At 47.2% G+C, this 115,343-nt stretch carries 116 protein-coding genes, 3 pseudogenes and 1 other annotated feature (1 of these 120 running past the window's edge); of the genes and pseudogenes, 24 read left to right on the top strand and 95 right to left on the bottom strand.

All coding sequences use genetic code 11. From position 1 onward, the window contains the following. From murA to QQK89_RS24465, 3 genes are all read right to left on the bottom strand, one after another. Positions 1 to 500 carry the 5' portion of a UDP-N-acetylglucosamine 1-carboxyvinyltransferase gene (gene murA, locus QQK89_RS24475; RefSeq protein WP_284241330.1) on the bottom strand. The gene continues 790 nt to the left of window position 1, outside the view, so 500 of the gene's 1,290 nt are visible here — the first part of the coding sequence; the start codon lies at positions 498 to 500; its stop codon lies off the left edge, out of view. Between the two features lie 22 nt (positions 501 to 522). Next, positions 523 to 1,221 carry an FHA domain-containing protein gene (locus QQK89_RS24470; RefSeq protein WP_284241329.1) on the bottom strand — a complete coding sequence of 233 codons (699 nt, stop codon included), beginning with the start codon at positions 1,219 to 1,221 and terminating at the stop codon, positions 523 to 525. Positions 1,222 to 1,309: 88 nt separating this feature from the next. After that, positions 1,310 to 2,194 carry a LysR family transcriptional regulator gene (locus tag QQK89_RS24465; protein ID WP_284241328.1) on the bottom strand — a complete coding sequence of 295 codons (885 nt, stop codon included), beginning with the start codon at positions 2,192 to 2,194 and terminating at the stop codon, positions 1,310 to 1,312. A 117-nt stretch (positions 2,195 to 2,311) separates the two neighbouring features. Between QQK89_RS24465 and QQK89_RS24460 the strand changes: the two genes are divergently transcribed. Then, entirely contained in the window at positions 2,312 to 3,676 is a 1,365-nt protein-coding gene (locus tag QQK89_RS24460) for an MFS transporter (protein WP_284241327.1), read from the top strand. Positions 3,677 to 3,738: 62 nt separating this feature from the next. Here the strand turns inward: QQK89_RS24460 and QQK89_RS24455 are convergent, their stop codons facing one another. Continuing rightward, positions 3,739 to 4,458: an RNA polymerase sigma factor gene (locus QQK89_RS24455; RefSeq protein ID WP_284241326.1), complete on the bottom strand. Its 720-nt coding sequence runs from the start codon at positions 4,456 to 4,458 to the stop codon at positions 3,739 to 3,741. A 167-nt stretch (positions 4,459 to 4,625) separates the two neighbouring features. Here QQK89_RS24455 and clpP point away from each other — a divergent pair, with 167 nt between their 5' ends. Next, positions 4,626 to 5,210 (top strand): ATP-dependent Clp endopeptidase proteolytic subunit ClpP, encoded by a 585-nt coding sequence (clpP, locus tag QQK89_RS24450; protein WP_284241325.1) that lies wholly within the window; start codon positions 4,626 to 4,628, stop codon positions 5,208 to 5,210. Between the two features lie 65 nt (positions 5,211 to 5,275). Here the strand turns inward: clpP and QQK89_RS24445 are convergent, their stop codons facing one another. The 5 genes from QQK89_RS24445 to QQK89_RS24425 all read right to left on the bottom strand — a co-directional run bounded on the left by QQK89_RS24445 (position 5,276) and on the right by QQK89_RS24425 (position 9,628). Continuing rightward, positions 5,276 to 6,085 carry an HAD family hydrolase gene (locus QQK89_RS24445; RefSeq protein ID WP_284241324.1) on the bottom strand — a complete coding sequence of 270 codons (810 nt, stop codon included), beginning with the start codon at positions 6,083 to 6,085 and terminating at the stop codon, positions 5,276 to 5,278. Continuing rightward, positions 6,078 to 6,854 (bottom strand): DeoR/GlpR family DNA-binding transcription regulator, encoded by a 777-nt coding sequence (locus QQK89_RS24440; protein WP_284241323.1) that lies wholly within the window; start codon positions 6,852 to 6,854, stop codon positions 6,078 to 6,080. The genes QQK89_RS24445 and QQK89_RS24440 overlap by 8 nt, the downstream gene beginning before the upstream one ends. Before the next feature lie 174 nt (positions 6,855 to 7,028). Continuing rightward, positions 7,029 to 7,928, bottom strand: coding sequence for an SDR family oxidoreductase (locus tag QQK89_RS24435; RefSeq protein WP_284241322.1), 900 nt, complete (start codon positions 7,926 to 7,928; stop codon positions 7,029 to 7,031). 137 nt (positions 7,929 to 8,065) lie between these two features. Continuing rightward, positions 8,066 to 9,046 (bottom strand): aldo/keto reductase, encoded by a 981-nt coding sequence (locus QQK89_RS24430; protein ID WP_284241321.1) that lies wholly within the window; start codon positions 9,044 to 9,046, stop codon positions 8,066 to 8,068. 99 nt (positions 9,047 to 9,145) lie between these two features. Next, positions 9,146 to 9,628: a tetratricopeptide repeat protein gene (locus QQK89_RS24425; protein ID WP_284241320.1), complete on the bottom strand. Its 483-nt coding sequence runs from the start codon at positions 9,626 to 9,628 to the stop codon at positions 9,146 to 9,148. A 103-nt stretch (positions 9,629 to 9,731) separates the two neighbouring features. Here QQK89_RS24425 and spoVB point away from each other — a divergent pair, with 103 nt between their 5' ends. Next, positions 9,732 to 11,282 (top strand): stage V sporulation protein B, encoded by a 1,551-nt coding sequence (gene spoVB / locus QQK89_RS24420; protein ID WP_284241318.1) that lies wholly within the window; start codon positions 9,732 to 9,734, stop codon positions 11,280 to 11,282. A gap of 85 nt (positions 11,283 to 11,367) precedes the next feature. On the opposite strand, the gene QQK89_RS24415 is transcribed toward spoVB, so the two are convergent. From QQK89_RS24415 to QQK89_RS24375, 9 genes are all read right to left on the bottom strand, one after another. Continuing rightward, positions 11,368 to 12,345, bottom strand: coding sequence for an aromatic ring-hydroxylating oxygenase subunit alpha (locus tag QQK89_RS24415; RefSeq protein WP_284241317.1), 978 nt, complete (start codon positions 12,343 to 12,345; stop codon positions 11,368 to 11,370). 27 nt (positions 12,346 to 12,372) lie between these two features. Further along, a complete protein-coding gene (locus QQK89_RS24410; RefSeq protein WP_284241316.1) occupies positions 12,373 to 13,479 on the bottom strand; it encodes a BMP family ABC transporter substrate-binding protein in 1,107 nt (368 codons plus the stop codon). 233 nt (positions 13,480 to 13,712) lie between these two features. Continuing rightward, positions 13,713 to 14,174 (bottom strand): RidA family protein, encoded by a 462-nt coding sequence (locus QQK89_RS24405; protein ID WP_284241315.1) that lies wholly within the window; start codon positions 14,172 to 14,174, stop codon positions 13,713 to 13,715. Between the two features lie 25 nt (positions 14,175 to 14,199). Next, the gene (locus QQK89_RS24400; protein WP_284241314.1) at positions 14,200 to 14,670 is read right to left on the bottom strand and encodes a DinB family protein; all 471 of its coding nucleotides are present in this window, start codon (positions 14,668 to 14,670) and stop codon (positions 14,200 to 14,202) included. Positions 14,671 to 14,865: 195 nt separating this feature from the next. Beyond that, positions 14,866 to 15,906 (bottom strand): phosphodiester glycosidase family protein, encoded by a 1,041-nt coding sequence (locus QQK89_RS24395; protein WP_284241313.1) that lies wholly within the window; start codon positions 15,904 to 15,906, stop codon positions 14,866 to 14,868. A gap of 232 nt (positions 15,907 to 16,138) precedes the next feature. Continuing rightward, on the bottom strand, positions 16,139 to 17,929 hold the full coding sequence (locus QQK89_RS24390) for an SgrR family transcriptional regulator (RefSeq protein ID WP_284241312.1): 1,791 nt from the start codon (positions 17,927 to 17,929) through the stop codon (positions 16,139 to 16,141). Between the two features lie 34 nt (positions 17,930 to 17,963). Then, on the bottom strand, positions 17,964 to 18,194 hold the full coding sequence (locus QQK89_RS24385) for a hypothetical protein (RefSeq protein ID WP_284241311.1): 231 nt from the start codon (positions 18,192 to 18,194) through the stop codon (positions 17,964 to 17,966). 12 nt (positions 18,195 to 18,206) lie between these two features. Then, positions 18,207 to 18,908, bottom strand: a complete 702-nt coding sequence (locus QQK89_RS24380; protein ID WP_284241310.1) for a hypothetical protein — start codon at positions 18,906 to 18,908, stop codon at positions 18,207 to 18,209. A 32-nt stretch (positions 18,909 to 18,940) separates the two neighbouring features. Next, entirely contained in the window at positions 18,941 to 19,816 is an 876-nt protein-coding gene (locus QQK89_RS24375) for a helix-turn-helix transcriptional regulator (RefSeq protein ID WP_284241309.1), read from the bottom strand. Positions 19,817 to 19,976: 160 nt separating this feature from the next. On the opposite strand from QQK89_RS24375, the gene QQK89_RS24370 reads away from it, so the two are divergent. From QQK89_RS24370 to QQK89_RS24360, 3 genes and pseudogenes are all read left to right on the top strand, one after another. Beyond that, positions 19,977 to 21,686 carry a glycoside hydrolase family 2 protein gene (locus QQK89_RS24370; protein ID WP_284241308.1) on the top strand — a complete coding sequence of 570 codons (1,710 nt, stop codon included), beginning with the start codon at positions 19,977 to 19,979 and terminating at the stop codon, positions 21,684 to 21,686. Between the two features lie 77 nt (positions 21,687 to 21,763). Then, a pseudogene (locus QQK89_RS24365) lies at positions 21,764 to 22,216 on the top strand (NucA/NucB deoxyribonuclease domain-containing protein); the annotation flags it as partial. Next, the gene (locus QQK89_RS24360; RefSeq protein ID WP_284241565.1) at positions 22,211 to 22,450 is read left to right on the top strand and encodes an excalibur calcium-binding domain-containing protein; all 240 of its coding nucleotides are present in this window, start codon (positions 22,211 to 22,213) and stop codon (positions 22,448 to 22,450) included. The pseudogene QQK89_RS24365 and the gene QQK89_RS24360, both read left to right, overlap by 6 nt. A gap of 71 nt (positions 22,451 to 22,521) precedes the next feature. Here QQK89_RS24360 and QQK89_RS24355 read toward each other — a convergent pair whose 3' ends face one another. Further along, the gene (locus tag QQK89_RS24355) at positions 22,522 to 22,998 is read right to left on the bottom strand and encodes a GNAT family N-acetyltransferase (RefSeq protein ID WP_284241307.1); all 477 of its coding nucleotides are present in this window, start codon (positions 22,996 to 22,998) and stop codon (positions 22,522 to 22,524) included. Continuing rightward, on the bottom strand, positions 22,995 to 23,777 hold the full coding sequence (locus tag QQK89_RS24350) for a nucleotidyltransferase domain-containing protein (RefSeq protein ID WP_284241306.1): 783 nt from the start codon (positions 23,775 to 23,777) through the stop codon (positions 22,995 to 22,997). The genes QQK89_RS24355 and QQK89_RS24350 overlap by 4 nt, the downstream gene beginning before the upstream one ends. Before the next feature lie 242 nt (positions 23,778 to 24,019). Here QQK89_RS24350 and QQK89_RS24345 point away from each other — a divergent pair, with 242 nt between their 5' ends. Further along, positions 24,020 to 24,424: a VOC family protein gene (locus QQK89_RS24345; protein WP_284241305.1), complete on the top strand. Its 405-nt coding sequence runs from the start codon at positions 24,020 to 24,022 to the stop codon at positions 24,422 to 24,424. Positions 24,425 to 24,541: 117 nt separating this feature from the next. On the opposite strand, the pseudogene QQK89_RS24340 reads toward QQK89_RS24345, so the two are convergent. After that, positions 24,542 to 25,021: pseudogene (locus QQK89_RS24340) on the bottom strand (phosphotransferase-like protein); the annotation flags it as partial. Positions 25,022 to 25,053: 32 nt separating this feature from the next. After that, positions 25,054 to 25,590, bottom strand: coding sequence for an AAA family ATPase (locus tag QQK89_RS24335; protein WP_284241304.1), 537 nt, complete (start codon positions 25,588 to 25,590; stop codon positions 25,054 to 25,056). A gap of 142 nt (positions 25,591 to 25,732) precedes the next feature. On the opposite strand from QQK89_RS24335, the gene QQK89_RS24330 reads away from it, so the two are divergent. Both QQK89_RS24330 and QQK89_RS24325 read left to right on the top strand, forming a co-directional pair. Next, a complete protein-coding gene (locus QQK89_RS24330) occupies positions 25,733 to 26,206 on the top strand; it encodes a DUF2975 domain-containing protein (protein ID WP_284241303.1) in 474 nt (157 codons plus the stop codon). After that, positions 26,203 to 26,406 (top strand): helix-turn-helix domain-containing protein, encoded by a 204-nt coding sequence (locus QQK89_RS24325; protein ID WP_284241302.1) that lies wholly within the window; start codon positions 26,203 to 26,205, stop codon positions 26,404 to 26,406. Before QQK89_RS24330 ends, QQK89_RS24325 begins: the two co-directional genes overlap by 4 nt. A 63-nt stretch (positions 26,407 to 26,469) precedes the next feature. Here QQK89_RS24325 and QQK89_RS24320 read toward each other — a convergent pair whose 3' ends face one another. From QQK89_RS24320 to QQK89_RS24310, 3 genes are all read right to left on the bottom strand, one after another. Further along, the gene (locus tag QQK89_RS24320; RefSeq protein ID WP_284241301.1) at positions 26,470 to 28,299 is read right to left on the bottom strand and encodes an ABC transporter ATP-binding protein; all 1,830 of its coding nucleotides are present in this window, start codon (positions 28,297 to 28,299) and stop codon (positions 26,470 to 26,472) included. After that, the gene (locus tag QQK89_RS24315) at positions 28,274 to 30,121 is read right to left on the bottom strand and encodes an ABC transporter ATP-binding protein (RefSeq protein ID WP_284241299.1); all 1,848 of its coding nucleotides are present in this window, start codon (positions 30,119 to 30,121) and stop codon (positions 28,274 to 28,276) included. The genes QQK89_RS24320 and QQK89_RS24315 overlap by 26 nt, the downstream gene beginning before the upstream one ends. Positions 30,122 to 30,385: 264 nt before the next feature. Next, on the bottom strand, positions 30,386 to 30,826 hold the full coding sequence (locus tag QQK89_RS24310) for a cell wall hydrolase (RefSeq protein ID WP_284241298.1): 441 nt from the start codon (positions 30,824 to 30,826) through the stop codon (positions 30,386 to 30,388). 206 nt (positions 30,827 to 31,032) lie between these two features. Between QQK89_RS24310 and QQK89_RS24305 the strand changes: the two genes are divergently transcribed. Next, positions 31,033 to 32,277, top strand: a complete 1,245-nt coding sequence (locus QQK89_RS24305) for a mechanosensitive ion channel family protein (protein WP_284241297.1) — start codon at positions 31,033 to 31,035, stop codon at positions 32,275 to 32,277. A gap of 51 nt (positions 32,278 to 32,328) precedes the next feature. Here QQK89_RS24305 and QQK89_RS24300 read toward each other — a convergent pair whose 3' ends face one another. Next, positions 32,329 to 33,804, bottom strand: a complete 1,476-nt coding sequence (locus QQK89_RS24300; RefSeq protein ID WP_284241296.1) for a sulfatase family protein — start codon at positions 33,802 to 33,804, stop codon at positions 32,329 to 32,331. 205 nt (positions 33,805 to 34,009) lie between these two features. Here QQK89_RS24300 and QQK89_RS24295 point away from each other — a divergent pair, with 205 nt between their 5' ends. After that, positions 34,010 to 34,786: a helix-turn-helix domain-containing protein gene (locus tag QQK89_RS24295; protein WP_284241295.1), complete on the top strand. Its 777-nt coding sequence runs from the start codon at positions 34,010 to 34,012 to the stop codon at positions 34,784 to 34,786. On the opposite strand, the gene map is transcribed toward QQK89_RS24295, so the two are convergent. The 5 genes from map to QQK89_RS24270 form a co-directional block, all read right to left on the bottom strand. Further along, a complete protein-coding gene (gene map / locus QQK89_RS24290) occupies positions 34,767 to 35,513 on the bottom strand; it encodes a type I methionyl aminopeptidase (protein WP_284241294.1) in 747 nt (248 codons plus the stop codon). The two genes, QQK89_RS24295 and map, sit on opposite strands and share 20 nt — an antisense overlap. Positions 35,514 to 35,559: 46 nt before the next feature. Further along, positions 35,560 to 36,015 (bottom strand): 8-oxo-dGTP diphosphatase, encoded by a 456-nt coding sequence (locus QQK89_RS24285; protein WP_284241293.1) that lies wholly within the window; start codon positions 36,013 to 36,015, stop codon positions 35,560 to 35,562. 200 nt (positions 36,016 to 36,215) lie between these two features. Beyond that, complete coding sequence (locus QQK89_RS24280; protein ID WP_284241292.1) at positions 36,216 to 36,521, bottom strand: zinc ribbon domain-containing protein; 306 nt, start codon at positions 36,519 to 36,521, stop codon at positions 36,216 to 36,218. A 100-nt stretch (positions 36,522 to 36,621) separates the two neighbouring features. Beyond that, a complete protein-coding gene (locus tag QQK89_RS24275) occupies positions 36,622 to 37,056 on the bottom strand; it encodes a hypothetical protein (RefSeq protein WP_284241291.1) in 435 nt (144 codons plus the stop codon). A 40-nt stretch (positions 37,057 to 37,096) separates the two neighbouring features. After that, on the bottom strand, positions 37,097 to 37,795 hold the full coding sequence (locus tag QQK89_RS24270; protein ID WP_284241290.1) for a CTP synthase C-terminal region-related (seleno)protein: 699 nt from the start codon (positions 37,793 to 37,795) through the stop codon (positions 37,097 to 37,099). 205 nt (positions 37,796 to 38,000) lie between these two features. Between QQK89_RS24270 and QQK89_RS24265 the strand changes: the two genes are divergently transcribed. After that, a complete protein-coding gene (locus QQK89_RS24265) occupies positions 38,001 to 38,438 on the top strand; it encodes a hypothetical protein (RefSeq protein WP_284241289.1) in 438 nt (145 codons plus the stop codon). Positions 38,439 to 38,781: 343 nt separating this feature from the next. On the opposite strand, the gene QQK89_RS24260 is transcribed toward QQK89_RS24265, so the two are convergent. The 8 genes from QQK89_RS24260 to QQK89_RS24225 all read right to left on the bottom strand — a co-directional run bounded on the left by QQK89_RS24260 (position 38,782) and on the right by QQK89_RS24225 (position 44,937). Next, entirely contained in the window at positions 38,782 to 39,981 is a 1,200-nt protein-coding gene (locus QQK89_RS24260; RefSeq protein ID WP_284241288.1) for a hypothetical protein, read from the bottom strand. A gap of 10 nt (positions 39,982 to 39,991) precedes the next feature. After that, positions 39,992 to 40,288, bottom strand: a complete 297-nt coding sequence (locus QQK89_RS24255) for a hypothetical protein (RefSeq protein ID WP_284241287.1) — start codon at positions 40,286 to 40,288, stop codon at positions 39,992 to 39,994. A gap of 265 nt (positions 40,289 to 40,553) precedes the next feature. Further along, entirely contained in the window at positions 40,554 to 42,719 is a 2,166-nt protein-coding gene (locus QQK89_RS24250) for a penicillin-binding protein (RefSeq protein ID WP_284241286.1), read from the bottom strand. A gap of 217 nt (positions 42,720 to 42,936) precedes the next feature. After that, complete coding sequence (locus tag QQK89_RS24245; RefSeq protein WP_284241285.1) at positions 42,937 to 43,431, bottom strand: AAA family ATPase; 495 nt, start codon at positions 43,429 to 43,431, stop codon at positions 42,937 to 42,939. A 26-nt stretch (positions 43,432 to 43,457) separates the two neighbouring features. Further along, positions 43,458 to 43,757 carry a hypothetical protein gene (locus QQK89_RS24240; RefSeq protein WP_284241284.1) on the bottom strand — a complete coding sequence of 100 codons (300 nt, stop codon included), beginning with the start codon at positions 43,755 to 43,757 and terminating at the stop codon, positions 43,458 to 43,460. A 14-nt stretch (positions 43,758 to 43,771) separates the two neighbouring features. Continuing rightward, positions 43,772 to 44,227, bottom strand: a complete 456-nt coding sequence (locus QQK89_RS24235; RefSeq protein WP_284241283.1) for a ribosomal-processing cysteine protease Prp — start codon at positions 44,225 to 44,227, stop codon at positions 43,772 to 43,774. After that, complete coding sequence (locus QQK89_RS24230) at positions 44,190 to 44,738, bottom strand: DNA topology modulation protein FlaR (RefSeq protein WP_284241282.1); 549 nt, start codon at positions 44,736 to 44,738, stop codon at positions 44,190 to 44,192. Before QQK89_RS24230 ends, QQK89_RS24235 begins: the two co-directional genes overlap by 38 nt. Positions 44,739 to 44,751: 13 nt before the next feature. Further along, positions 44,752 to 44,937 carry a hypothetical protein gene (locus QQK89_RS24225; RefSeq protein WP_284241281.1) on the bottom strand — a complete coding sequence of 62 codons (186 nt, stop codon included), beginning with the start codon at positions 44,935 to 44,937 and terminating at the stop codon, positions 44,752 to 44,754. A gap of 133 nt (positions 44,938 to 45,070) precedes the next feature. On the opposite strand from QQK89_RS24225, the gene QQK89_RS24220 reads away from it, so the two are divergent. After that, positions 45,071 to 45,928: an RCC1 domain-containing protein gene (locus QQK89_RS24220; RefSeq protein ID WP_284241280.1), complete on the top strand. Its 858-nt coding sequence runs from the start codon at positions 45,071 to 45,073 to the stop codon at positions 45,926 to 45,928. A 131-nt stretch (positions 45,929 to 46,059) separates the two neighbouring features. Here QQK89_RS24220 and QQK89_RS24215 read toward each other — a convergent pair whose 3' ends face one another. From QQK89_RS24215 to QQK89_RS24195, 5 genes are all read right to left on the bottom strand, one after another. Next, positions 46,060 to 47,037 carry a copper amine oxidase N-terminal domain-containing protein gene (locus tag QQK89_RS24215; protein WP_284241279.1) on the bottom strand — a complete coding sequence of 326 codons (978 nt, stop codon included), beginning with the start codon at positions 47,035 to 47,037 and terminating at the stop codon, positions 46,060 to 46,062. Between the two features lie 139 nt (positions 47,038 to 47,176). Then, positions 47,177 to 48,325: a galactonate dehydratase gene (gene dgoD, locus QQK89_RS24210; protein ID WP_284241564.1), complete on the bottom strand. Its 1,149-nt coding sequence runs from the start codon at positions 48,323 to 48,325 to the stop codon at positions 47,177 to 47,179. A 129-nt stretch (positions 48,326 to 48,454) separates the two neighbouring features. Next, a complete protein-coding gene (locus QQK89_RS24205; protein WP_284241278.1) occupies positions 48,455 to 49,867 on the bottom strand; it encodes a YfcC family protein in 1,413 nt (470 codons plus the stop codon). A 4-nt stretch (positions 49,868 to 49,871) separates the two neighbouring features. Further along, on the bottom strand, positions 49,872 to 51,071 hold the full coding sequence (locus QQK89_RS24200; RefSeq protein ID WP_284241277.1) for a M20 family metallopeptidase: 1,200 nt from the start codon (positions 51,069 to 51,071) through the stop codon (positions 49,872 to 49,874). Between the two features lie 209 nt (positions 51,072 to 51,280). After that, entirely contained in the window at positions 51,281 to 52,165 is an 885-nt protein-coding gene (locus tag QQK89_RS24195) for a LysR family transcriptional regulator (RefSeq protein ID WP_284241276.1), read from the bottom strand. Positions 52,166 to 52,881: 716 nt separating this feature from the next. Between QQK89_RS24195 and QQK89_RS24190 the strand changes: the two genes are divergently transcribed. Continuing rightward, a complete protein-coding gene (locus tag QQK89_RS24190) occupies positions 52,882 to 54,309 on the top strand; it encodes a catalase (protein WP_434481756.1) in 1,428 nt (475 codons plus the stop codon). A 195-nt stretch (positions 54,310 to 54,504) separates the two neighbouring features. Here QQK89_RS24190 and QQK89_RS29680 read toward each other — a convergent pair whose 3' ends face one another. From QQK89_RS29680 to QQK89_RS24155, 8 genes are all read right to left on the bottom strand, one after another. Then, positions 54,505 to 54,660 carry a VOC family protein gene (locus QQK89_RS29680; RefSeq protein ID WP_349816744.1) on the bottom strand — a complete coding sequence of 52 codons (156 nt, stop codon included), beginning with the start codon at positions 54,658 to 54,660 and terminating at the stop codon, positions 54,505 to 54,507. Positions 54,661 to 54,735: 75 nt separating this feature from the next. Next, entirely contained in the window at positions 54,736 to 55,284 is a 549-nt protein-coding gene (locus tag QQK89_RS24185; protein ID WP_284241275.1) for a GNAT family N-acetyltransferase, read from the bottom strand. A 46-nt stretch (positions 55,285 to 55,330) separates the two neighbouring features. Continuing rightward, positions 55,331 to 56,320, bottom strand: coding sequence for a phosphotransferase enzyme family protein (locus QQK89_RS24180; RefSeq protein ID WP_284241274.1), 990 nt, complete (start codon positions 56,318 to 56,320; stop codon positions 55,331 to 55,333). A 31-nt stretch (positions 56,321 to 56,351) separates the two neighbouring features. After that, the gene (locus tag QQK89_RS24175) at positions 56,352 to 56,894 is read right to left on the bottom strand and encodes a DUF402 domain-containing protein (RefSeq protein WP_284241273.1); all 543 of its coding nucleotides are present in this window, start codon (positions 56,892 to 56,894) and stop codon (positions 56,352 to 56,354) included. A 140-nt stretch (positions 56,895 to 57,034) separates the two neighbouring features. Then, positions 57,035 to 58,003 (bottom strand): phosphotransferase enzyme family protein, encoded by a 969-nt coding sequence (locus tag QQK89_RS24170; protein WP_284241272.1) that lies wholly within the window; start codon positions 58,001 to 58,003, stop codon positions 57,035 to 57,037. 74 nt (positions 58,004 to 58,077) lie between these two features. After that, on the bottom strand, positions 58,078 to 58,677 hold the full coding sequence (locus QQK89_RS24165) for a hypothetical protein (protein WP_284241271.1): 600 nt from the start codon (positions 58,675 to 58,677) through the stop codon (positions 58,078 to 58,080). A 9-nt stretch (positions 58,678 to 58,686) separates the two neighbouring features. Beyond that, entirely contained in the window at positions 58,687 to 59,322 is a 636-nt protein-coding gene (locus QQK89_RS24160) for a hypothetical protein (RefSeq protein WP_284241270.1), read from the bottom strand. A 174-nt stretch (positions 59,323 to 59,496) separates the two neighbouring features. Then, positions 59,497 to 62,187, bottom strand: coding sequence for an alpha-L-rhamnosidase (locus QQK89_RS24155; RefSeq protein ID WP_284241269.1), 2,691 nt, complete (start codon positions 62,185 to 62,187; stop codon positions 59,497 to 59,499). 177 nt (positions 62,188 to 62,364) lie between these two features. Here QQK89_RS24155 and QQK89_RS24150 point away from each other — a divergent pair, with 177 nt between their 5' ends. Beyond that, positions 62,365 to 63,228 carry an AraC family transcriptional regulator gene (locus QQK89_RS24150; protein ID WP_284241268.1) on the top strand — a complete coding sequence of 288 codons (864 nt, stop codon included), beginning with the start codon at positions 62,365 to 62,367 and terminating at the stop codon, positions 63,226 to 63,228. Between the two features lie 186 nt (positions 63,229 to 63,414). Further along, positions 63,415 to 63,615, top strand: coding sequence for a hypothetical protein (locus QQK89_RS24145; RefSeq protein ID WP_284241267.1), 201 nt, complete (start codon positions 63,415 to 63,417; stop codon positions 63,613 to 63,615). Positions 63,616 to 63,683: 68 nt separating this feature from the next. Here the strand turns inward: QQK89_RS24145 and QQK89_RS24140 are convergent, their stop codons facing one another. Then, positions 63,684 to 64,364 carry a serine/threonine protein kinase gene (locus tag QQK89_RS24140; protein WP_284241266.1) on the bottom strand — a complete coding sequence of 227 codons (681 nt, stop codon included), beginning with the start codon at positions 64,362 to 64,364 and terminating at the stop codon, positions 63,684 to 63,686. A 154-nt stretch (positions 64,365 to 64,518) separates the two neighbouring features. After that, positions 64,519 to 67,323 (bottom strand): sugar-binding domain-containing protein, encoded by a 2,805-nt coding sequence (locus tag QQK89_RS24135; protein ID WP_284241265.1) that lies wholly within the window; start codon positions 67,321 to 67,323, stop codon positions 64,519 to 64,521. Between the two features lie 209 nt (positions 67,324 to 67,532). Here QQK89_RS24135 and QQK89_RS24130 point away from each other — a divergent pair, with 209 nt between their 5' ends. Continuing rightward, positions 67,533 to 67,778, top strand: coding sequence for a hypothetical protein (locus tag QQK89_RS24130; RefSeq protein ID WP_284241264.1), 246 nt, complete (start codon positions 67,533 to 67,535; stop codon positions 67,776 to 67,778). Between the two features lie 51 nt (positions 67,779 to 67,829). On the opposite strand, the gene QQK89_RS24125 is transcribed toward QQK89_RS24130, so the two are convergent. Beyond that, positions 67,830 to 68,801: a glycoside hydrolase family 43 protein gene (locus QQK89_RS24125; protein ID WP_284241263.1), complete on the bottom strand. Its 972-nt coding sequence runs from the start codon at positions 68,799 to 68,801 to the stop codon at positions 67,830 to 67,832. Between the two features lie 24 nt (positions 68,802 to 68,825). After that, positions 68,826 to 69,722: a helix-turn-helix transcriptional regulator gene (locus QQK89_RS24120; protein ID WP_284241262.1), complete on the bottom strand. Its 897-nt coding sequence runs from the start codon at positions 69,720 to 69,722 to the stop codon at positions 68,826 to 68,828. A 129-nt stretch (positions 69,723 to 69,851) separates the two neighbouring features. On the opposite strand from QQK89_RS24120, the gene QQK89_RS24115 reads away from it, so the two are divergent. Then, positions 69,852 to 70,631 carry a phytanoyl-CoA dioxygenase family protein gene (locus QQK89_RS24115; RefSeq protein ID WP_284241261.1) on the top strand — a complete coding sequence of 260 codons (780 nt, stop codon included), beginning with the start codon at positions 69,852 to 69,854 and terminating at the stop codon, positions 70,629 to 70,631. A gap of 34 nt (positions 70,632 to 70,665) precedes the next feature. Here QQK89_RS24115 and QQK89_RS24110 read toward each other — a convergent pair whose 3' ends face one another. The 16 genes from QQK89_RS24110 to QQK89_RS24035 form a co-directional block, all read right to left on the bottom strand. Then, positions 70,666 to 71,796: an NAD(P)/FAD-dependent oxidoreductase gene (locus QQK89_RS24110; protein ID WP_284241260.1), complete on the bottom strand. Its 1,131-nt coding sequence runs from the start codon at positions 71,794 to 71,796 to the stop codon at positions 70,666 to 70,668. A gap of 92 nt (positions 71,797 to 71,888) precedes the next feature. After that, the gene (locus QQK89_RS24105) at positions 71,889 to 72,518 is read right to left on the bottom strand and encodes a class I SAM-dependent methyltransferase (protein ID WP_284241259.1); all 630 of its coding nucleotides are present in this window, start codon (positions 72,516 to 72,518) and stop codon (positions 71,889 to 71,891) included. A 14-nt stretch (positions 72,519 to 72,532) separates the two neighbouring features. Beyond that, positions 72,533 to 73,567, bottom strand: a complete 1,035-nt coding sequence (locus QQK89_RS24100) for a potassium channel protein (protein ID WP_284241258.1) — start codon at positions 73,565 to 73,567, stop codon at positions 72,533 to 72,535. Positions 73,568 to 73,637: 70 nt separating this feature from the next. Further along, entirely contained in the window at positions 73,638 to 74,549 is a 912-nt protein-coding gene (locus QQK89_RS24095) for an NAD(P)/FAD-dependent oxidoreductase (protein ID WP_284241257.1), read from the bottom strand. A gap of 102 nt (positions 74,550 to 74,651) precedes the next feature. After that, the gene (locus tag QQK89_RS24090; protein ID WP_284241255.1) at positions 74,652 to 75,038 is read right to left on the bottom strand and encodes an Rrf2 family transcriptional regulator; all 387 of its coding nucleotides are present in this window, start codon (positions 75,036 to 75,038) and stop codon (positions 74,652 to 74,654) included. Between the two features lie 67 nt (positions 75,039 to 75,105). Further along, positions 75,106 to 76,323, bottom strand: a complete 1,218-nt coding sequence (locus QQK89_RS24085; RefSeq protein ID WP_284241253.1) for a Ger(x)C family spore germination protein — start codon at positions 76,321 to 76,323, stop codon at positions 75,106 to 75,108. 2 nt (positions 76,324 to 76,325) lie between these two features. Then, on the bottom strand, positions 76,326 to 77,681 hold the full coding sequence (locus tag QQK89_RS24080; protein ID WP_284241251.1) for a spore germination protein: 1,356 nt from the start codon (positions 77,679 to 77,681) through the stop codon (positions 76,326 to 76,328). Next, on the bottom strand, positions 77,662 to 78,786 hold the full coding sequence (locus tag QQK89_RS24075) for a GerAB/ArcD/ProY family transporter (protein ID WP_284241250.1): 1,125 nt from the start codon (positions 78,784 to 78,786) through the stop codon (positions 77,662 to 77,664). The genes QQK89_RS24080 and QQK89_RS24075 overlap by 20 nt, the downstream gene beginning before the upstream one ends. 16 nt (positions 78,787 to 78,802) lie before the next feature. Continuing rightward, a complete protein-coding gene (locus tag QQK89_RS24070) occupies positions 78,803 to 79,000 on the bottom strand; it encodes a hypothetical protein (protein WP_284241249.1) in 198 nt (65 codons plus the stop codon). Between the two features lie 112 nt (positions 79,001 to 79,112). After that, a complete protein-coding gene (locus QQK89_RS24065; protein WP_284241248.1) occupies positions 79,113 to 79,718 on the bottom strand; it encodes a pentapeptide repeat-containing protein in 606 nt (201 codons plus the stop codon). Then, positions 79,718 to 80,305, bottom strand: a complete 588-nt coding sequence (locus QQK89_RS24060) for a TetR/AcrR family transcriptional regulator (protein WP_284241247.1) — start codon at positions 80,303 to 80,305, stop codon at positions 79,718 to 79,720. The genes QQK89_RS24065 and QQK89_RS24060 overlap by 1 nt, the downstream gene beginning before the upstream one ends. 123 nt (positions 80,306 to 80,428) lie before the next feature. Beyond that, the gene (locus tag QQK89_RS24055; RefSeq protein ID WP_284241246.1) at positions 80,429 to 81,190 is read right to left on the bottom strand and encodes an SDR family oxidoreductase; all 762 of its coding nucleotides are present in this window, start codon (positions 81,188 to 81,190) and stop codon (positions 80,429 to 80,431) included. Positions 81,191 to 81,377: 187 nt separating this feature from the next. Continuing rightward, a complete protein-coding gene (locus QQK89_RS24050) occupies positions 81,378 to 82,340 on the bottom strand; it encodes an acetylxylan esterase (protein ID WP_284241245.1) in 963 nt (320 codons plus the stop codon). A gap of 63 nt (positions 82,341 to 82,403) precedes the next feature. Further along, entirely contained in the window at positions 82,404 to 82,934 is a 531-nt protein-coding gene (locus QQK89_RS24045) for a cysteine hydrolase family protein (RefSeq protein WP_284241244.1), read from the bottom strand. Between the two features lie 71 nt (positions 82,935 to 83,005). Continuing rightward, complete coding sequence (locus tag QQK89_RS24040) at positions 83,006 to 83,767, bottom strand: sulfite exporter TauE/SafE family protein (protein ID WP_434481768.1); 762 nt, start codon at positions 83,765 to 83,767, stop codon at positions 83,006 to 83,008. 6 nt (positions 83,768 to 83,773) lie between these two features. After that, positions 83,774 to 85,237, bottom strand: coding sequence for a carboxylesterase/lipase family protein (locus QQK89_RS24035; RefSeq protein ID WP_284241242.1), 1,464 nt, complete (start codon positions 85,235 to 85,237; stop codon positions 83,774 to 83,776). 133 nt (positions 85,238 to 85,370) lie between these two features. Here QQK89_RS24035 and QQK89_RS24030 point away from each other — a divergent pair, with 133 nt between their 5' ends. Beyond that, entirely contained in the window at positions 85,371 to 86,261 is an 891-nt protein-coding gene (locus QQK89_RS24030) for a LysR family transcriptional regulator (protein ID WP_284241241.1), read from the top strand. On the opposite strand, the gene helD is transcribed toward QQK89_RS24030, so the two are convergent. The 20 genes from helD to QQK89_RS23930 form a co-directional block, all read right to left on the bottom strand. Beyond that, positions 86,246 to 88,684 (bottom strand): RNA polymerase recycling motor HelD, encoded by a 2,439-nt coding sequence (gene helD, locus QQK89_RS24025; protein ID WP_284241239.1) that lies wholly within the window; start codon positions 88,682 to 88,684, stop codon positions 86,246 to 86,248. The genes QQK89_RS24030 and helD overlap by 16 nt on opposite strands. Positions 88,685 to 88,937: 253 nt before the next feature. After that, positions 88,938 to 90,404, bottom strand: a complete 1,467-nt coding sequence (locus tag QQK89_RS24020; RefSeq protein ID WP_284241238.1) for an Lsa family ABC-F type ribosomal protection protein — start codon at positions 90,402 to 90,404, stop codon at positions 88,938 to 88,940. Between the two features lie 293 nt (positions 90,405 to 90,697). Next, positions 90,698 to 91,300 carry a dienelactone hydrolase family protein gene (locus QQK89_RS24015; RefSeq protein ID WP_284241237.1) on the bottom strand — a complete coding sequence of 201 codons (603 nt, stop codon included), beginning with the start codon at positions 91,298 to 91,300 and terminating at the stop codon, positions 90,698 to 90,700. After that, positions 91,290 to 93,377, bottom strand: coding sequence for a transglycosylase domain-containing protein (locus QQK89_RS24010; RefSeq protein ID WP_284241236.1), 2,088 nt, complete (start codon positions 93,375 to 93,377; stop codon positions 91,290 to 91,292). Before QQK89_RS24010 ends, QQK89_RS24015 begins: the two co-directional genes overlap by 11 nt. 90 nt (positions 93,378 to 93,467) lie before the next feature. Beyond that, positions 93,468 to 93,794 (bottom strand): AzlD domain-containing protein, encoded by a 327-nt coding sequence (locus QQK89_RS24005; protein ID WP_284241232.1) that lies wholly within the window; start codon positions 93,792 to 93,794, stop codon positions 93,468 to 93,470. Then, complete coding sequence (locus tag QQK89_RS24000; RefSeq protein ID WP_284241231.1) at positions 93,785 to 94,510, bottom strand: AzlC family ABC transporter permease; 726 nt, start codon at positions 94,508 to 94,510, stop codon at positions 93,785 to 93,787. Before QQK89_RS24000 ends, QQK89_RS24005 begins: the two co-directional genes overlap by 10 nt. 60 nt (positions 94,511 to 94,570) lie before the next feature. After that, complete coding sequence (locus tag QQK89_RS23995; RefSeq protein WP_284241230.1) at positions 94,571 to 95,041, bottom strand: DMT family transporter; 471 nt, start codon at positions 95,039 to 95,041, stop codon at positions 94,571 to 94,573. Continuing rightward, entirely contained in the window at positions 95,038 to 95,742 is a 705-nt protein-coding gene (locus QQK89_RS23990; RefSeq protein WP_284241229.1) for a Crp/Fnr family transcriptional regulator, read from the bottom strand. Before QQK89_RS23990 ends, QQK89_RS23995 begins: the two co-directional genes overlap by 4 nt. A 35-nt stretch (positions 95,743 to 95,777) precedes the next feature. Further along, on the bottom strand, positions 95,778 to 96,203 hold the full coding sequence (locus tag QQK89_RS23985) for a DMT family transporter (protein WP_284241228.1): 426 nt from the start codon (positions 96,201 to 96,203) through the stop codon (positions 95,778 to 95,780). A 110-nt stretch (positions 96,204 to 96,313) separates the two neighbouring features. Next, positions 96,314 to 96,583, bottom strand: a complete 270-nt coding sequence (locus QQK89_RS23980) for a hypothetical protein (RefSeq protein ID WP_284241227.1) — start codon at positions 96,581 to 96,583, stop codon at positions 96,314 to 96,316. Between the two features lie 94 nt (positions 96,584 to 96,677). Then, positions 96,678 to 97,406, bottom strand: a complete 729-nt coding sequence (locus tag QQK89_RS23975; RefSeq protein WP_284241226.1) for a class I SAM-dependent methyltransferase — start codon at positions 97,404 to 97,406, stop codon at positions 96,678 to 96,680. An 89-nt stretch (positions 97,407 to 97,495) separates the two neighbouring features. Continuing rightward, complete coding sequence (locus QQK89_RS23970; RefSeq protein WP_284241225.1) at positions 97,496 to 97,924, bottom strand: cupredoxin domain-containing protein; 429 nt, start codon at positions 97,922 to 97,924, stop codon at positions 97,496 to 97,498. Between the two features lie 21 nt (positions 97,925 to 97,945). Further along, complete coding sequence (gene tatA, locus QQK89_RS23965; protein WP_284241224.1) at positions 97,946 to 98,146, bottom strand: twin-arginine translocase TatA/TatE family subunit; 201 nt, start codon at positions 98,144 to 98,146, stop codon at positions 97,946 to 97,948. A 19-nt stretch (positions 98,147 to 98,165) separates the two neighbouring features. After that, positions 98,166 to 98,912 (bottom strand): twin-arginine translocase subunit TatC, encoded by a 747-nt coding sequence (tatC, locus tag QQK89_RS23960; protein ID WP_284241223.1) that lies wholly within the window; start codon positions 98,910 to 98,912, stop codon positions 98,166 to 98,168. Beyond that, the gene (locus tag QQK89_RS23955) at positions 98,909 to 100,630 is read right to left on the bottom strand and encodes a GMC family oxidoreductase (RefSeq protein WP_284241222.1); all 1,722 of its coding nucleotides are present in this window, start codon (positions 100,628 to 100,630) and stop codon (positions 98,909 to 98,911) included. The genes tatC and QQK89_RS23955 overlap by 4 nt, the downstream gene beginning before the upstream one ends. A 17-nt stretch (positions 100,631 to 100,647) precedes the next feature. Beyond that, a complete protein-coding gene (locus tag QQK89_RS23950; RefSeq protein WP_284241221.1) occupies positions 100,648 to 101,421 on the bottom strand; it encodes a gluconate 2-dehydrogenase subunit 3 family protein in 774 nt (257 codons plus the stop codon). 196 nt (positions 101,422 to 101,617) lie between these two features. Then, the gene (locus QQK89_RS23945) at positions 101,618 to 102,568 is read right to left on the bottom strand and encodes a D-2-hydroxyacid dehydrogenase family protein (RefSeq protein ID WP_284241220.1); all 951 of its coding nucleotides are present in this window, start codon (positions 102,566 to 102,568) and stop codon (positions 101,618 to 101,620) included. A gap of 85 nt (positions 102,569 to 102,653) precedes the next feature. Then, a complete protein-coding gene (gene asd, locus QQK89_RS23940; RefSeq protein WP_284241219.1) occupies positions 102,654 to 103,739 on the bottom strand; it encodes an aspartate-semialdehyde dehydrogenase in 1,086 nt (361 codons plus the stop codon). A gap of 112 nt (positions 103,740 to 103,851) precedes the next feature. Further along, positions 103,852 to 104,114: a binding site (T-box leader), on the bottom strand. Between the two features lie 57 nt (positions 104,115 to 104,171). Then, a complete protein-coding gene (locus QQK89_RS23935) occupies positions 104,172 to 105,377 on the bottom strand; it encodes a multidrug efflux MFS transporter (RefSeq protein ID WP_284241218.1) in 1,206 nt (401 codons plus the stop codon). A 47-nt stretch (positions 105,378 to 105,424) separates the two neighbouring features. After that, positions 105,425 to 105,991, bottom strand: a complete 567-nt coding sequence (locus QQK89_RS23930) for a cysteine hydrolase family protein (RefSeq protein WP_284241217.1) — start codon at positions 105,989 to 105,991, stop codon at positions 105,425 to 105,427. Positions 105,992 to 106,123: 132 nt separating this feature from the next. On the opposite strand from QQK89_RS23930, the gene QQK89_RS23925 reads away from it, so the two are divergent. Then, complete coding sequence (locus QQK89_RS23925) at positions 106,124 to 106,738, top strand: TetR/AcrR family transcriptional regulator (protein WP_284241216.1); 615 nt, start codon at positions 106,124 to 106,126, stop codon at positions 106,736 to 106,738. A 62-nt stretch (positions 106,739 to 106,800) separates the two neighbouring features. On the opposite strand, the gene QQK89_RS23920 is transcribed toward QQK89_RS23925, so the two are convergent. Beyond that, the gene (locus tag QQK89_RS23920) at positions 106,801 to 108,333 is read right to left on the bottom strand and encodes an FAD-dependent oxidoreductase (RefSeq protein ID WP_284241215.1); all 1,533 of its coding nucleotides are present in this window, start codon (positions 108,331 to 108,333) and stop codon (positions 106,801 to 106,803) included. 60 nt (positions 108,334 to 108,393) lie between these two features. Continuing rightward, positions 108,394 to 109,608 (bottom strand): MFS transporter, encoded by a 1,215-nt coding sequence (locus tag QQK89_RS23915; RefSeq protein ID WP_284241562.1) that lies wholly within the window; start codon positions 109,606 to 109,608, stop codon positions 108,394 to 108,396. 229 nt (positions 109,609 to 109,837) lie between these two features. On the opposite strand from QQK89_RS23915, the gene QQK89_RS23910 reads away from it, so the two are divergent. Together QQK89_RS23910 and sigJ are read left to right on the top strand one after the other, a co-directional pair. Beyond that, positions 109,838 to 110,287 (top strand): carboxymuconolactone decarboxylase family protein, encoded by a 450-nt coding sequence (locus tag QQK89_RS23910; RefSeq protein ID WP_284241214.1) that lies wholly within the window; start codon positions 109,838 to 109,840, stop codon positions 110,285 to 110,287. A 103-nt stretch (positions 110,288 to 110,390) separates the two neighbouring features. Beyond that, the gene (gene sigJ, locus QQK89_RS23905) at positions 110,391 to 111,290 is read left to right on the top strand and encodes an RNA polymerase sigma factor SigJ (protein WP_284241213.1); all 900 of its coding nucleotides are present in this window, start codon (positions 110,391 to 110,393) and stop codon (positions 111,288 to 111,290) included. Positions 111,291 to 111,388: 98 nt separating this feature from the next. Here the strand turns inward: sigJ and QQK89_RS23900 are convergent. Further along, a pseudogene (locus QQK89_RS23900) lies at positions 111,389 to 112,938 on the bottom strand (IS1182 family transposase). 374 nt (positions 112,939 to 113,312) lie between these two features. Between QQK89_RS23900 and QQK89_RS23895 the strand changes: the two are divergent. Beyond that, complete coding sequence (locus QQK89_RS23895) at positions 113,313 to 114,050, top strand: FadR/GntR family transcriptional regulator (protein ID WP_284241212.1); 738 nt, start codon at positions 113,313 to 113,315, stop codon at positions 114,048 to 114,050. Then, entirely contained in the window at positions 114,013 to 115,230 is a 1,218-nt protein-coding gene (locus QQK89_RS23890; RefSeq protein ID WP_284241211.1) for a CynX/NimT family MFS transporter, read from the top strand. The genes QQK89_RS23895 and QQK89_RS23890 overlap by 38 nt, the downstream gene beginning before the upstream one ends. The last annotated feature ends 113 nt before the right edge of the window (positions 115,231 to 115,343 follow it).

The following is a 115,343-nucleotide window of genomic DNA, read 5'->3' as shown; positions in this document are numbered from 1 at the left end:
ATGGTAGCGCCGGAAGTGATCGTATCGAAGTAAATATCCGCTCCCTTAAGCTCCGTCCCCTCTACTACAAAGTAATCTTGGAAGATCTGAACCTTCGCGCCAAGTGCTTGGAACACTTTAATATGCTGGTCAATGGGTCTCGATACGAAATCGTCTCCGCCGGGAAATCCTATCGTTACTCTGCCGAATTTGGCCAAGAGCGCACCGGCAAAATAATACGAAGCCCGATAACTTGACGATTTGCCCGGATCGATGGCTGCACTGTGAATCCAGCGCGGATCAAGCACGACTTGTCCGCCCTCTTGCTTCAGCTGCATTCCGATATCCTGACTGATCCCTTCAATTAGCCTGATATCGTCAATTTGAGGAATCCCCTCAAGCGTGACGATATCATCTGCAAGACATGCGGCAGCAAGCAACGCTAGCGTACTGTTCTTAGCTCCGGGAATATGTACTTTGCCGTGAAGTGGTCCTGAGTAATCCGCTTGTATATATTTCATGAAGGTTATTCTCCTACTTTCGTCAGGAAGATACGATCTCCGATTCGAGTACGTAGCCGCTTCCGCGCACCGCGCTAATCAGGAAGGTGTCTTTGCCGTATTTTTTGCGCACCCGGTAGATCAAAGCGTTAAGTTCATCTAGCGTGACATCCGGAATGCCTTCCTCCCCAGCTAATCGTTCAGGCCATACCGTTGATTTGATATCTTCAAGCGGTACAAGCCGGTTCGCATTCTCGTGAAGGAGCCGGATCAGTAAATACTCTTTCTCCGACATCGCAATTCGCTGCCCCTCCACTACGCATTCCCGCTTCTCCCAATAAATCGTCAGCGGCATTCCCGGAATCTCCATTTGTCTCGTGACGCTAAGAGGCTCGAGCTCCAGCGTTTGGTCTGCGAACATATAGGAGAAATGAAGAACGCTCATGCCATTGGCTAATTTGATAATGTCGAAATTATGGAGCGGATATGGCCTATGCGGCTTCACTCTTTCGCCGTTCAGTTCCGTCCCGTGCCGGCTTCCTTTATCGTATAGCACTGCTTTATCATTTTCTTTGCGAATGACGATATGCTGCCTCGAAATAAACGGATTGGTAAAGGCGATATCCGGAGTCAACTGATTGGATAACCTTCCGATATAGGTGTCATCCTCATTCAAATTCACGATCGTTCCCGCCCTATAAGGCTCCCCGCGAATAATGTACAGACATGCAAAGTTGTCCACTTAAGTTCCTCCGTCTTCGTTAGTGACTCCATTAAATATGTTAACTCAAACCTCCCTCGATTAAAACCGTTCGACACTGACGGCCCGCTTATTTTTTAGTAACGTCACCGTTATAATATTCGATGACAACCTCGCGGAATTGTTCGGCTGCCCGCGATATATACCGGCTCTTCTGCCAGGTTAAGGCTACTTCCCGGACCAATTGGTGCTCTTCGATTTCAATATAGTGAACGGGTTCGCGCGAATCGCGCGCCGTGCTTGGGATAAAAGCAATGCCGATCTCCGCTTCAACAAGAGAACTCAACCTCGCGGGTTCATCGCCTTCATAGACGTAGCGAGGACTGAAGCCAACGGATTGGCAGATGCGGTCAACCTGGTCGCGAGTTCCGAACCCCTTCTTTACTCCAACAAACCATTCCTCCTTCAATTCAATGAGGCGGATGCTGGTTCGGGAAGCCAAGTGATGCGACTTGGGCACGGCTATGAGGATGGATTCCAAGCATACAACCTGGCATTCCAAATCTTCACCGTAAATAGGTGGCGAAGATAAACAGAAATCAACCTCCCCGCGGTGAAGCAACGTAACAACCTCGTCTGTGGATAACATTTGCACATGGAATTGAATGTCTGGCCTTTTTTTTCGAAAGTTGCGAAGGATAGGGGGCAAGGTACTTGCTGTTGTGACCGCCAATTCCAGAATGGTAGGCTCCGAGCTGGTTAAATCCTTGATCTCCTGCTTACCTTGCTCCAATTCGAATAGGGCCCTCTCCGCGCGGCGCAGGAAACGAACTCCGAATTCGTTCAGCCGCATTTTCCTCCCGGTTCGGTCAAACAACGGAGCGCCCAAATCCTCTTCCAAACGTTGAATGGTCTTGCTTAAGGAAGACTGGGTCACATGCAGAGTACGCGCGGCATCCGTCACATGCTCCATCCGGGCTACCGTAATAAAATATTGCAATTGAAGCAGCTCCACGGCTGTTCATCCTCCAATCATTCCTTCGGATCTATGGAATCATAACATGAAATGCGTTAGAGTAAATGATTCATATGGATTAAGATAACATTAAAACATGTTGGAGGGAACTTTACAATGAATGCCCGCAGTTGGTGGTTAATGATGTCCGTTGGACTCGGGATTATGTTAAACCCGTTAAATTCCTCGATGGTTTCGGTTGCCATACCAAGATTACAAGAAGATTTCAGATTGAACTATACGGTTGTATCTTGGATTATCTTCTCCTTCTATATCGCAAGCGCCATTGCGCAACCTGTTCTTGGCAGAGCCAGCGATCTGTTCGGAAGGAGGAAAATTTTCCTCGCCGGGCTGCTCGTTTCCTTCTTGGCTTCCCTATTCGCTCCGTTATCCCCGAGCTTTGGATGGCTGGTCGTATTCCGAGTCGTGCAATCGATCGGAACAAGCATGATCGTAGCGGTAGGCATGGCTATCGTACGCATTCATATGACGGAGAAGCAGGCGACCGCTTTATCCATTTTGTCGATCTTCCTCTCAGGCGCTGCAGCGATTGGTCCCTTTGTAGGCGGGCTCCTCATTCATTGGTGGGATTGGCATGCGATTTTCCTCGTCAACATCCCCTTTGTGATTGCTAGCTCCATCTTGGCGTGGAAGGTTATCCCGAAGGATGAAGCGTCCAGTACGCAAGGTTTGGTCAAAAATATCGACATCCCCGGCATCTTGTTGTTTGCCATGGGACTAGTGGGCCTCTTGTATGGGTTGCTATCGATTAATTCGTCGCATGGCCATTTAGGAATGGATGCCATGATCGGATTAGCCGGACTATTGATGCTGATCTTGTTCGTCAGACATGAATTAAGAACAACGACGCCTTTTATTCCGCTTCGGGTCTTTGCACAATATCCCGCTCTCACTTGGGTCAATATTCAATTCATTGTCGTTAATTTGTTGTTCTATTCCCTCTTTTTTGGCATTCCGTCGTACCTGCAGCTCGTGCGGCAGATTAGCGACTATCATACGGGAATATTGATGCTTAGCCTTGGACTGTGTTCGGTTGCCGTCTCGCCGATTGCCGGGCGCTGGATTGAACGGTCAGGACCTCGTCCGGCGCTCATAACCGCTGCCTGTCTAATGGCTATAGGTTCCATATGGCTCGTAACGTTGAACGAGTCGTCCCCTGTCGTTAGCGTCTGTCTCGCCTTAGCGGCATTTGGGATCAGCAACGGATTAAATAGTGTGGGCATGCAGGCGGCTTTGTTCCAAAGCTCGCCTAAAGAAATGGCCGGGGTTGCAGCTGGCCTGTTCAATACGTCGCGTTACATGGGAACTATACTGTCCTCGCTATTAATCGGCATCATCATGGGAAATGCCTTCAGCTTTGAAGGTTTCCGGATACTTGGCGTGATGCTTACGATCATAGCGATAGGTTTGGTGCTCATGAATTGGCGGTTCAAAGAGTCTACTCAGCGGCAAGTGAATTGATTCCAAATTAAAAAAGCTGTTCCCTATAAGCAAATGCTTGGGGGAACAGCTTTTTGTTTGTTCTATGCGGCAAGTGCCATTGGCAATGCCGGGTTTCTTCGATGACTGGATACGCCGGAGGATTGTTGTCTTCTGCTCTGCAGCACCGCGATCGCCGAAGCAGGTTCAAGCTCTCCTTGTTGCACAAGCGTCAACATCGCATCAACGTCGCCGCCTTCATAAGCAATGGCTAGTGCCCGCAGCACATGACGCAAACCTTCATCATCCGGATAAGGGAGAGTTCCCTGGTGAATAGCGTGCCGCACGGAAGGCAATGCCGCTCGGGCACGATGCAAGGCAGCTTTGGCAGCGCCTATCGAAATCCCTAAGCGCAATGCCGTTTCCTGCGCGGAATAGCCAAATACGTCCCGCAGCAGAAACACCGCTTGTTGCAACGGCGACAGATACTCCATGATCGCCTGCATGGCCATTTCCGATCCGAGCTTGCTCTCATCCGGTAATTCATGCTTCTTGGCAGAGCTCCGTACGGATTCCATAATGCGCACTTGCGTCGATTGCCGTCTTACCCGGTCGATCCAAGTATTGCGTGCGATTCGAAGCATGTAAGCATCGGGATTCGCATGATTCGGCAGCGACAGGGATTCAATGGCTTTAAGCCAAGTCTCTTGTGCGAGATCCTCGGCTTCCGCCCTAGTTTTCGTCAAACCTATACAGTAGCGGCTCAAAACGCCTTGCAGCCGTTCCCATTCTTTATTATCCTTGTTCATCGTTGGATCAGCCATTTCGGACACCTCCGTTACTTGCTATTATACGCATCCTTAATTCAGTAAACGAGCGAAGCCATAAAAAAGATACGCAATGCGGAATTATTTTTTGCGGCGTATCTTTCCGCCTTCCCTATTCGTTGCTTGACATGTAAGACATCAAACGAAGGAAAGAGGGATTGGAAATGAGCAACTTTATTCCTTATGTAGTTGAACAATCAAACCGCGGAGAACGTTCCTATGATATTTATTCCAGGCTATTGAAGGACCGGATTATTTTCCTCGGTTCAGCGATCGACGACCAAGTCGCAAACAGCATCGTTGCGCAGTTGCTGTTCCTTGCCGCGGAAGATCCCGACAAAGAGATCAGCCTCTATATTAATTCGCCTGGCGGGTCTACTACGGCAGGGTTTGCCATCTATGATACGATGCAGTACATCAAGCCCGAAGTCCATACGATTTGCGTCGGTATGGCCGCATCGTTCGCGGCGATTCTACTGCTCTCCGGAGCAAAAGGAAAAAGATTCGCGCTGCCAAGCAGCGAGGTTATGATCCATCAGCCGCATGGCGGCGCCCAAGGGCAAGCAAGCGATATCGCGATCAGCGCCAAACGCATTCTAGACACAAGAGCCCGGTTGAATCAGTTAGCAGCCGACCGTACAGGACAGCCGCTCGAGAAAATCGAAAAGGATATGGACCGCGATTATTTCCTGTCCGCGCAGGAAGCGCTCGAGTACGGCATTATCGACCAGGTCGTGCATTCGGTTTAACCAATGCTAAAAGGCAGCCTTCATGCATCATGCATGAAGGCTGCCTTACACTTTACACTTAAGAGCTAAGACACCAATGAAGCGGTGTTATAAGCCATGATATGGTCAATAGCTTCCGCGACGGAGTTTACGACCGTGTTCGCACGGTTGCGGATTTCCTCCGGGCTTTGTGCCATTGCATAGCTATGCGGCGTCAAGGCGAACATGGACAGATCGTTGAAAGAATCGCCGATACATGCGATTTCTTCCGGTTTAATTCCTAGTTCCTTGATCAAAAGCGAAATTCCTGTGCCCTTGGAGACATTACGCGGCATGACATCGAGACAATCTTTATCGCTGATGAACGTTTCGATCCGATCCCCGAACGTACGGTTCAGTTGCTCTTCCAATTGGTTCAACCTCTCCAGTTCACCGAAATAAACCATCTTGGAGCAACGAAGCTCATCGCTTGCCAACGCTTGTTCCAAGTCATCATGAACAGAACTTGATGTCATCACTCTAGCTTCGTATGGCATAATAGCTTCGCTGCGTACACGCGCGAAATAATCATCGTTGGTACAATGTATGAAATTGATAAAGGCATCCCTAGGCACCGCCTGAAGCAGCTGTGCCGACAGTTCCGGCGTAAATTCCTTAGCTCCAAGCAATCGTGCGTTATTCAGGCGAACGGTTGCCCCGTTTTGGCCAACAGCATGAAATGGCTGCGCGAAAGGTTCCATGACCATCTGAATTTCGGAATTCATTCGGCCGGATGCGATGCAAATGGTAAAGCCGCTCTCGTACGCCTTCCGTACGGCTTGCCGGTCGCGTTCAATTATTTGTCTGTTATGATCCAATAAAGTGCCGTCCAAGTCGCTAACAATCAACTTAATCATTAAGATCCTCCTCCGATACAACTAGTAGTTCCACATGATGCTCAGCAAGCTTCTCCATAAAAGCCGGATCTGGCTGCTGGTCGGTAATGAGCAGATCTATGGCATCCAAGCCGGCGATTTGGTAGAACAGCTGGTCGCCGAATTTCGTATGGTCCGCCAATAAAATAACTTGATTCGCCCTCTTGATCATTTCCCGTTTCACAACGCCGTCTTCCACGTCCGGATAGGACAATCCGGTTTCCGTAATCCCGCATGCGCCAAGAAATAACTTATCCACTTGGTAATTAGCCAGGCTGTCTATCGTTGCCTGACCGAATAGAAAACGGTGCTGCGCATTTAATTCGCCGCCAAGCAGGTAGGTGCGAATCGACGTTTTACGGGAAAGCACGTCGGCAATATCGATGGAGTTCGTCACCGCGACAACTTGCTCCGCCGTAACATGTTCCGCCGCGAACTGAACGGTCGTTGAAGCATCCATCATAATAAAATCGCCGTTCTTAACGAGGGATGCAGCTAGTCGTCCGATATCCCGCTTCACGTCCGAGTCTTTGACAAGCCGATCCTTATATTCAAATATCTCTTTGGATTTCTTAGGAAGGACCGCTCCCCCGTGCGTTCTGAGAATAAGGCCAAGTTCCTCCATTCGAAGCAAATCCCGACGGGCTGTATCCCGCGATACATCGAATTTCTGGCATATATCTTTGATATCAATTCGTTTATGTTCGTGTAAATGCTCCATGATGGAGCTGATGCGTTCCTCTTGAAACATAGGCTGGCTTCCTCCTTCACTTAAGGCAACTCGCAACATGATATAAGTCATTGTATGCCTTTATCGTCATTTATGCAACATTGTTAGTTGATAAATATGCTTAATTACTTAAATCTACGCAAAAGAAAAGACGACAGCCGATAAGTCGGCCATCGTCTTCTTAGAAAACCTGCCTTACGTAACAACCGAACCGCCGTTTACGAAATACACTTGCCCAGATATGTAGGAAGAATCGTCGGACGCAAGCAGAACGTATACGGGCGCCAGCTCAAATGGCTGTCCCGGGCGGCCTAACGGAACATCATGGCCAAAAGTGTTGACCTCTTCCGCCGTAAAGGCTGACGGAATTAACGGCGTCCAGGTAGGTCCCGGCGCAACGGCATTTACTCGAATCCCCTTCTTCGCTAACTGTAAAGATAAGGAGCGCGTAAACGAAACAATTGCGCCTTTAGTCGCCGTATAGTCAATCATATTGGCCATGCCTGAGAATGCCGTATCCGAAGTCGTATTAATAATCGTGCTCCCAGCGCATAGATGGGGCAAAGCGGCTTTGGTCATATCAAAAAAGGAAATAATATTCGTATGGAACGTGTTCAACAGTTGTTCTCTCGAAATATCAAGTATGCTTTCCTTATGAAACTGAACGCCGTGATTGTTCACCAGTATGTTTAGTTTGCCGAATGTCTGGATTGTAGTTTCAACGACGATCTTGCAGTTGTCCTCTACTCTTAAGTCAATCGGGATCATCACGCATTGTCTTCCAAGCTTGGTTATCATCTGTTTGGTTTCTTCCGCATCGCGGTGTTCGTCAAGGTAAGGAATAACCAGATCCGCGCCTTCCTTGGCAAAAGCAATAGCGACGGCACGGCCGATTCCGCTGTCTCCGCCGCTAATAATCGCAACCTTATCTTTTAGCTTGCCGCTTCCCCTATACGAAGGATTATCCGATAACGGACGGGGATGCATCGGATATTCCAAACCCGGTTGACGGTCTTGATGTTGCGGCGGGAATATTAACGGGACGTTGGTACACTGCTGCTTCCAGCCGATATAGGGATAATACAGATAGGCCATGACGCATCACCTCTTGTTTTTGGTTCCTAACTGAATTTTATTACTTTAACGACCAATAGATACCAAGCCCCGTTAAGCATTAAACGAGAAAAAGCTGGCTCCAACGATCATCTGATCATCGGAACCAGCTTTATTGGTTACAAGGCACCAACCACGCGATGAGGAACGTACAGCTCCTCCAAGTAGTTGATCTCTTCCGGCGTCAAAGTCAGCTCAATCGATCCAATGGTCTCTTCCAGTTGAGCCATGCTTGTAACTCCGATAATTGGCGAGGATACCGCTTCCTTCTGCAAGAGCCATGCAAGCGCGACTTGAACGCGGGGAACGCCGCGCCGCTCAGCTACAGCCGCAACCCGTTCGGCAATGAGACGGTCCTGCTCGGCTGACGCATCGTATTTCATTTTCTGCGCTTCATCGGTTTGTGAACGGTGAGTGACGGTATTCCAATCGCGGACCAAACGTCCCGATGCAAGAGGGCTGTACGGAATGGCGCCAATCTTCTCTGCTCGGAGCAGCGGCATCATCTCGCGTTCTTCTTCTCTGTACATAAGATTCAGATGGTTTTGCATCGCTACGAATCGTGTCCAGCCATTTTGCTCCGCGACATGAAGCGCCTTCTGGAATTGCCATGCGTACATGGCGGAAGCCCCTATGTATCTCGCTTTGCCGGCTTTCACGACATCATGCAAGGCCTCCATCGTTTCTTCAATCGGAGTGTTGTAATCCCAGCGGTGAATCTGGTACAGATCGACGTAATCGGTTCCTAATCTCGTTAGCGTATTATCAATTTCTTTCATGATGGCTTTCCGGGACAAGCCTGCGCCGTTTGGCCCCGGTTGCATCCGGAAGAACACTTTACTTGCAATAACGACTTCATCGCGATTGGCATAATCCTTTAACGCGCGGCCAACGATTTCCTCGCTTGCCCCGGTTGAATAAATATTCGCGGTATCGAAGAAATTAATGCCAAGATCAAGAGCTTTCTTAATAATCGGACGGCTGTTCTCTTCATCAAGAATCCATGGATGATTCCAGCGCCCAACTTCACCAAAGCTCATGCAGCCCAAACATAGACGAGAAACATCAAGACCGGTATTTCCTAACTTTACATATTCCACAGCTATCCCCTGCTTTCTTGTTTAGTCGCCGTTATTATCGCATCTGGAGTTAACTCCAAGTCAAGTCAAGTTGCAGTAAATTTAAAAATAGCCAATCCGTTAATTCCATGTTTGATCTAATTTATCCGAATAGAACAATAGTGCTTTACGATAATCCCTTATGCCTTTGTCTTCACTTGTCTCTGCCAATTGCTTCAGCAATATTTCCATGGCGGAGCTATGTTCTTGCAAATTATAAAGGACCATGGCATAAAAAACTTGGAATTCCCTTGCTTCCGGATATTCCTTCATCGCCTTTTCGAAGCATGCTTTTGCCTCGTCATATCTGCCCAAAGTACGGTAGGTGCTACCGAGGCCAAGATAAGCGCCTTGCCGCTCTTCGCCGCTTATTCCAAGCTCCAGCGATTGCCGATAATAAGGCACGGCGGCCCCCTCCAAGCCCATTGAATCATGCACCCAGGCGCAGTGATACCACACCTGAGGATTTGAAGGATATTGTTCTACTAATGCGAGCAGCATCGATTTGGATTCTTCCAATAAACCGGACTCTCTTAATTTGATCGCTATATCCAACTCATTCATTATTCCTACTCCTCTCAAAACCTTTTCCTCCGTGCAGCTTGTTCGCATGCTTTTCCAATCGGTGAATACACTTAAGTATTCAAGCGATTTACGGGAGGAAAGTATGGCAAATCCTAAATCATCGTTCGTCAAAGGTACGTTAGTATTGTCTGGCGCCGCATTCATCAACCGGATCCTCGGTTTTATCAGCGGAATGTACATCGCCCGCGCGCTTGGTGCAGAAGGCATTGGCCTTCTCATGATGGCTCATCCGCTCGTTCCTCTCGTCATAACGATTACCGAACTTGGACTTCCCATAGCGATTTCCAAATTGGTCGCGGAAGCCAACGAGCAAGGCGACCGTGCAAAAATCAGGCGAATCCTTCATGTTTCGTTAGCCATCACATCCATTCTAAGTATTTCGCTTACAACGTTCTCGCTGCTTGGTTCGGAATGGATCGCCTCCATTCTGCTAAGCGATCAGCGGGCGTATTACGCCATGCTTGCGATTACGCCAATTGCGCCAATTGTAGCCATTTCTGCGGTGCTGAAAGGGTACTTCCGCGGAATGCAGCAGATGAAGGCAATCGCAGCTTCCGATGTACTGGAGCATACGGTGCAAATTGCATGCGTATTGGCGCTTGTTCATCTGCTTCTTCCTTACGGGGTCGCTTATGCAGCAGCAGGTGCAATGGCCGCATCCGTTATCAGTGAGTTGATCAGTCTCCTCTTTCTCTCAGTTAGTTACAAGCTTTATGGTGAACGGAAAGCCGTAGGCGAAACGTGGAAAACCCATCTTAAGCATGGGAGAAGCACGCTGACCGAGCTGCTGAACTTAGGATTGCCGACGGCAGGTCAAGGCGTCATTCATTCCGTATACAGCGCTTTTCAGCCGCTTCTGATTACGACAAGTCTGGCGATGGCCGGGATTGGCACGGCAATGGCGACCAAACAGTTTGGCTTGCTTGCCGGCTATGCGTTCCCGCTGCTCTTCATGCCAAGCTTTATTACGAATTCTCTGTCAACCGCTCTTGTTCCTGCCATCAGCGAAGCAGCCGTCAGCAAGAATACGCTCCTTATTCATGAACGGATGAATCAGGCGATGATCGTGGGGCTCTTGATCGGCGCACCGGCAACCGTTATTTTGTTTCAATGGGCTACGCCATTAACTTCCGTTATTTATGGCGCTCCAGACGCCGGGGTGTTGCTCCAGGTATTGGCACCGATGTTTTTCTTCCATTACTTTGATGCTCCGCTTCATGCCATCCTCCTTGGTCTTGGACGAACCAATGCCGCGCTCTGGAACTTTGTTATTGCAACGTCCTTCAAAGCGGTGTCCATCTATGTGTTTGGCAGTCAATTCGGCATTATGGGCGTAGCATTCGGGATCGGGATCGGAATGGTGCTGCAAATGATGCTGAACTTCTTCTCGATCTCCAGCTCCATCGGCTTTTATTGGCGGGTTGAGCCTTACATCAAGGTTGGATTATGCATGGTGCTTATGGCTCTGTTTGGCCGCTGGTCCATGGCGTTCCTCGAATATGAAGGCTGGACAACGGGATGGTCGACAGTTGTTTCGATTGTGCTCTCTACGCTCTTTTATTTCATCACCCTCATGATGACCAACACCATTAATTGGAAAAGGTTCTGGCGTACGATGCCGCTTCTTCGATGAAATGCGATTCACTCATTACATAATAATAGTTATGTAAACTATTCTGAAATGGAAAAAGCCTACAGCTCAGCTGCAGGCTTTTTTATTAGTCCGTGCCAATCGTTACGCCAAGTTCCCTCAGTCGGCGCCGATAAGCAATGGCTACCCGGTCGCACTTGAGGTGCAGTTCCGCTTGCAGATCAAGCGGCAGCAGCTCCGGCTTCTGTTCTTCGACGATTCGTTTGTCCTGTTCCAATAACGTATTCTGGAAGTCGATGAACACCTGGTCCGGCACTTCGGGCGAATAGTTGCGAAGCTGCAGCATAAACGCCGTACAAGTCGTCTCCGTCTCCGGAAGTACGATCAGGAAGAGATGGAATTCTTCTTCCGATCCTTCGCTGCGTTTGACCAGCTTGACGCAACACGGGGTATAAATCTCATAGATATAACGGTTATTGACGCCAACGCCTCGTCCGTCGGGATCCGGCTGGAAGACGACAATCTCGTCGGTGATCAACGCTCCGTCCACCTGATGCACGTTATAATCTTTAATTTCCGCAAATTCACTGTCGCCCAGCAGACCTTCATGGACAAACATTAAATGCGATACATCCAGGAAGTTCTCAATGACGCGAGGTGCAGAAGCTTGCACCGGATATGGGCCCATCCAGATCGGAAGCAAGGCCTCTTCTACCTTCCCCGCAAGCGGCGGAAGTTCCTCTCTTGGCTCTCCAAGGCATACCCAGACAAATCCATGTTGTTCCGTGCAAGGGTACGTGTGCGTCTTGGCTTTCAAAGGAATTGCTTGCGTAGGAGGGAGAGACGGAATTCGAACGCATCGCCCGTCTCCGTCGTAACACCATCCATGATAAGCACAGACAATCTGATCATTCTCCACCCGGCCAAGCGACAGAGGAACACCGCGGTGAATACAGAGGTCCTTCATTGCCTTAACCCCTTGTTTGGTTCGGAAAATGACGACCTTCTCGCCCAAAACAATTACCTGCTTAGGAGTGTCGCTGACATCGGCGGCAATTGCCACCGGATGCCATTCATGCTCGAGTACGGGATCTTTTCTAATCATGTCAGCCACTTCCCTTTCCATCCCCCGTTATTGCGGGATTGTTCCTTCAATTCCTTTGATAAACCAGTTCATATTCAAAATTTCGTCGACGGTCATCTCTTTGCCTTGAGGTACCTTCTCTGCTCCTGACTGATCGGCAATCGGGCCGTTAAAGACATCAAACGTTCCATCCAGAATTTCTTTTTTCTTTGCTTCCACCAAATCTTTCACTTCCTGCGGAACATTTTTGCCAAACGGCGCAATATCCGTGATTCCGTCTTTCATCGAGCCAAAATAACTTTCCGTCTTCCAAGTGCCGTCCATAATGGCTTTTACTGTCTGTACGTAATAAGGTCCCCAGTTCCATTTCGGATTGGATATGTAGTAATCCGGCGCGTATTTGCTCATATCCGAGTCGTTGCCAATTCCCCATACTCCGCGTTCCGCCGCCGCTTGAATGCTCGCCGGCGAATCCTGATAAGCTGCCAGCACGTCTACCCCTTTATCCAATAGACTTGTCGCTGCCTGGCGTTCCGCCGTTGGATCAAACCAAGTATTGCTCCACACCACGTCGACCTTTGCATCCGGATTGACGCTTTGTACGCCAAGCGTAAATGCGTTAATCGTATAGATCACTTCGGGAATCGGGTAAGCCCCGACATAACCGAGATGATTGTTTTTAGTCATTTTGCCTGCAGCCATTCCTACAAGATACGCGCTTTGATATTCCTTGCCCAGGTAGGTGCCGAGATTGTCCAACGTCTTATAGCCGCTCGCGTGAAGGAACTTTACGTCCGGATGCTTCTGGGCAACGGCGTACATCGCGTCCATATAACCAAAGCTTGTGCCGAAAATAATGTCGTTTTTCTCAGCCAGCTCTTCGAATACGCGCTCCGCATCCGCGCCTTCCGGAACGTTCTCTACGGTAGTAGCCTTAATGCCCAGTTCCTCTTCCATCATCTTGCGCCCTTGATCATGCTCATACGTCCAGCCGCCGTCACCGGGTACGCCGAGATAGACGAATGCCACTCGCGGTTTGTCCTTGTCTCCTCCCGTGTTAGCGCCCGTTTCCGTTTGATTCGAACTTGTTTCCTTTGAGCATGCAGCAGTGAAGACAAGTAAAGCTGCAGCGACTACCATCATCAGCTTCTTCATAGCAGACCCTCCCCCAATTATGCCGATCAAATGTAACCTATCATTCAAAAGCTTAGAGGTAATATAGGTCATTGTCATTTCCACGTCAATAATACTTACATTAAATATAGATATAGTGATAAAATAATTTCATTTCCTTGTGCATGATGCACATCCTGCGATTAATTGCGTCAATTTATCTGTCACCAAAATAAAAAAAGCCGGTGGATGAATTCCACCGGCCTCAAACTGTATTAGTTGTCTTCCACCTCGAAGATGGAATCGATAATGATCGGGAGATTATCCCTTACAGAAGCCGCTCCCAACACGGAACGGGCATGTACGCCTTTTTCTCCGAATACGTCCATCATAAGATCCGAACAGCCGTTTAACACCTTGTGATGCTCCTCGTAGCTGGGATCCGCGTTAACGAAACCTTGTATCTTAACGACACGCTTCACCTTATCCAGCGAACCTAATGCCGATTGCAGCACTGCCAGTACCTCTATACCGGCAAGACGCGCGAAGTGATACCCCTCTTCGGTGGAATAATCTTTGCCTAATTTGCCTTTCGGGCCACCTGAAGGGCCTTTTCCGGATACAAATAACAAACCGTTTACTTGAACGCAATTCGCATATCTAGCGGCTGGTTCGCTTGCGGTTGGCAATACAATTCCCAATGTTTCTAGCCTGCTGCTAGCAGAATGAAATGTCATAGCAGGATTCCCCTCTTCCATAGGCTTATCTCTTCTCAACCAGTTCCGGAGAGATCTGTTGCAAATGATGCTCCAAATGTACCATATAATCCATGATCAGCCATTCTAACGTGTGCAACTCTCCACTTGGCAGCTTTACTTGACGGGACAAACTCCTATCGTCAGGGATTGCGGCAATTACTCTTGCCATTGCGCGGTTCAAGCTTTCCCATAGCGTGATCACATCGTCAACATGAGCATTCCCATAACTTTGCGCTTCCACCCACTGATTCTGATTATATGGCGCTATGAGATAAACTTCATTACTCGCTTGCGCTTCAATCATTCTTCTCACATTGTTTATGGCAGAATCGCATAGATGACCAAGGATTTGTACTTTGGACCATTTCCCAACGGCAAGAGGCGTATGCAACTTTTCCTCCGGCCATGCTCTTAAGGCGGTTGGTACCGCAGCAATGTACTTTTCAAGACGGGCCGTCATCAGATTTACCAACATTTTCACACTCCTGTTCTGTGTCTGTCAATCCTTATTTCCTTCATTATAACAACGAACGTTCTGTTGCATTATAGGGAGAATTCGATGGCTGACTTCAATTACTCTGATAATAAAAATACTCTGATAATAAAAAAACCTCCTGCTGCATGGATTCCATATCCATACGTCAGGAGGTCGTCTACCCTTACTATTGCATTATTGCGCAAGTCCTTCGAAAGAGCTTACTTGCTCGCCGTCCACATCAACATGCATGACGTCTCCGGCTTCGGGGATCAAAGCCCATACATTCGGTAAATAACGAGGAATATTATTGCGGGAAGAAGGAATCGTAATATTATCGCCGTTGAAATACATCGAAGAGGACGAACCGCCGTCCATGCACATAGCATTAATGGCGCCGCGGTCATATAACAAATCCTGTACCTCTTTGATGCTGGCGCCTACAGAACGAGCTTGACGACCGTCAATCACGACCAGCATAATGCTGCCGTCCGCTTTTTGGCCAATCGCCGTACGCGGCCCCCAGCCCCAGCCTCCATCGCCTTGTACCATCTTCTGGCCATTCACGATGAGCTGAGGTTTGAATCCTGCTGCGTATTGTACCCCGAGATTGATTAATTCATTCGCGCTGTACTTGCCGGTGATCATTACGCCGTCTTTTGTAATGCCCGCTACAAATTGCTTTGTGTTTTTGTTTTGGCTTTTAATGACGCCATTCTCAATCACAACGCCCGTTGACGCTCCACCGTTGCCATGTCCGTTCAAATCGACGAATCCGCTCGCGTTAACCGCGGCAAGAGCTTTCGCCCGTTTGGCAATAACGAAGATTTGTTCGCCATGATCCGCAAGCTGCGAGCTGACCAGCTTCACCCGTTTCGGGTTCGAGATCGTAATGATTTTACCTTTGTAATAATGTGTCGGATTCGTATAGCCCTCGATCGACTCCACGCTAACGTATAGATCTTTATCCGACTTTACGTTGACCAGATCGTCCAAATCATCCTTGCCTGTCGCGCTATTCACATAATTTGGATCGTTAATATTTTTCAACATGGCGTCCAATTCGCTCTGCGGAATAAATGTATATTTTGCCCATTGCCGATGTTGAGAGGACAGGATGCTCTCTGCTGCCATCGCCCGAAGCTGATATCCTGAATCAGTAAAAAACATAAAAATACCGGAAATAACGGCCCATACGATAATAAAAATGCTTGTAATCTTAAGAAACTTCTTCACTTGTTCCATCCTTTCTCCACGGTTTTCACCTATCAGATGATAGCCCATTATAAATCTATCAACCACGCAATTGCTAGAAGCAAATATTTTCAATCTTGCGGCCGACATCTAATAGACGTAACAAAGCGATAAAAAAGTGCAGTTTTTCGCAAATTTTTTGATAATAAATTTTTTCCAGTCCAAAAGTAGGGGGAAACAAACAAAAAACGGCCCCTCATATGGGACCGTCCTCCTAATATTGCTCCTGTAATGCCGATATTCCATGCTGTTCCAGCCAAACATCCTTATAATCGACCCATCCCAGCATATTCAAGCTTACCCCGCGCACGGATGGATGCCAATACATGCTGATCCGCCTGTGATGCAGGAATATAATTAGCGATTCATCCCTTAAATACTCTTCGATATCCTTCAGGATCCGACGGCGTTCTGCCGTTGTCTCGGCAGCAAGAGCTTCATCAATCCGGCCGCCAATCCAGCTTTGGCGCGCAGCGTCGAAATAAGTTTGCATGATACAGTCGCGGTGCTCATAAGCCTCTATCTCGCATACTTCATCTTCTGGGAATACAAGACCTGATATTTTGATGTCCGCATGCTCTATATCTTCGTGCGTTTCGGATTGTATGCCCCATTCCGCCAACCGCTCCATAATCCATGTTGCGTCTTCGCGATATTTGGGAATATACGAAATCTTTAGCATCTCGCCCGCATAGCCGGATTCTCTCAATAATTCATTAATTTGCCCAGGCTGAACTGGCTCTACTGACTGCTTCATGCTTGACTCCGGCCGGAAACCAAACGCCGGTATCGCCCGTTCTCCGCCAAGCTCCTTAATCATCTCTTCCGGTTGAATGATCTTTCGAACGGCTTGCCGGAAAGCAACGGACTGCTGAGGGCCTTCAGCCGCCACATTCCAGTTCATCAGGACGCAGCCATGGCACAACTTCTCGATCTCCTGCCACTCATTCGTTGTCATGTTCGGTTCCAATTTCATCGTATCCAGACTATGATGAACTTTAGCGAGCTGGTCCAAGTCTTTGCTGCAATCCTCCGGCATGATGACAACCTCTACTTCGTCCAAATAAGGCCTACCTTGAAAATACGCGTCATTCGCTTCCAGCCGGATTCGTCCATTTGACCAACTGGCAAGCTGGAACGGTCCGGTTCCGATCGGCTTTCTCCAGAATTCCTCTTCCGCAGCTCCGGCAAATTCGTAAGGAATGATGCTGGCCGCCGCAGAGCACATGTATCGGTCAAAAATCCGGTTAGGCCGCTTTAACGAGATTCGCAGCACCCTTAGACTTAGGTTTTCGATCCGAACAACTTCGCGCAGCAGCCAGCTGTTGGCTTTCTCCTTCCAAAGACGCTCCAGCGTAAACTGAACATCCCGTGACGTCAGTTCGGCACCATTATGAAAGCGAACGCCTTTGCGCAAATAAAAGGTCCATTCCTTGTAGTCAGAACTAGGCGTCCAGCTATGCGCAAGCATAGGAGCGATTTGTCCGGTTGGTTCATCGTATCTTACTAACCGGTCGCTGATTTGACGAATAAGATGCGAGTCGAAGGCATACAACAGATCGGCTGGATCGAGAGTGAGCGGAGCTTTTAACACGGGAAAAACGAGCGTATCCCGGCATTCTTCCCCGTAAACCCCTTCTCCCTTCTTATAACCAAATTGCTGATTCAGCCACTCCAGGAACGACTCCCTCGCCGTCGTGCCGCTCCCATATTGCGCAATGCTGTCAAATGCCCGTTTGTAATCGCCTTGCTCCGCCACGCTAATGGCGTAATCAATGAGATAAGATTCTTTCTCTTTATGAAAAACAATCTTCGAGCGATGGCCTCTGCCAAGGCCGGGCAGCCACTCGATCAGCCGCTCGTTTTGCAGCTTTTTCAATATTAGCTTAGCATTGCGAGGCGTGCAGTATAATAGTTCGGACAATTCCTCAAGCGTCGCTTCAACGGGAACCGTCTCGCCGCCATACCGCTCATACAGCGTCAAATACCTCTCATCCCATAACATGGTTGAAGACCTCCTTGTCAGCATGTACGGAACGTTATTTATGAACCAGCCAAGAGACTAGAAACAACAATGCTCCCGCAATTAGAACCGTATAGAAGAAGTACGCAAACCAGCGTAATACGCGTGGCATACTATTCAAATCTGCCGACTTGTTCGGAACGCCCATTATTTTCTGGTAATGGTCCGTCGCCTCGTTAAAAGATGCAACAGTAGAAGTAGAAGCAGAAGATTCCGTTTCTGTTGTTGTATGTTCCGTCTCTTTCATGAATAGGCCTCCTTACGGGTTGTTTGCTTGCATAAGGTCCTCAGGACTTACTTGATCCGTCTTGTTCAGCTTCAGCACTTGCTGCTCAGAATCATATTGGTAATGGTAAACGTTAATGAAATCTTGCCCGGCCCCTTGTCCGCCGGTGACTACAAGTTCGTTGCCCGTAACTTGAAGAGGGTAATGCGGATGTTGAGTAATCGTATCCATCATGCCGTGACCATCCCAGGCTTCTGCCTTAATCGGAAAAGCTTGACCGTCCTTCACGCCAAATAGATACGCTTCAAGAGCATGGCAATCGGTATAACGCGGATAATAGGCGAATAGATCGGTGTCTCCGATCGTGACCTTCTGAAGATCGATGGTTTCGTCCGTTGGTTCGATCATCTCCAATTGCCCGGGAAAAGTCATAAGTATGCTGGCTTCACCGCCGTTTATCGGCTCCCATACGGCTTCATAATCACCAGTCCATCTGAGATCCGTTTCCAGCCCCCAACAACTTGGAGCCCCAAGCTGTTCTACGGTTGCGTGGCTCGCCGGTTGAATGACCAGCTTCCCCGCTTCATGCGCGGCAACCGCTCTAACGGACAAATCTTCGTTTGGCGCCCCTGATTCAATCGTAGTCTCGGCAGTTGAATTCGCGACATGCGAGCAAGCCGTAAGTACAGTTACCATTAACACCAGCAATAGCGGCCAGATCCACTTCACTCTCATCTAAATCCCCTTATTGGAAAATATTTCTTTTTCTATTGTAACGTTTCTGAGAGACCATAAGTTGCATGCTGCTCTGCCCTCTTCTTTTCCCTAAATACGCTGGGAGCAGATCCATTCATCTGTTTGAACATTTTGCTGAAATGATATTCCTCATAATAGCCGCACAACTTCGCGATTTGCTTAACGGGGTAGTCCGTGTACACGAGATACCCGCAAGCTTGCTGGTTGCGGATCTGATTCAAATACTCTTTGGGACTCCGGCCGGTATACTTCATAAACATCTTTCGCAAGTAAGAAGGAGATATATTGTATTCTTCCGCCAACTGTTCAATACGCAAATTCTCTTTATAACGGCTCTCCAAACTTTGTTTGACCTTCTCGTAGGCAGCAAACAAACCTGATTCGTCGACATTCCATTCCGGTGCTTCAAGCTGCTGCAATCTGCCAAGCAACAATTGCAAATGAGCTTCCGGCATGTTTGGACCAGCAGACATTCTGGCCACCCAGCTTTGATACAATAGCTTGAACATAGAGCCAAGCTCATTGGCCTGAGCCTCCGCATATTGGCTTAGGAAAGGAAAATCCAATTTCTGTACGGGCTTCATATCCTTCCATACCGCCTCATACCTAAGTTCAGCGCATTCAAACAGCACCATTGTCATCCGGAGCGGCGCCACTGGATTTACCCGCATCGACATCTCGAGCCCCGGCTTCAGATAAACAAGCATGCCTGCCTCGACTTTATATTCGGCGTTGGTCATAAAGGTCCCCTCTCCTTCATGAATCCAGTAGAAACTATGGATATGAACTAGATTGCGTATATCCTTCCAGCCGGGATACGTTAATTTATCGATGATGAAGTGGATATGCGGTACAAGATGTTTGGTAACTTGTCTGGTGTCATCCATGCGCATTCCCCTCCTTCGGTCCGTTGCTTGATAGAATCGAAATTTACAAGCCATATTCGGATTCTTCCATTCAGTCAATGGTTTCAACATGCTATATTATCCATATTATCAGACGATTACCTGCCATGCTATGACCGATTGAACTAGAGGAGGAGCTATCTTGATAAGAACATTTGCCGAACATCATATTCGCCAAACCACGCTGCTCGACGGACCTTGGGATTTTATAAGAGACTACGAAGATCATGGATTGCAAAATAACTGGCATGAGCGATTTCCACATCCCGAGAAAGTTCTGCACGTCCCTTCCTGCTGGAATAACGAACTGCATCTGTATGATTATGAAGGCGTTGCCTGGTACCGGAAAAAGCTGCGGACAAAAGACTCGCAGCATGTCCGTCTTATTTTCCATGCTGTCTTAGGCCATGCCGACGTTTACCTAGACGGTCAACATCTTGGCTACCATTATGGCGGTTATACCCCATTCGAATTTATTGTGCCTTCCTTGCCGGCGGGGGAACATGAGCTCATTGTCCGGACGGACAGCACCTTGGACAAACTTACGATTCCTACAGAACTTGTCGATTGGTTTCATTATGGAGGGATCATCCGTTCTGTAGAATTACAGATTGTTCCCAATCTGTATCTCGATAAGCTTCAAATCAAATATGAGCTGGATGAGTCAGATGCAAATATTAACGTCCGGGTCAACATTCGTTCTCTATCGCTCGAGGATGAATCTACTCCTTTCACGTTGTACGCAGGAGACCAGCAGATCCATTCCCAGAATCTACGGGTCGGCGCAGGGCAAACGTTGGAACTTGAGGTGAAACTCAATTGGACCGATGTTCGCTTATGGAACCCTGGCGCTCCGGAACTCTATCTGTTCAAGGCCATGCTTGACGAAGACGACAAGATTGAGCGGATCGGGTTCCGCAAGATCGAGACTCGCCAGCATCGTATTCTCATTAACGGTTCTCCCGTCTACCTCAAAGGAGTAAATCGGCATGAGGAGCATCCGGAATGGGGATTCGCCTTCCCTCCCAAGCTCATGCGGAAGGATCTCGACATTATCCTTGAACTTGGATGCAATACGGTTCGCGGTTCCCACTACCCTCAAAGCTCCTATTGGCTCGATCTTCTGGATGAGAACGGGATTGTGTTTTGGAGCGAAATCCCAATCTGGGGGGCTATGTTGCCGAACGAGACGGTATGCGAACCTCTATTCCAAGAACGCGCGTTAACGATGATGGAAGAGATGGTTAATATGCATCAACATCATCCCTCCATTGTATTTTGGTCGGTACATAACGAGATCGACTCCCGGACGCAAGATGCCTATGAACTAACGAAACGAATGGTTGAGCTTGTCAGGCAGCTTGACTCCAGCAGACTAGTTACCTACGCGACCATGCATCCTCTTGAGGATGTGTTGCTGCCGCTAGTTGACGTCATTGGCATCAACAAATATTATGGCTGGTATGAAGGGCAAGTAGAAGGCTTTAAGGGAATGCTCGAGAAATTCCATGAACGTACCGAGGCGCTTGGTGCCGGGGATAAACCGGTCCTCATGACCGAGTTCGGAGGCGCCGGAATTTTCGGCGATGTGGGATGGGAGCCGCGGTTATTCAGCGAAGATTACCAGTCGCATATCGTGACGGAAGCTCTTCATATTTTCCGTGAAGACCCCCGAATCGGCGGTACCTACATCTGGCAGTTTGCGGATATTCGGGGCGATCTGAAGAGCAACGGCAGCCATTTCCGCGATCGTGCCCGAAGCTTCAACAATAAAGGACTCGTCAATGAATACCGGAAGCCAAAGCAAGCTTTCAGGGAAGTGCGGCGTATTTATAAGAGCTGGGAGGATTAAGAGTGGAAGGATTTGCATGGTAATCCCTCCCTATTTCCTATAAGATAGACTGGACATCTTAGATAAAGGGGATTGTTATGGCCACGTTCCTTCCATTTGGAATCCGCAAACTGAATTTGATATTATTAATTACTTCCCTCCTGTTATTAGGGGTTGGCGGTTGCGCCATGCCTTCATCTGAACCGGCAACAACAACCGTCGCTTCAACCAAATACGATGTGATCGTCCACTTCCCTGCAGCCCAATATCCGGAGACTGCGGCACATATTCAGAACGCGATCAAAGACGGAGAATCGCCGGTCTGCACCTTGGACCGCGGGGACGCCGATGCCAACCGTTCGAAGTCATTAGCCGGCATTCCAACCAAGTCCGGCTATGACCGCGATGAATGGCCAATGGCCATGTGCGATGAAGGCGGTACGGGAGCGGATATTGCTTACATAACTCCCTCCGACAACCGTGGAGCCGGATCCTGGGTAGGCAATCATCTGGACGACTACTCGGACGGCACAAGAGTTTTGTTCGTGATTGACGGAGGTGCCGACGGCGATGTGAAGCCAACCTCCAAGAGCACAAGCACCAAGAGCACGAGTACGAAGAGCACTGACACAAAAATTGCAGACACAAAGATCAAGTCAAGCTCCGTCACTTACCGGAACTGCTCGGAGGTAAGAGCTGCGGGGAAAAATCCATTGCACGCAAGCGACCCCGGCTATTCCCGTCAACTCGACGGTGACGGCGACGGCGTAGCTTGCGAGAACTAGGATCAACAAAACGGCAGCCCGAGCGGCTGCCGTTTGTTATTGATGTTACGTATTTACTTTAGCGGTACTTTCTATGTTTCAGTTGTACTGCTTTTGTAGATGTTTTTACGAGCTATCTGCATGAATAATTGAGGACTCTCCAATGGTTCAAAACCATATTGCGAATATAAAGAATGTGCGTCATTCGTTGCTAACAAAAACCTGCGAACTCTTTGTAGTTCAGCATGTTCAATAATGGTGCTAATTAGCCATTTAGATAACCCTAATCCCCTATAAGGTTCAAGTATAAATACATCAGCAAGATATGCAAATGTAGCTAAATCAGAAATAACCCTTGCGAAGCCAATTAGTTGCGCTGGTTCAACTTTGGGGTTACCCTTATAAACTCCAAAACATAAGGCTGTATTTTCAATGGATTTGGTTACCGTTTCTTTAGGTATTCCATTTGCCCAATAAGATTCATTATTCAAATAGTTAAAGACTACTTCTATGTCCAAGTAACCTTTATTAGTTGAAATCGTAAAGCCATCTCTCTCCCAAAAGTTCATTCTCCCCACCACTCTCCTATTTTTCTGGAAGCAGCCATTGCATTTAACGCGTTCTCAAAATAGCTATATACTTCATCTGCAATTCCAAGAAACTCTTCAACAGGTACATTACTACTATCCAAGTAACAAGCATACAGATAATCAACTAAAGCGGAGTCAATCTCACAATAGACTACAATGGCATTTTTCATCTTAAGAATGTCATCTTGCCATACACCTGTATCTTCTATAACCAAAGAGTATAATGCACGAATTAATCGCTTAGAATAACCTTTAATATATCTAGTCTTCATTGTGTTATCACTAGCATTAGAAAGTGAGCTACGTACACGATCTACTTCCTCCTTGGTCTCTCTGTTTAAGTCTAAAATGAACTCTGGAGAAGCCATTATCGGCGGCACTCTTTCACCAACGTCATGACCATATATGCAAACACAAATGATCTTAATCCAAAAACCCCACTCATTCGGTTTACTTAATACATCGTCAATCAGGCAAATTGTCGTATCAATCTTAGTTAATACTGGATACTCTTCCAAAATCTTTTCTTTAATATTTGACAATCTTTCGTAATCAATATCTTTGGGATTTACACATACAATAGTAAAGTCTGCATCTGACTGAAAAGGTGTAGCAGTTCCTTTTGGAATCGAACCACACATATAAATGCTATGAATCTTATCTTTAAATTCGGTAAGTATATGATTTATATACTTATCAACAAAATCCTTGTATTCACTTTGTATTGCCACTCTATTTATAACTTTTTCCAATATCATATAGACCCCTCCTAAACATGAAGATCTTCTTACGGTGTTAGCCGATGCTGAATATCGGGAAAACAATCAATTTTTAAGTATTCGCGGAGTTATTGAACAATCCTGCCAAATCAAAACAGAATGGTAAAACGCTACTGACATACTGTTGTCAGTAGCGTTTTATTATACTCGGAGTCAGTAACTGTAAAGGATCGCGATCTAATACGGTTTGTTATCTTTTAGTATAGGAAGGATGGTATCTCGTGAATTTAGCTTCTGTACGCATTATTACCGACGATGTCGGTCGTCTCGTCGAGTTTTATGAGAAAGTCTTGGGTATTTCGGCGGAACGCCTCGCACCTGTCTTCGCCGAATTCGTTCTGCCATCATGCACCTTGGCGATCGGACACTCCCAGACCGTGCAACTGTTCGGTGCTGGTTCAGCAATGGCGGCCAACAATCACAGTGTCATCATCGAGTTCCGCGTCCACGATGTCGATGCCGAATACGAGCGCTTGAAGCCGTTTATTGATGAGTGGGTAAAGGAACCAACCACTATGCCGTGGGGCAACCGCGCGATGTTGTTTCGCGATCCCGATGGCAACCTGGTTAACCTCTTCACGCCGGTGACCGAGGAAGCGATCAAGCGGTTCAGCGGTAGACGTTGACGGATAGTTGAAGTGATTTACTGACCGCTTCATAGATAGAGACCATAGCAGCGAGCTATGGTCTCTTCATTTTATCTAGGTTATTTATTGTTTTTTGTTATCTGATGGATTTGCCTACTATGAAACACTAATATTTCTTGTACTTAATTTCTTAAATGCAGAGTAACCTTGGTCGGACTTAATAAAACTTACTATTTTATCGGCACATTCGGATGGACTCAGCTTTTCCGTATTTACTTCAAGATCATATTCATTATAGGAATATACGCGGTCGAACTGGGAATGTGCTAGTCCAATGATTCGATCTCCCCTGCTCTGCTCTCTTCTTGAGAGTTCTTCTTTCGAGCATAACACGCCTACAAATAATATAGGATAATCAACAAGTGAATCATAGAAATCATTAAAGTACCTGTCATTTGCGATTACGGTATCTACTATCACGTTAAAACCCAGTTCTGATAACAATTTAATGGTCGAATGGTACACCGAGCATATGGAATGATCAACTATTTGCGAGACAACCTGATGATCAATTCCTCTTGGAGGTTCATCTGGAAATTTATTGTTAACAAAATCATTGTAATTATTAAACTTATCTATTAGATTTGCGTTTCATTCGGACAACCTTTTCAATTCTCTATAACAATTTCTCCTTCATCCCTTGGTTCTTCAAATCCATTGAGAAATGTTGAAAACAACTCTTCTGTAATCGTAAAGGGAGCATTGGCATCAAACCGTTGGCTGCGAATCTTAAGGCGCTTCCGCAATTCATCAGGCTGCACTTTTAAGTAAATGAGTTTCCATTCCCCTTCGGCATTCTCAATAATCCGCTTATATTTATTTCTTTCCGACTTGCTCCAAAAACTAGAATCAACCACAACCCGTTTCTTATCTTGAATAAATTGCACGATCTTATTATGTAAACTAATATGCGCTTTATTTAAATTTTCCCTGTACTTATCAATGGGATAATCAATTCCATATCGTCCGTTAACGGACCATACCTCCTCATCTATGGAGAGACGTATATATCCATACTCCTCCATTTTTTGAGAAAAGGTCGTTTTCCCTGAACCGGCAATTCCACACATTAACACAACTAAAGGCTTATCAGGATCTCGATCGGAATCAATCAGAATCTCCATATCCGTTTTTTCTAACATCATATATCCCTCCTAAATCACCTTCATCCATATTTTAACATAGCTCATTCAAGATAACTGCTCAATAATTGAATGCAAACGAATCAATATATTTTTATTGTAAAACGATAAACGAAGTGCTAAAATCGAATTTGAGGTGAAATGAATGAAAAGAGAAACACTCTTTCTAAAAGTTGTTCTGGTTGTTATGGCAATTCCCGCGTTAGTCATGTGTGTTTACGGGCTTCCGGCTATGGCGCATAGTATGATGCCTGACTTTCCGGACATCAAAGTGTATCTTTCCGCCCTGGCTGCATATGTAGCGTCTATTGCGTATTTGTTTACGCTGCTTCAGGCCTTTAAGTTACTGAGATACATCGATAAAAATACAGCTTTTTCAGGGGCTTCAGTATTAGCGCTTAAGAAGATCAAACGAGCGGCGGTTGTCGTATCTTTGATGTTTGCATGTAATATCCCGCTCTTCTATTTTGTAGCCGACGGCGCGGATGCGCCAGGCGTCATGGTCATCGGATTATTTGTAACCTGCGCGCCAGTCGTCATCGCAGTATTTGCGGCCGTGCTGGAGAAACTGCTTAATAACGCGATCGAGCTCAAAGATGAACAGGAGCTAACGGTATGATGATCATCAATATTGACGTAATGTTGGCTAAACGGAAGATGAGCGTTACTGAACTTGCAGAAAAAATCGGAATCACAATGGCAAATCTGTCGATCCTAAAAAACGGCAAAGCTAAAGCGATTCGCTTATCCACCCTTGAAGCGATATGCAAGGCGCTAGATTGCCAACCCGGCGACCTTCTCGAGTATCGTCAAGAATAACAAAAAACGCCGAATCTCGGCGTTTTTGTTGGGATATGAAGAACCCTCCCTTTTATCCTTATCTTATGCCCCGACGTAATACTGAGCCTGCGCATTCCAAAGCTCAGCGTATTTTCCGTCCCGGATAGTTACAAGCTCGTCATGGGAGCCGCGTTGGATCAGCCGACCCTCGTGAAACACGGCGATGTCATGACAGAATCGGCAAGACGAGAGCCGGTGCGATACGAAGATTGCCGTCTTACCGCCTATTAACTCATTGAATCGGGAATAGATCTCGAACTCCGCGATCGGATCCAGAGCCGCCGTAGGTTCATCCAGGATTACGAAAGGCGCGTTCTTGTACAATGCCCTTGCAAGAGCCACCTTCTGCGCTTCGCCGCCTGAAAACTCCACGCCGTCGTCAGAGAAATCCTTATGCAGGTAGGTATGAAGCCCTTCCGGCAAGTTCTTCAACTTCTCGCCAAGCCCTGCCATGATCAGAGACTCCTCTACCAATGCTGCGTCATAATCCTCGGAGGAGGCAACGTTATGGCCAAGCGAGAACGAATATAGCTTGAAATCTTGGAACACAACGCTGAATACGCCCATACACGCCGAATAGTCATATTCCCTAATGTCGATCCCGTTTAATGTGATAACGCCCTCCGTAGGTTCATAAAGCCGGCATAACAGCTTGATCATCGTTGTCTTGCCGCTGCCATTCAACCCCACGACCGCAAGCCGTTCGCCGATATTCAATTTCATGCTCAGGTTATTGATGGCGTAATTAGTGGACCCGGGATACTTGAACGAGACATTACGAAACTCAAATTCAAGCCCTTCTTGCGGGATTTGTCTGCTCCCAGCGGTGTTGTGCATATTGTCCGGCAGATCAAGATATTCGAACACGAGGTTAAGATAAGGGTTGTTTGTAATAAAATTGCCCACAACCGAGACCAGCTTGGCCAGCGCGCCAACAGCGCCCGTAACCGCGCCGATGTACTGAACTACGCTGCCAATTGGATACATCCCATAAAGTGCCCGAAGACCGATAAAGAGATAAACGCAACCTCCGAGTACTGCATTCATAGCCGCTGCCAATGCGTTGTTTTTTCCGATCAAGTCAAATATGCGGTACCAGTACTCCGCTCCAACCGACTTATTGTAATGATCCTCGATCGCCGGTGCCTGTTTATAGAGCCGAATGTCCTTTGCGGCATTTTTGGACTGCATATATTCATTGAAAAAATGAACATAAGTGTTTGCTTTCGGGTTATCCTCAAACACTTTCTTCTGAATTTTCTCCTCCTTCTTCTTGATAACATATGTAAATGGAATCATAGACAGGATGAGAAGAATAAGTATGCCTGTTGCATACGGTGACGTTATAAACGTCTGCTCGTAGGAGGAAGCGGAAGTGAACATCCCTATAACCAGTATAATAGATAATATCAGTTCAAAAAGAGGCTGTAGGAGCTCCGGCAGACTGTAGTGCAGGCGCAGAATACCCAATCCGTTGCCGTTCGTCTTCGCTTCAATATCCGCTAATCTTTCATTATTCATGGTATCTTCCACTTGATCATAGTTCAGTTGCATATACCGGTTGCCCAGGAAGAAGTAGAATCGCGCCCACAACGTACTGTTCAAAGTTGTGATCCGCCGGTTAATTGCAGCTTGGATAGCCGAAGCGGCAAACGCAAGCCCAACCGTAAGTATGGCATAGACCGTAATGCGCCCGGTGTCGCGATTCCCAGCCAACTCGTTAATGATTTGGGCGGACAGGAAGAGTACCATTAACGGCTGAAACGCTTTAATAAAGGATGAGGCAACGGCAAGCGGAATGTAGGTTGGGGTTAAGCGATTTACGATGCCGTATCCTCGGCGCAGGTTATGCCAGATGGAGCGCTCCTTCATGGTCGCTCACCTCCCCATCCTTATAGTAGTGAGACTGCACGTTAAACATCTCGGCATATTTCCCGCCATTTCTCATAAGCTCGTCATGCGTGCCGCATTCGGCTATGCCGCCCCCGTCGATTAATAGAATCCTGTCGCAGAATCGCGTGCTTGCCAGCCTATGGGAGATATAAACCGATGTTCGCCCTGCAGTCAAGTCGGCGTATCGCTGGTAAATCTCGCTTTCGGCGATCGGGTCAAGCGCTGCCGTAGGTTCATCCAAGATGATCACCGGCGCGTCTTTGTATAGTGCTCGCGCAAGCGCCAGCTTCTGCTTCTCGCCACCCGAGAGTTCGATCGCGTCCGTGTGAACCCGACGTACAAGAAGCGTGGATTCCCCTTTCTCAAGCCCTCTTACCTTCTCCATTAGTCCGGACATAACGAGACATTCTTCTACCTTCTCGTAATCCGTCTGCTCCTGTAACTGTTGCGAGATATTCCCGGCAATATCGCTGCAGAAGAGATGAATATCCTGAAATACTGTCGAAAAAAGCGAAAAATATTCGTCTCTGTTATATTGCGTGATATCTACGCCGCCTAGCGTGATCTCCCCGCTTGTTGGCTTATACAATCCGCATAGGAGCTTAATAAGCGTCGTCTTGCCTGCTCCGTTCGCCCCAACAATCGCGATCTTCTCCCCTGGCTTGATCTCAAAATCGATGTTGTAGAGCGTAGGTTCCTTTGCCTCCGGATACGTATATCCAACGTTTCTTAACGTAATCGCGGGAGGAAGGAGATCGCCGGATGGCAGCGCATGGCCGGATCCAGTATTCGAAATGTCGGGGACGTCCAAATAATCGCGGATATCTGACAGCTCGCTTAAAGCACGGATTAGCTCGCTTGAGCTAGTCAATATACCGGATAGCCAGCCCGCAAACGCGCCAATGGCGGCAAATACGAGCACAAAGTTGCCCAGTGTCATCTCGCCGTTTAGCAGCAAGTAAATAAGAAACGCATACGCGGCACCATCACGAACCAAACTGAGCGCGGCATCCGATAACTGGGCTTTCATATCGCCAGTCGCTACCTTATGCTCTTTTTCCGTTGAGGCACCAAGTACGTTATGAAATATACCGCGGATTAAGCTGCCCAGGTCATATAGACGGACGTCTTTGCCACCGGATTGTTCTTTCGCTACCCTATGTAGATACCCAAGTTTTCCTTGAAGCCTGGACCGCTCTTCCCGCGTGTCCCTCTCCACCTTTCGGGCACGGGAGAGCGCAAACCAATTGATTGCGGCCGACAAGGCTAGGAAGAGAATAATAAGGGGATGTACAGTTACAATGACTGTTCCATATACAAGAAACCCAAATACGTTCATCAGAACCTGCGATAGGTTTCTCGGTATATTGGAGGCTGGAGAGTGATTGCTTTGCATGGCACGCCATGCTTTTTCGCCTCGTTTGGCGTACCCGGGGCTTTCCAGCACCTCGAAGTCCATATTCAAATGTTTATGCATGACGGTTTGGAGGTGTTTCAATATGCTGATGGTCCCTACGGATTCATTCGTGATGAGATCGGAGTAGCTCTTAGCGCTGCTTAGCACGGCCAGGACAAGCGCCATGATGCCCACCGACAGAATAAACTCGCTTGGCGTTACACCCGCAGTAATGTTGTCGATGACAATTTTGGGCATATAAATGTTAACAAAAGGTACGCCTACGCCTACAATCACCGAGACGGCACAACAAATGAGCGTAAGCGGCCTTGCCCGCCAATGCAACTGCATGGAGTACAAGATGTTTGACCACGCGGAGTATGCGGCTTTTTTCTCTGTTGACACTCTAAAACCTCCTAGAAAGAATGGTTGCTTCAACCTAATGAAATAGGGATGAAGTGTACTGTTGAAATCAGCATAGCACGCTCACGGATATGAACCTATCAAGCAATAGTTGAGATGGGAAAATCAGCTTTCGAAGAATGGAAGTAACCAATTCTGAATAATTCGTGACGAAGTAAAAATTTTCCTTCTATTAGTAGGTTGTACCCGCCGCCAAATAAATAAAAAGGATGCGTTCGCTTGAACGCATCCTTTTTTCCATTTGTCTTACGTATTATAGATATTTTCGCATTCTTTAACGGTTGGTTGATAAAAGCAATGCTTCTTCCATCGGCCTACAAACGGTTGGTCATACCAAGTTGGCGGACATGGTCCTGGATTATCGAATGATCCTGGCCGGAAATACCATAGCGAGAACTCGCCTGGCCAACTCCGCTCCCCATTCACAGCCCGTTGCGCCAGACGTTTTTCTCTTTCTCTTGCGCCTTGATAGTACAAACTATGCTGCAATGCTTCAAACGCATGCGGCTGGTTGATCATTTGGGGGATTGTGCGGATATTTTTGAAGTCGGAGCAATTCCCTCTTATCCGGTTAACGCCTACATTTCCAACTAGGAGCATGCCCTGTTCGCCTTCGGTCTCTGCCTCTGCTCGCAGCAACCTAGCCAACATATCAATATCCTGACTCCTGGCTTTTACAACTGCCATTGGCTCACCTCTTTAGCTTTCTAGACTCATCATATTGTAGGCGAATCGGATGTGTTCCTTTTGTCTTAATAATCGCGTTGTACTCAGCTAACATGCGACTGTATTTTATTGTAAGGACAGGTTTAGTTGACGGGAGGGATTGTATTCAGTACCATCGTAAAATAGGAAAAGCCCCCTCGGGAGCTCTGTTTATTGAAGGAGGAATAATGAATTACATCAAAGATTGGTTTGTAGAATTAGGAATTAGCAATGGCCTAGCCAATTATCTGGCCACTATTTCCCTTGTCGTCATCGTTGGGATCACATGTATAGCAGCTAACTTCTTAACCAAGAAAGTTGTGCTTCGCATCGTTACCCACTACATCCGGAACACCAGATTTCAATGGGATAATTTCCTGCTAGAGCGCAGGGTTTTCCATAAGCTGTCCCATATCGTCCCTGCTATTATCCTTTATTATTTTTCGTTCAACTTTGCAAACTACCAGGCTCTGATCGCAAAAGGAATTACGATTTATCTCATCATTGTAGCGCTTCTCGTGCTGGATGCGTTCCTTAACGCGGTTAACGATATTTATCGAACTTACGACATTTCCAGGAGTCGCCCGATCAAGGGTTACGTTCAGGTGGTTGAGATCTTCCTGTTCATTATTGGCGGCATATTGGCCATCTCTACCCTGATTGGCGAAAGTCCTGTAATCCTAATAAGCGGAATTGGCGCCTTGTCCGCCGTGATGATGCTGATCTTCAAAGATTCGCTGCTTGGCCTTGTTGCCGGTGTCCAGTTAACCGCTAACGATATGGTCCGGGTTGGCGATTGGATTGAAATGCCCAAGTATGGAGCGGACGGAGACATCATCGATATTTCCCTACATACGGTTAAGGTACAAAATTTCGATAAAACCATCACAACAATTCCTTCATACGCACTCATCTCAGATTCATTCATTAATTGGAGAGGCATGCAGGATGCCGGCGGCCGCCGCATCAAGCGTTCCGTATATATCGATATGAATAGCATCGGATTCTGCACGCCGGAGGCTATTGAGAAATTCAAGAAAATTCATGTGCTGAGCGATTATATTCTCGATAAAGAGAAGGAGATTCTACACTATAACCGGGAACATGACATTGACTCCACGGTTGCGGTAAACGGCCGAGCAATGACGAATATCGGCGTGTTCCGCGCGTATGTGGAGCGGTATATCGAGCAGCACCCGAAAATCCATAAAGGCATGACAAAGATCGTCAGACAACTTGCCCCCGGTCAGAACGGATTGCCACTTGAAATATATGCTTTCACAAATAACATTAACTGGGCCGTATATGAGGCGGTTCAATCGGATTTATTCGACCATATCCTTGCCGTTGCGCCGGAATTTGGTTTGCAAGTGTTCCAAAGCCCATCCGGGCAAGATTTCAGAAACAACCGAGCAAAGTCCGAAGTTTATTAGCCTCATAAAAAAGAAGCCGTTCCAATCTGACTGGAACGGCTTCTTTGCGTTTTACGACTTGCGCTGCTCTTTCATTTCCCGGGGATGTCTGCGGATCAGTTCCGGCACGGCGTCGCCCCGTCCCGTCTGCTGAAGCCGCTCTATGTAACGCGGCAGTGATCCCTTCGCATGATAAGGACCGCCTTCCTTCATGACCGTCCACAACGGATCCGTATCATGAGGCATGGATGACATCATCGTATCATGCCAATCGTTCAGTAGGTAGACGGCTTCCCTGCAAATATCGGGCCGCTCAGCCGCTAGGTTGTTCTGTTCATGCGGATCATCGGTTAGATGATAGAGCATTTCCTTATCGAATAGATGATAGCCGTCATGATACGTCCGAATGTAGAGCCAATCGCCAAACCGAACGCTTCGCTGGCACACATGCGCGCATTGCGATACGACCAAATAATCTCTGCCCGATGCTTCGCCGCTCCGCAATACCTCTGCGTAGCTTGTACCGTCCCAACTTGGCATCGGTTCGCGTCCAAGCAGTTCAGCGATGGTTGGCGGCAGATCCAGATGGTAATGAAGACCTTTGTCGATGATTCCCTTCTTCATGCCTGGCCAACGAATAATCATGGGAATGCGGCAGGTTCCTTGATCAGCCGTGCCATGCTCGCCGTAAATGCCAAGTTCGCCCATGTTCTCGCCGTGGTCAGCCGTAATGATTATGATCAGATCATCCATTACGCCTTTCTCTTCAAGCCGTGCAAATAATTGGCCAATGTTCTCATCCATGAAGCGGACTCCGCAATCATAACCGTCCATCATGCGCCTCAGGTCATCTCGGCCGCGGATATCGCCCGGATGCCGAGGGAACTTCGAAGACGTCGAATTGTCGTACATATTGATCTCGCTTGCGCTATGCGGACCCACTTTGCGCATGTGCTGCTCAAGCACCTCATCCGTAATCCACTCCGGCAACGGGTCATCTTTGAATGGATCACCGAATGACTCCGGAGCTCGGTACGGGGTATGCGGATCCCAATAGTTCACATAGAGCATCCAATTGTCTTGCTCCGCGTTCCGGTCGATCCAGTCAAGGACGACCGGCGTTACTTCCTCCGCGGACTCCATTCCGCCTTTGCCGGTATTATGTATTTCGTTAAATCCCGCATAGAATGTCCACGCGGAATGCCTCTCCCCAAACGGGCTCACAAGAGCTGTCCGCAGCCCCGCCTGACGGAATAAAGCCGGGAAGCTTTCAGACGCTAGGCGGTCGCGGAAATCCCTAGTTGGGCCTTCATGGCGAACATCGGCTGCCGTCCCCCCATGCCCGACAACCCCGTTATGAATGCCAAAGCGTCCTGTCATTAAAGCCGTTCGCGACGGGAAACATGGCGCGTCGGAGGTATAATAGTTCTCGAACCGTACGCCTTGCTCGGCAATCCTGTCTATATTCGGAGATGTGTTCCGCGGGTACCCATAACAACCCAGATGATCCGGTCTTGTCGAATCCAAATCCAGCAGCAAAACTCTCATCAATCAAGTCCTCCCTATTATCAGGCATGCCGTTACGGCTATACCCTCATTATAGAATTAGGGCTTTTGAAAGGTCGACGTATATTCCATCACCCACATGTACATTTCAACGATTCTGAAAGCCTCATTGATCCTGCCGGCCATTTACCTGAACGAGCATTTTTGCTAGTATTTATTAAGAAATACCGTAAAGGACGGAGTAATTATGTTTGATCTCTTAAGTGTAAATTTCGATGACCGTATAACGGGCTGGCGTACCCAAAGCGAAGTGCTGCGCTATCATGTTCTTGTTCTCGTTACCGATGGGAAAGTGAAATATACCATTAATAGTCAAGAGGTCATTGCCGAGCGGGGAGATTTCTTGTATATTCCGCAGTCCACATTGCGCAGCGGAGATACCATTCCCGGCATCTCCCATCAGAAATATACGGTTCTGATTACGCTGAAGCCGGGGATCAACTTGAATATTCCTTTCCTTCACCAAGGAGAATTCATTCGATTCCGGCTTTCCAACTTCAATTATTTTCAGCACAAATTCATGAAGCTGTTTGAAGAAATGAGAGAAGGCCGCAGCTATGCCTCCTTGATTTGTACAAGTCTGACACAAGAGCTAATCGGCCTCCTCGCAAGAGAATTAGAAAAGCCGGAGGTGACTCCGGCCAAGATGCATTATGCACAGCAGGTGAAGCAGTATTTGCTCGAACATTATCGTGATCCCGTAGAGATTGACCAGCTTGGGAAGCTGATCCATCGCTCGCCGAATTATACGACGGCTTTATTCAAGGAGGTATTTGGTCAATCTCCAGTTCGCTACCTGCATCACCTACGCATGCAAGAAGCCTGCCGTCTACTCCTCCATTCCGACATGACGGTAGCGGAGATTGCCCTCTATCTGGGGTATTACGATTCATCTTCCTTTTTCCGCATGTTCCGCAAATCGATCGGGATGTCCCCATCCGAATTTATACGGCCGTCACGATAATGGGCTGATCTTTCGTGATGATTATCGTGTGTTCATGTTGCGCTACAAAGCTCTTGTCGGGTACCGTTAACGTCCATCCATCCGGTTGCTCAACAACAAATCGTGCGCCAGTGGATAAGAAAGGTTCGATGGTAATGACCATCCCCTCTTTCAATACCCGTTTATCGTGTTTGTTATAGATTGGCAGAATCTCTGTTGGAGCTTCATGCAGCGCTTTCCCTATACCGTGGCTGCACAGATTTTGAATGACCTGATAGCCGCCTTTTTGAGCTTCGCTTTGAATCATCCTGCCAACTTCGTTCAATTTAACTCCGTGCTTAAGCGATACGATGACTTTCATCATTGTATCGTGCGTGTATTGACACAGGCGTATGAGAGTTGAATGAGATGGAGATACCACGAAAGAATGACCTGCGTCAGCGTAATAACCACCTAGTTCTGCCGACACGTCGATATTCACCAAATCGCCTGGTTGAATGATTCGATCACCCGGTATTCCGTGGGCAACTTCGTGATTAACGCTTATACAAGCGATACCGGGGAAATTGTACGTTGACTTCGGAGCAGGCACGGCTCCATATTTTTTCAGGATTTGTCCCCCGATATTGTCCAATTCTTTCGTCGTTATACCGGCACGGGTCTGGCTCTTCATTTCTTTTATCGTCAACCCAACGACTCTTCCAATTTTCTTCAGCCCGTCAATATCCTTTTGTGATCCTATTGTCATAAGAAGCACCTCCGATTTTTAATTTATTTTATTAAAGCTAACACCATCATAACCATTTCATTTGACTTTCTTGTGCTTTGTTCCACACCCCATAACCTTCCGAGTATTTCTTGTCTAGAAACATCGGGAGACGTTCCCTCATCCCATCTGACAGTTGAAGTGACGGCAATTCACTTTTATTCACCCAAAATACGCTGCCTTCGTCGGTTTGCTCTACTAGTTCTCCGCTATATACTTCTGTTCTATAGTTAAAGACAAAATACTTCTCGCCTGTTTCGTCGTTATACCAATGAATAATGCCGCATGGTTCCAAATTAGAAACGATTAACCCTGTTTCCTCCCTAATTTCTCGAATGGCAGAGTCGATTAAACTTTCTCCATCCTCCACATGGCCTCCTGGAAAAGCAATGCCTTTCCAAGACTTCACTCGTTCTTGAACTAATACTTCGTTCGTTTCTTTATTGTATACCATACACATATTGGTTAATGTAACTTTGGACACCGAATACTTCCCCTCTCGCCGGTACATGTCTCATAATCTTCTCGTCATTTTCCTCTTCAACTAGATTATTGAATGAAAGTCCATGCGATTGCAAGATGCTACTTTGTATTGAATTCCTTGTGCTTGTTCTCCCCTTGAATAAACATAAAGAGGTAAGGGGTCATCCCCCTTACCTCTGCCTAGGCGCACATCTTCTAAATTTAGCCGAACAAAACATCAAGAATAGATCCCAATTTTCCAACCTTGTGGCCTTCCAGGACATTTGGGTCATAGATTTCCACAGAGCCGCAGTTCATGCAAGAGACAAACAAATAGTGGTTGTGCTGGATATCGAGCAGTTTACTCAAGCCTGCACCAGTCATTGCGATTTCCTTCACCGTGCAATCCGTCCCGTTACATTTGCCGCATTTGAAATGATCTTCGATTACTTCAATAATATTGGCTTCCTCCGTCAATTTGCCGTCGCTATTTACATGCGGATCTGACGAGAAATCCTCTTCCGTCACCTCATAAAGTCTATTCCTGCAGTTTGGACACCTGCCTTTTACAATTTCCACCTCATTGTTGCACCACGGGCATTCCACTTCAGGTTCACTCCTTCTGAGATTAATGGGCTGGTTCTTTTAGTTCTTTTAGAACGAACAGGGCAACGTTTACCACAATCCATGTAAGTGTGTAGAGGAATAAACCTGCTAAGATGATTAAACCAGATACCGGATTAGGATCATCCGCCGGATTATTTAACGGATATAGGGCCACAAATATTTGAATGTATAGCCAGTAATAAGGAATCCAAGCTACAGATAATAACAAGTTTGTTTTTGTCAAAGGTAGAAGTTTCGCTCTCAGCATAAGCACAAATGCCACAATTAATAGAACAATGCCTGCGAGACAAACAGCGGTGTTAACCTTATCTAATACAGCTATTTCAATCCCTGTAATACGATTAATTCTATAACTATTTCCTAACAGTTCACTCATGATGAATGGCAATAACGCAAATATTGCGCTCACCGCATTAAATTTTATGAAATAACGCATTATCCTTCCCTCCTAGCAACTTCTCCGCTGCCAATCTACCTTATTCAGCAGTCGTTGCTTGAAGAAAGGCTTTAATCAATGGATGTACGATTTGCTTGAAGGCTGATCGTTCAGGCTGGAACAAAGTTCCGATAAAGAAAGGATGACCATTCAGCTCCATGATCCGTGTTTCGCCGTTTTCATCTACTCCAACGATACTCAGTCCTGCCTCTTCTAATAGAGAAGCAAATTCCGGGTTCAAACCATAGTTGCATATCCCATACTGTTCCGTTACCTCGTCAGTGCCATAGATAGCTGCAACCTTAGAGCTCAAATGGAGTCTGAAGGTATGTGTTTTTTCGCTCACGGAACAGGTAAGAGGAGCAACCAACATCACAGAAGCAGAAGGATTATCCTCCCCATGCTCCGCTTCCGAGAGTCCCACAACATTTCTGGCAAATTCAATAATCATGTGTTGAAAGCCGCCGCATGTTCCTAAGAACGGAATCCGATTCTCACGGGCAAAACGGATCCCGTTGATGGCCCCTTGCATGCTGGCGTATGGACTTGCAGGAACTGTCCACAGCGCTTGATAATTAGCCAACCTCCGCTCACAATCGTTGTCTAACGAAGGAGTAGCAATCCATTCAACGTTAGTTTGAAGTCCAAGTTCATTTGCCGCTAACTCAATCGCAAGGGGAATGGCAACATGCGCTTTAACCTCTGGATCATAATCTCCGATTAACCCAATACGAATCATTTTGTCTGCCACCTCTCCATTATGGGACAACTTAGAAAACCAATAAAAAGGTATTCTATTCCAATTGCAGGTTTGTTGTCAATCGGAAATTAGTGATGGTCTGCTTTCCTATTCGTGAAATTTGGAATGATGATCCAGTACCTCAATTTACGGATCTTTGCTATCCTATGGAGATTAGTTCTAATAACATCGGGGGCACAAATGGATGGACAAACCTGTCATTAATCTATCCTTAGAGTACATAGATACTCCAGATGATTTTCATCGGACGATTACGATTTTCGGTGATGATCAAATAATAGTAGATGCAAGAGACATCTCTGAACAAATGGATTTTCGCCTATCTGCAACAACCATTAGAATTGTATTGGAGAGCATGAAAAATAAAAACAAGAAGAATAGACTTCTTGTTTGTCTGATGACTGTTGTATTTACGATTATTGATTTACTAACTGCTGGTTCAAGCGGAATATTATCTTCCTTCGTTCATTCCATGAGTAATTATGAATTGAATCTTAAGACAACGGGAAATGAAGCCAACATCTCTATCCAATTTGATTCTTCCTATTTTCAAGAACCATTCATTATCAAGAATTCCGACCACGTTAAAGTCATCTCTTGGAGAAAAAAGCGCAAGTTGTAATTCTCACTGACGAATTAATCAAACAACTTTCGAAGTTGTTTAATCCACCTTGGTTCATAAGCCTCACTTATTGGCAACCCTGTATAGCTTCTATAATACGGGTCCATTTGCCATTGCTTCATAAGTCCTTCGGGAACTTCGTATTGGATTATAGGTGAACTGGGATCGTTCCTATAGTAGTAATGTTTGCAATGAACACAGAATAAAATCACCGAGTCCTTTGAGGAATAAGCGTACACATTCAGCTCGTTGTTACAATCCTTGCAACTTATTATCCGTTTGCGGTTTAACCAATTAATGAGTTTTTGCGCAGGCAGTTAGACCACTCCCTGTTCGGCATGAACTATAGATACGTGAGCCATGATGGACCTAACCCATATAAGCCATCAATTACATCAATAAAATGTTTCTCTGCTGTATCGTAAGCTGCTGCAATATTTGCAAGTTGATGATTCACGTCCATTTGTCGAATTAATTGATAAGGCCTTCTATCAGGAGTTGCAGGCAACTCAAATTCATGTTTCCATAACGGCCCTTCAATGCTGCCTACACTCAAGACATTTGCATCGAAACTGCCTCGAGCAAAAGTTATCTTCACCAAATAATTGTTCTTCGTAATCTTCGAAATGGTATACATGCCGCCATTACTATACTTCGTATTGTAAGTGAATCCTCGTTTCTTGAATTCGCCAGTAATTGCCTTTTTTACAGATAAAGGTTCGGTCGCAACTTCGTCAATAACAATATGATTTAGCTGATAAGGGTAGTCAACACCGACTAAGCATCCCTCTTCGTAGAATGAACGGATAATTTTTTCACACGTAATCATTTTCTCGTAATTTTCTGCAGCTTCTTCTTTGTTAGATGGAGCTGCAAATACCCGTTCATGATAAATCTCTCCAATAGACTCAAGCAATTGTCGTTCCGCAACATTAAGTTCCAGCTGCGGAATACCGTCCGCCAGATCACCGAGTTCTACAATTGCATCCATAAAGTTATTTCTTCCGGATATCCACCAATCACTCTGTAAACGAATACAAGGCGAAGGATAATCACTATACCCCGTTACCTTAGGAGAAAAAAGATTAGGAAAGTGAAGACGCCCCTTCACAGTATAAGGTACTGGGTCTATCCTTAAAGATTCGGGAATGCGAGTCAACAGAGGAAGACGATCAAAAATTATCGTAAGGTCGTTGAGTGAATACCTGCGTGGGACTCCACGTACGACTTCAATAGCATCATCAATTGTAATAGAGTCCGTGAACCCGTCAGGATTTGATCCGTCCCATCCTACAGGCAAATTCGAAAGTCTTTGTTCACTGCCTTGTAGTGTATCGACCGTATGTAGATAGGGAGTAAGCTTTGGAAAGTGTTTTAAGACACGATTAATACCGGATACACCATACACAGAATCGTTCGCGAAAAATTTTATAGTAAGAAGTTCAGTGTCCAAATTGACGAATGCTTGTTTTACTCGTTCAGCAATCACAAGAGGAGTATCGTTCTTTGCTAAACGATAATTGATTTTCTTATACAATTTCATGGTACTCTCCTTATTTCAACTTAATCGACACATCTCCATTAATCGTATGAAACGTTAGGGTTTCTTCCGTCATCCATTCCACATTTTGTAGTCCCAACGCCTCTTCAGCAGTGAATTGCGATTGAGACGGACGATATTGTGATATTAGATGATTTTCATGCCCTTTTATTTCTTTCATGAATAATCCTTCTTTTTTGAAGAAGGTATAAAAATAGTTGGTCTCTCCTAGAGTAGCTTCCCGATGTTCAATATAAACCGTGTTTACCTTATTTGGAGAGACAATAGACTCAATAAATTCAGTATCCATAAACGAATGCTCGAGCAAAGAAAATAATAAGCAAACCAACAAGATAAGAGACGAGGATAGGTACAACCATCTCTCTCTCTTTAAGATTGTAGTTAGAAAGATTAAACAAAAGATACCCAGAATGATGGGATAAATGATTCTCGTTGATTTTAAGAGGATTAATTGAAATCCGTTCAAATACAGACATAACACAGCAAGGTCAAGTAAAAGCAACAACAATGCGACAAATACGGCTGCGAGTCTCAAATTGTAATCACCTGCTCACTCATTCGGCATCGACTTTAACAAGTTCTTCTGTTTGCGGAGTTAAGGTCAGTTTTAATTGTCTCTCGCCGTTTGACGTCGTCTGTTTTTGGCTTGCGACATAACCTTCTCCTTCTACGGTCACTTTCACGTCTAGGACAGAAGCAATCTTCAGAGCATCACGCAGGGAGAGGCCAGTCATATTCGGAATTCCAAGTTTGTCCCGCTTTTCGGTAATCAGATATACCTTCTGACCGGGATGGACAACCGCACCAGACGTAGGAACTTGCTGAATAATGGTCTTGCCGCTGCCGACCACTTCTGCATTAAGACCACGCGTTTTCAATTGTGCTTTTGCAGCGGAAACGGTCAATTTCGCGAGCTTCGGGATGGATACGGTTACTTCGTTTCTCTTGGTTCCTGGCGTTACTTTATAAGCCGGGGTTACCCCCATATGCTTAAGACTCTTCGATACAATTTCCTTAAAAGCCGGAGCGGCAACTTTTCCCCCGCCAGCTTTCGGATCATTGGGTTCGTCTACCAAAATATATAGAACGATCTTTGGATTCTCTACCGGTGCATAACCAATAAATGAGACAACATATTTGTTTTTTGAGTAAAAACCATCCACAACCTTCTCCGCCGTTCCTGTCTTACCCGCTACCCGATAGCCTTCGATAAAAGCGTTATGACCCGTTGCATCCGGATCGGATACAACCTGCTCCAAATACTCGCCTACCTTCTTAGACGTTTCTTTGGAGATGACATTGTCCCTTATGACTTTGGGTTCGGTTTTCACCGTTGTTTGCGTGTTGGGATCATAGATTTGCTTAACAATATGCGGCTGCAAAAGCGTTCCGCCGTTCGCTACCGCTGCAACCGCGGCTACCTGCTGAAGGGCAGTTACTTGTACCTGACCTTGACCAAATGATGCACGGGCAATATCCGACGGTATGTTCAAGTTTACGTTGATAACCCCTTTGGACTCTCCGCCTAGATCAATTCCCGTCTTAACGCCAAAGCCAAACCGGTTAATATAATCGAGAAGCTTTACCCCGCCAAGTTGCTCCCAACCCAGCTTTACGAAAGCAACGTTACTGGAACGCTTAAGGCCTTCCAAGTAAGTAATCGTTCCCCAGCCAATATTGTTAATATCATTAACCGGATTGCCAGGAACATCGATTCTACCGGACTTATAGGTGGCGTTCGGATTGAAGATCCCTTCTTGAACGGCTGCCGCAAGAGTAACGATCTTGAAGGTAGAACCCGGTTCATAAGTCGACTTAACCGCATGATTATAAGCATTCTCGTAATTCGTATCCCAATACGTATTCGGATTGAAGGTAGGATAATTCGCCATCGCCAATATTTCCATCGTGTTCGGATCGGCTGCAACCGCTGTAATGCTCTTAGGCTGATATTGCTCATAGATGTTTTTAAGCGCCTTCTCCACGTAATCTTGAATATCCAGATCAATCGTTAGCGCGATATCTTGCCCGTCTTTGGCCGGCTTGTATTCCACGTTGCTTCCCGCGAGCTGGACGCGTTTGCCGTCCTTTTCATATTTAATCTCGCCGTCTTCCCCCTGCAGCTTATCGTTGTAATAAGCTTCAAGCCCTGCTTTGGCTTCCCCTTCCTTCGTGACATATCCTATTAATTGCGAAGCTTTTTCTTGACTTGGGTAGTAGCGCTTTTCATCCTCATAGAGGATAATTCCCACGTCTTTCGCATCATACTTCTTCTCTAATTGATCACGAAATTCAATAACCTGATCAGCTAGCGTTTTATCGATTCTCCAACCTTCCTCGTGAATCTCGCGTTGCTGATAGTAATCGCCATTATCTTTCTGCGCGGTGACGATCTTGGATAATTCGGACTCCGGTTTGTTCAAGATCCGATGAAGTCCTTCTACCATCTCATCAGCGATATTAAGCGAATGGATCATTTTAGGATTAACAGCCACATTGTAAGCAACGGAATCCATCGCAAGCATATTACCGTCCCTATCCGTTATAGTCCCCCTCTTGGCTAATAGCTTCTCTTCCGCTGCCCATCTCGTCTTGGCTAAGTTAAACCAGAAATCCCGATCAATGACTTGAACCCACAAGATCCTACCGAGCAGAACAAGAAATAGGAGAGTCATCATTCCGCCAATTAACAAAGCACGGCGTTTAATAAGTTTTGTCATATGAGCGTACCTCCAGTAAGTTATCTTACTGGCTCCTTTTTAATAGATAATTAGGTTGTGTTCTATCAAACTATTATCATAATTTTACCATATATGGAACATGAATGTCCTCAAATAAAAAGGGGCAGCTGGTCATGGATGACCCGCTGCCACACTTTAACTTCATGATAACCACCTTGCTTAAGGTATATCATTCCTTCAAAGATTTATTCGAAATCTAGATACCGAGCAACCTGCGTAACGTCATATAACTTTCTTGTTCGGTTTGGTGAGCAGTATCCACAACGATACGCTCCCCCTCCCAGGCCTCGTAATGTCTATTTTGAACCTGTTCCCATGTTGGCGGAATTAAATTGGGTATGTCGATGACACGCGTTTCAACCCGTTGTTTATGTTCATGCTCGTCAGAGCAAATGACTTCGATCTCTACATAAGGAATATCAATGGATTCCGCCACGTTGCGCCAAGCTTGCCGCGTTATTTCAATCGGATTCACTGTATCCGCAATTACATCCATGCCTAGACGTAGATTTTGCTTCGCCATCCCATAACAAACGATGTACCCCTCAGGACCGTTAACGCTAATCCCCGTATCTCTCATCGCTTGCTCCACGACATCCACTCTAATATAAGCAGCCCGAAGTTCTCTGGCCAAAGCTGCGGACAAGGTAGACTTCCCGGATCCCGGCAATCCGCCAAAAATATACAACATGATTTTCCCTCCTATTTGCCATATCATTAATTTTTATGATTACTTAATTTATCAACCCGATTCGTTAACTGAATGATTTCATCTCTAAGAATCAACATTTCTGTTTCTACCTCACCTACAAATTTCGAGAGCGTTATTCCAATTAAGGTTAGAATAAGTCCTACTAACGGGAATACAATCCGTTTGGCTTCAATTGACATAAACGTCTGATCCGAAGTATCTGAACGGTAGGAATGCGGCATATATTGCCATAGCCCGAACACAAATAGAATGATCCCCGCCACAATCAGTAGATACGATAGTTTTTTCGTCGCGTTGTAGTACATATGTGGCTTCCCTCCTAGAGCAAACCAAAGAATCTTTTATTTCTCTCTAACTTCACCTCTTCTATGGTAATGAATCTATTTCCGTAAGTATTTTGAATAGAATACATACCAAACCTGAGGGATTTGAGCAATAGATGAGCATCCTTACTAACTCGACCATTAATTATACATTTGGCGTAGTGTTTAGACTGCTCGATTTCGGCTTCATCTTCTGTGAATTCATTTATTGAATTAATGGTATTAATAGTCAAGACCGAGACAGAAGCGGCAATAATATCGTAGCCATATTGAGTGAATCCCGTTGTACCCTTTGCTATAAAACCATAGATATAATCTTGAGCATTCATATAAAATGTGATTACAAAAGGATCTCTTTCATCTTCATCTAATATTGATCTTTGTATTTCGATTTCTTGCTCAAAATTATATTTTCTATGAATGGTATGACTTGTTGTAGGTCGTGTATCCATTATTCTGCTCCTTGTAATAGTTGCTAATCTCATCCTTCGTACTCAACCGGATGGACTTCGCACTATAGTCATTCAAAGTGTTTAATAATTCTGGTTTGATTTGTCTCTCGAAATTAGCGTTCCAGATAAACATGTTTCTAAATATGGTTAACGTAGGTCTATAATGCGATTGTTCGATTCGCAATAGCTGTAATATAAATCTTCTAACAATCCGGTACCTTCGTACAGAATAGGCAGTATCCATAAATACGATGGCTTCCGCGCTGTTCAAACTAGGGAACATCCACTCCTTGTAATGAGCGCCTTCAACAATCCAAGTATCTGATTGGATAATGGAACGCAGCACTTGATCACGCTCTTCATCCGTTCTTCTAATATCAGCTGGTTTGCTCCTCTTCCATACCACGTTGTCTAACTCATAATGGGGAATTCCCCATTCTATTGATAGTTGCCTAGCAAACGTTGTTTTCCCGCTGCCAACGGAACCGATAATATGAATTTTTCTTGGCATCCCCTTGTTCAAGCTATTCCCAACCGTTCGTCTTATTTGGTTTGCTAAATGCGATGACAATGAATAATGCCAAGAAAGCAGTAAAGCAAATCGCTGCCAACACGAGATTCATAACATTACCGCTATCTGTTAAAAGATTGCTTCCGCATAATATCAACATAAGTATACAAGCACCTAGACCAGCTCTTAATTTAGCCATTGGAATCCCTCCTAAACGATAAATTTATATTACCACATACTGGAACTCCATTGCCTTATTTGCACAGAAATGCAATCGAAAAAAAACTATGGTTTAATAGAGTTAATTCTTATGAACAGAAGGAGCGTGCTTCATGACTGTTGTGTCCCTCCTGCCTTCCATCGCGGCAGGTTATCGCCATACGGTAGCGTTGTTCTCGGATGGCAGCGTTAAAGCCACCGGTGATAATAAATATGGACAATGCGAGGTATACGGCTGGAACGGTGTTGTTGCGGTTGCGGCAGGGAATGCCCATACGGGTAACTCTCATACCGTTGGTCTTAAAGCAGATGGCACAGTTATTGCCGTAGGTTGGAATAAGTACGAACAATGCGAGGTTGGCAATTGGAGTGATATAGTAGCAGTCGGAGCAGGATGGCGCCGAACGGTTGGTCTTCGCGCAGACGGTACAGTTGTTGCTGTTGGACGAAATAATGAAGGACAATGTAACGTTAGTGACTGGCTGAACATAGTCGCTATTACCGCAGGTGATTGGCATACCGCCGGTCTTCGCTCGGATGGTACCGTAACTGTTGCTGGCAACAATCGATATGGTCAATCCAATGTTGGCGGTTGGAGCGATATCGTGGCTATTGCGGCAGGTTATCTGCATACGGTTGGTTTGAAATCGGACGGAACCCTAGTTGCGGCAGGTCGAAATAAAGAAGAGCAATGTCATGTTGGTAATTGGACGGATATTGCGGCGATCGCAGCAGGCAGTCATCATACCGTGGGGCTTAGAGAAGATGGTACTGTAGTAGCAGTAGGCTGGAATAAATACGGTGAATGTGAGGTTAGCAAGTGGCGTAATATAGTGGCCGTTGCGGCGGGCTGCGCTTTTACCGTTGGATTGGCAGTTGACGGCACGTTAGTTGCTGCTGGTGACAACAGATTTGGGCAATGCGAAGTCCAGACTTGGACAGACATTCAATTGCCTGCATCTCGCTTGTAAAATCCATTAAAAAAGCCATGCGGAGATTTCTCCGTCATGGCTTCTTCTTTCTGTTCAATTTTCTAACTAATAAATCAATTGCAATACCCAAGATGATCCAAAAGGCTAGGTGAACTTCTTCAAAAGGCATGTCATTGCGTATCCACCTTAATGAATTCATTTCGAACTTCATTCGGAAGCGTGTTTGAGATCGTTCCGGATAATACCGGTTTTTCCCCACGATCATTTCTATATCCCAATTCTGTATATGTGCCATCGGGGTCTATACGCCCTGTGCGCACCAACACATTTCCCCAAGGTTCAATGTAGTTATAAAAAAAGGGCTTATTAATGGTTGGCGTAGGACCCGTACGGTCCTTCAGTTTATCCTGTAATAGTTGTTCAACGGCATTACCGTCGCTTTGTTCGACATGTGCTTGCCAAGTCGCTACCACAAAGTCATCCTTATATTCAAAAAAAGTAATCGTTTCATTGTTCTCAATCAGGAAACAACGCAGCGCTTCTCCTTCCGGGAACAGGTACGCCTCATTAGCGGCAGATTGAACCGTCTCTATTGGCGTGTGCTCATAATTGCGCAACCCATATGGGCCCAAACTCGCTTTCAAAATCATTCTGCTTCGCCCGAGATCCCCCGAGAGAATCTGAGCGTAATAATTCTCATTGTATTTGCCAGCATACGGAGACTGAATGGAGACGGTATGGTCCTTGTAATAAACCTTATAGCCAAGCTGTTCCGAAATAAACCGCAACGGAACATAGACGCGGTTATTAATCATCTTCACCGTTACATCCAATGGAAAATTTCCGCTCAAATCGCTAGCGGCTTTATTGTCTACCCTTACCGTCTTTTTCCCAACTGTCATTGTCGCTGTCTTTGACCATTTCGCAACGACGACGGTTTTCTGTTGCTGCTTCCACTCCACGGTTGCGCCAAGCGATTCGGAGACGGTACGAAGAGGTACCAATACCCTGCCCTGATCAATCACTGGAGCAGTGTCTGTTTTCACTAGCTTGTCTTTTACTTTGATATTGATCGTCTCTGCCGCAAGAGCCGTCGAACTACTACCAAGCATCCCAGCTATAACGCATATCGCGATTAATTTTTTCATTTGAGAGTAACTTCCTTTGTTGTGAAATTCGTACAACTTTGATTTAATCAAACTTTTGCAATTATGACTACGTCAAATATTGGTTATGTAGCTCCAAAATAAAAAGACAGCCGGTCCTTGGACCAACTGCCTTGATGTTTTACCACTCCGCGATACTGCCGTCCTTATGGCGCCATACCGGGTTTCTCCAATTATGGCCAACCTCAGCCATCTTTCTCACATGCTCTTCATTGATTTCAATACCTAGACCTGGTCCCTGCGGAATGGTCACATGTCCCTCTTTATACTCAAACACGGTTGGATCCGTCAAATAGTCGAGCAGGTCTCCGGTTTGGTTATAGTGGATGCCTAGGCTTTGCTCTTGGATAAACGCATTGTGAGCGGTTGCATCAACTTGCAGACAAGCGGCAAGCGCAATCGGACCAAGCGGGCAATGCGGCGCGAGGGCTACGTCATAAGCTTCGGCCATGGAGGCGATTTTTTTGCACTCGGTAATGCCCCCTGCATGGGATAGATCCGGTTGAATAATATCTACAACGCCGTCGCTAAGCAATTGCTTGAAGTCCCATCGCGAGAACATCCGCTCGCCCGTAGCGATCGGAATCGACGTATGTTTGGATAACTCTTTGAGCGCTTCGTTGTTCTCAGGCAGCACCGGCTCCTCTATAAACATCGGGCGGAACGGTTCCAATTCCTTTGCGAGGATTTTGGCCATTGGCTTATGTACGCGTCCGTGGAAATCAATCCCGATACCTAGCGACGGACCGCATGCATCCCGCACGGCTGCAATACGCGCAACGGCCGCATCGATTTTGTCATAGGAATCGATGTATTGAAGCTCCTCGGTACCATTCATCTTCACCGCGCTAAATCCTGCGGCTGTGATCTTGAGCGCTTCCGCGGCAACTTCGGCCGGACGGTCTCCGCCGATCCAGGCGTATACGCGCATCGTGTCGCGGCATGCGCCGCCCAGCAGTTGATACACAGGCGCATTGTAGAACTTCCCTTTTATATCCCATAAGGCTTGGTCAATTCCCGAGATCGCGCTCATCAGAATCGGACCTCCCCGGTAAAATCCCGAACGATACATCATCGACCAATGGTCTTCGATCCGCATCGGATCTTTGCCGATCAAATATTCCATCAACTCATGGACACAAGCTTTAACCGTTTCAGCACGGCCTTCCACGATAGGCTCGCCCCATCCGGTAATGCCTTCATCCGTTTCTATCTTGAGAAACAACCAGCGCGGCGGTACTTGGAACAATTCATAACTTTGGATTTTCATCATGTCCTCCTGAGTAGGTGAATGGTTTGTAGGTAACTTTTCTCAAGTAACCTATTCTTCAAAGACCGCTTGATTCCCCCTTCCATTCAAAAAAAACGCGCCATCCCTAAGAGACAGCGCGTCGTCCAGTTAATAATTAATCGCATGGGCCACTACCATTAGGACAGCGCCAATGATGATCCACATGCACATGAGCGGCAAGAAGAACTTAACCCACTTCTGATACGGAATACCGGATACTGCCAAGCTGCCCATAAGCGCCGAGGAAGTTGGCAAGATCATATTCGAGAATCCGTCGCCCAATTGGAACGCAAGAACCGTCGTCTGACGGGTTACTCCGATAATATCCGCCAGCGGAACCATGATTGGCATTGTCGTAACCGCCATTCCGGTACCTGAAGTAATGAAAATATTCATCACGTTCTGGAACAAGTACATACCGAGTACTTGTACCGGCCCCGGCAATTCCCCTACCACGGTAGATAAACCGTATACGATGGAATCAATGATATCTCCTTGGTCCAGAACAACCATAATTCCCCGTGCAAAACCGATGATCAGCGCTCCGTAAGTAATGGCTTTAGCGCCTTTGACGAACTCATTAGCGATTCGGCTTGGGCCATATCTGGCGCAAAAGCCGGTTACAATTCCCATCGTCAAGAACAAGGCCGCCAGTTCTTCCATCCACCAGTCTTTCTTGGAGACACCCCAGATGAGCGTGGCAAATCCAGCTACGATAACTACAATCGTCAAATAGTGCTGTACCTGCATACGGGGAAGGTTAGACAAATCCAGCTCCTTGTTCTCCACTTCGCGCTCGAGCTCAACGACAAGGCTTTTCTCCGGATTGGAACGAACCTTGCCGGCATAACGAACGAGATACAAGCTTGTTACCGCAATGAGGCAGACCAGCAAGATGATACGCAGCCATGCACCGGAGAACATCGGAACCTCTGCAATCGCTTGGGCCAATCCCACGTTAAACGGATTGAGTATGCCTGCCGTAAATCCGGATGCCGCGCCAAGAGAAACCATAGCCGTGCCTGTTAAGGCATCGAATCCAAGCGCCCGGGCTACCGCAATGCCAATCGGCACAAAAACCATAACCTCCGTCGACATGCCCATCGTAAATCCGGCAACCGAGAACAACGTTATGAAGATCGGAATTACCCATCTGCCTTTATTGGCAAAGTTGCGTGCAACACGGCCGGTAATCGCTTCAATCGTTCCCGTGGAAGAAATGATCTCAAATGTACCGCCAATAATAAGGATAAAGAAAACAACGTCTGCCGAGTCAACCAATCCATGCACGATCGCCTTCGGTATGCTGACGATGCTAACCGGATTGGCATCCACCTCATGGTAAGAATTTGGCACAACGAGCGTCTTGCCGGTTGCTTGATCTTCGACCCGGTCGAATTCACCAGCAGGCACGACATACGTTAAAGCTGCTGCAACAAGCACGAGAAAAATAAGAATGACGTACGTATGAGGCATCTTGAACCATTTACGGGATGATGCTGTGTTATTAAAGTTGTTCACGACCTTATCCCCCATTGTTTTGTTTCTTCCACTGTTCGAATTCTTCGCGCACTAGACGCATGGCTTCATTGTTTACGCATAGATCGTAAGCGGTCATCGCCAATGCTTTGGCGGCACAATTCAGCTCAATCATCCCTGCCTCGGAGCCTGCAAGCGCCGCGAATTCCGGCGTATGCGTTGTTGCGTCGCCCAATCGGATGTAAGGATGAATCGCGGCCGTCATTTGACTGACATTGCCAATATCCGACGAACCTACTCCGCCTTTCTGCGGCGGATCAACGACCTCGATCCCAAGCTCTTGCTCCAGGTTGTGAGCGAACAAGCCGGCGAGCGCTTTATTATTGTTGCGTTCGGCGTAGATCAGACCTTCGGCGATATCCACCGTCGCTCCAACTCCTTCTGCGGAACAACGTACGGCACGGTATACTTTTTCCCGGACAATCTCAAGTTCCGTAACCGTGGAAGCCCTCAGAATAAACACCATTTCGGTCAGCTCGGGCACTACGTTAGGCGCGTCTCCGCCTTTTGTGATGATCCCGTGAATCCGCACGTCTTCCTTCATAAACTGACGAAGAGAATTGATTGCGACGTACGCGTTCACTAACGCGTCAAGGGCGCTGATTCCTTTCTCTGGCGAAGAGGAAGCATGGGCTTGTCTGCCGTGGAAAGTGAAGGTAACGTCAACGCATGCAAGAGCGCCGCGCAGCACCATCGTTTTATTCTGAGGATGAACCATCATCGCCGCATCTACGTCGTCAAACACGCCGTCATTGCACATGATGATTTTGCCGCCACCCTCTTCCTCTGCAGGTGTTCCCAGCACGACAATTTTGCCTGGCAGCTCCGGATATGCATCCTTCAGCGCCAATGCCGCACCAACCGCTGCCGTACCGATCAGATTGTGACCGCAACCATGCCCAAGCCCCGGAAGCGCATCGTATTCCGCCAATAGCGCAATGGTAGGTCCGCCTGCTGTCCCTTCCCAAGTAGCGCGGAATGAGGTCGGCAGATTCGAAATGCCTTTCTCCACTGCAAACCCAGCTGCTTCAAGCGGCTCAGTCAACCATTGTTGAGCTTTGTGTTCATGAAAGCTTAGTTCCGGATTCGAGTGAATATTTATGGACAGCTCTCTTAGCTGGCCGTCACGGGCATCAACAGCCTGTACGATTTTGCTCTTTGCTTCTTGTTTTATTTGCATACTCATTATGATCCCGCCTGTTCCTGATTGCCGTATATTTATGCATCATTATGTATCAAATAATAAGGAATCTCGCCTTATAAGTACAATTAATTGTTTTTTGCGATGACCCTTAACTTTTTTTATGGATGGAGGCTTAACTTTTTTATGGACAAAAAGAGGGCTGTACTATACGTCAACGCTTGTTGACCTACAATACAGCCCTCTCCCGAACGTTAATGCTCGGCTTTCATAAATTCCACGAACCGCTCCACAATCGCAAGCTCGCAAGTATGCTCCCTATACAACATCCACGTGTTCCTGCGGATGGATTCCCCATTATTTAATTGAAGCTCTAATGAATACAAACCATCCTCCGGCGTGACGAACACGCCAGGTACGATCGAATAACCAAGTCCTTGCTTCACCATTTCCTTGCATGTCTCATAGGCATCCGCCTGCATAGCGATAAGCGGCGGTACATTGTAATGTTCATGCCACCAGGCTTGAATCGTTTGGCCTAATGATGTGGCAGCAGCTCGAGAACTCTTCAGTTTGGGTGCGCTATAATGAATGTAAGGTAGCTGCGGAAGCTTCTTGAAATCAATCGGTTCATGCGAAATAAGACAGATTGGTTCATCATGGAGCAAATGCTGCGCGTCTTGCCACTGATAATTACCTCGTACGATCCCCACATGGATCTCCTGCTCGGCTAACAAATCGAGAATTTCCGAACTTAGAGCACAGGTTACGTTAAATTGGATTTCCGGATATAAATCTTTAAATTTTCGCAACAAGGGCGGCAGCTTATATAATCCGTAATAACTAGCTACGCCAAGTCGCAACGTCCCCTTCACTACGCTTCTCATGTTCACGAGGTAATCCTTCATTGCATTCATCTCGTCACGCATCCGCTTGGCGAATGCGGCGAGCGCCTCGCCTTCGGGCGTCAGATAAGTGCCTTTGGCATGCTTCATAATAACGGGAACGCCAAATTCCCGCTCCATCTGTTGAATCCGGTAGGTTAAGGCAGGTTGCGTCATATACAGCTTCTCCGCTGCCTTCGTCAAGCTTTGCTCCTCCGCCACGTATTGCAGAATAATCGCGTCTTTCTCGTTCAATGCCTAACAAACTCCTTTTTTTAAGGCTACGTTAAGCCTAAAGTTGTTATTTGACGCCCAATCGATCACTTAGCTTACGTTGCACGAAATGCAGCATATTTAGGCGCTTGAGTCCACTAACTAGAGATATCCTGCACAAAATGCAGGATATAAGTAAAAAAATGCCTAATAGGGTTCCAAAGCACCTCATATGCTGCATTCCGTGCAGAATAATTTGCGCTTTGGCTTAATTAAGGGAGATATACTGCACTTCGTGCAACGTAGCAAAAACGAACGTAAGGGGAAGGCCCCGCCGCGTACTCATGTTGCACGAAATACAGCATATTGGTGCGCCAGAGCATCTAACTACCTGGCGACACAAAAAGCCCAGCTCGTGTGAACGATATACATCGCCTTCATACCAATGCGGTTTTCATATGTTCAACAATCAACATTAAAGGTTAACGTAGTCTTTTTGAATATAACAAGCATTTATAAGTTCTATCCTTTTAATTTCGCTTAGAATTCACCGGAATATTTCGCGCCTTGCCGCCAACGTTCGGCGAAGCCGGTTCACCATGCCCCGTGCTATTTCCATCTATCTTATCATGCAAAGGGCCTTCAGAGAATAAACATGATGTGGAATAGATTCATTCAGATCATGCTTTCGAAGTATGAATCACCACAAACGGTTGTTAATCAACCTTGTATGGCAATTCATTTTAGGAGGTCAAAGAATGGAAAATAATAATAATGACAATAACGCCGCCATGCCGGAAAAGGGCAAAAAAGCTGGCAACGAAACGCATCACCATGGCTTATCTCCGCAAGAATGGAGCGCAATTGACAGTCCGGCCAAGCTGCATTCGCAAACCGTTGGCGCACGTGGCCCGGTTCTCGAACAGGATAGCGTACTTCACGAGACAATGGAAACTTTTATACATAGCAAAATTCTCGAAAGACCCGTTCATGTCAAAGGCTGGGGAGCATTCGGCTATTTCGAGACCGTACATTCCATGGCCGCTTATACAAAGCTTTGTTTCTTGCAGAAGCCTGGCCACCAAGTACCGGTTACCGTTCGTTTCTCCCTTGCCGTGAGCAACAAAGGAACGCCTGATACTTCCCGCAACGTTCGCGGCTTCGCAACCAAGTTTTATACGGAGCATGGCGTTATGGACATGGTTTTCAATCATATTCCGGTCTTTCTGATCAGGGACGCCATTCGTTTCCCGGAATCCATTCGGGCGTTCAGCCCTTCACCCATTAACAATTTAATTGATCCCGAGCGATTCTGGAGTTTTATTGCCCGGGCGCCAGAAGCAACAAACTTTATCGTATGGCTGTATTCCGACGCCGGGACGGTGAAGAGTCTCCGCCATCTTCCGGGGCATAGCGTAAATACGTATGTATGGAGAAACGCGCAAGGCATTCGTACTTACGTCAAATACCACTGGATTCCTAAAGAAGGCGTTCAATTTATCGATAACAAGGAATCTGTTGAACTGAGTTGTCAGAACCCGGATTATGCAGGACAGGATCTTTACGATACGCTTGCTTGCGGCAAAACCGTCGAATACGGCTTGTACGTACAGCTCATGGATCCGGCGGATGAAGCTAGCTTGCCTTATGACCCGCTCGACGATACGAAAATATGGGATGAGGATCAATATCCTCTCATGCCTGTTGGCCGAATGGTCTTGAACCAGAATCCGGACAATTACATGGAACAAGTTGAGAAGCTCGCCTTCTCCCCTTCGAACCTGCTGGAGGGAGCCGAAATATCCGACGATAAAATGCTGCAAGGACGCGCCAATATCTATGCGGATTCCCAGCGTCACCGGATTGGACCGGACTTCCGCAAGGTTCCGATTAATCATCAGGCGGATTGGACGCCTGGCTCGATGCAAACAAGCGGTAACGGCCGATATGTGCAAGGTCATCTCGTACGTTCTGAAATTCCGAAGACGGACGATTTCTCGCAAGCCGGTGAGTACTACAACAGACTTCAGCCGCTCCAACAGGAGCATTTGGTTGAGAACCTTGCCGCTGATTTGTCTGCCGTATCGAGCGAAACGCAAGCGATTGTGCTCAGTTATTTGAATCAAGCCTCGAATGAACTGGCTGAACGCGTGGCTGGGCAAATTCATCATCAGAAGAAGAAATAAAAATAGCAGCAGTCTAGCGCTTGAAAATAAAGTCCTAGACTGCTGCTTTTCTATGATCGCCGACGAACTAACGTCTTCTAATGTTACGTTGTTGGGTAGTCACCCCAAAGCTCAATTGCATTTCCATCGGGGTCAAAAAACTTAAAAGACAAGCCTTGATAGTCTGACAACCTTCCAACCTTAATACCCTTGTCTTTAAATTAAGAATACCCGGACGCCGGACTCGGATCTCAATTCTAGACATATCGGGTCTTCAACCGCTAATTTAAAGCCCAGATGTTCGGAATACCACTTCAAAGCCTGTTGAAGATTAGTTACAGGTATGTACTGGTAACTGGTTTTTAATTGCATAGGATAAGGCCTCCAGACGAGCATCAATTGTCTTTTCTAAATTATGTAGAGACAAGAATTTGATTATCATCTAACTCAGCGCAAGCTTCCGAATTCCTCTTTCGTTAGGCCATAAATATATTCATCGTAATGTTGGCCTTTCGTAAAAACCATGTTCCTTATTCTTCCCTCTTGAACGAACCCTAAATGTTCCTGTAATGCCGCCGAAGCATCATTAAAGGCATATACATGAGCATTCACCTTGCTGTATCGCAATTCTTCAAAGTAATATCGCAGCAAGATTATTATGGCCTCGGAAGCATAGCCTTTACGCCAATGGTTGCGAAAGATTGATACCCCATATTTGAAAGTTCCATAACGAGGATTACAATTATTCGTACAAATGCTCCCGACGAGTATTCCATCGAGCGTTTCTACTGCCATGAATACATCATCACCATCTGAGGAATGAACGGATTGGCGTTCAGCCCAACCCTTGGTACCTTCTTCTGATCTTGGAAAATGTATCTCGTCACATAGCCTGGCGTTCTCCGAATCATGATCGTTGTTGTGGAACTCTTCCCAGTCAGTGACTAACACCGGACGCAACCTAATTTTTTCGCCAGCCCAAACGTAATTACTCATATTGATTCTCCTAATATTAATTTTCCTATCTACCAATTTTGGAGTTCTAGAGCTCATCGATTAACGAAATATTATTCATAATCCGCATTTTACTATCTTGCAGAAAATCGCGGGTCCATTCGTCTGGTTGACTTATATCCCAGCTCCGGTACATACCGACGACTACAATAATTTCGCGCAGTCTAAGGAAAAGCTTCAGCTGTTCCTTCCAACCCTCAGGCATTTGACGGCCATCCTCTGTATAGCCAAGCTCGAAATGTTGCATGAAAAGTTCGTATTGCATTTTACGTTCCGTCTTCGAATCTTCCCCGTATACATATAACAAGTAATAGAGCTGGATCGCAATGTCCTCGACATACCAACTATACTGGCATTCGTCGAAATCGAAGAGCGTTATTTCCCCTGTTTCCTTGACCGTGAAATTTCCTACATTGATATCTCCGTGAATCAAACCAAAATTATTAGTATTAACAGGCAGATTAGCTAATTGTTTTTTTAGTTGATCAATGGCAAGTAAAATGGGTTGAAGCTCTGGCGGTAAATAATCTTTGGCTCGTATGAGGTATTCATTACACTCCCAGGTATGTCTTTTGGCAATAGGTTTGTAAAGCTTGGACAGTTCATGTAGACGGCCGGTTACGCGTCCGCATTCTTCATAAAGCATAGAATTCCCTAGGCATTCGGGATACCCGATTTTACGCCCAGGTGCGTATTTGAAGGAGGTCGCGTAGAAATCCATAACGTTTCCTTCAATTCGTTCATAAAGCTTTCCATCAACAGAAGAAATCGGTTCTGATACGGGCAAGCCATTCTCTGACAGATAGCGTATCCATTCTATTTCAGCTATAAGTACTTCCGACGTGCGAAGAGGGCTCGGAGTGAAGCGGAGAATATATTTCACTTCATTGCGGTTATAGGAATAAATAAAGTTTTGAAAACCTCCAATGAAAGTCAGCTCATTCGGGCTGACTCCGAACCGCGCTGCGCCTTCAGCGGCATGCTCGTCCAAGAACATTGCTTTTATTTTTGGGTCCATGAGTTCTCCTTGGTATCTTATTTACAGCAACTTAAATCTCAGAGGATATTGATTTAAGATCGGTATCCCATCTCTTTATTAATTCATTACTGCCATCCGTTAAAGAAGCGTATATAAGATCTAGCTCCTTTCTAGCCAATTTATAATCGTTTATAGATATAGTTTCATTATTCAATGCTTCTAATAATTCATCTTCATCCAATACAAATATTTCTTTGTTAGGCAACACTACCACATCGAGGAATAGGTCATCAAAATAAGGTACTCCTTCTATAGTCAGGGCATTAGCCAAGGTAATATCAAAATACCATTGAACAATCTTTCCTTTTTCATTAATAACTGCCGTCATGGTATGATGGGCATTGCTCGGAAAATACTGCAACCACATAAATCCATCTGCAACAATATAAAAATCATCTTGATCAGCCAGCTTGAAAGAGATTGATTCTTTTACTTTATTAAAGACAACTAGAGTTACATGCCCCGTGAAACCCACTTCTTCAATATACATTTGCCTGTATTTTTTTTGTATTATTCCTCTCCAATGTGAAAGATCACCATATTTTCTTTTCACTATTAATTACTCCCTCATTCGTACATTTCTTAAGTCCGAAAAAAAAGCAGCTCACGTAAAACGTCGCCTGCAGTTATGCTGAATTGTGTACTATAGTACCTCGATGGTTTATCTTAATAGGAGTTTAATAAGGAAAACTTTTACACATTAAAAATATCCTCGAGATTATCCCACTCCTTACCAATCCATATCATTTCATCTATAAATCGACTCATGGCTTTGTCATCCCTAAATTTCTCAGTTACCCAACTGAATTCTTTATACCAAGTCAATTTAACTGAGCGTACGAGTTGCTCCGGGAGTAGTTCGATATGGTTTCGGTAACCCTCGATGTATGATCTTGTTGCCTCCAAATTGATTTCATTTCTTCGCATTGCTCCTGAAAGGATAGCACGAGAAATATCAAACTCCATATATACGTAATGTAATCTATCAAAATCCAAAATGTCCGCCAAGCCGTCATTATAGAACAATAAATTATCCAAATGCATGTCCCAATGCGCCCAACCTTGTACACAGCAGCTTTTTAAATTTTCAAGATCGAAACTACCAAGAATTTTTTCTTGTTCTTCAATAGCAGTAAGATACTTCTGGTTATTTGCCTGCTGAGTCTCAATATAGTTTATTCTTAGGTCTTCCAACTTCTTTTCCTTCGAAGGCAATTCCCACTGTAAGATCGGCAATCTCGGCATGTTTATCTGCATCCATTTATGCATGCGACCCGTTGCCTCACCTAGGCTATGCATCTGGTCATTATTGATCTCACCAGGTTCGACAAGTTTCCCCTTACTGACTCCGGAAATCATATATGATTCTCCGGTTGATGTTGTATGTATGCATATTCCTTTGAACTCTATAACCGGTTGGCAAGGAATCCCTTCTGAATGCATCTTGTTTTGATAGTTTAGAGCTAGCTCCACTCCGTCCAAACCACGCCTATATCGAACCTTATCATACTGCTTAACAAATATCGGTCCAATATTCGTTTCCATTATCCATTTCAAGTTAGCGTAACCTAGATTTATTGGTATAGCATTCTGAATTTTCATACCAAACTTAAGCTCTACATCCTTAATAATTTCATCTCTAACCCTTTCCGTTATGTCCATGCGCATCTCTCCATTTTCCCATGCAGTCGGTATTTTTCATCGCTTAACAATGCCCTCAATTAAAAAACAAGAGCTTAGAGAGAATCAATTATATCTATTAACTCAATAAATCTTTGCAATGCGGGATCATCACTATTTTCCAAGCTAAAAAATTCGGTGTTCCCTATTTTGGATACCGCATCAAATTCTCCGATTAAAGAATCAAGTAGAATAAAATACATATTGATGTATTGGTTTCTATCCTCTTCTTCATACTTCATGTATATTTTCAAATCAATATAATGTCCATTGCTCTCATATGTAAAATAGATATCATCATATCCTAAAACGATTTCTCCCATTTTAATTTCGATTCCATTTGAATTCATACGAGGTCTAAATGCGATAATTGTCCAATTCGTAATTGAAGGAGCAGCATTGCATAAATTTATGACATGATCAAAAGATTCGGCAATTCCATCTGCTGAAATAATTATTTCCCTGTGTTGTTCACCATTACTATGACTAATTTCAAACGTTAAATTAGTATCAATTTCTTTGAGCTTATTGTTTAATTCATCAAGAATCGATTCCTTGTTTGTTTCAAAATTATTATTAATGTACGACTCATTTTTTACGAACCACTTCCAAAAGGTTGTATAAGGTTCCTTCTTTTTAAAAAGTTGTAAAAGCACAATTCATCCTCATTTCTTCTTTTTTTGTTCGTCATTACTGTTGTACAAAGGTATCTCAATAAGTTTCCAATCCGGATGGACTGACTTTATACCGTCTTTTTCCTCTGAGCCAACTCCAACCGTCATGCTGAATCCTTCAGAATCAGTCTTCTTCTTATACTTATTGTTAATTTCAAGTTCGATAACAATTGTTCCTCTTCCGCCACCAGAGGGAGTCCATAAATCAGCTCTTCCAATTTCAATTCTTTTGTTCCATCCATGTTCAGTTTCTCCACCCGTAGTCCATACCGTTGCTAATTCTTCAGGCGTTATATCATGCGTTTCTTCAGGATAACTACTTGTAATGCTCGCAATATTCCATTGATCGGTAAGTTGGATGCCAACCCCTCCCCAATCCTTAGGATCTATGTCAATCATAGCAACTATTTGTGCGTGTTTAGGAACTCCTTCTTCTCCGCTAAGAAATACCGTTCCTCTTACCGATGTCTCAAGCCCCGTGGATTCCGAAGTCACGCTAAAGTCTTTGGATTTGATTATTTTTTGATTTATTTTAACGGAACTCCAATGATGAAGATCTTGTTTGCACCCGCTACTGATAGATATTAGGAGAACTATGATGAGAACCAACATTAACCTATCTTTCATACTGGAACACCAACTTTGCAATATTTATATTCCAGAGTGCGTGCAAGATGAAATTTATCTAACTCCCCCTATATTAGCACAAACACATTCCACATAATGGAATTTGTTTCCGAATCAACAACAGAGGAGGCCTATGCGTCATACGCATAAACCTCCTCTGTTGTTTACCCTATGTTACACCGTCACTTCTGCGGCCGCTTGAATCCGATAAATTCCCGAACCAAGCGTAAATACGAGTTGACCGTCTTGCTCTGTGGCATTTAATGAGCCTTGCAGTTGATGAAGGCTGGTACCGTTAATAGATACCGCGTCAAGAGTGGTTTGCTGCAGTTTCACTTCAGCCGTCGTATTAGGCGGTAACTCGAATTCATAATTCGCTGCCCCGTCTTCGCCCGTGCTCCATTCGCTGCGGATTAAGCCGTATTCGGACTTATAGGAAGCCTTGGCATAAGTAAGTCCCGAATCGGTACGCGGTCGGAAAATAATATGTTTGTAACCTGGCTGAGCTTCATTTAAATCAAGTCCGGCCACTACCCGGTACAGCCATTCGCCAATGGAACCGTACGCATAATGGTTATAGGAGTTCATGTCATCGCTCCAGAACGTACCGTCGGATTTAATGCCGTCCCAATGCTCCCAGATCGTTGTTGCTCCTTGGTGGATGGAGAACAGCCACGACGGATATTCCTCCTGCTGCACCAGCTTAACCGCAATGTCATGATAACCGTTCTCCGACAACACATGGCTCAAATATGGCGTGCCAACAAAGCCGGTTGTCAGATGGAACTTCTGCTCGGTCACGTAATCTGCCAGTGTCTTGGCTAAGCGTTCGCGCACGGATCCTTGCACGAGATTAAACATGAGTGGCAGCACATGGGCCGTTTGCGTGTGTGCGGCAAGGCGTCCGTTAGGCGTAATGAATTCGCGCTCAAATGCAGCTACGATTTGTTCATGCAGTTCGCGGTAATGCTTGACATCGTCCGTGCGGCCGAGCACCTCTGCTGTTTTTACAAATAGTTCCGTTGAATAAGCATAATAGCAGGTTGCAATGAGATCCCGCGGCGTTGCGCCGACATAGTCGCCTTCCTTAGCGTCGAGACCAAGCCAATCTCCGAAATGGAAGCCCGTATTCCACAAATGTTCATTGCTTCCTTGCCTGCGGATGTATTCCACCCATGCTTTCATGCTGTCATATTGTTCTTCCAGCACTCGCTTATCTCCGTAACTGAGATAGATCGTCCATGGACAAATGACCGCCGCATCGCCCCAAGCTGCCGATGAGTAGGAGCCATCATCCAGCACATGCGGGATGACAAACGGTACTCCCCCATCACTCCGCTGGTCCGCTTTCAGATCCCGAAGCCATTTGGCGAAAAATGGCGCAACGCCGTAGTTAAACGCCGCCGTGCGAATAAAGACCTGAGCGTCGCCGGTCCAGCCAAGCCGTTCATCGCGCTGCGGACAGTCTGTCGGCACATCGAGGAAGTTGCCTCTCTGGCCCCAAACAATATTTTGCTGAAGCTTATTTAATAAGGGATGAGAGCAATCGAATGTACCCGTAGGTTCCATATCCGTATGAATCACATTTCCAGTGAATTGCTGAAGATCAAGAGGAACATCAACCGGCCAGCCTTCGATCTTCGCATAACGGAAGCCTTGGAAAGAGAAATGCGGCTCATAGTTCTCGCCGCCGCCTTTGCAAACATAGCGGACAGTTTGTTTGGCTTTGCGAAGGTTTCCGATATAGAAATTGCCTTCCCGGTCCAGCACCTCGGCATGTTGAATGGTTAATTCCGTGCCCGCAGGCAAGTTAACGTTGAAATGCAGCCGTCCGACCATATTTTGACCCATGTCGAGAACCGTTTCTCCAGCAGGCGTTTCTATAAGTTCAATGGGTTTAATCTGCTCCGTGATGCGAGCAGGTTCGTTCTCCTGCATGACGAGAATATCTTTGGAGTATGCGAACTCCTCCGTCTTTGACCAATCCTTATCATCGTAAGCGGCTTCAGACCAGCCCGATTTCTCCAACCGCGCATCATACGTTTCACCATGGTATAGCTCGGACATCAGTATCGGCCCCGTCGATGAACGCCACGACGCGTCACTAGTTACAATCTCTGATGTTCCGTCCGCATAATCGATATGCAGCTGGAGCAGTAAAGCACGGGTTTTGCCATAAACGCTATGCTGATCGCCCCAAGCCAAATTCCCTTTATACCAACCGTTTGCAAGCGATGCTCCAAGCGCATTGTTCTCTCCCTCAAGGAGCTGAGCGGTTATGTCGTAAGCTTGTACTTGCAGTCTTGTATGGTAACTCGTCCAGCCTGGCGTATATTGCCAATCGCCAACCCGCTGACCATTCAGTTCCAATTCATAAAAGCCTAACGCAGTCGAATACAAGGTAGCCCTGCGGATAGGACCGCGGGTCTGGAACGTTTGGCGAAGCATGAAAATATTGTCCGATAGCGGATCAATAGCCGCTGCATCGGGAGTAATCCAAGCTGCCGTCCATTCTGTTTTGTCTAATAACCCCATCTCCCAGCTGGCCGTCTCGCTCCAGTCGGATTCAAGCTCTTTGTTATCCCAGGCTTTAACCCTGTAGTAATACTGTCCTCTCGATTGAACCGGTTGACCGCCGTATTCCACGAGAACCGATTGATCGGATTCCACACGGCCCGTATCCCATACGAGCACGTTGTCATCCCATACGCTTTCTACACTGGACACTTGGATTCGATAAGCCGTCTGCATGACGTTTTGATCGTCTGTTTGAAGCTGCCAGCTAAAGCGAGGACGAATCGTCCCGAGCCCAATCGGGTTTTGTCTATATTCGCACCGGATATTCGCAACCTGTAACCATGTCATTCTGAAATTCCCCTTCCGTATTTGCAGTTGTATGCCTCTGGCATCTTTAACTAAATTGTAGGGCAGGTTCGATCCTGATTCAGGGGATGATTCGGACATTTTATTAGGCTGATCTAGACATCTTGCAAACGTTTACGTACCATAGAGATAGTCTATTACGTGGCTGGAGGTTTCCTAATGAGCATCAGACGCAGTACCTTTGTCATGTCCGGAGATACGTTCTTTGAACCTGGAGTACCCATCTATGTCAATCGCGCCTATGAAAGCTTCGATATGCATGAGCATTCCCATGAGTTCGTAGAGATTACATACGTCAGCGAAGGTGCCGGCGTACATTATATTGCAGGCGAGACGGTTCCTGCCCCGCATGGAACGTTGTTTTTTATACCGGTTGGGCAAAGCCATGTCTTTCGTCCTCAAACTCCGAAGAAAGACCGTCCTCTAATCGTCTACAATTGTTTGTTCCCGGCCTCTTACTTAACGGAGCTTGGAAGCGGATTTCCCCATGCGTCCGAACTGTATGAAAGCTTTGTCGACGGACCTTGGTTCTCGCTGAAAGATACAACCGGTGAATACCATGCGATTTTTCGCGAGCTTTACCAGGAGTTCGCGGCGAAGCCACCGGGATACCTGGTCGTGTTGGCGTCTCTTGTACTACGGATCTTAACGGGCTTATACCGCCACAAGCTGCAGCTAGTCGCCCCTCTGGGAGACCGACCGCAATGGTTGAGCGTCGATGAAGCCATTGCCTTCATTGATCAGAATTATGCCGCCGAGCTAAGACTTGGGATCCTTGCTTCGCAAGCGAAACTAAGCGAAAGGCAGTTCAGTCGCCTGTTTCGCAGTCAGACCGGGATGAGTTTTACCGAATACGTGCAGAACATTCGCATGGAAACTGCATGCAGACTATTAACCGCAAGCCGGAGCAGCGTAGAGGAAATTGCAAACGCTGTAGGATATGCGGATTTAAAGTTTTTTTACCGCCTTTTCAAGAAAAAAACCGGGATAAGCCCCCGGCAATATCGTGATATGGATTCGTAGGCTTTGCATAGCCGGACACGTTATAGTCGCTAAAACTACCTATGATGTGACAACGGAAACTGACATTATTTATTCTCCGCCTTCTATATAATCGAGTAGCGGCATACTCTATGAATATCTGAAAAGTTAGGCATTCGGATCAGGTATGCTTCACACTAATAAGAGACAGAGGAAAGGTGGAACAAGATGTACGTCATCCAATCTATGCAGCAGGTGAAGGAAGAGATGTTAACCGGAGAATGGGTAGGTAAACTCATTCATAAACGCGACGCCACTAAAACGATTAAGGTAACACTTGAACCTATACAAGCGGGAATCGGGTTTTTGGAGTTTTTTGAGAGGCAAGGCTACGGCTTCTACAAATGGAGTCAGCAAGTTACAGGGTAAACGACAGCAAACCGGCAGCGGATCCTAGATCTGCTGCCGGTTTGTTCGTTAAGTCTATTTATCTCGATTTATTTCCGTTTCCCCATAAAAAGCTGGCTCATCCGTTTCGCGAAATCTTCGATGCCGAAACTTGCCGTATCCATCCGGTTATACCAATTCGTTACGGTTTCCAGAATCCATAAAGGCACCTTAACCTCGCTGATCAGAGGGTAGAAATGATTGTAGGCCCACACGAGATGTTCCCAGCGGTTATCGTTACCTTCCTTCACATACTCGGATACATCAATAACCTTTGCTCTTCCCTCTTGCAAGAATACGTTTTTCAAATGCATATCTCTCGGGTTCAGCCCTTGTTGACGGACAAATTCCCTTGCATCCTCTACGTCTTGCATCACTTGCCCGGAAACGGGAATGCCTTGCAAGAGACATTCATACAAGGTCACTCCTTCTTCAAAGCTTAGAACGAGATAGTTAGGTCCGGTTCCATAACATTGGGCAAAAAACGGCGATGCTTGCAATCGCTCGTATATCCCCGCTTCTACATCCTTCTTCTCCAAGGCCTCAGCGGAATACATTTTATAGGCATGTTTGGGGGTTGCGGGGTGATAAAAGACTGCCGCGTCCGTACCGATACCGATACAGCGCAAACCTTCGGCATAACCGAGGATGGTAACAGGCTTATTGTTATCCTGTCCTACGACCTCCATTTTTCGCAAAGCGTCTTCTACTTGTTTCCAGTCTTCCGTCATGCAATCTTCTCCTTCTCGTTTCAACCAAGATACAAAGAAGCCATAAAGAAGTGGTTTCTAATCTATTCTATTACCCCGCATAGCTATCCTGTCCAACATATTTGTCCAAAAATAAAAAAATGCCGCTAGATCAGCGGCATTTGCATCCATCCCATTATTTCAACAGCTCTCGTACTTGCTGCAACCCAAGCTCCGCTTGAGGACTGAAGTCCTCCGAATTCGCATAACGGAACAAGCTATGCAGGAATTGACGTCCTTCCAGCGTGGCTGCTGCTTGCTTAGCATCAACGGCGCAGATAAGCAAGCTTCCGGCACCAACGCGGCATTCGAACACCAGACCAAGCTTATGGTTGCGCTCGAAGTTATCGATGGTTTGCACAATCGGCTGCAGCGATTTGTCCGTTCCGTCCAGGATAATGGAACGGGAGTTCTCGACAATCTGGCGCCAAGGCTCGGTAGAGTGAATCTCGCTCGGGAATAAGCTCAATAGCGGATGCTTTTGTTCAATGAGAAGGCCCATGGTGCCAACAGGCACAGGTTTGTTCATGCTCTCGGAGATCGAGCGGAACATTGGATAACACCAGAAATCAACGCAATACGTTCCTTCAATCGAGTTCTGAAGCCCATCCAGCTTCGGCATAATTACAACGCGTCCGCCTTGCTCGAGAACGGCTGCTGCTTCGTCTGACAGCTCTTCGAAGACGGATACCCCGCTCGAATCGACCTCAATGTTGCTAGGATAGATCCAAAGATCATACGATTTGCGGATATCCGTCCCTTCAATCTGCAGATTAAGAGAGGTCTTGGTCATCTCGGTAACTTCCGGCATATCCAGTGCAATTCGGCCAATCTCCACAAAATCGCCTGAGCCGTAAGCCGATGCAATGGCATGACCGGACGCCAGCGTTTCTTCTCCTGCCCTCAACTCCCAACTGAGCTTGAAACCGCTAAGCGCATCCGGGCGCAAGTAACGAAGCTGAATATCCGCCTCGAACAGCTCTCCCGCCGCATAATTGTATTTCGGGAACCGGGCCAGCAGCACCGCATCCGAACAAAACGTCCGCCATTCCTCCGGCGAGATCAATCCCTTCGATTCCATAAAGGCATCCAGCATGCCTACAAGCGCCGTCCCTTGCCCGCTGAAATCCTGAAGATCCAGCAGTTGGAACCCTGCGAGTCGCTTCGAACGGAAGGCGGCTTCAAGCTCCTCTTTATAACTTGCGACCGCCAGGCGACCGGAGCTTACATGATAGTCGTGCGCCAAATGGCCAAGACCTTTCTCCTCAAGCCGCTCTTTGAACAGCTCGAAATTGCGCGCTTTCAGCGGCCCTGTATATTTGGCAATCTCGTTATAATCAGGGTATGTCTGAAACTGGCCGATTTCATGGGATACGACAGGGACATGCGGCACCAGCTCGCCTTCGGCGGCTTCGGCTTGTACAACTTTTGTTTCCGTACCGTATTGAATCTGAATAGTTCCATCCCCTGCCGCCGAACCTGCTTGCTTCACGGCCGCCCCTTGGGGAACAATTGCATCATCATAATCTTTCAACGTGCCTTGCGGTCCTACCTGGACATGGCCAAGAGGTGCATCGCACATGGCGTATGATCCGCGAATGAGACGATCCCTTGAGAAACGAACGCCGCAATAGAAATCCTCATGTTCAAGAATAACGGGAACGAATTGAAAGTTATTTGATCCTTGCGTATACAGTGGGCGATTATCAAATGCCTTGTAATTACTCAGAATCTCGTCAATACGTTCTTTGCTGCCCCACAGCTCGTTCCCAAGCGACATCATGACGAAGGATGGATGATTGCCAAACGCCTTCAACATCCGATATCCTTCCTCAATTAAATATTGCTGCTCAACCGCATTATGGTTCTCGTAAGACTCATCCGTTACCGTGCCCCAGAACGGCAGCTCCGGTTCCATATAAATTCCCAACCGGTCAGCAGCTTCGAATGCCGCCTCCGGCGGACAGCAGGTATGGAATCTATAGTGGTTCATGCCGTAAGACTTCGCCGTGGTCAATACGCTCAACCATTCTTCAACGGTAGTTGGCGCAAAACCGGTCAGAGGGAAGATCAGACCGTCATGTTTGCCTCGAAGGAAGGTTTTCGCTCCATTAATCGTGAATGCGCCATCCCCCGTCTTGAATTCGCGCAAACCAACGAAGGTTTCATGCACATCGGTTGTGAGTTCCCCTTGTTGCAGCCCGATCCGCAGCTGATAGACATTTGGTTCCCATTCGCTCCATAACAGCGCATCTGTTCCTAACGGATAAATAAATTCAATCTCTTCGCCGCTAACCATATATGTCATTCCCGCAGCAGTATGGGAATTCGAACCATTCGCAATTGCCGCCGATACGTTAATGATTCCCTCCCGCGTACCAACAAGCTTAGCCTTAACCGTAACCGAGCGGTCGGCTACATTCGGATACGTTCTAACCTCTTCCAGATAGGCAGTCCCATAACATTGCAGCTCAATACGGCCGGTAATCCCATTCCAATTCGTCTGGGTATCCCGCGACGTCATATGCCCGCCCTTGGTCGGGTAATAGGTATTGTCCACCCGGATGGTGATTGTATTGATGCCTTGTTTCAATTGATTGGTTACGTTATATACATGCGGCGCACATAAGCTATTTTGCGTACCCGCGGCTTCTCCATTGATCCAAACCGTAGTTACGCGGGTCCGTTCCAGATACAGCATAATCGTTGAGCCCGCCAACTCCTCCGGAAGCTCTACCGTCTTCGAGTACCAAGCCCAACCTTCAAATTCATATTCATCCGTAAGGGAACCGGCATGAGCGTCATGATTGCGCTTTCCTTTTCCCGCATACGAAGTTGTTCCCGGCAGTGCAATCGTATCGTCATAAGCCACTTGCAGCCCTTGTTTATCGCCATCGAGTTGGAATTCCCATGTACCTTCTAAGCCAATTGTTGCGATCATGAAATCACGTCCTCTATTGAATTCAGCTTGAATGCGACAACTATAGCATAATGGGAACGGGTAAAATACCGCAGAAATCAGTCACCTTTTCATGTTAGATTTACATCGCATGGGTTCGATTAGAGAATGATCTTGCCCAATTTGGGATATGCTAGTAACTCCAACTTCGCAAATCCCTATAATCCCTATACAAAGACGGAGGCTTCAAGATGAGTGAAACCCCAACGGGAAGACTACTGACAACAGATGAAGAAATTCGCGAGGCCATGGCTGCCAAAGAACCGGTGATGGCATACCAGGACCGGATGCGTCTAAGACCGCCGTTGCCGATTATCGGCTACAATGCCGACATTGTTAGAATCGAGGACGGTACTACCTTCCTCCGGAGCGCAACAACCTTCTACACGTTAAGCGAAGAAGATGCCAAGCGGTATGAAGCAAGTTTGCATCGGTAAGGAAATAAAAAGCCCAAGCTGTCCGGGAACGCCGGGCAGCTTGGGCTTTTTTTAATTAATGACAAATGAATCCCCTGCATCCCGCACCTCATATAACTTGCAACGGGAATCAGGCATCCGGAATGGAGAATGCAAGATGAGCTTCCACTCGCCTTCAAAGGTTTGGAATAACATGCCATGTCCGCTGTCATCAAAGACGAGCGGCTCTAGTTGCTCCCATGGTCCTTCCAAGCGATCCGTCACGGAACGAGCAATCGTCTGGACATAACTGCCCTTCTCGTAAGTAGACCATAACATTACTAACCGATTATCTTTCGTCCGGTATAACTGGCAGCCATCCGTCACATACATCGATGTTGAGCCGTCCGTCGGGTGATCGCCATTATCCCAAGGCGCCTCCGAGCCGTTCATTAGATGAATCGGATCCGAAGCGCGTTTTGTCAGGTCCTCCGTTAATCTTATCGCTTCGATCGTTCCATCGCCCGTCTGTACCCATTCATGGCAATAAACCATCCACAGAGAGCCCTCCTCATCCACATATAAGGAGCCGTCAAGCGTCATATGCTCTGCCGGCGGAACCGGACCATCCTGCTTCAGCAATTCGAACGGACCTTCCAGCGAATCGGATACCGCAATAACCGAACCCCGCCACTGCAGCGGATAACCGCCATGCCCTTGCCCTTCCAGCTTTCGATCATTATTATGCAGCGTAACAAACAAATAATAGCGGCCTTGATAGGCATGGACTTCCGGTGCCCACGCACCATGCTGCGGATTTGCCCATATGCCGTCCGGGATCGTAAAGACGACATAGGGACCATCCCAGTTGATTAAATCTTTGCTTTTATAGGCGAGAACGCCGTAACGGTCCATGCCATGAATTCTCGGACCTCCGCCCGTGTACAAATAATAGGTACGCGAAGCCGGATCGGCAACAACATTAGGGTCATGAGCCGGAATATCCGCAAGTTGATGTCCTGCAGTGGGGTTTGCAACGTCTGAAGCGGTATTATATACCTTCATAACAACATTCCACTCCTTATTCATTTAATCATGTTGACCTAGATGGAGTCTCCTATATTCGCCTGGCGGCATTCCTTTCTGCTCCGTAAAGACATTGGTGAAATAATGCACCGATTGAAAGCCGCTATGCGCCGCAATTTCCTTAAGCGGAGAGATCGAGGTCTTGAGCAAGATCTCGGCAAGCTTCAGTCTTTCGTTGCGTAAATAGGTTAGGAACGTATCACCTCCCTCCAATTGAAACATCCGTGACAACTGCCTCGTCGACAAATTCATATAATCCGCTACCTCTTCGATTTTGAGCGGTCTCGACAAATTATCCCGTATGTATTGCTTCGACTGGCGGAGAACCGCCCCCCTCGCATAATCATTCGGCTTATTTACTTGCAAGCTTGGGACCATGTTTTCCTTGTCGAACGGGCGCGGAAGACTAGCAAGCAGTATACCTGCCAGCCTCTTCAAATCTTCAACTTCCTCATAAGGAGCGGAAGACGCATGATGGTAAAGTCCAAGCCAGTAATGAATGGCCCGATCGTCAAAAGCATCCTGCAGCACCACGTCACTCTTGTCCAAATGCGCGGCGTATCGGGTATATTCTTCTTTCGAAGACTTCATCCGGTCCAATTCATAAGCGACATAGATCAGACTAAGTCCAATCTCGCTTCGAATCTGATGCCATATACCGGGTCGCGAAATAAACAAAGAACCCGCTCTTAGCGGATAGACGATGTCCTCATCCTGATACTCCCCTTCGCCGGACATGACGAAGCACACTTCGTAGAAGGAATGTTTATGTACGTGATTACTGTAATGCAGCTGCCTCCAATCCCAATAATGGACGCGGAAGGTTAGCGCGCTTGTCTCGCATTGGTTAATCATTTCATTCAGAAACCGGCTGCCGTTATCCACTAATTCTACTTCCATAAACTCACCTGCCTGGCCTAATTTCTTAAAACGATGTCTTATTTCGCTAAATACAACATTGGCTATTAAATCCTATAATACGAGTATAAGTAACCGCTTACCATTTCATCAAGCAGAGGAGCGAAAAAAATGATTACTCAAGATGATGTACAATTTTACAAAGAAAATGGCTATTTGCTAGTTCGCGGTATGTTTAACCAGCAAGAAGTGGAACAAATGAGAACGGCGATTGACGGTATTCTGAATCGTGCCGCTCAATCCAAGTTTGATACGAATCACGCTTGGCAAGGTGAGTATCTCCCTCCTGAACAGCTGAAGAAACTCGTATTGAAAGGCTTCCATGACGTGCAGTACCAAGATGCTTCGTTCACGAGAGCTGCGGTTCATGCGAACATGGCAGCCGTATTGTCCCAGTTGATTGGTCCAAACGTACAGCTTCACCATAGCAAAATGCTTGTGAAGCCGCCGGAAAACGGCGCTGCGTTCCCACTTCACCAGGACGCTCCTTATTTCCCGCATGCTACGCATACCATGCTGGCTGCAAGCGTGCATCTGGATGATGCTGATATGGAGAACGGTTGTCTCTGCGTTATTCCGGGCAGCCACAAGAACGGCATGATGGCGCATGTTGGCCGTCATTATCTGGACCATAAAGAATATCCAATCTCGATGGCGACACCTTGCCCTGCCAAAGCCGGCGACGTGCTGTTCTTCAACTACTTGACGGTTCACGGCTCCGATGTGAACCGCAGTACCCGCAACCGCCGCAACGTGTTGTTCCAATACCGCGACCCGCTCGATCTGCCAACGATAGATACGCATGTGAACTGGGGTCAAGGCCTGATGGTATGCGGCGAAAATCCGACTTACCGCGAATATCATGCCAATTACACGCTGCAAGCGAAATAAACGTAAGAAGGCAGCCTCGACGGCTGCCTTCTTTTTATGTTTTCCCCATTGCCTTGGCAACCCCGTAATCGCCAATTTCCAGATCGGGTTCCATGCCTAAAGCCAATTTGGCCAGCTGACTTCCGATAAACGGTCCAGCGGTCAGGCCGGAAGCCCCTAATCCATTGCCCGTTAAGAGATTATCCCAGCCGGGAACCGTACCGAATACCGGCAGAAAATCGGCCGTAAACGGACGGAATCCTACCCGCATCTCCAGAAACGTACTGCCTGCAAGCCGAGGCGCAAGAGTTAATCCTTTATCCAATACCTCCTGCATTCCCCCGGGTGTAATTCGGGTATCATAGCCGGTGATCCCATTCTCATGCGTAGCTCCAATCACGATTCGCTGCTTATCAAATGCGAGCAGATATTGGTCGTTAGGCGGCATGATGACAGGCCATTCGCCAGTTTGCGCATCGCGTTCTTCCAGCTCTACATGCATGATTTGAGCTTTCTGATAGCTAACTTCGAATTCGATTCCTAGCGGCTTAAACACACTCGCAGCCCATGCTCCCGCACACACAATCACCTTGTCAGCCGGATACAATTCCGTTCCAACCGTAACTCCGGTAATCCGATTATTAGCCTCATATTCCAACACGGCATCCCCGTTGATGAGCGACGCGCCGCGGCGAATAGCCGAACGGATCAAGGCATCACGAAGGGCACGTCCATCCACTCGCGCAGCTCCGCTTACATGAAGCGCTTGATAGCCGTCCGCAAGAATCGGAAAGCTCTCCCTAGTTGCAGCCTCATCGAAACGAGTGATATTGCCGATTTCCGGCGCGTCCGCCAGCTTTTCATTAGCACGCTGTTCCAGCTTTGCGATTTTCTCCATATCCGTATGTACGTTTAACGCGCCAACCCGGGCATAACCGGTATCGGTTTCTCCTTCTGCTTCAAGAGCGGCGATCAATTCCGCGTAGTAACGAGCGCCGGCTTGGACAAGCCGATACCATGCCTTATTGCGCCTTTGCGACAACCAAGGACAGATAATTCCGGCAGCCGCATCCGTCGCTTGGCCTTTGTCCTTGCGATCTATGATTAATACTTCGGCACCTGATTTACTTAACTGGTAAGCTGTCGACGCGCCAAGTATTCCCGCTCCAATAACGATAACTTTCAAATGAATAACACTCCTTCCCGCTTACCCTATTATAACGGACAGCCGATAAAAAACGACAGCCGAGGCTGCCGTTTCATAATCCTATCATTATCCTATCGTTCTTTATGGCATTGAATCAGGAGAAACGGGAATGGAGCTTTACCTTCCGCATGTTTATGCGGCTCGATGATCTCCGAGAATTGGACTAGTCCGTAATCGCCAAATTCCCGTTGTATCGACTCCGCATCATAGAAAAACATACGCAACCCTTCCGAAATCTCGTAATAATGATCGGCTAGCTGCTCGCCTTTTCCATACATCGGGGCATTCTGGGCAATAGCCGTAAAAATCATGTAACCGCCCGGCTTCAACTGATTGTAGCAGTCTTGAATAAACTTCTGACGCTCCTGTGGATTGAGCAGATGGATTAGCGCATAACTAAATATACCGTCATACAGCTTGTTATCAAATGGCATCTCCGATACGGAACCTTGATAAATCTCGATCTCTAATCCGCTTTGTCTAGCCAGATCGATCGCCGTTTGAGAAATCTCTATACCTGTCACTTGAATACCGCTGTCGATAAATACTCTCGCGTTTCTGCCGTATCCGATGCCAGGAATCAATATATCTTTCACTTGTTTCTCTAAGAACAAATCTTTGGTCCAGACGGCAGAATCCGCGGGTTCGAACCCCCACATCGTCTGATGATGGATAAAGCTTGCTTCCCAAAACTCAGTCATATCCCTAGCTCCTCTTAGCTGTTCTGCCGCTTATCTACCTCTAACAATTTGCGGTGCGTCTCTTCATCCGATACGACAAATAACCTGGCATCCGCCGGAATAGGCTCATTTAATTTACGGTTTATCCCTAGGTCATCTCTGTCCGACAACAAGGTCGCCCCATATTCAAGAGTGCCCATGAAGGCATCCTTGTACGTTCTCCACTCCGGACGAACCGGGATTTCATGAATATCATCGCCTACATCGCGTCTGATCAGCTGATTAATAATTTCCGAACTTCCTTGTTGAAGGGCCGCCCGCACAGCCAGCCTCGACACGGCATCATAGGACAGCACGAAATCATTCACTTTAACGTGCCGGAAGTTTTTCGTGTTCTTATCTTGCGTGATCTCCACCGTTGTATGAACGTTAGGATGCAGCCGTTCGATACTGGAAGCGATAAGCAGCGTTTTGCCATCGGCGAGCGCGGGCTCGTCAATTCGAGTATCGGCAAATATAATAACGGCCTTCGCCTGCTTAAGCATCGCTTTCTCCAAGATGTCCTCCGAGGAAGGATCTCCGCTAATGAAATGAATTTCATGCCGGTCGGTTACCGGGTGTTTATCGGATTCATCAATAATGACAATATGGGAGGACGGCGAGAAGGATAGAATCTCGTCAATGGCATACTGGGCTTTTTTGCTCCAATTGATGATGATGATGTGATCTTTACCATGAAAATTCAATTTCCCGGCCTCCCAATGTTTGTAGATCGTAGATAATAAATCGATAATTTTGCCTATAATCAAGCTGAGCAATCCGATTCCAAATACGTATAGGAATATCGTAAACGCTTTTCCTATATTCGTTTTGGCAAAAAAATCGCCATACCCAACTGTCGCCATCGTAGTCATCACCCAATACAGCGCGTTAAACCAGGTATGAAACGTGGAAGGTTCAAGGGCGTAAGCAATCGTTGCACTGCCGAATACAAATGCGATAACCACAATGAAGATGGTCCGGTTAGGCACCCGCAACACCTTCATCATCGTCCTTATAAAAAAGGGCAAATCGATGTCCTCCTCTGAACTAGGATGTTTTAGCTACCTGTTGTATTCGGCGGGGAGGATGTTACTTCCTTTACAAGGAATGCCAATATTCTTCAGTCAAATCAGCCATTACGGACATCGCGGCTTTGCTTCCGGATGCGGCTGCGTAGATCAATTGGGCAGGCATCACATACGCATAATCCCCTGCCGCATATACACCCTCGGCAGTTGTTTTACCGAACGGATCCGTTACGAGAGCGCCGTTATCGGACACATCATAACCTAATGGCTCTTTAAAATTCACTGTCGGCGTTTGAGCGGGATCAATAAAGCCACCGCTGCGCGTTATCGAAGTTCCGTCTGCAAAATGCACCTGCTCCAACATGCCGTTATCCCCCGTGAATCCCGAGACAGGCGTATCAATAACCGCAATCTTTCTTGCAGCAAGCTGTTCTCGCTGATCTTCATTCAGAAGATCAGCATTCCCGTTTGTGCATACAACCAAATCCCGAGTCCATTGCAGCAGAAGCTTCACCTTATGGAAAATTTGCGGAACATCCGAAATGACCACAAGCGGTTGATCTCGAAGTTCCCACCCGTCGCAGAACGGACAAGCGAACAAGCTTTTGCCATAATACGCCTTGATCCCATCGATCTCCGGCAATTGCTCTTTCAATCCGGTCGCCAAGATCACCTTGCCGGCATGCACTTGTTCCCCGGAACGCGTCGCGATGACAAATCCGTCTTCTGTCCTCTGAATATCGGTAACCTCCGTATCCCAATGGTTAACCGTCGGATAACGCAATACCTCTTCGTACGCAATGCGCCGGAATTCGGTTGGAGTCACCCCGTCCCTTGTAATAAAACCATGGGAAGCATGCGTCACTTTGTTCCGAGGCTCGTTATTGTCGAACAAAGCAACCTTTTTCCTCGCTCTTCCAAGCACCAATGCCGCGTTTAATCCTGCAGGACCGCCTCCGATAATCGCTACCTCATAGTTCATCTGAAATAACCTCCCGTTTGTTTTGTGGACTTTAAAGACTCTTAATGTCTATGATTGAAGTAAAATAGAGCATTGCCCGTCTCCCGCGAAGGGCAATGCTGCTTATTTCATCATCAAATCAATCAGCTTCGTATTCTTCAAATGCTGCTCCATCGCACCTTCTGCCGACACCATCACCTGATGGATGCGGCATTCGGGATTTCCGCTACCGCAGCATTCGAAGATCGACGTCATTCCTTCTATGGCATGGATCACGTCGAGGAACGAGACCTCTTCTTTCTTGCCTCTTAACCGATAACCGCCGTTAGCCCCTGAAGCAGATTCAATCAATCCTGCTTTCACAAGCTTGGTCAGAATTTTGGATAAGTATGTTGGTGAAACGCCCTGATGATCCGCAAGCTGCTGGACGCCAACAGGTTTCTCCGGCGCGGCAGCAATAAGATAAGCCATCGTGTGCAGCGCATAATTCGTTGCTTTTGAATATTTCATGTTGATCACCTTATCATAGACTTCATGTGTCTATAATAACTTTAATCCTTCAACTTCGTCAAGAGGATCAATATTTCTTGTTCTTAATCCGGTTTGTGAACGGCTCGCCTCTAATGCCCGAGCGTTGGACATTAATTTTAACTTCAACTTCTACCTCCGCCCTGCTGAATTCCTCATCCCAGCGATCTTTAACCTGCTTAAATTTCTTATAGTTTGAAATCCGCAAAGCTTCGCCAAATCCAAATATATCGGATTTATATTTCTGTTGAACGGTTGTTAAGGTTTCCATTAAATCCTGTTTAATGGACTTGTCTATTTCCTTGTTGATCCGATTGTAATCCTCTGACTTTCCGTTAAAATAATTCGCGCATTGGATCGAATTTATCGTTCCCGCAGCATGCATATAAACTTTCAGGACCGGCTTATCCTGCTTATAAGTCACTTTCTTGTTCACCGAGGCAAACTGCAATGCGATACTTACGAATTTATTTGGACCGCAGTTATAGTTATACAATGTATTTCTCCCCAGGCCTTGAAGGACAACGGCATCCCGAGCCTGCAAATTTTTTAGCTCGCCAACCAGTTTCTCTTCCTTAAACACGGCAATGGACTTCAAGTTGATCTTTGTCTGTTTATTTAATTGCTTGGCATAGTCTATCGACTCTGCCTTTTTATCCGGATTTTGGATTTGGACGTAAGGCAGAGTCGGATTATGTCCGGATTCCGTCAGATTCTTCATGAACTGCAGCAAGGAAGTCGGATAATTACCTCCTACCGAATTATGCAATTCATTTAACTGCCTTAAAATCCCAAAGGACGGAATGGTTAAACTCGGAGTCGTTGTTGCAAAAATATGCCCAAGTTCATCTCCGTTAACGGCAACGAGCGTAAGCGTGTTGCGGATTTGATCGAAGCGGTCCGCAAAATCCAGATAATCATAATCCCCTTTCTCCAAAAGTTGTTTATCAATCGCAATAAGCTGCATATGGCTAAACTCGGGCTTCAGCGGTATTTCCTGCGAAATGATGGCGATAGCGCCGGATAACGCGTCCGCTTCGTTATCAAACACGAAAGAGTTTGAAATATTTTGCCGTTTGGTCTCCGTAAATTCAGACGGATTTATCCCTTCGAAATAAAAGTGGTAACGGCCTTTCTCGCCTTTGGTAACGCCAACTGCCGTTACTACCAATAACTCGCCCGGCTCAACCCGGTCAGCGCAACCGCTAAGCAACATAATGACCAGCATGCAAACCATGCCCGCTATTAACCGTTTTGACGTGTTCATGGTTATGGCCTCTTGATGTTGAATTGCAGGTAGGGATAACCGAAAGAACGTTGGCTTACGAGATAAGCAAACAAGGCAATACATCCGAGAAAAATGCCAAAGATGCCGAGTATGCTGGCAATTCCAATAAAGGCGAAGCGCATTAACCGGACGCTAAACGAAAAGTTATAGTGTGGAAAAGCGTAGCTGCAGAGCCCGGTAAACGCGACAATGATAATAACCACTATGGAGACTATTCCGGCCTGCACGGCAGCTTGTCCAATCACTAGCGCGCCAACGACGGTTAAAGCATTACCGACGATTTTGGGCATGCGAATCGAACCTTCCCTCATGATTTCGAAGGCCCCTTCAACCAGCAATAGCTCAATAACAGAAGGAAACGGCAAGTTGCTTCGAAGACCGGCTATCTCCATCGCTAGGTTGATCGGGATAATCTCATAGTTGTAATTAATGACGCCAATGTAGATTCCGGGCAGCAATAGCGCGATAAAGAAGGTGAAATATCGGAGCAGCCTTAAGAAGACCAACATGGCTTTTGGCAAATACGCGTCTTCTGCCGAATCGAAGAAATCCTGGAACACAACCGGCATAATAATCGCGCTTGGCGTTCCGTCAATTAAGACGACCGCTCTCCCTTCCATCAGTTTGGCAATGCAAGCATCCTGGCGTTCGTTCATCATCAAGGTAGGGAAGAAATTGGTTTTTTGATTGTCTCTCAATTGCTTCATTAAGTGAGTGAGTGTCGTTACCTTCTTCCCTTCAAGCGACCGGATTCTTTGTCTTGCTTCCTCAAGCAACCCCGGATCGATCACGCCGTCCAAGTAGACAAGCACCGCTCCCGTTACCATATCGCTTGAGATATCATAAGATTCGATTTGAAGCGACTTCGTGCGAAGTATTCTCCGCAAGAGGCTTAGATTGGTAACAATGTCTTCCGTAAATGCGATTTTGGGTCCGTAAACGCTTGGTTGTATATTCGGTTCGCTGAGCGCGCGTTCCGAATAGCCGCCAATTTCAATGGTTAGCGCTTCCGGCTCTCCTTCCACAAGCATGCAGACAGAATTTTTATTTAATTGCCGCGCAATAGACACCCATTCGCTCAGGTACTGATAGTTGATCGAAGCAAGCGCTTCAGCCCGGAACTGCTTCAAGCTATCCGTCTTCCCCGCGTACAGATTGAGCGGCAGCATCAGCTTGCTCGACAGGTCGTCGCTGCCAACTAGACTGGAATAATACAGAATCCAGCCTTTTCGGTTGTTGAACACAATGGGCACCTTTACAAAATCCGTTGTTTTGCCAAAGGTACGCTGAATTACGGATTCAAGTTCATCCCAGTTTTCATACAGCGGATTGTTCATTTGGTTTCCTCCATCTGGATTTAATCAGAATGAGGATAAATAATAGCGCCGGAATAATGAATTGGAATGGGATATGGATAAAAAAAGGTACAAAACGAAGACCCGCATTAATATGCTCCGACATATTATTGGAGACATAAAAAGAGATTACCGTGGTTAACAGGACATACGGAATAATAAGGCTTTTAAAGGGTTTCCCGCTATACCAGGCCACGCCTTGAATGGCAGCGTAGGCAAAAATACACACTTTAACAACAACCGTAAGAAGAATGGCAAAAATGATGAACATTTCAATCCTTTCAAGGAAATTGCCAATGGATATATTGCGCGCCGCGCTGACAAGCGGAAACATTGCCCGCTCGCGGATTGAAGGGCCGAATGTAACAAGCTCTACAACGACGGTTAACGTTAACAATAATCCCGCCGCCAGCACGGACAGCATTGCCATCTTCGAAACCTTGCTTGGAAGCATCGGAAACATCGTCCCGATAATAACCGTAAATGCAATGAGCTCGCCAAAAGGAAATTCCAATATTTGCGTAAAAATAGACGGTAAGACGGACATCGGGCCGTCCCCCAGCACGGGCAGTAAATTATGAAAATCATAATTCCCGTCGGCTATTACAAGCGCGAAAAATATAGCCAGGATCGCTGCAAAGGCAAAGCCAAACAACATAAACAAATGAATAAAGTTTTGCGTGCCGATCCATAGGACGTAAATAATGATCGCCATGAAGCATAAAGCCGTCCACTCCAGAGGCAATGCGGGAAGTACGGCATTTTTGATCAACTCGGTTAAATCTCGCATGTCACGGGCGCAAATGTATAAAAAATAAGTAATATAAAGGACGCCTAGCAAAGTGCCCCCGACTTTTCCCAAAGCCAGTTTGAATACATCGTAAATCGTTTTTTGTTTGCTATGACGAATGAGACTGATATACCACCATACCAGAAACATGCCGAAAAACGTGCATACAAGCGTCGCTAGCCATGCGTCTCGCCCCAGATCAAAACCCACGTTCATCAGGATCGCCGTTCCCTCAAGAAACAAAAAGATAAGAACAAACAGTTGATACGGAGAATAGCTATCCATTTTTCTGAGCATCCTGTTCCCCTCCTCTTTATGTTGGTTTTTTCCGTTCTTTCCAATCCATTGCCGCAGAATAGGCAATTGCAAAGATCATAAGCAAAGAAGCCGTGGCTAGTTTTTTCGTTTGCGTAAACGTCACAAGAAAATGCCAATGCTCATTCTCGTACAAACACAACAAATTTAGTGCGCCTACCAGTACAAATATAAGTATTAAAAAGAACGTTCGCATCCTGTCAATTCTCCTCGGCTTGATTTCCTTAGGATGCCAAGGAAAATGGAAAAACATGCAACAAAAAGAGCCATGCTCATTGAGCATGACTCTTTAATGATAAACAGGGATCTTATTTGATTTTCGCGCCATGAGAGATCGCCATTAAGACGGCTTGATCCCGGTCCATCCTGAGACCAGCAACGGTTAAGCTTTTGAAATCTACTCCATCCATTGCTGCTCCTCTTACGTCGGTTTCAAATAATTTAGCTTTGGCGAGCACCGTCATCGACAGGTCGCAGTCCCGCATGTCGGCTTTTTCCAAGTTTGCTCCGTAAAAGTCCGCTTCCTGAAATTTGATGCCGCGCAGATTCTGCTTCGAGAGCCTTGCGTAACGCAGATTCGTATAGGACCAATCGCCTTGAATAAGAGTAATTCCGTCCAGATTGGCGTCGGTGAAATCCGATCCCGTCATTTTACAGACTTCGAATTTGGCAACAAACAGATTAGCCCCTTCAAACTTGCAATTCTCGAAGGCCGACTCCTTATGTATGGATCCATTCAGCATAGCTCCTCTGAAATCGCATTCGATGAACCGGCAGTTCACCGACATGATCTCTTCAAGCGAACCATGAGCAAACGAGCAGCGATGGAAGGTACATCCGATCAGCTCTCCGTATTTTAAATCTTGCGATCCAAATTGAACTTCTGTATAAGTTTGATCCCGATATTGAAACATTAGTTGTTCTCCAATCCCCTATCCATTGCAGGAATTTGATACATGGATTTCAGAATATGGCTCAGCTGCTCGCTCATAAATTCAGGCGTTTGGCTGAAGCCCTCCTCGCTCCATTGGATGAGTAAACCCATAATGGCATTAACCTGATATGAGATAACAAATGTATTAGGCGATCCGTTTGATCCGGTGCTTTCAATCATGAGACCTTTGATCTTCTCAAACAAGGAATAATAATACGAAATGGAAGATTTCTTATTAAATACGATCTCATAAAAAGGCTGGTATTTCTTCACATGATGGAAAATCCGGATCGTTGCGGGATCTAGCTGAATATGATTAATTTCCTTCGCGTGTCGATAGGGCTCGTAATATGACTCCTCCAGATCCTTCAGCAAATGATGAAGATGTTCATCGAACAATGTGCCCACATCCGGATAATGCAGATAAAAGGTCCCTCTGTTCACGGATGCCTCCCGGCATAATACGGAGACGGAAATGGCTTCAAGCGCCTTTTCCTTTAACAAGACTAGCAAAGCCTGATGCAGGGCTTTTTTTGTTTTGATAATTCGCAAATCGTTCTCGTTCATAACCTACACCTCATGCTCCCTATCTTGCGATTCAACGTTGACCAGCCCTTTTAGTATAGCATCATCCAGGAATAAAAAAAGTTGCAAGCCGTTAAGCCTGCAACTTATTTCGCCATCATTCGATTAGAATCCTGCAGTCCAGCCGGCATCCGCAGCAAGCACAACTCCGTTTACGAAACTGGATTCATCCGAAGCAAGGAACAAGGCCACTTGCGCGATTTCTTCCGGTTGTCCGACGCGCGGAATTACGCCTTGCGTTACTTTCGTACGGGAAGCGCCAAACTCATTGACATTGTTCATCGAAGCGGTAATATTTGTCATCGTTGCACCTGGAGCGATAGCGTTGCAGCGAATTCCTTTTTGAGCGTACATGAACCCCGTATTTTTCGTAATGCCGATAACCGCATGTTTGGAAGCCGTATAAGCCGCACCTGCATGCGCGCCGCTGAAGCCGCCGGTCGACGCGGTATTAATGATTACGCCTTTGCCTTTCTCCAGGAAGATCGGAACGGCTTTGCGAATGGCGCGCATGACGCCTTTTGTATTTATATCAAAGATAAGATCCCATCTATCGTCTTCCACATCGCCAATAGCAGCCATGTTATCCATAATGCCCGCATTGTTGACAAGAATGTCCAACGTTCCGAATTGTTCAACCGCCGTGTCGATCATCGCGTTAATGTCGCTCAGATTCGCAACGTTTGTTTTTACGGCAATGGCTTGTCCGCCATTTTCTTTAATTCCCGCAACTACGGCTTCAGCGCCTTCCAGGTTCAAGTCCGAAACAACAACCTTTGCCCCTTCTTTCGCGTACAGCTCGGCGATTGCTTTCCCCATACCTGAAGCCGCACCGGTTACGACTGCTACTCTGCCTTCCAAACGCATAACAAATCCCTCCGCATGATTAAAGTTATTGAACAGTTGTTCATTATTATTATAGATACGTAATTGACAGTTTGTCAAATAGATTAGCAATTATCTGCTCGCCAAGAAGCCTTACCTGACTACATTGCCGTAAAACGGAAAAAGGTGCTGTCTCATTGCGAGACAGCACCTTTTCTCTATTCGGTCATCAGAACCATTCGCCGAAATGTTGAGCCAAATACGCCAGCTTCACTTCCGTCTGCTTGCCGCCTCCGCCTTCATGCCCGTTAAACGGATAAATGTTGATCTCCTTCTTCGATTGAATCCGGTTATAGGTGGCAAAATACATTTGAGCCGGACAAGTCTCGTCCTTCAGCGCCACAGAAGCCAGAACCGGACAGGAGATCCGGTCGGCCAGATTCATCGTGTCGAAGTAACTCAAATTGTCCATTACGAGATCCATCTGTTCCGGATGCCGTTTCAGAAATTCCGCTACCGCGCCAAAAGCACCGTGATTGCCTTCGATCCGTGCTACGATATTACTGTTGCTTGGCACGTCTACCATGGCCAGCTTCGGACGGTTATCGAGCGCAACGACTGCCATTCCAAGCGCGCCGCCCTGGCTTCCGCCTTCAATGACGATCTTGTCCGCATCAACTTCCACTTGGGCGCAAGCATAATCGATCGCTTTCAAGCAATCCATATAAGCGAACCGATAGTAATATTCATATTTGTTATGTACGCCTTTGCTCGCTACATTCGCCATAAAGCCATGGGAATAGCTAGCGTTGTTGCCCGTCGGACCGCCTTGATCCCGGCAATCGACAGACAAGACCGCCATCCCCATCATCGCCCAATGCATAAGGCCAGCCGGTTCCCCCCGGCTTCCCGAGAAACCGTGATAATGGATCAGACAAGGGTACTTTTCCTGCTTCATAAAAGCTGGGATAATAAGCCAGCCATGGATCCGGGTCTCATCCATTCCGTTATAAGAAATGTCATAGACCTTAACGTGCTTACTCGGATAGTCGATCAAAGTCCGTTCAGGCCTAAGAGGAACATTGTTCGCCTGTTCAATGGTATCCGTCCAGAATTGCTCCAGATCCTCTTTCCCTGTCAGAGGTGGTAGATACTGATATAAATGATTAGTTACCTCTTCAATGTATCCCATCTTCAAGCCCCTTCGCATTTTCTTAACTACATTAATTATTACGTTAACTATTAATGCCGCTAATTAAAATTCCAGCGCTGCCGTTTCCTTCAGCACGGCAATCTGACCAAATGCCTCATTGTGTTCAGCAATGATCTGCTCTGCTGTACGGCCGCCTTGTCCAAACGTGCTGTGCGCATCGGCCACGACCGTTACCTCATAACCCAAATCGACGGCTCGCCAACATGTCGCATTGACGCAATAGTCCGTTTGCATGCCGGTCAGGACTAGCTTCTTAATGCCCCTTGCTTCAAGCTCCTGCTGCAAATTCGTCTCATGGAAAGCATCCGGTTCGAATTTCTGAACGATAAGATCCCCTGCCGCCTGAACAAGAGCCGGATGGATCTCCCAGCCTGGCGAGCGGGTTGCGAGCGGCCCCTCTTCATCCTCGTTATGCTGGACAAAAATAACCGGTGTCTCGTTCTCCCTTGCTTTGGCAAGGAGCAGATTAATCCGTTCTAACAGCTGCTCGCCCTCAAACACGGGATATTCCTCGGGAAACATATACATGCCAACCTGAACATCGATCACCATTAAGGCCGTTTCTTTGCTCATTATCGATTCGCCTCCTTATTTCCGTTTCAGACTAAAATAAGAAGTTCGAGATCTACCTTGCGGTCTCCTCTTTAAATCAGCAAAATAGTCGCGCCTAACATCGGCGTAATAACCATGCAAGTCTTGAGCATAATGGCCGGTACGCGCTTCGTAAATTTAGCTCCAACATAAGATCCCAACATGGTCCCCACAACAACGGCAACAAGCAGCTGAATATCCAAGTAACCGACCGAATAATAACCGGCTCCGCCTGCCAGTGCAATCGGGACAATGACCATCATGGTTGTCCCTGCAGCAAGCCGCATGGACAATCCAAGCAGCAGCATAAGTCCAAGCTGGATAAACGGCGTCGATCCGATGCCAAATAAACCGGATAACGTTCCGGTTACTAACCCTATAGCCGCAGCCGAAGCGTAGAACTTCATGCCTCTTGATTGGAGTGGGGAGTTGTGTTGATTACCCGTACGTTTCGCTTGATAAGCCATTCTGAACCATAAGGCAAGTCCGGAACTAAACAACATCCCCGACGTCATCCAACCCAAATGATTCTCTGGGATATAAGAGGACCAGCCTGAACTGACCCATGCGCCAATCGCTCCCGCTGCGCCAACAACGGCACCGGTCTTCAGCATCATATTGCCTTCCCGGTAATGGCTGACGGAGCCGGATAGCGACGAGAAGAACATCGCGGCTAATGCCGTTCCGAGCGCCGTATGAATCGGGTAACCAAACACAACGGTCAAGATCGCAATAATAAATCCCGATCCTCCCGCTCCGACAAAACCTAATAATAATCCCAATAAGAGCATCACTGCCGCAACTTCAACAAGCATCATAGCTTAAACCCTCCACACCTGATGTTCACAATGAATTCCAATCGGAGGGGCTAACCGCTTCTGCACAAAACTATTCAAATCCAACATCATTACGGAATGACCGTCACCATATTCAGACCACTCCGAAAGCCCGGGAACGCGAGGATCTCCGCTTCGAACAAAAGCGTTCCACGCCATCCGCATGTTTGTCGCAAGCCCCCTTGCATCGCCAGCTACGTAATAAGGATCGTTTGTATCGACGGCTTGTGCCGGACTTTCCAAATAGTTAATCAAGCTGCCGTCATAACCATGCACGGCGCCAAGCGCCCCGCCATAAGTTAACCGGTACATCCATACGGGCGTACCCTCTCCCGCTACGGCATTAGCCAGTTGCATGCAGCCAATCTCGTACAAGTGCTCCGTTAACGTCTTGCTCCAAGCTTGAGCAACGGACATAGTCTCGGAATGGCGGAGGAATGTCTGCCACACCATTCGTCCGTTCTTGCCAAATAAGCGCTCGAGTGTAGCGGCGTCCGGTTTCTGCAATTCCGGATCATACATAATAAACGAGGCTGCTTCATCTTCATTTGTCCCAATTAAGAGCGGCGGCAGATCCCCCCTACCCTTGAATGCGTCAAGCGGATGAAGCGGAATATGAATACCGTCGGCAACCGGACCAAACATATGCAAATTGCGCGATGTATCCGGCCCAATCTTCACCTGCGTTTCAATTAGCTGTTCGGCCGGAAGCTCCAGCAGTTTCTTGGCATCATCCGGCTTAAGGCCAAGTTGTTCAAGAAGCCGGCTGGTCGTTAATGAGGCCGTTTGTTTATCGCGGATGGACTGGGTAGCGCCGCTTTGCGCAATCGCGCGGCTGAACAGTCCTTGTGACGCCTTCATGGCATACAGAGTAGCCGTACATTTGGCACCTGCGGAATTCCCCAGCACGGTTACTTGTTCCGGATCGCCGCCAAAGGCAGCAATATTAAGCTGCACCCACCTCAGCGCGGCTATAATATCCAGCATGCCGTTATTGCCTGAAGAAGCGTATTCTTCTCCGAGAATATCGCCTAAATAGAGGAACCCTAACGCACCCAAGCGGTAATTAATGGATACATAGACAAAGCCGTCTTCGGCAGCATAACGGGAACCATCGCAATCGGCGCCTTTCCCGGATGTAAATCCGCCTCCGTGGATATAGACCATAACCGGACGGAGCTGACCGGTACAACCGGCAGTCCAAACATTTAGATTCAAACAGTCCTCGGAATGCTGAAGCTCCGGCATAAAACTATTCGGATCGTATTTCTGATGCGCGATTGAACCATACTGGCTGCAATCCCGCACTCCTTCCCACTTCGCTGGAGGTTCCGGCGGCTTGAATCGAAGTTTCCCGGCTGGAGCTGCCGCGTATGGAATACCACGAAATACATGAGTGCCGTTTAACTGCAGGCCCTTTACTTGGCCGGATAAGGTTTGGATGATCACTTGTACGTTCTCCCCTCCTATTGTGCTGTGATCATTATAATCTTGCTCATTCATAATCTCTAATATATATTTAGTCATAATTACGATAAACCACAGGTTATGACGAATGAAGATCAAGAAGGTGAACATAGAGATGGAACTTCTACAATTGAAATATTTCCAAACCGCCGCACGAATGGAGCATATGACGCAAGCCGCCAAACAGCTTCATATCTCTCAACCAGCGCTTAGCAAAACAATCGCATCGCTCGAAACCGAGCTAGGCGTTAAGCTATTTGAACGAACAAATAAATCAATCCGGCTCAATGAACACGGCAAACATTTTTTGAGCAAAGTCGATCTGGCCTTGCAAGCCTTGGAGGATGGCAAGAGAGAACTTCAGGATTTGACGGAAGCTCCTTCCGAATTTATTGCGCTTGACGTGAGAGTCTCCTCCCACCTGCTTCCCGGGTTACTTGCGGAGTACCGCAAATCGAAGCCGGATACGCAATTTCATTTGCTTCAGCATATAGCCGCCGGAGACCATCCGAAAGAATTTGATTTATGTTTGTCCGACGGCGCAACCCCGCCTCCCGGCTGCAACTCGGTCTCGCTGCTTCGCGAATCCATTGTTGTCGCGCTTCCCGCCGATCACCGGCTTGCCAATCAAGAGCGGCTCAGCCTGCAACAATTGAAGGAGGAAAGATTCATTAGCCTTCCTCCCGGCAAGTCATTGCGGGAAACAACAGATGCCTTCTGCAGGCTGGCTGGCTTTACGCCTCATATCCAATTCGAGAGCGACGACCCGGCTACTGTCCGCGGGCTGATCCGGGCCGGCCAAGGATTGGCTTTTCTTCCGGCCATTACCTGGGGAGGTTCAACCGGACCGGATGTGGTCACCATCCCATTAATGGAGGACTATTGCGAACGCACCATATCTCTTCATTGGCCCAAAGGAAGGTATTTGACCCACACGGTTGCTTCCTTCCGAGATTGCACGATTCAATACTTCAGTGAACTTGCGCAACCTTATTCCAAAGCTTGAACTTCATACAACGCGGGATTCAGAGTTTGCAGGTACGGCGACCATTCGCCTGTCATATACAGATTGAGCCTATGCATGGCACGGGTACAAGCGGTGTAAAAAAGCTTGCGTTCGCTTTCTCGTCCATAAACTTCAGCCGATGCGTCATAAATGAGCACGGCATCAAACTCTACTCCCTTAGCTAGATAAGCCGGAATGACCATAATCCCGGACTCAAAGGTCAACGTTTCTCTGGTGACGAGGTTTATTCCGGTTATCCCACGTTGCTTTAATGACTCATAGGCTTCGTTGCTTTCGGCAGCCGTCTTCGTAATGATGGCGATTGAAGTGTGACCGTCTGCTTGGAACGACTCGATATCGCGAGCGATCTGACGCTGCAATAACTCGCGGCTGCCTGCAATCGTAATCAGCGGCTTGATGCCTTGACGGTTAAACGGGATGATATCTTCGCCGCCCGGCAACATCGCCTTTGTAAACTCCACATTCTCTTTGGTCGAACGATAACTTCTGAGAAGCGGTATTAACGTAGTATTTTCTTCGCCGTATAGGTGGACGAGCGGCGAATCCCCTCCTTGCAATTTGGAGGACTGCGTAAAGATCGCTTGCCCGAAATCGCCAAGCACGGTCATGCGGGCATTCGGAAACAACTTTTTAAGGAACGCATATTGAAACGGAGAGTAATCCTGGCCTTCATCCACGAATATATGCCGAACGATCGTATTCATCCGGGAACCTTCAATTAACTCCTTCAAGAACAAATACGGCGTGGCATCCTCATAAAACAATTCTTGTCGGCCCAGCTTCATCTTTGTTTCCATGCACACGCCAGGCCAATTCACCGGCACATCTTCCCCATCGGTCATTACTCCGTAAGCAAATGCTTCTTCGTTAAACAATTGCGCGTACAGACCGTTTAGATCAATAAACTTATACTTCTTCACGATTCCCCGCAAAGGTTTGAAATGCTCCTTCACGATCATTTGGCGAAGCAGCTCTTCTTGCTGCTCGGAGAAATCAAATACGTCATCTTCTCCTTGATTCGCAAATTTGTTCATGCGGTCGATAGCCTTTGCATAACGTTCAGACACATCAAACAACTCTTCCTCGCGTTGGAACTTTCTCAAGGTCTCGCTGTAAGCCGCGGAATATTGTTCGGTGTCCAGATAATTCAACTCGTTATCTACCCAATCGGCTTGCTGCTCCTTGCGTGCGGCCTTCCGCAGCTCTTTCATTAACCATTCCTGGAGCAGTGCAACCCGGTTTGCCAGCCGCACGGTAGGATCGTAGCTGTAGAACTGGTTAGCCATTTGTTCGGCTGTGATCAGATCGGTGCCACGGAAGCGAATGTCCTTAAACAGCATGCCTTCCTTGTTCAACCAAACCGCGTAATGCCGCAACGCATGGAGAAAACCTTCCGAAGCTTTGTACCGAATGCTGTCCATCCGAGCCTCGTACCCAACACTTGCTTCCTGCGTCAATACATATTCGATCTGATCAAACGGATCCTCCAGCTTCATCGTCGTTCCAAGCCAATAAGCAAGGTATTCCTGGAACGTCGTCTGCTGCATATTTTCTTCGCCAAGTTCGGGAAGAACGGTGGAAACGTAACTATTAAACATCGGGTTTGGCGAAAACAACACGATCTGATCGGCTGTGAGCCGCTCACGGTGTTTGTATAACAGATAGGCGGCACGCTGGAGCGCGGCGGAAGTTTTCCCGCTTCCGGCTGCCCCTTGCACAATCAGCATCCGGCTGGAATCGTTACGGATAATGGCGTTTTGCTCTTTCTGTATAGTGGCTACAATACTCTTCATCTGGTTATTGGCCCCTTGGCCAAGTACCTCCTGCAGCATGGAGTCGCCGATTGTAACGCTAGCGTCGAAGAAGTTCATCAGCTCGCCGTCTTTAATCTGATATTGACGTTTGAGCTCCATGTTGCCCGCAATGTTCCCACCAGGCGTTGAATAAGTTGCCGGACCCGGCGAATAATCGTAATACAAGCTCGCAACCGGCGTTCTCCAATCATAGACCAGGAAGTTCATTCCGTCCGACGCAAGGAAGGACGATAAGCCGATATAGACTTGCTCAACCTCGTTGGAACCATCTTCCTTGAAGTCGATCCGGCCAAAATAAGGCGATTGGACAAGCCGCTTCAAGCTTTTATATTGCTGCTTCCGCTTCTCGTGCGTCCGTTCCCGTTCGGATAATATCGCCGCCTGCTGATTAATGCTGAAGAAGGTTTCTTCGAAATCTTCATCCGTGCTCGTATTGACCGATACTTCCTCCCAGAAGTGCTTACGAATATTCGAAGCCTGCCCGTACAGCTGGGCAACTTCCGGTTCCAGCTCAGCTATTTTTTCCTGAAGCTTCTCTTTCACTTCGTCCAGACGGTCCTGTTCCAGTTCCCATTCTTGGTTCATCATCGTAATTACCACACTCCTAAAAAGAATTGAAATTTGACATTTGACATTCTCTTGCTCGGCATGGTATTATATAAGTGTAGATAAGATGTATTAACTATGCCTTTTATGAAAATGATCTTGCAGAGATTTTTTAACTATACCACGTTTCTTTTTTATATGCAATCGTCTATTTCGCCCTGCTCTTGCGCAGGGCTTTTTAATTTTGCTCCAACCTAAACAAAAGGCCGCCCTTCTCAAGAAGGCGGCCTTTTGTTTATAACTCGACGATTTTGGTTGCAATATTTTCGCAAAACGCACGGTCATGTTCAACAAACAATATGGTCGGCGAATGCTCCAGCAACAGCTCTTCGATCTGCATGCGCGAGATGACGTCGATAAAGTTCAAAGGTTCATCCCATATATGCAAATGCGCCTGCTCGCATAAGCTTTTGGCAATGAGAACCTTCTTCTTCTGCCCCCCGCTGAAAGCCGAAATGTCTTTCTCGAATTGTACTCTGGAAAAGTCCAGCTTGCGTAAAATCGCTTTAAAGAGACTTTCATCTATGCCCTGCTCTCTTGCGTAATCCGTTAAATTTCCCTGTAGATGGGAGGTGTCCTGGGAGACGTAAGAGATCTTCAGATTACTTCCCTTCCGGAATGTTCCGGTAAAGCTAAGCTTCTCGCCGCAGATTAGCTTAATCAGACTCGACTTGCCGGAGCCGTTTTGCCCGGATAATGCGATTCGCTCCCCTTGCTCAATCGTAAAGCTGATGTCCGAACACACTTCCCTATCGCCATAATAGATCGAGACATGTTCAAGCTCAACTAGCTGTGGTTTATGGTACGCAAGCTGAGTGATCTTCAAGCTATCGGAAGCTTCAATGTTCTTGAGCAGCTTGGATTTCTCGTCAATCGCGGATTGTTGCCTCTGCTCAATCGACTTGGAGCGTTTCATCATTTTTGCCGCTTTATGCCCGATATAGCCGCGGTCTACCGGTCCGTTGCCGTATTTGGACTTCTCTACTTCATGCGACCAGTCGTTTGTACGTTTGGCTGCATCGGACAGCCGCTTGATGTCTTTTTTCAGTTTATGATTTTCGGCAAGCTCATAGTTGTCCTGGCGCTCTTTGTTCAACCACCAGTCAGAGAAGTTGCCCTTCTGAATCTCAATATTCGTCCGGTTGATGGATAAAATATGGTCCACGCAGTTATCCAGAAATGCCCGGTCATGCGAGACGAGTATAAAGCCGCTCTTCCCGTTCAAGTATTGGCTGACCAGCTTTCTCGCTGCCATGTCAAGATGGTTCGTTGGCTCGTCGATCAGCAGAAAACTATTCTCCTTCAGGAATAGGGCCGCCAGTAGCACTTTCGTCTGTTCGCCATTGGACAACGTCTCGAATGGACGGTATAACACATCGTCGGTTACTTTAAGCAGCGATAGCTCCCGCATCAATTCCCATTGCTGGTAATCGGGAACAATCTCTTCCACAACATCGGTTGTCAGATAGTCGGGATGCTTCACCTGGAACGGAAAATATTCAAAGCTGACGTTAGCCGAAATATGTCCGCTATATTCAAGCTTCCCGAGCAAGAGATTCATGAACGTTGTTTTTCCCCGGCCGTTACGTCCGGTAAAGCCAAGCTTCCAGTCCGTATCCAGCTGAAAGCTTACATTCTCAAAAATATTATCGTAGCTGCCGTCATGGGCAAACGTGAGGTTCGATACATTAATCAATGACATATAGGAATTCCCCCTGTAATCAAAAAGAGCTGCAAGAAAGTTACCTTTCTCACAGCTCAAATAAATACAGCTAATCCAGCCTGTTCATGTAGAAGCCATGACAGACGGACAGGGATATCCATTGAGTGAGAAAAAGATGCAGTCACTTTCTTGCGCATAGAAAAATAAAACAACCGAAATTTGGTTCGTCTTCGTTCGTTTTATTCTCGTATACCGTCGCAAGAAAATTCTACATATCTTTTTCATCCCCAATCCTTAAATTACAGGTATCTTAACATACCCGTATTTGAATATCAACCAATGGATTTCAGAAAGGCTAGCATTTCCTGGTAAGCCGCGTCTGCCGAAGCCGGAACATAACGCTCGGAATAAGGATCTCCGAATCCATGCTGACCGGTTAATTTATGCACTTGGATTTGCGGCCGTTCCCGTAATTCGGAGATCAGTTGATCCACGTCAAACGAAGGTTCAACTTCGGGGTAAAACAATAATACCGGACAAGCAGGTTCCAGCTGCTTATAACCTCGGATCCGGGAACCGTAGTAGCCTACGACGCCCGAGATATCTGGACACGCGCTGCAAACCCAGGCTGCGGTTGCCCCGACGCTGAAGCCAACCAGATAAACGTTCCGGTATTGCTTCTTTAATTGCTTGGCTAGTTGCAGAATAAGCGCAGAAGCTTTCTCAAACCCGACATGAGCCATGAAATCGTTATACGCTGCTTGCTCCTGCTCATATCGATATGGCTCTGTCGTATGAAGCAGATCGGGCGCATACACATCGTAGCCTTGTTCCCCCAATGCCGAACAAACCGAGGCCATGTGCTGGTTCAGACCGTAGATCTCATGAGCCACAATGATGGCGTTATCCGAATGGTTATTGATTTCAATCATCATCGTGCTCCTCTTTCCCCTTTGGACCTTTATGTTTCTCTGCGGGTCCTTCTTTTTTCTCCTCGCGGTCAGGCTTGCCTTTGCCTGGATGGTCATGTTTGGGTTCTTTTCCCGGTTTATCAGGCTTATCCGAATTTTTAGGTTTATCTTTGTTTTCTTCTTTTGGTTTGTCATTCTTGTTCAAGTTCAAACCAGGAGCTTTCGGGAAAGCTAGTACAGGTTCGCCCGCCAAAGCCTCGCTCATCAGCTTCTGGAACACGGCCGCTGCGGCTTTGGACGTGGTCGTTAAATAATGGTCCGTATCCGTATGGTCATAACCAAGCCATACAGCTCCAACCAATTGAGGCGTGTACCCGACAAACCAATTGTCTTTCATCCCCGCGCCGTTTGTCCCCGGCATTTCCGTCGTTCCCGTCTTGCCGGCAACAGGACGGTCTCCAAGAGACGCTGCGTCCCCCGTGCCTTCCTTCACGACGCCTTCGAGAACCGAAGTCATGGTACGGGCAATAGCCGGTTCCGTAACTTTAATGGTCTTGCTCAAATCGGGATCGGCAATGACTTCCTCTTCGGCGGATTCGATCTTCGTTATGGCGTGAGCGGGAATCCGCGTTCCGTCATTGGCAAATACGCCAAACGCTTCCGCCATCGCAAGCGGAGACACCCCTTCTTGCAAACCGCCAAGCGCAAGTCCAAGCGTCCGGTCCGCGTCCGTTAGTTCGATTCCGAAGCGGTTTGCGGCTTCAACACCCGCATCGATCCCCATTTCGTTCAATAGCGAAACGGCCGGCACGTTATAAGAATGGATGATGGAATCGTAGATCGTTACTTCACCGTGATAGGCGCCTCCGGCATTCTTGGGTTGATAGCCTCCGAAGTTGACCGGTTCATCCATTAGTTTATCGCTTGGTTTATAACCCTGCTCAAAGGCCGGCGTATAGACCGAGATTGGCTTCATAGTCGAACCCGGCTGGCGTTTCAGTTGAACCGCCCGATTAAATCCGCGGAAAGGCTGCTCCCCTCTCCCGCCGATAAGAGCGCGTATACCCCCATCCCGAGGATCTAGAAGGACAGCGCCGCTCTGGATAAGCTGATCGGAGCTGCTTGCCGGAAACACGCTAGCCTGCGAATAAACCTGCTCGGCAGCTTGCTGCATCTTGGGATCAAGAGTGGTATAGATGCGAAGACCCCCATGCAGTACTTCATTTTCCGTCAATCCGAATTTCTGTCCCGCTTCACGAATGACCTGGTCGATAAAATAAGGGTATTTAATCGCGTCATTGCTGCTTGGTTTCGAATCCATAATATGGAGCGGCTCCTTGATGGAGGCATCGTAAGCCGATTGATCAATCTTGCCTTGCACCTTCATCAGTTGCAACACGACATTCCGTCGTGCCTTAGCTTCTTCCGGATGGCTGTATGGCGACAACGCGGAAGGAGCCTTAATAATTCCCGCCAATAGAGCGGATTCCGACAAAGTCAGTTCATTCACGGGGATGCCGAAGTAAACCTCGGAAGCTTTCTTGATCCCCCAGGCTCCTTCCCCGAAATAAATCTGATTCAGATAATACGTCATGATTTGTTCTTTATCGTAGTTTTTCTCGATTTTCTCCGCGAGCAGCAGTTCTTTCCATTTTCTTGTCCAAGTTCTCTCTTGACTGAGAAAGACGTTCTTGGCCAGCTGCTGCGTGATGGTACTTGCTCCTTGAACCGTATGGCCGCTCGTCAGGTTCGTCAGCAATGCCCGGCTTATTCCTCGTATATCCGTCCCGCTATGCTCATAGAATCGTTTGTCCTCTACCGCAACAACCGCTTCGATCAGATGCTCTGGCAAGCTGTCGAAACTAACGGCTTCCGCTTTCTTCGGCGAGATGCGCATAATCTCTTCTTGATTCTGATCATAAAAAATGGTCGCCGCCGGCAGCGGCTTCTCGAGCAAGGATACGTCCTGCTTTCCTACCATCATGTTGAAAATAACTACGCAAGCTACGGCGATAATGATTCCTGCACCTATTACAATTAAGGCTAACCGTAACCAGATTGCCCGTTTCTTTGCTTTCCGGTGATGAATAGCTGATCTCATGCAACTTCCTCCAAGCTTTCTAAGCAACATCCCGTTACTTTTGTCATGGATAATAGTTCGCAAGTAAGACCGTTTTTCTGTACGTGAAGCCTATAATAAGAACCGCAATAACATTACCGTTACTACTCCTACCACTATTGTACCGAGCAAGCTGCGCGTAAATATAGCCACCAGGAAGGTCGGAAGCGCGGCAAACAGCTCGATATTATCGCGTAGCGGAGTCATCTTCCCGTCTGTCATCAGCAGTTCATTGCCTAATAAGGCTGCCATCACGGCAATAGGTATGTAGCTTAACCACCGCATCGCGAGGTCCGGAATTTGCATTCGGCTAAGCACAACCAGCGGAAGCACGCGAGGCAAAAAAGTGACTAAAGAGGCTCCTATGATAATGGCGAGAATATCCCATCTTATTTCCATCGTTCAATCAACACTCCTATTGTTGCTGCGCTAATCGTAGCGATAATAACGGCAATACTGCCTGATGTCACCATGCTTGTCCCTACAACGATAATGACTGCACTTACAACAACGATTAAATCCCGGAATAACCTCTGGCGACCAATTAATTGCAAGACTAGCAATCCAATAAACATGGCCGACAAGGCGAAATCAAGCCCAAACTTCTCCGGGTTCGTGATCCATTGTCCCAGAAAAGCTCCTGCCGCCGTTGCCAGAATCCAGTTCAAATAAGCCGTGACGTTAAGGCCGTTCATCCAGGATTCGCCGAGCGCTCTCGTATTTGCCGCTCTATTAATCGCTACGCCGAATGTTTCATCCGTTAACAACGTGCCGATCATAATGGTCTTGAAGGCAGACAAATGCCGGAAATACGGAGATAATGCCGCGCTAAGCAGCAGATGCCGGAGATTAACGATAAATACGGTAAACACGATCGCGGCAACCGACCCATGCGAAGCAACCATCCCGGCAATAATGAATTGCGCGGATCCGGCATAAATCAGGATGGACATCAGCGTAATCTCCAGCACGCTTAATCCGGAGGTATGGCCAACGACGCCTGCCGCAAATCCGATGCTCAAATACCCCAGTAACGTTGGTATGCAATCTTTTACCCCTTGAAGGAAGCTATTCTCATCCATAGCCATTCTAAGCTGTACGTTCTCTTGTTGCATGTACTTCCCTCTCCCAAAAAAGTCTATCCTGATATAATACCATAAACCGCGCGGCGCGACTTAAGTTAATTGATGCCGCATCTGCCGATGCCGTTCTTTGGGCTTGAATTTGAATAACAGTATTCCAGCGATTAGCGCGACTCCTCCGATTGCTTTTTGCCAAGTAAAAGGGACCTGCTCAAGTCCAAACCAGCCGGCGGAATCCCACCACAAGGCACATAACAATTGAGAAGCCATGACGATGGTTGTCGCATAACTTGGCCCAAGTAGCCGTACCCCTCTCACAACGCAGTTCACTACGCCTAGGCCAAGCAATCCGCTGAACCAGAACCAGATCGGCATCGGCTTCCAGCTCAGCAAATCCGCTCCTTCAAACAGCAGTCCCATGCCAAGCGATGCGATAAAACCCATCCCTAGCACAAGAGCCGTAGTGGATTGGGAATGAACGGCCATATTCACTTTGTTATTAAACAAGGTTTGCACACTAACAAACATACCCGCCATGAGGGCCAATAAAATGCCCGTCATCATTGCTGCTCCCCCCGATCTCCATTCTCGTAAATATTTCGTCCGGCAACCGCTCCAAGTCCATTCCTGTCTAGTACAACAAGAGAGCCCCGGCTTCGTTCAATCAATTTCATCTTGCAGAACTGTAAAATGACCCGGTTCAGATGGCGGTAGCTAGTGCCGATCAAATCGGCCATATCCTTCAGATTAGCCGTACTGACAAGCGAATCCGCCTGCGTAGTGACGCTTAGCAGATAACTTGCAAGCCGTACCTCCACTGGATACAACAAATTAAAACTTAAGGATACCGATTTGTTATAAAACTTTTGCGTGACCAAATGCAGCATGAACTGTAGAAATGGTACTTCCTCCCGGTAAATTCGGAGCCAACGTTTATGAAATCCAACCGCTTCGACCGGCGTTACAGCGGATACCGTGTTCAGATTTTCCAATTCGTTCAAACACTCAATCTCCCCAAGAACGCCTAGCGGAGACGTGAAATTGACAAGGAGCGTCTTGCCTTCCGCCGAGGCCGTATATACCTTTACTTTGCCTTGCACGAGAAAAAAGATATATTCCGGCACTTCGCCTTGCTTGCATAACTTTTCCTCCGGATCAAACCTGAATAAGGCCAAATGCTGCCGCAGCGAGCTTGGGAACACGTCATTTAATGCATACTGAGAGAGGTAATGTTGTATTTGTTCCGGATCCAATTGTTCCTTCATGAGCGTCCCCCTAACTACTGGCTATTGTAACCTCTTTAGAACGATAAACATAAAATCCCGGTGATCATAAGCGCAATGCCAATCCATTGCGGCGTTCGAATCCGAATGGGAGTTGTCCCGAACCAACCAGCCTGTTCCATAATCAGCGTAACCACAATCTGTGCGATCAACACGGACGATACGGTTACGGCAGCGCCATTATGATGAAAAGCGGTTATGTTGCTGAATATAATAAAAGCCGCAAACGCGCCGCCAAAGCGATAACGCATTTTTACTTGCCCCAGTTTCTTCCACGATTTGTCCCCTGTCAGCCATACGATCAGCAAAGCTGCGGCAAATCCCGTGCCCTGCGTCAGCGCGGCAGCCTGCCATGTTCCAAGACGTTCGCCAATCGCAGCGTTAGCCGTACTTTGCAACGTTAGGAAGACGCCGCCTAGCACCGCAAATAGAATGCCCTTCATCCCTTGTTTCCCCCTCAATCGTCTTGCTCTCCTTATTTAACGACGAGCGGGCAGGTCAACGAAAGGACATATGTCCTGATGAAGGCAAATAAAAAAAGCATCATTGCTTCTTAAGCAGCGATGCTTTCCTTATCTTTTTCCATATGTTCTTTGTTGCCTTGCATTTGTTCGTTCATGTCGCGCAATTCTTGCAGCATAACGTCCAATTCGGAGCGAAGCTGATGAAGCTCTTGCTTGCATAGAAATTGCAGCTTATCCAGTTCATTGGCACTCATATTGCCCATTCGGATTTGATACAGCAGCTTGTATTGCATCGATTCGCTTTGGCTGATCCGGTATTCCGGCATTCTTGCCGTTTCGGTCTTTTGCGCTTTGTTCATGTTTGTATAGCTCCTTTATGTTTTTTTCCATCATAAAGGAGCTTTATTAAGCAAGTATTTATAAATTGTTAGATGCGTATTAACTTTTCACAACTTATGTTTTCAGTGCTTTTACAATTAGAAACCACGGATCTCTCATCAATCGGTCATACCAGCGTTTATACCAGTCAAGAGCTCCGGGCTGATCGATAAAGTCTTCGCTTGGCTGCGGTTCGATCATTTGATCCAGCGTAAAATGCTTGGTGGTCGAGTTGACGATATCCATCATGGATTTGTGATAAAAGGTTACTTCGACAGGTCCCGTCTCCTTCTTATTCCAAATATCCGTAAGCAGCTCCCGTGCGAAATAATCCTGTTGATCGAACTGCTGGTAAACCATAAATGGATGATGAACGGAAAATAACAGCTGGCCGTTTGGCTTGAGCACCCGGCGAAACTCTGTTAACACGGAATCCCAATCTTCTATGTAGTGCAGGGTAAGCGAACTTACGATAAGATCAAAGGATTCATCTTCAAACGGAAGCGGCTGACTTAGATCATGGACCATAACATTCGCTTGATTCCCGACTCTTCGCCTGCATGCGGCAACCATCGCTTGGCTCAGATCAATAGCCGTAACCGCTGCTCCGCGTTCCAGAAGCTGAGCGGTATACCAACCGGCGGCGCAACCCGCGTCCAGCACGGTCATGTCAGTCAGATCCTCCGGTAGCAACTTCATCATAGCCGGACGCTCGTAGTAGGCATTATGTCCGCTGCTTTGATCAACGGAAGACGCATAAGCAACAGCCAGCTGATCGAAAGCTTTAGCCACTTTTTCTTGCATTTTACCCCTCCTCTTTGAATCCAAGCTTATCCTAACATCATAATACAAAAAGCCGCGAAATTTAACCTTCGCGGCTTCTAGTAATTTCTTTATTCAACAATGATCTTGCCAACCATCTTGCTGTGCCCGGCACCGCATACAACGGAGCAATGGAATTCATGCTCGCCGGCTTTATCGGCCGTAAATTCTGCGGTTCCTTTGTTTTCCTTAATGTCAACGTTAAAATCCGGAATGGCAAAACCATGGAACCCTTCCGCATTATCCAAGGTGATTGTTACTTTATCCCCTTGTTTAACGCGAATCTCCGGTTGATCAAATTCAAAGTTGGTCGCTTTGACGGTAATGGCTTTGCTTCCGCCGCCGCTCGAAGCATTATTGCCAGCATTGCCGGCATTCCCGGCGTTGTTGCCGGTGTTCGCGTTATTATTTGCATTGTTGTCCGAACTTGAACCGCAGCCTGCAGCTCCCATTACGGTAACGGCAAGCGCTGCAATCATCAGCACCTTACGGATTTGCATGTGTTTTGTCCCCTTTTGCGCTTAGTTTTTAGTTTGCTCGAGCTCAATGATGTTCGATTTTGGTTCCGGCTCGTCGTCCGCAATGCCTTTCGTGGAATTGCGGAATTCGCGAAGCGTATCGCCAAAAGCCCGTCCTAGCTGCGGCAATTTGGCCGGTCCGAATACAATCAAAGCAATAGCCAATATAATAATCAGCCCTGAAATCCCTACGTTGTTAAACATGCCCTTACACCTCCGTATTTTAAGTCGTTTGAACGGCTAACTTCCGCTTATAGTAACGCGTCGAGATAAAAGCGCTGATCTCGAACAAGATGATGAGTGGAACAGTCACGGACAAATGAGATACGAAATCCGGAGGTGAGATAAGTGTTCCCACAACCGCCAAGCCAACATACGCGTATTTTCGTACCTGCTTCATTTTGTCAGGCGTGAGCAGTCCAATCCGGGTCAGGAAAGTCATGGCAAGCGGCATTTCAAACGCTACTCCCATCGGCAACAGAAAGCTGATGAGAAACGACATGTAATGCTGGATCCCGTAGACCTCTTGAGCGCCCATAGACTGGTTCACCTTGATCATAAACCGGATCATCATCGGCAAAGCCACCGTGTAGCCGAACAATACTCCGCAGACGAAGAGCAATGAAGAAGTGGGAACGTACACAAGCGTGCTCTTCGCTTCCGCATCGGTCATGCCCGGTCTCGCAAAAGCCCACAGATGGTACAGCAGGAAAGGCAGCGTCAAGATAATGCCGACAAGCAGCGCGCATTTCATATACACCGCAATGCCGTCCGAGAGGGCAAATACGCTCCACTCCACTTCAATGGAGCCCAGATGGCTTTTGACAAAAGTCAAAATCTTCGGCGCCGCGTACAGCCCTGCTCCCAGAGAAGCAAGAAACCAACCTGCCACATAAATGAGACGTTTGCGGAGCTCCGTCAGATGACCGATCAGATCGCTGCTTATCGTATCTTCCGCCGGGCTGCTCACACGAGTGAACCGCCTTTTTCCAGAAACTTCTGAACCCCTTCGGCTGTCCGGTAAGCCAATGCGCCAACGGTTGCCGTTGGGTTATATCCGCTGTTGTGCGGGAAGTTCGAAGCCCCGCAGATAAACACGTTATCCGCATCCCACATTTGCAAATAATTGTTTACAACGGACGTTTTGGGATCCGATCCCATAATCGTGCCGCCCGTGTTATGGGTAGACTGGTAAGGAACGATGTTGTACTGCTTGATGGAATCGTGGACTTCGGTTTTGGTGGCTTTCATCTCGTCCGCGATCCCTTTTGTTTTGCCGGCTATAAACTTCACGAGCTCACGGTCGTAATCCTCGAAATCAAAGGTCATCCGGATAAGCGGCTGGCCAAAGGCATCTTTGTATTCCGGATCCAAATCCAGATAGTGATAACGGTTCGGCATGCTTGCGCCTTGTCCCGTTACGGACAACACGCGATTGGCATTATGAATCGTCGCTTTCTTGAACTCCGCCCCCCATTTCGGCGTTCCTGCCGGAACCGGCTGGTATTGAATCGGACGAAGCCCGGTCTGAGTGAAGCGAATATTGGCGCCATGCAGAAACTTCAAGCCGTTATGGTCGAAGTTATCGCCGTTGAAATCGTCAATACTGCTGCCAAGCGCTCCGGCCCCCATAGCCAAATTAAATTCTCTGTCCTCATAAAAGGCACTCGTGCTTGCGCCGTTGATCTGGTAAGCATAGTTCCGGCCGACAGAACCCGTATCCGTCTGCGGATCATAAGGCTTGCCAAGTTTGGAGAGCAAGAGCAGTCTCACGTTCGTGAACAAGTAACCTGCCATAATGACAACATCCGCCGGCTGCGTAAATTCTTCGCCGCTTGGCGTATGGACGTATGTAACACCGGTCGCTTTTTTGCCATCGTGAATGATTCTGGTTACGTTGGCATGGGTTCGAAGATCAAGCTTGCCTGACTGCTTGGCTACCGGCAGCACCGTTACGACCGGATCCGCCTTAGCGCCGTATTCGCAGCCAAACCGCTCGCAATAGCCGCAATATTGACAAGGTGCGCGCTCAATGCCGTCCGGATTTTTGTACGGCTCAGTTAAGTTGGCCGATGGGATTACATACGGGCTGTAGCCCAGCTTCTTGGATGCTTCCTCAAACAGCTTCATGGCAGGCGATTTCTTCATGGCCGCCGTGGCAAACGGCGTAGACATTTGGCCAATATTGGACGGCAATTCTTTCTCGCCCGAAATACCCGCCATCTGCTCGTATTTCACGAAATACGGCTCAAGCTGTTCATAGGTAATGCCCCAGTCGCGAATGGTCACGTTTTCCGGGATAATGGATTTGCCGTAACGTTCTACGGTTTTGCTATGAATCTCGAAATCATAAGGCAGGAAGCGGTAATATTGGCCGTTCCAGTGAACGCCTGCTCCTCCTAGTCCTTCACCTAGCAAGAAGGATCCGTAGGTACGCATCGGCAATGCTCTCATCTTCATCGTATTGCGGAACGATACGGTTTCTTTGGACAAGTCTTGCATCAGATCATAACGCGCGGCATACCGAAGCTCGTCATGTACATGATAGTAATCCTGCGTGTCGCGGCTTTTGCCCCGTTCTAAACCAACAACGGAGATGCCGGCTTTCGTCAGTTCAGCTGCGATAATACCGCCAACCCAACCCATGCCTACAATCACGACAGGAACTTTTGGAAGTTTAGTTGCCATATTGGTTCACCCCTTATCTACCCAAGCTCAAGATGATCATGCAAGCTTAACGGTTCCAGCTTGACGAACTCTTCTTTTTCGATGTAATCGGTATAGCTCATTTGGTTGCCCGGGAAGTTTCTCATCTTCCAACCTGCCATATTGCGGTTGCCGCCATACAGCGGATCGGCGTATGCGCCTTCCATCGTGAGATTGAGGAACATCGCGAAAAAGTTCGTGGCAGGAAAATCTTTAATCCCCGTTTCGTTCTTCTCAAACGCCGTCAGTACGGCATCTTGTTCCTCTGGTGCTATCTCCGCGAAAGGCTTCTGGTATTTCGTATTGCTGTACTGGTTCATGGCTTCTAATCCGAGCAGAATTAATTCGTTGCGTTTAAATATCAACTGATAACCCTGCGTTTCTTCCGCCTTGTAGTAAGGTGGAAGCATGTAGTCCCGCGCATTATAGCCGTATTGGCTGACCATCTGATGGTCCATGAAAAACGCGACCCCAAGCTCCTTGGCGCCTGGACCCGAATCGTCCGCAGGGAATATCCGCTCAGCGGCCGCTTCGGCGGTCGTAAACTGGTCTTGACTGAAAAACATTAACGCTTGGTTATAGTCTTTGTTCTCCGCAGCCGTTCCCGACTTGCCCGGTTCCGCGGTCTCATCCTTGTCGGTTTGTTTGACATTAGCGCCAACCAGACCGCCGATCACTCCGCCTAGCACTACCCCGCCAAGTGCCGTACCTGAATATTTAAGGAACCTTCGCCGGGATTCGTCTTGCGGTTGATTGGGTTTATCGTTCGCCATAATCATTATCTCCTCGCTACCCGATTTAGTAGGTTTTCTAATTTTCTTCCAATGGAACATAAATTATTCATGAAATATTCCAATTGAGGAAACAGCAAAAAAAACCGCACTATTAGTTGTATCAATAGGCGGTTTGTTAAAGACCATATAAAGATAGACTGCCCGGCATAACCGACAGTCTATCTCTTTTCTGAAACTATGTTAATACGTTCACCGGCGAACCGGCCAAATAAGCTTCGATATCTTCTACGATGCCCTTGTAGAAACCGCGGTACGCCGCTTCCGTTACGTAACCGATATGCGGAGTTGCAAGGACATTCGGGAGCAAGCGAAACGAATCGTCTTGAGGCAGCGGTTCCTGCTCGAATACGTCGATCCCGGCTCCGGCGATTTTGCCGCTTCGAAGGGCTCCCAGCAAGGCCTCCCGTTCCACAATAGGGCCGCGCGAGGTATTGATAAGAAATGCTGTCGGTCGCATCCGTTCAAGCTCTTTTGCACCGATCAAGCCTCGAGTACGATCTCCCAACACCAAGTGTATCGATACGATATCGCTGTTCTCCAGTAGCTCTTCCTTGGAGGCGGCCATCGTAACTCCGGCAGCGGCCGCTTTCTCGGCCGTCAGGTTCTGGCTCCATGCCATAACCTCCATGCCAAAGGCTTGTCCGATCCGCGCTACATTGGTTCCGATATGGCCAAGCCCCAATAACCCCAGCGTCTTTCCGTGAAGGTCGACGCCAATCGTACTTTGCCAGCCGCCGTTTCTGACCGCTTCATTCTCAGTAACCAGCTTTCTGGCTAGACCAAGAATAAGCGCCCAAGTCAGCTCGGTAGTCCCCTCGCCTCCGCCTTTTGTGCCGCATACCGTAATCCTTTGTTCTGAAGCTGCTGCCAGATCAATCGAAGCATTACGCATGCCGGTTGTTACAAGAAGCTTCAACTTAGGCAGGCGCTGCAGAAGCTCCTTGCGGAATGGCGTTCTTTCCCGCATGATGACAACGATCTCACAATCCTGTATGGCAGCGATTAGCTCTTCCTGATCCTCGAAATGATGATTGTATACTTTAATCTCAACACGGTCCTTAACAGAAGACCAATTAGCCATGCTCAAGGAAACATTCTGGTAATCATCCAATACGGCGCATTTCATTTGTTGTTCTCTTCCTTCCCTAAGAAAGCAAAACAGCAAGCTCCTTACCCGCTATTCTGGGGGAGCTTGCTGCCATTTCTCTCAATTATTTCGCTTGGATATAACCTTCCGCTTTAAGAAGCTCGGCGATCAATACCGCACCGCCGGCTGCGCCGCGAAGCGTGTTATGCGACAGGCCTACGAATTTGTAATCGTACAGGGAGTCTTCGCGAAGACGGCCAGCCGATACGCCCATACCGTTCTCGATGTTGCGATCGAGATTCGTTTGCGGTCTGTTCTCTTCTTCGAAGTAAGTGATGAATTGCTTAGGTGCGCTTGGCAATTCCAATTCTTGCGGACGGCCTTTGTATGCGGACCAACGAGCAAGAATCTCTTCCTTCGAAGGTTTGTTCTCGAACTTCACGAATACGGTTGCCAGGTGGCCGTCCGTAACCGGAACGCGGATACATTGCGTCGTAATAAGCGGGGAGCTGGCTTTTACCACTTCGCCATTCTCAACGCTGCCCCAAATGCGAAGCGGCTCTTGCTCGCTTTTCTCTTCTTCGCCGCCGATGTAAGGAATAACGTTGTCCAGCATTTCCGGCCAATCCGTAAAGTTCTTGCCAGCACCGGAGATCGCTTGGTAAGTGGAAGCGACAACCGTTGTCGGGTTAAATTCACGCAAAGCGTGAAGAGCCGGCACGTAGCTTTGAATCGAGCAGTTAGGTTTAACGGCAATAAAACCGGTTGTAGTACCCAGACGTTTTCTTTGCGCTTCAATCACTTCAAGATGCTCCGGGTTGATCTCCGGAATAACCATTGGAACGTCAGCCGTCCAGCGGTGAGCCGAGTTGTTCGATACAACCGGAGTGCCTGTTTTGGCATACGCTTCTTCAAGCGCCTGGATCTCTTTCTTCGGCATATCCACCGCGCAGAATACGAAATCTACGCCAGCGGCAACCTCTTCGACTTTCGAAGCATCCTGCACGATGATAGATTTAACGGCTTCAGGAATTGGCGTATCCAGCTTCCATCTATTTTGAACAGATTCGACATACGTTTTGCCCGCAGAGCCTGCGCTTGCCGCAATCGCGGTTACTTCAAACCAAGGATGCTGGTCCAGCAATTGCATGAAACGCTGACCAACCATGCCTGTTCCACCAACAATACCAACTTTAAGTTTTTGTGACATAAGTTTTTTCAAATCCTCTCAGTCTGATTTTGCATCCCGTACCTTACATGTATGCGGTATATCTCGTTTTGCTTGCTATGAAATAAAAAAATCCCACCCCCAAGACCGTAGTCTCAGGGACGAGATTGGAATACTCGTGGTACCACCCTAAATTCGCGGATATGTCACCATATCTGCCTCTTCGAGTACGGCATGATTAAGCATGCTTATACTCTAGCTCTATAACAGGAGCTCCCGTCGCACCATCCCCTATATGCCGGTTCCGATGCGCTGCTCAGAGTCTTTCTTCAATAAATAACTCTTTACTCCTTTTCAGCGTACCGGAGCTCTCTGGGAAAGAATTGATTTACCTACTCGTCTCGTCATTGCATTTCATATTGCAGTTATAATAACAAAAAACGAACTTTACGTAAACCCATTTCCGCAAAAAAATTAAGCGGTTCGAACCAGTTTGCGATCCAGCTTTTTATAGGCTTTAAGGTAGACCCATGCCGCGTTTAACAGCAGGATTGCCCCCGTCGTGAAAAACACGGCCCGAATGCCCATCCATGCGGCGATCTGCCCGCCAAGGACGGAACCGATAAAGACGCCAAGGTAACCGGCTGACATGCTGAAACCGAATATTCGGCCTGTCAGAGCATCCGGCGTTATCTTTTTGAGCAAAATGTTGACCGACGGATTAAGTCCTCCTGCCGCCAATCCCAGCAAGAAACGAAGCACCATAAGCTCCCATGGTTGATGGACTAAAGCCTGCGGTATAAACAGCAGTCCGGCAACGATTAGCGAGATAAGGATAACTTTGTGTGCCCCAATCTTATCGGATAACCTGCCTAGCCTTGGCGCGGCAACGATATTCGCAAGCCCTGAAGAGGAGAATATGAATCCCGCAAGGAGCGCGACATGTTCGGCGTTGTTCGTTAAGCTTGTTACATACACGGTTAGTACCGGTTCAATCGAATACATGGCCAGCGTCAATGCAAAATACGTTACGAACAAGGTGAGGGTCAAGCTTTTCTCGGGAATACTGCCCCATACTTCTTTCATGGTTTGCGCTTTTTTATCCACGCGGACGAAATTCTCTTTCACGAATAACAGCGTGGTAACAAAGGCAATCAGCAACAATATGCCGGTAATAAAAAAGATATTTCGCATGCCGAAATGCAGTTCCAAAAAACCGCCAATCGAAGGACCCAGCAAGGAACCGGCTATTCCAGCCGTGGACAAGGTTCCGAGCGCCCAGCCGGCGTGGGCTTTCTCGGTCTGCGTGGCAATCAGCGCCGTACAAGCCGAGGCGTAACCGGTTATAATCCCCTGCAGCAGGCGAAGTCCAATCAGTTCATAAACATTTTGGGCGAAACCCATCGTAAAAATAACGATCGCCATGCCTAAGCTGGCCCGAAGCAACATCGGTTTGCGTCCGAATTTATCGGCCGCTATTCCCCATATTGGGGAAAATACCGCGGACAGAATAAAGGTAACTCCAAACGCAAAACCCGAATATTGCTCAATCAGCTTGGTATCCGATACGCCGAGATGTTCAATGTAAAGCGGCAATACCGGAGCAATCTGACTCATGCCGATGCTTGCGACAAACACGCCGAACCAGCAGACGAACAGGTTTCTTTTCCATATTGGCATCCCTGTCAGCCCCTTCCGTTCTGTATCTCGAATGATGAAAGGAAGCTTTATGCCAGCGACGAGATCCATTCCTGAACGGTAGTGACTTCTGCCTGGCGAGGAAATACTTTCTCGGTGAGGACGCGATGCACTTCAGGATCCGCATCGAGGCAAGCATCCTTCAGTACGGTAACGGCGTAATCCTTGTCTGCCGCTTCACGCACCGTAGACAAGACAACGCCGCTAGTCGAAATCCCGCAAATAACCAGATTCTCAATCTGTTTAGCACGTAGAATAACTTCCAGATTGCTGCCGGCAAAAGCGCTGATCCGGAACTTGGTTACAACCGGCTCGCCGGGCAAAGGTTTTACGAATTCGTGAATTTGCGTTGCTTCATCATGAATGGTCATCCCTCCATGCTTAGTAAATGCGGAGAAGGCTTTATTGCGGGGACTCACTTCCGGATATCCTTCATTGAACCCAACCCGGACAAATATAACCGGTATGTCATTCGCTCTTGCGGCATCGAGTGCCTCCCGGAAAGGCTGAAGAACTTCCATGTTATCCGCAAACCGCGATACGATTCCATTTTGCAAATCCATAATCAAAAATGCCGTGTTTTGTTTTGTGCTCATTGCTTGTGCACACTCCTTCTTACTGTGATATTATTAAGCGGAGAACTCTCCTCTTGATATTAAACGGAGATGTCTCCGTTTGTCAACCGACGCACGTTACCAAGGGAATTACGAACAGGAAGTGAATCCTCCATGAATGAAGAAGAAACCGTCTCTTTGCCGAAACCCGAACGACGGGATGCGGCAGAAAATCGCCAACGTATTCTAAATGCAGCTCTTCGCTTATTCGAGAGGCATGGCGTTGAACAAGTCAGCATGAATCAAATCGCTATGGAAGCCCAGATCGGGCCTGGCACTTTATATCGCCGATACCGCAACAAGAGCGAACTTTGCCTTGATCTAATGAAAGATAATCTTGTCCAATTGTTCGAAGATATTTACGCTTACCTGGAAGACAATCACGGTGATTCCCCAAGCTCCAGATTAAGAGGAATACTTGCTTTGTTTATGGGCTTTAGGGAAAAGAAAGCACAATTGCTGCGCGGCGTCGAGGAATCGTCTTCTTCCAATCGGCCAACCTCCCGGACGAAAGGGCCGCTTTACCACGAATTGCACGAGATTCTAGTTCAGCTGTTTGATGAGATGCATGCTTTCTCCGGACGTTCAGGATCAAATAGCGTATTCCGCGCCGATATGCTCTTGAACGGGATCAGCAGCGATGCTTATTGGTTCCAACGGGAAGTCCGCGAATATACGCCGGATGAAATTTTGGAGCATTTATGCGCTACGTTTATAGCCGAATCATGAAAACGCAAAACCAGCAGTTCTCCTTGAACCTAAAGGAAACCTGCTGGTTTTATCATTATTGGTTATAAACGGACTAACGGCTTGGAAGCAGGCCCTTCCATTACTTCACCCGTATAAGAAAACCGGGAGCCATGGCAAGGGCAATCCCAAGTCCGATCCCCGTTGTTCCACTCCACCTCGCACCCCATATGCGTGCAAGTCGTATCAAGGAGAAAGAGCTGTCCGTCCTTGTCCCGATAAGCTCCCGCCCTGCGGCCATGAAGGTCAACGACGCTGCCTTCATCCTTGTCCAGCTGTTCCGGACGTTTCTTGATAAACTCGAGTTTCCCGCTAATGAGGTGTTTGGCGACATCGGCATTATCCGCTAGCAGCTTGCCAACGGTCTTCCATGACAAGGAACGCGATGGCGAGAATAACTCCGCATACGGATTTTCCCTCTCCAGAATAAGATCCCGGATCATGAGGGCTGCCGCCGTCCCGTTTGTCATTCCCCATTTACGGTAACCGCTTGCGATAAACACATTTGGATGGGTTTTTTTGATTCGCCCGATAAAAGGAAGCTTGTCCCCCGTTACGAGATCCTGCGCGGACCAACGGTAAATGATTTTTTCCAAGTTAAATTGATTCTCCGCAAATTTCCTTAGCTCTTCGTAATGATTAATGGTGCAAATGCCTTGTCCCGTCTTATGGCTCTGCCCCCCTACAAGGAGGAGTTTATGATGATCGTCAATCGGGGCGCAACGGATGGATCGTTTCGGATCTTCCGCGCTTAGATACATTCCCCCCGGATACTCGTCATGAGTTTGCAAACCAAGTACATAGGAACGATCCGCATGCATCCGCGCGAAATAAAAGCCCTCCCCGTCATAGAACGGAAAATGCGTGCAGGAAACGACGTATTTGGCATTCACGCGATGACCGCCCAAGGTCATGACCTTGGGCGTATCGACAAATTCCACGTCTACGGCTGTCGTATGCTCATAAATCTGGCCGCCGTTCTTCACGAATTCCCGTGCAAGCTTCCATAAATATTGAAGCGGATGGAACTGGGCTTGACCATCCATTCGTACAGCTCCAAACATCGGCAGCGATAGTGGCATACGGTCCAAATACGCTCCCGGTATGCCTAAGGCTTCGTAAGCTTTTGCTTCCTTTTCCACCTTGACGATATAGTCCACATGATGGGTATATACGTAGGCATCTTGCTTGGAATAACCGCATTCGATCTGATAGTTCTCAATCGTCTCCTCGATGAAAGCCATCGCATCTTTGGACGCTTGATAATATAGCGCAGCTTTCTCTTTCCCTTCAGTCCGAATGAGCTCGTCAAATATCAAATCATGCTGCGCGGTGATTTTGGCAGTCGTATGAGCGGTTGTACCGTTCAATACGACTCCGGCTTCCAGAAGAGTAACCCGCAAACCTTCCCGGCTTAATAAATAAGCTGTCGTAATGCCGGATATCCCGCCTCCAACAACAACCACGTCTGCTTCAGCGTCTTGTTCCAGCTTTGGGAACAATGGACGTTCCTGCTGCGAAGCTGTCCAGAACGACTCGGGAAACTGCGGCAGCTCTTTATGGTAAGGCATCCTCATGCTCCTCTCGTTGGCAAATCCTGTTTCTTAATTTGCGTGGGCGAGGAGAAATTTATGTGGTTATGCGTTGATGCCGGATTGACCGGATTGACCGGATCGACGCCCGTCGCGTAACCGCAACAGCAGGAGTGATCCCGCTATAATAATAAGCCCGCTTATGACATAGACCCCGTGCAAATGAACCGCGTTCTTTAGAACACCGGACAATAACATGCCAATCACCATCATTCCCATAAATACGGGCATAATTGCGCCAGAAACACGTCCCATAAAAGCCATTTCCGTATTGCTGATCATTAACGTCTGGATGCCGCCTTGAATGGCCGGATAGACGAAGCCGCTAATGATTAACAGGGCGATCGTCAGCCAGATCATTGTCGATGTCCCGATCCCGATCGTACAGACCGCCGTGATGAGCAGCCCGGCCATAAACATATGCTGCGGCTTCCATTTCTTTGCAAACCCCATCATTGCAATGCCGCCTATTAACATCGCGGCTCCGTTCGTCATGACGAGCCACTGCAGAAAGGACTTATCTTGGCCTAACTGTTCTACGGCGATAAAGATTTGAAGCGGCTGCGTAAGACCGGAAGCAAAACCTACCACGGCAAAACTTAAGCAAAGGGTGCGCAAAGCCATATTCGACCATACATAACTTAAACCGGCTTTTAATTCGTTCATGAAGCTGCTGCCTGTTGCCTTGCGCTCAGCATCCGAATCCTTCGGCAGTGTTCCCAGGATGATCGAAGAACCGAAGAACAAGACCGCGGTAAGAATAAGCGAGACATGAATGCCAAGCTTCAAGAAAATAATAGTACCGACTACCGGTCCCAGAACCATAAAGATCGCGACCAATGTCTGCGATATGGCCATGACAGGCTGCAGTTGCTCCGCGGGCACGTGACGTTTATACAGCTTCATGGCGGAAGGCTGAGACAATTGAGACAAGCTGGCGGATACAAAGGATCCGAGCAATAGCGCCATCCACCCTCCATTCATTAGCGCAATCATAACAACAACGACAGATACGGCGGACAGAAAATCACTCCCTACCATCGTTCGCTTTGGCCGCCATCTGTCAGCCAGTGTCCCGCCAATTAGGGCGAATAGAAAGATCGGCGCAAATTCGGCTACGGAAATAAGCGATACATACAGCGGATCATTGTGCGTTAAATCCGTCACATAGAGCAAGACGGCATAATTTCGGATCCATATTCCGAGATGCAGCAGCACCCTGGAACAGATAATGGTTCGAACATAACGATTGGACAACATTTTCAAATACCTCGGTTTCATTGAATTTTTGATGCTCATCGATGATTGTAGCTTGAATCTACTTGTTTACTAATTTAGTAATTTACTAAATAACTTCTGTTAGTTTAAATCGTAACTCCCGCCCAAGTCAATTAAAAAAAACTTTCTCCCTACCTGTCACAAATCCGATTCGTTAATTGTCTTAGATATCGAAAGCAACACAATACGATACAAATTGGAGGAATTTCCTATGAAATTACGTTTAGATCACCGTTCCGCTAACCCCGCTGCTATGCAAGCTTTGATGAAGCTCGAAGGTACTGCCCAACAGTTGAACCCGGATAAAACACTGTACGAATTGATTAAAATCCGCGCATCCCAAATTAACGGCTGTGCCTTCTGTCTGGATATGCATACGACTGACGCACGCAAGCTTGGCGAATCCGATCAGCGAATCAACCTGGTCGCCGTCTGGAAAGAAGCGCCGCAATTCACGGAAAGAGAACGCGCTGCCCTTCTTCTGACCGAATCACTGACACTTGTAGCGACAGCCGGCGTGCCGCAGGATGTTTACGAAGAAGTTCGGAAGCATTTCGACGAGGAGCAATACGTGGGATTAATCATTGCGATTAACGCGATCAACAGCTGGAACCGGATCGCAATCGCAACGGGCATGTTCCCCGGCTGCTACGAGAACTAAGAGCTAGCGAATACAGCAAGAAACCACTCCTCCTTCGCGAGGGTGGTTTCTTGCTGCTTGCTTTGTTATGATCATTTTAGCTAATAAATGGGAGGTTGATGTCGTGACATCAAGTTATGCGGCATACGAAGTTGAACAACTATACCGGGATTATAAGCCTCTGCTTATCTCGATTGCCTACCGGATGCTTGGTTCGATGAGCGAAGCGGAGGATGTGGTCCAGGATGTGTTCGTCACCGTCAGCAAGCTTGATGGAATCGGTATCGAGCATCCGAAGGCTTACTTGGTCAAGCTGCTCACCAACCGTGTATTAAACGTCATGAAATCCGCCCCGCGCCAAAGGGAAAGTTACCCCGGCGAGTGGCTTCCTGAACCGGTCAGCGATTCCGAGCCGGAGTCCTCGCCGCTCGACAATGTCATCCAGCATGAGCAGCTTGGTTATGCCCTTCTAGTTCTGCTGCAGACCTGTACGCCGCCCGAGCGCGCCGTATTTGTGCTTCGGGAATCCTTCGGTTATGAATACGCCGAGATCGCAGCCATGCTGGATAAATCCGAAGCTGCCTGCCGGAAAATATTCAGCCGCGCTTCCGCCAAAGTTGGCCACGCTTCGGTTACGGAGAGCAAAGAATCACTGGATGAGTCGATGTCACAATTCGTGCAATCCTTCTCCCAGGCTATTTATACCGGCAGATTGGAAAATTTCATTCATCTGCTCACCGATGATGCCGTGATGATTACTGACGGCGGCGGAATCGTGCGTTCTGCTCTGAATCCGATTTATGGCGCTGAACGAATCGCTGCTTTTATCGAGGGGATTGCCCGCAAAGGAGCTTTCGAAGGAACGTGGAAGCACGTTTCCGTCAGCGGGCAACAAGGCATCTTGCTTGTTCGCGACAACAAGCCGGTTAAGGTCTATCTGTTCGAGCCGGATGAGGACACGAAGTTGATCCGAGCGGTGTATGTGATTTCCAATCCGGAGAAGTTGACGCGGATTCACGAATAACGATGCAAGGGGCAGTCTCAAAAGGTGATCGCTCACTTTAAAGACGGCTCGCATTAGTAAATAAAGAGTGATTCTTATGAAAATAGTGCTGCATAGGGTTACCCTTGCAGCACTATTTTTGTTCTTGCTCCTTTCTTCAGCAAATTGTGGGCAAGCGAAAGCCACCCGACCTCCAGGCTAACTTTCGGCAAGCCTCGAAGTAGGAATCTGCGGAATCCCCGATTATTTTTTATTTGGCCAAATACACTCTCGGGTTCGTGCATTCGTCGAACCGACAGGGCATGTCCTTCCTCGCTCTTTAATTGTTTCCTTGCTTGTTGTTTGAGTCGAAGATATTCCATGCTGACCTTTATTTCTCGATCCCCTTGGGCCTTTGTACATCTTTCCTTTAGCGGACAGCCCTCGCAAGAGATACTGCGGTAGTTACGCGTAACGATTTCATATCCGCTCTCTGTCGTGCTTTTGCTTTCATAACGGAATAGCAGCTTCTGACCAGCCGCACAGGTCCAGGTATCTTCGCTCTCGTCATAGAGCCAGTTCTCGAACTTACTAATATCTTGTTTCCATGCCCTCGTGTTTTCTTTGTGATAAGTATTGTATTTCACAAGTGCTCGTTGTTCTTCGGACTCCAGATAAGCATAGTTTTCTTCGCTGCCATAACCTGCATCTGCGATGATGGTTCCCGGCAATTGCCCTAATGAGGCTTTTACTTTGTCTAGATGCGGCTTCAGGCAACGTGTATCTGTGGGACGTTGATGAATGCTGTAGCTAAGAATGAATTGATCTTCTGTTCCGATCTGCACGTTATATCCGGGTTTTAATTGTCCATTGCGCATGTGGTCTTCCTTCATGCGCATGAATGTGGCGTCGGTGTCCGTTTTACTAAAGCTGTTCGGCTTCCGAGCGTTTCTTCTTGCCCTTCATATTTTTGCAGGCGAGGCAGAAGATCCCTCCGGACAAGGCGAACAGCTTTCTTTAGCGGTTTGTCCTTCGGCTTTTCTTGAAGCTTGTTTTCTAATTGCTGAACAGCCTGCTCCAGCTTTTCGCTCGTAATGGCTGAAGCTTCTCCGAGCTCTGGAAGGTCCAAGTTATTCAGCACCTGATCTTCCTGTTTCTCTGCTTCTTCAATAGCAGCGAACAAGGTCTGCACCTTTTCTTGCAACTTCATCTTCTGTTTGACGACAGCCTTGCCCCAGACAAACGTGTAACGATTGGCATTGGCTTCGATTTTTGTTCCGTCTAAAAAGTAATGCTCCAACTTTATGTAGTTTTCTTCCTTGAGAAACTGAAGAACTGCCGTGAAGACGGTCTCGAGCACGTCTTTCATGCGCTCAGAACGGAAACGGTTAATGGTACGGAAATCTGGACGTTGCCTAGCAGCCAGCCACATGAACATGATATTCTCACGTACGGCTTTGGCAATTTGGCGAGAGGAGTAGATGCGCTGTGTGTACGCATAGATAACGACTTTCATGAGCATCTTTGGATGATAGCTGTCCCGGCCACCTCCGGGATAAGCTTTGGTGAAGAGCTTCATATCTAAGCGATTGACCGCATCGTTGATGACGCGTACGAGATGATTTTCGGGGATATCTTCTTGCAAGTCCATTGGCAAGGACAGTTGATCCATGTTATATTCTTTGTACATAAAGAAGCCTCTCTTTACTTAGAATGGTTGGGTGGTACCTCCATTTTAACAAGGGTTGGCTTCTTTTTGTTTGAGCATTTCATGAACAGGTTAAAGGCAGACGGAGCATTAAATGATTCTGGAGAAGCGTCAGCGGTCGCTTTTGCTCAGGGATTCCTACCTTACCTCATTGATTAAAGGGAATCCCTGAGCAATGGCGATTGGAAGAACATTTAATGCGCAGGCAGCTGGTTTACCTAAAACAAAAAACAGGGGTGTCCCATCGTCATTTTCATGACTTATGGGACACCCCCTTTTTTGTATTGCGCAATGGAGCAATTAGATGTAAAATAACCAAACATCCTACGTTTGTACGTTTGAAAGAGGTGACGCAGATGCTAAAGCAGACAAAACGATTATCGCTTGTAGAACAAGTCGCTGAACAGATTGAAAGCCTGATCTCTTCCGGCAATTGGCCTGTTGGCAGCAAGATCCCGGCCGAGCCGGAGCTTATGGAACAGCTTCAAGTGAGCCGCAACACCCTAAGGGAAGCGATTCGCGCCTTAACGCATGCCGGGTTGTTAAAGACAAGACAAGGCGACGGGACTTATGTCAGCTCATCCAGTGCGCTTGGACCGGTCCTGAAGAAACGAATCTTGCGCTCCGGCTGGCTGGAGACGCTGGAAGTCAGACATGCCCTCGAGAAAGAGGCGGCAAGTCTATCGGCAGAGCGGCGGGACGAGGACGATCTGGAACGGATGGCTTATTGCCTCGAACAGAGCAAGATCGCCATTCTTGCCGGAGAAGCCGACCTCTATGCCCGCTGGGATGTAGAGTTCCACCAGGCTATATTCGCTTCCTCTCGCAACGGACTTCTTATAGAGCTGTATGATTACATTTCGGATAGTGTGCAGCCGATACTCGTGGATATGTTTCATGATGTCCCTTTTCACTCGTTCCACGATAACCACACTCAGTTGCTTGAGGCAATAAGGAAACAAGACAGCGAAATGGCTGTAGAGATGGTTCAGCAGTATATTCGGGAAACGCAAGAGCATTTCAAGAATCAAAACATCACCGGAGGACATAAGCAACATGGAGAAGACGAATTCCTTAACCAAATCAGAACTTAAAAAAGCTTCGGGATTGCTTCTGGCGATCAGCATTATATTTGTGGCCGCCAATCTAAGAGCCCCCATTACTTCCGTTGGACCGTTAGTCAGCTACATCCGGGAATCAACCGGCATTTCCAATTCCGTTGCCGGGTTGCTGACGACCGTGCCTTTGCTCGCCTTTACCTTTATGTCTCCTTTCGCCCCGCAGCTTGCACGGCGATACGGCGTCGAAAGGGTTATTTTGACCGCATTGATAGTGATCGGAATCGGGACCCTATGCCGAACGCTATCCAGTTCCGCTGCCTTATTTGGAGGTACGGTTCTAATCGGCTTGTCCATTGCCGTCTGCAACGTCCTTATTCCCAGTCTTGTCAAACGAGATTTCTCCGGCAAAATCGGTCTAATGACCGGCGTCTATTCGGTCTCGATGAACTTCTGCGGAGCACTGGCATCGGGAATCAGCGTGCCGCTTGCCCGTGACGCGGGATTGGGCTGGCAAGGCGCTCTTAGCTGCTGGCTGATCTTGACAGCCTTAGGCATTCTTTTCTGGCTACCAAGAATGAGACATTCGCGCCTGACGAATGCGGAGCAAGCGCAGGTCAACACGGCTACTCCCGTTGTTAAGCCATGGCGCTCCCCCCTTGCTTGGCAAGTCACCCTATTTATGGGTCTGCAATCGTTTATCTTTTATAATTTGGTTGCCTGGCTGCCGGAAATCTTGAACAGCCGGGGCATGTCGGATGACTCCGCGGGCTGGATGCTGTCGCTAATTCAATTCTCGATGCTGCCTTTTACTTTTGTCATCCCGATTATTGCGAGCCGGATGCAGTCCCAGCGGCTTCTCGTCATAATTACGACGTTGCTATATGTAATCGGAATTGGCGGGCTTATGCTGGATGGCAATCATTTAGTACCTCTATGGTCCGTTTTGATCGGGATCGCCGGGGCGGGTTCCTTCAGTCTAGCCATGTTGTTCTTCACTTTGCGCACCCGTACAACCCATGCCGCCGCGCAACTGTCCGGCATGGCGCAATCGGTTGGTTATCTTCTCGCCGCCGTTGGTCCGCTTGTGTTCGGAATGATTCATGACGTTACGGGCCATTGGACGGTATCCATTGCCATGCTTATCGCAGCAAGCTTCCTCATATTTATGTTTGGCATGGGCGCTGCGCGCAACCGATATGTCGGTGACGTTTAGGCAAGGGCCCTGGCATTAGAATGTGCAGGTTGTTGATTATCCAAAAAAAAAGGGCTATCCCATCGTCATATTAAGGGACTGACCCCATAGAGTGAGACAAATTAAAACACCTT

Origin of the sequence: Paenibacillus glycanilyticus, assembly GCF_030161375.1 — a bacterium.
GTDB lineage: Bacteria > Bacillota > Bacilli > Paenibacillales > Paenibacillaceae > Pristimantibacillus > Pristimantibacillus glycanilyticus_B.
The sequence above is the reverse complement of the archived record's forward strand: the minus strand, read 5'-3'. Positions and strand labels throughout refer to the sequence as shown.

Bases quoted from the DNA above. Each gene is read 5' to 3' on its own strand.
- helD (WP_284241239.1), bottom strand. From the start codon at position 88,684: ATGATGAACCAAGAATGGGAACTGGAACAGGACCGTCTGGACGAAGTG.
- QQK89_RS24015 (WP_284241237.1), bottom strand. From the start codon at position 91,300: ATGATGATTGAAATCAATAACCATTCGGATAACGCCATCATTGTGGCT.
- QQK89_RS23920 (WP_284241215.1), bottom strand. From the start codon at position 108,333: ATGAGGATGCCTTACCATAAAGAGCTGCCGCAGTTTCCCGAGTCGTTC.
- QQK89_RS24235 (WP_284241283.1), bottom strand. From the start codon at position 44,227: ATGGATACACGACCTACAACAAGTCATACCATTCATAGAAAATATAAT.
- QQK89_RS24085 (WP_284241253.1), bottom strand. From the start codon at position 76,323: ATGAACACGTCAAAACGGTTAATAGCGGGCATGGTTTGCATGCTGGTC.
- QQK89_RS24225 (WP_284241281.1), bottom strand. From the start codon at position 44,937: ATGGCTAAATTAAGAGCTGGTCTAGGTGCTTGTATACTTATGTTGATA.
- QQK89_RS24335 (WP_284241304.1), bottom strand. From the start codon at position 25,590: ATGATGTTAGAAAAAACGGATATGGAGATTCTGATTGATTCCGATCGA.
- QQK89_RS24275 (WP_284241291.1), bottom strand. From the start codon at position 37,056: ATGCGTTATTTCATAAAATTTAATGCGGTGAGCGCAATATTTGCGTTA.
- QQK89_RS24215 (WP_284241279.1), bottom strand. From the start codon at position 47,037: ATGAAAAAATTAATCGCGATATGCGTTATAGCTGGGATGCTTGGTAGT.
- QQK89_RS24300 (WP_284241296.1), bottom strand. From the start codon at position 33,804: ATGAGAGTTTTGCTGCTGGATTTGGATTCGACAAGACCGGATCATCTG.
- QQK89_RS24385 (WP_284241311.1), bottom strand. From the start codon at position 18,194: ATGAAAGAGACGGAACATACAACAACAGAAACGGAATCTTCTGCTTCT.
- QQK89_RS24305 (WP_284241297.1), top strand. From the start codon at position 31,033: ATGAATTACATCAAAGATTGGTTTGTAGAATTAGGAATTAGCAATGGC.
- QQK89_RS24325 (WP_284241302.1), top strand. From the start codon at position 26,203: ATGATGATCATCAATATTGACGTAATGTTGGCTAAACGGAAGATGAGC.
- QQK89_RS24155 (WP_284241269.1), bottom strand. From the start codon at position 62,187: ATGACATGGTTACAGGTTGCGAATATCCGGTGCGAATATAGACAAAAC.
- QQK89_RS24355 (WP_284241307.1), bottom strand. From the start codon at position 22,998: ATGAACTTTTGGGAGAGAGATGGCTTTACGATTTCAACTAATAAAGGT.
- QQK89_RS23915 (WP_284241562.1), bottom strand. From the start codon at position 109,608: ATGTTGTCCAATCGTTATGTTCGAACCATTATCTGTTCCAGGGTGCTG.
- QQK89_RS24330 (WP_284241303.1), top strand. From the start codon at position 25,733: ATGAAAAGAGAAACACTCTTTCTAAAAGTTGTTCTGGTTGTTATGGCA.
- QQK89_RS24310 (WP_284241298.1), bottom strand. From the start codon at position 30,826: ATGGCAGTTGTAAAAGCCAGGAGTCAGGATATTGATATGTTGGCTAGG.
- QQK89_RS24120 (WP_284241262.1), bottom strand. From the start codon at position 69,722: ATGGAAGTAGAATTAGTGGATAACGGCAGCCGGTTTCTGAATGAAATG.
- QQK89_RS24040 (WP_434481768.1), bottom strand. From the start codon at position 83,767: ATGCTTGTTGAAGTTGCGGCAGTGATGCTCTTATTGGGATTATTATTA.
- QQK89_RS24030 (WP_284241241.1), top strand. From the start codon at position 85,371: ATGGAACTTCTACAATTGAAATATTTCCAAACCGCCGCACGAATGGAG.
- QQK89_RS23895 (WP_284241212.1), top strand. From the start codon at position 113,313: ATGCTAAAGCAGACAAAACGATTATCGCTTGTAGAACAAGTCGCTGAA.
- asd (WP_284241219.1), bottom strand. From the start codon at position 103,739: ATGTCACAAAAACTTAAAGTTGGTATTGTTGGTGGAACAGGCATGGTT.
- spoVB (WP_284241318.1), top strand. From the start codon at position 9,732: ATGGCAAATCCTAAATCATCGTTCGTCAAAGGTACGTTAGTATTGTCT.
- QQK89_RS23930 (WP_284241217.1), bottom strand. From the start codon at position 105,991: ATGAGCACAAAACAAAACACGGCATTTTTGATTATGGATTTGCAAAAT.
- QQK89_RS24150 (WP_284241268.1), top strand. From the start codon at position 62,365: ATGAGCATCAGACGCAGTACCTTTGTCATGTCCGGAGATACGTTCTTT.
- QQK89_RS24115 (WP_284241261.1), top strand. From the start codon at position 69,852: ATGATTACTCAAGATGATGTACAATTTTACAAAGAAAATGGCTATTTG.
- tatA (WP_284241224.1), bottom strand. From the start codon at position 98,146: ATGTTTAACAACGTAGGGATTTCAGGGCTGATTATTATATTGGCTATT.
- QQK89_RS24045 (WP_284241244.1), bottom strand. From the start codon at position 82,934: ATGAGCAAAGAAACGGCCTTAATGGTGATCGATGTTCAGGTTGGCATG.
- QQK89_RS23935 (WP_284241218.1), bottom strand. From the start codon at position 105,377: ATGCCAATATGGAAAAGAAACCTGTTCGTCTGCTGGTTCGGCGTGTTT.
- QQK89_RS23945 (WP_284241220.1), bottom strand. From the start codon at position 102,568: ATGAAATGCGCCGTATTGGATGATTACCAGAATGTTTCCTTGAGCATG.
- QQK89_RS24135 (WP_284241265.1), bottom strand. From the start codon at position 67,323: ATGATCGCAACAATTGGCTTAGAAGGTACATGGGAATTCCAACTCGAT.
- QQK89_RS24410 (WP_284241316.1), bottom strand. From the start codon at position 13,479: ATGAAGAAGCTGATGATGGTAGTCGCTGCAGCTTTACTTGTCTTCACT.
- QQK89_RS24070 (WP_284241249.1), bottom strand. From the start codon at position 79,000: ATGCGAACGTTCTTTTTAATACTTATATTTGTACTGGTAGGCGCACTA.
- QQK89_RS29680 (WP_349816744.1), bottom strand. From the start codon at position 54,660: ATGCAATTAAAAACCAGTTACCAGTACATACCTGTAACTAATCTTCAA.
- QQK89_RS24185 (WP_284241275.1), bottom strand. From the start codon at position 55,284: ATGAGTAATTACGTTTGGGCTGGCGAAAAAATTAGGTTGCGTCCGGTG.
- QQK89_RS24055 (WP_284241246.1), bottom strand. From the start codon at position 81,190: ATGCGTTTGGAAGGCAGAGTAGCAGTCGTAACCGGTGCGGCTTCAGGT.
- QQK89_RS24000 (WP_284241231.1), bottom strand. From the start codon at position 94,510: ATGCAACAAGAGAACGTACAGCTTAGAATGGCTATGGATGAGAATAGC.
- QQK89_RS23970 (WP_284241225.1), bottom strand. From the start codon at position 97,924: ATGCAAATCCGTAAGGTGCTGATGATTGCAGCGCTTGCCGTTACCGTA.
- QQK89_RS24005 (WP_284241232.1), bottom strand. From the start codon at position 93,794: ATGGAAATAAGATGGGATATTCTCGCCATTATCATAGGAGCCTCTTTA.
- QQK89_RS24375 (WP_284241309.1), bottom strand. From the start codon at position 19,816: ATGGATGACACCAGACAAGTTACCAAACATCTTGTACCGCATATCCAC.
- QQK89_RS24075 (WP_284241250.1), bottom strand. From the start codon at position 78,786: ATGCTCAGAAAAATGGATAGCTATTCTCCGTATCAACTGTTTGTTCTT.
- QQK89_RS24455 (WP_284241326.1), bottom strand. From the start codon at position 4,458: ATGGCTGATCCAACGATGAACAAGGATAATAAAGAATGGGAACGGCTG.
- QQK89_RS24260 (WP_284241288.1), bottom strand. From the start codon at position 39,981: ATGAAATTGTATAAGAAAATCAATTATCGTTTAGCAAAGAACGATACT.
- QQK89_RS24065 (WP_284241248.1), bottom strand. From the start codon at position 79,718: ATGTTTCAATATCGGGATCAAACTTATACAGAAGTTCAATTTGGATCG.
- QQK89_RS24350 (WP_284241306.1), bottom strand. From the start codon at position 23,777: ATGATATTGGAAAAAGTTATAAATAGAGTGGCAATACAAAGTGAATAC.
- QQK89_RS24050 (WP_284241245.1), bottom strand. From the start codon at position 82,340: ATGGGATACATTGAAGAGGTAACTAATCATTTATATCAGTATCTACCA.
- QQK89_RS24320 (WP_284241301.1), bottom strand. From the start codon at position 28,299: ATGAAGGAGCGCTCCATCTGGCATAACCTGCGCCGAGGATACGGCATC.
- QQK89_RS24380 (WP_284241310.1), bottom strand. From the start codon at position 18,908: ATGAGAGTGAAGTGGATCTGGCCGCTATTGCTGGTGTTAATGGTAACT.
- QQK89_RS24295 (WP_284241295.1), top strand. From the start codon at position 34,010: ATGTTTGATCTCTTAAGTGTAAATTTCGATGACCGTATAACGGGCTGG.
- QQK89_RS24440 (WP_284241323.1), bottom strand. From the start codon at position 6,854: ATGTTTCAAGAGGAACGCATCAGCTCCATCATGGAGCATTTACACGAA.
- QQK89_RS24160 (WP_284241270.1), bottom strand. From the start codon at position 59,322: ATGAAAGATAGGTTAATGTTGGTTCTCATCATAGTTCTCCTAATATCT.
- QQK89_RS24080 (WP_284241251.1), bottom strand. From the start codon at position 77,681: ATGAACAATCCGCTGTATGAAAACTGGGATGAACTTGAATCCGTAATT.
- QQK89_RS24230 (WP_284241282.1), bottom strand. From the start codon at position 44,738: ATGCCAAGAAAAATTCATATTATCGGTTCCGTTGGCAGCGGGAAAACA.
- QQK89_RS24415 (WP_284241317.1), bottom strand. From the start codon at position 12,345: ATGATTAGAAAAGATCCCGTACTCGAGCATGAATGGCATCCGGTGGCA.
- QQK89_RS24425 (WP_284241320.1), bottom strand. From the start codon at position 9,628: ATGAATGAGTTGGATATAGCGATCAAATTAAGAGAGTCCGGTTTATTG.
- QQK89_RS24270 (WP_284241290.1), bottom strand. From the start codon at position 37,795: ATGATTCGTATTGGGTTAATCGGAGATTATGATCCAGAGGTTAAAGCG.
- QQK89_RS24435 (WP_284241322.1), bottom strand. From the start codon at position 7,928: ATGGCCTATCTGTATTATCCCTATATCGGCTGGAAGCAGCAGTGTACC.
- QQK89_RS24220 (WP_284241280.1), top strand. From the start codon at position 45,071: ATGACTGTTGTGTCCCTCCTGCCTTCCATCGCGGCAGGTTATCGCCAT.
- QQK89_RS24125 (WP_284241263.1), bottom strand. From the start codon at position 68,801: ATGAAGGTATATAATACCGCTTCAGACGTTGCAAACCCCACTGCAGGA.
- QQK89_RS24130 (WP_284241264.1), top strand. From the start codon at position 67,533: ATGAGTGAAACCCCAACGGGAAGACTACTGACAACAGATGAAGAAATT.
- QQK89_RS23995 (WP_284241230.1), bottom strand. From the start codon at position 95,041: ATGATGACGGGCATTTTATTGGCCCTCATGGCGGGTATGTTTGTTAGT.
- QQK89_RS24170 (WP_284241272.1), bottom strand. From the start codon at position 58,003: ATGGACATAACGGAAAGGGTTAGAGATGAAATTATTAAGGATGTAGAG.
- QQK89_RS24255 (WP_284241287.1), bottom strand. From the start codon at position 40,288: ATGGATACTGAATTTATTGAGTCTATTGTCTCTCCAAATAAGGTAAAC.
- QQK89_RS23990 (WP_284241229.1), bottom strand. From the start codon at position 95,742: ATGAAGGAACAATTGGATCCGGAACAAATACAACATTACCTCTCTCAG.
- QQK89_RS23980 (WP_284241227.1), bottom strand. From the start codon at position 96,583: ATGAACAAAGCGCAAAAGACCGAAACGGCAAGAATGCCGGAATACCGG.
- QQK89_RS24010 (WP_284241236.1), bottom strand. From the start codon at position 93,377: ATGAGATCAGCTATTCATCACCGGAAAGCAAAGAAACGGGCAATCTGG.
- QQK89_RS24200 (WP_284241277.1), bottom strand. From the start codon at position 51,071: ATGAGTATGCAAATAAAACAAGAAGCAAAGAGCAAAATCGTACAGGCT.
- QQK89_RS24180 (WP_284241274.1), bottom strand. From the start codon at position 56,320: ATGGACCCAAAAATAAAAGCAATGTTCTTGGACGAGCATGCCGCTGAA.
- QQK89_RS23985 (WP_284241228.1), bottom strand. From the start codon at position 96,203: ATGAAGGGCATTCTATTTGCGGTGCTAGGCGGCGTCTTCCTAACGTTG.
- QQK89_RS23955 (WP_284241222.1), bottom strand. From the start codon at position 100,630: ATGGCAACTAAACTTCCAAAAGTTCCTGTCGTGATTGTAGGCATGGGT.
- QQK89_RS24105 (WP_284241259.1), bottom strand. From the start codon at position 72,518: ATGACTGAGTTTTGGGAAGCAAGCTTTATCCATCATCAGACGATGTGG.
- QQK89_RS24145 (WP_284241267.1), top strand. From the start codon at position 63,415: ATGTACGTCATCCAATCTATGCAGCAGGTGAAGGAAGAGATGTTAACC.
- QQK89_RS24140 (WP_284241266.1), bottom strand. From the start codon at position 64,364: ATGACGGAAGACTGGAAACAAGTAGAAGACGCTTTGCGAAAAATGGAG.
- QQK89_RS23975 (WP_284241226.1), bottom strand. From the start codon at position 97,406: ATGCAAGAAAAAGTGGCTAAAGCTTTCGATCAGCTGGCTGTTGCTTAT.
- QQK89_RS23910 (WP_284241214.1), top strand. From the start codon at position 109,838: ATGAAATTACGTTTAGATCACCGTTCCGCTAACCCCGCTGCTATGCAA.
- QQK89_RS24090 (WP_284241255.1), bottom strand. From the start codon at position 75,038: ATGAAATATTCAAAAGCAACGAATTATGCGCTGCACACGATGGCTTAT.
- clpP (WP_284241325.1), top strand. From the start codon at position 4,626: ATGAGCAACTTTATTCCTTATGTAGTTGAACAATCAAACCGCGGAGAA.
- QQK89_RS24020 (WP_284241238.1), bottom strand. From the start codon at position 90,404: ATGTCATTGATTAATGTATCGAACCTCACGTTTGCCCATGACGGCAGC.
- QQK89_RS24250 (WP_284241286.1), bottom strand. From the start codon at position 42,719: ATGACAAAACTTATTAAACGCCGTGCTTTGTTAATTGGCGGAATGATG.
- QQK89_RS24265 (WP_284241289.1), top strand. From the start codon at position 38,001: ATGGACAAACCTGTCATTAATCTATCCTTAGAGTACATAGATACTCCA.
- QQK89_RS23890 (WP_284241211.1), top strand. From the start codon at position 114,013: ATGGAGAAGACGAATTCCTTAACCAAATCAGAACTTAAAAAAGCTTCG.
- QQK89_RS24445 (WP_284241324.1), bottom strand. From the start codon at position 6,085: ATGATTAAGTTGATTGTTAGCGACTTGGACGGCACTTTATTGGATCAT.
- QQK89_RS23925 (WP_284241216.1), top strand. From the start codon at position 106,124: ATGAATGAAGAAGAAACCGTCTCTTTGCCGAAACCCGAACGACGGGAT.
- QQK89_RS24405 (WP_284241315.1), bottom strand. From the start codon at position 14,174: ATGACATTTCATTCTGCTAGCAGCAGGCTAGAAACATTGGGAATTGTA.
- QQK89_RS24240 (WP_284241284.1), bottom strand. From the start codon at position 43,757: ATGTACTACAACGCGACGAAAAAACTATCGTATCTACTGATTGTGGCG.
- QQK89_RS24095 (WP_284241257.1), bottom strand. From the start codon at position 74,549: ATGAACTATGAGGTAGCGATTATCGGAGGCGGTCCTGCAGGATTAAAC.
- QQK89_RS24245 (WP_284241285.1), bottom strand. From the start codon at position 43,431: ATGTTGTATATTTTTGGCGGATTGCCGGGATCCGGGAAGTCTACCTTG.
- QQK89_RS24060 (WP_284241247.1), bottom strand. From the start codon at position 80,305: ATGAACGAGAACGATTTGCGAATTATCAAAACAAAAAAAGCCCTGCAT.
- QQK89_RS24400 (WP_284241314.1), bottom strand. From the start codon at position 14,670: ATGTTGGTAAATCTGATGACGGCCCGTCTTGAAAAGTACATTGCTGCG.
- QQK89_RS23950 (WP_284241221.1), bottom strand. From the start codon at position 101,421: ATGGCGAACGATAAACCCAATCAACCGCAAGACGAATCCCGGCGAAGG.
- dgoD (WP_284241564.1), bottom strand. From the start codon at position 48,325: ATGAAAATCCAAAGTTATGAATTGTTCCAAGTACCGCCGCGCTGGTTG.
- map (WP_284241294.1), bottom strand. From the start codon at position 35,513: ATGACAATAGGATCACAAAAGGATATTGACGGGCTGAAGAAAATTGGA.
- QQK89_RS24460 (WP_284241327.1), top strand. From the start codon at position 2,312: ATGAATGCCCGCAGTTGGTGGTTAATGATGTCCGTTGGACTCGGGATT.
- QQK89_RS24190 (WP_434481756.1), top strand. From the start codon at position 52,882: ATGGAAAATAATAATAATGACAATAACGCCGCCATGCCGGAAAAGGGC.
- QQK89_RS24390 (WP_284241312.1), bottom strand. From the start codon at position 17,929: ATGTTATGGGATGAGAGGTATTTGACGCTGTATGAGCGGTATGGCGGC.